This window comes from Pseudomonas sp. PDM04 (assembly GCF_014851765.1).
Lineage (GTDB): Bacteria > Pseudomonadota > Gammaproteobacteria > Pseudomonadales > Pseudomonadaceae > Aquipseudomonas.
Genome location: NZ_JACVAI010000004.1, coordinates 341,596 through 453,758, shown reverse-complemented (window position 1 = coordinate 453,758; position 112,163 = coordinate 341,596). Strand labels below are relative to the sequence as shown.

Below are 112,163 nucleotides of genomic sequence, written 5' to 3'. Positions count from 1 at the left end.
GTGCCTGGCGTTTGAAGCAGTCGGCCGCGCACTGGGCGAGCTCGACGGCTTCGAGCATGCGCCCCAGCCCCACATCGCCGCAGGCCTGGCTCCCGGAGGCCGGACCGAAGGCCTTGATGTCGCGGCTTTCGAGGGTTTGCAGGTTGGCCTGGGTCGCGGGGTCGCGCCACATGGCCTGGTTCATCGCCGGGGCGATGGCGACCACAGCATCGGTGGCCAGCACCAGCGTGGTCAGCAGGTCGTCGGCGACGCCTTGTGCCAGACGGGCGATCAGGTCGGCGGTGGCGGGGGCGATCAGCACCATATCGGCCCACTTGGCCAGTTCGATGTGGCCCATGGCCGCTTCGGCCGCGGGGTCCAGCAGGTCCAGGTGAACCGGGTGCCCGGACAGAGCCTGCATGGTCAGCGGGGTAATGAACTCGCTGCCGCCACGGGTCATGACCACGCGCACTTCGGCGCCTTGGTCGATCAGGCGGCGAACCAGGTCGGCACTTTTATAGGCAGCAATGCCGCCGCCGACGCCCAGAACGATGCGTTTCCGATACAGCCGCTGCATAGGTCTGCCTTTCATTTCGTGGATGACTGCGTGGCGATACCCCCTCCCCAGGAGTGAAATCGCCCGCAAAAAAGATGGGCTAAGATATCACAGCGACCGCTACGGAACAGCGGAGCCCACAGACCAGGGAGGTGTTATGAGTATTCGCAATTGGCCGGCGGCGGAGCGGCCGCGGGAGAGATTGCTTGAGCAAGGCTCCGGGAGCCTTTCGGACGCCGAGTTGCTGGCGATTTTTTTACGCACCGGCGTGCCGGGTAAAAGCGCGGTGGATTTGGCGCGGCATTTGTTGAGCCAGTTTGGCAACCTGCGTTCATTGCTCGAAGCCGATCTGGCAACGTTCAGCAGGCATCTGGGGCTGGGTCCGGCAAAGTTCGCTCAGTTGCAAGCCGCTCAGGAGATGAGCCGGCGCCATCTGGCCGAACGGGCACGTCAAAAATCGGCGCTGGAAAACCCCCATGCGGTTCGGGAGTACCTGAAATCGATGCTGCGCCACGAGCCGCATGAGGTTTTCGGCTGCCTTTTCCTGGATTCCAAACATCAAGTGCTGACGTTCGAAACGCTGTTTCGCGGCTCCATCGACAACACCAGTGTTCACCCACGAGAGGTAGTCAAGCGAGCGTTGGCGAACAACGCAGCGGCGCTGATCCTCTGCCACAACCACCCGTCGGGCAATACCGACCCGAGCCAGGCAGACCGTGTGTTGACCAAGCGACTTCAAGAGGCGCTGGGCCTGATCGACGTGCGGGTGCTCGATCACTTCATCATCGGCGACGGCGACCCCCTGTCCATGGCGGAGTATGGGTGGATGTAGAAGGCAGGACGAAGTGTTGACCCCGTGGGAGCGGGCTGCTCCCACAGGGTTTGTGGTGCGGTTATTTGAGGCTGACCTTCGAGTAATCCTGGCGACCGAACGGGCTGACTGAATACCCGGTCACGTCCTTGCGCGTCAGGGCGAAGGCGGTCGGGTGGGCCAGCGGCAGCCAAAGCGCCTGCTGCTGGATCTGCGCCTGGGCCTGTTCATAGAGTTTGGTGCGCACGCCTTGCTCACCGGTGGTCTTGCCGGCGCTGATCAGCTTGTCCAGGTCCTGGTTGCAATAGCGGGCGAAATTGGTGCCGGACTTGACCGCAGCGCAGGAGAATTGCGGCGTAAGGAAGTTGTCCGGGTCGCCGTTGTCGCCGGCCCAGCCCATGAACAGCAGGTCGTGTTCACCGGCCTTGGCGCGGCGAATCAGCTCGCCCCACTCGATCACACGAATTTCGGCCTGAATGCCGATTTCCGCGAGATCCGATTGCAGCAGCTGTGCGCCGAGGCTCGGGTTGGGGTTGAGCAGGCTGCCTGACGGGCGCGTCCAGAGGGTGGTCTGGAAGCCGTCCTTGAGGCCGGCCTTGGCCATCAATGCCTTGGCCTTTTCGACGTCATGGGCGTAGCCCGGCAGGTTCTTCGCGTAGCTCCAGGTATTGGGCGGGTACGGACCATTGGCCGCTTCGGCGGTGTCTTCAAACACGGCCTTGAGGTAATTGGCCTTGTCGAACGCGAGGTTGATGGCCTGGCGCACTTCAGGTTTGTCCAGCGGCGGGTGCTGGCTGTTGATGCCGACGAAGGCTGTCATGAAGGCGTCGGTCTTTTCGACTTTCAAGGTCGGTTCTTTCAGTGCGGCCTGGACGTCCAGTGGCTTGGGCGACAGGGCGATCTGGCATTCGTTGCGCCGCAACTTCTGCAGGCGAACGTTGGCGTCCGGGGTGATGGCGAAGATCAGCGGGTCCACCGACGGCTTGCCGCCAAAGTAGTCGGGGTTGGCCTTGTAGCGAACCGAGGCGTCTTTCTGGAAGCGCGTGAACACGAACGGCCCGGTGCCAATCGGCTGGCTGTTGAGTTTCTCCGGTGTGCCGGCCTTCATCAGCTTGTCGGCGTATTCGGCCGAGTAGATCGAGGCGAAGCCCATGCTCAGCGTCGCCAGGAACGTCGAGTCCGCATGGTCGAGGGTGAAGCGCACGGTCAGTGGGTCCAGCGCGTCGATTTTCTTGATCAGCGTGGGCAACTGCATCGATTGTGCATGCGGGAAACCACTCTGCGCGACCTTGTGCCAAGGGTTGGCGGGGTCGAGCATGCGATCGAAGCTGAATTTCACGTCCTCGGCGGTCAGCTCGCGGGTCGGGCTGAAGTATTCGGTGCGGTGGAATTTCACCTGAGGATGGAGCTTGAACACGTAGGTCAGGCCATCGGGGGAGACCTCCCAGCTGTCCGCAAGGGCGGCGACCACCTTGCCGCTGGCGGTGTCGAAGTCCACCAGGCGGTTCATCAGCACGTCGGCCGAGGCGTTGGTGGTCGTCAGCGAGTTGTACTGCACCACGTCGAACCCTTCCGGGCTGGCCTCGGTGCACACGCTCAGGGCGGCGGCATGGGCCAATGGGCTCAGCAGAAGCGGGGCAAGCAACAGCGGTAGGGCAGCAAGGCGCATGGTCGGATTCCTTTACAGATCGAAGGCCCATCTGCAAGTGCAGTCTGGAAAAGGCCTACCCTAGTGGGCTCGTTTGCAAATGACTATCCCCTTTTTCATTTTAAGAGGACGATGTGTACTGGTTTTCGTCGGCGCTGACCGGTAGAAAACCCTGACAGGCGTGTCGGCCGATTCTCGGCGACGAGCGGTTGCCAGCGTCGATAGCCTTTATTCAAGGCGTCCGGCGCCGGAAAATTGGGATTTTTATTGATGCAGCGCACAGCGAATGTTGTTGCTCTCCAGTCTTTCTGGTATAAAGCAGCGCTCTTTTCTAGGGGCCCGGTTCCTTCACTGTAGGTGTAGCCGGTAAGACCTCTAAAGAATCGCGGCGCCTGGCGCCACAATGACTAGAGATTAAGCGGCCAACCCATGCCGGGTTGGGCATGTGGTTTTAGAGGGCTGAGGCATGTCTAGAGTATGTCAAGTTACCGGTAAGGGTCCGGTAACTGGGAACAACATTTCCCACGCAAACAACAAAACCCGTCGTCGTTTCCTGCCGAACCTGCAGCATCACCGCTTCTGGGTTGAAGAAGAGAAACGTTTCGTGCGTCTGCGCGTATCTGCCAAAGGCATGCGTATCATCGACAAGCGTGGCATCACTGTCGTGCTGGCCGAAATCCGCAAAGCTGGCAAGATCTAAGGGAGATAATCATGCGTGAATTGATTCGTTTGATTTCGAGCGCCGGTACTGGTCACTTCTACACTACCGACAAGAACAAGCGCACTACTCCGGACAAAATCGAGATCAAGAAATTTGATCCGGTTGTTCGCAAGCACGTGATCTACAAGGAAGGCAAAATCAAGTAATTGATTTTTCCGGACTTACGAAAAAGGCCCATATCGCGAGATACGGGCCTTTTTTGTTGCCTGCGGGACGCGCGGTGTCGGTCAAGTCCCTTGCGCAAGCAGGAAAAGGATTGCCAGGGTGGCAGCCAGATGCTCGCGATCAGTCAGCCCGAGGCTATCGTCGCCGTCAGGCCTTCTGCTCGAACGCCACATAGATCTTGCGGCACGGCTCCAGCACTTCCCAGGTGCCCCTGAACCCGGCCGGAATGACGAAGCGATCACCGGCGCGCACGGTCTTGCTGTTGCCGTCATTGTCCCGCAGCACTGAAACACCCTGAACGATTTCGCAGTATTCATGCTCGGTGAAGTTCACCAGCCACTGGCCCACGGCACCCTCCCATACACCCGCATTCAACTGGCCGCACGGGCTGTTGTAGTGGTTGTAGACCACTTGCTCGGGGTCGCCCTTGAGCACCTTGGCCTGGTCCGGCCGGTAGCGCTCGGGCTCGGTGTTGGTCTGGCTGAAGTCGACGATGTTCTGGATGCTCATTGTTGTAATCCCCCGTGATTGCGGCGCGAGTGGCTGGAAGGTCCAAAGTCTATGTTTATTAAATTGAACACCGCAAGGCCGTTTGCCGACCTTATGTCAAATATATTGAAACAAACCCGGTCACTGGTTTAGGGTGGCGGTTGCGCCGGGCCAATTGCAGGTTGGCCGGGCAAAATGGCTGGGGACGTCCGCGACAAACGCGGAGCGCTCGTATTCTAAAAGAGGAGGACACTCGAATGACCACCCTGACTCGTGCCGATTGGGAGCAGCGTGCTCGCGATCTGAAGATCGAAGGCCGCGCATTCATCAATGGCGAATACACCGATGCGGTCTCCGGCGAGACCTTCGAGTGCATCAGCCCGGTCGATGGCCGTCTGCTGGGCAAGATTGCCAGCTGTGACGCCGCCGACGCCCAGCGTGCCGTGGAAAACGCGCGCGCCACGTTCAACGCCGGCGTCTGGTCGCGTCTGGCGCCGACCAAGCGCAAAGCCACCATGATTCGTTTCGCCGGCCTGCTCAAGCAGCATGCCGAAGAGCTGGCCCTGCTTGAAACCCTGGACATGGGCAAGCCGATCAGTGATTCCCTGTACATCGACGTTCCTGGCGCGGCGCAAGCCTTGAGCTGGAGCGGTGAAGCCATCGACAAGATCTACGACGAGGTCGCCGCGACCCCGCACGATCAGTTGGGCCTGGTCACCCGTGAGCCGGTTGGCGTGGTGGGCGCCATCGTGCCCTGGAACTTCCCGCTGATGATGGCTTGCTGGAAACTCGGCCCGGCGCTGTCGACCGGTAACTCGGTGGTCCTCAAACCGTCGGAAAAATCACCACTGACGGCCATCCGCATCGCGGCCCTGGCCGTTGAAGCCGGCATCCCGAAAGGTGTGTTGAACGTGCTGCCAGGCTACGGCCACACCGTCGGCAAGGCCCTGGGCCTGCACAACGACGTCGACACCCTGGTGTTCACCGGTTCGACCAAGATTGCCAAGCAACTGCTGGTCTACTCTGGCGAGTCGAACATGAAGCGCGTCTGGCTCGAAGCCGGCGGCAAGAGCCCGAACATCGTGTTCGCCGATGCCCCGGACCTGCAAGCCGCCGCCGAAGCCGCGGCCGGTGCGATCGCCTTCAACCAGGGCGAGGTCTGCACTGCCGGTTCGCGCCTGCTGGTCGAGCGTTCGATCAAGGACACCTTCCTGCCGCTGGTGATCGAGGCGCTGAAGACCTGGAAGCCGGGCAACCCGCTGGACCCGGCCACCAACGTCGGTGCGCTGGTCGATACCCAGCAGATGAACACCGTGCTGTCCTACATCGAGTCCGGCCAGGCCGATGGCGCCAAACTGGTCGCTGGCGGCAAGCGCACGCTTCAGGAAACCGGTGGCACCTACGTTGAGCCGACGATTTTCGACGGTGTCAGCAACGCGATGAAAATCGCCCAGGAAGAGATCTTTGGCCCGGTCCTGTCGGTCATCGCGTTCGACACCGCTGAAGAAGCCATCGCGATTGCCAACGACACACCGTACGGTCTCGCGGCCGCCGTGTGGACGCAGGACATCTCGAAGGCGCACCTGACCGCTCGGGCATTGCGTGCCGGCAGCGTATGGGTCAACCAGTACGATGGCGGCGACATGACCGCGCCGTTCGGCGGCTTCAAGCAGTCCGGCAACGGTCGCGACAAGTCGCTGCACGCGTTCGACAAGTACACCGAACTGAAGGCGACCTGGATCAAGTTGTAAGCCAGTAGGGGAGCCTGCACCAGGCAGGCTTCCCGTAGGACGCTAATCCCCTGTGGGAGCGAGCCTGCTCGCGAAACCGGTGTGACAGTCGACATCAGTGTTGAATGTTGCGCCGCTTTCGCGAGCAGACTCGCTCCCACAGTGTTTTGTGTTGCACATTAAAATATCCACAGGAGCGTGGAACATGCGTTGGGCGACTTATTTCGCCGTGTTGGCCTCTGTCCTGAGTGTTGGTCTGGCCCTGGGCGTCAGCATGCCGCTGGTGTCGTTTCGCCTGGAAGGCTGGGGCTACGGTTCGTTCGCCATTGGCGTCATGGCCGCGATGCCGGCGATTGGCGTGTTGTTGGGGGCGAAAATCTCCAGTCATCTGGCGGCGCGTTTCGGCACCGCCAACCTGATGCGCCTGTGCCTGTGGGCCGGGGCGTTTTCCATCGGGTTGCTGGCCTTGTTGCCGAGTTATCCGGTGTGGCTGGTTCTGCGCCTGATGATTGGCGTGATCCTGACCCTGGTGTTCATCCTCGGCGAAAGCTGGATCAACCAATTGGTGGTCGAGCAATGGCGCGGGCGTCTGGTGGCGCTGTATGGCAGCAGCTATGCACTGAGCCAGTTGGCCGGCCCGCTGTTGCTGGGGGTGCTGGGTACTGAGCACGATTACGGATTCTGGGTCGGCGTCGGTTTGCTCATGGCGGCACCCTTCCTGCTGTTGGGGCGCAGTGGCGCGCCCAGCAGCGAAGCCTGCAGCGTGACGTTCGGTGACTTGTGGGGGTTCTGCCGGGGGTTGCCGGCGATTGCCTGGGGTGTGTCGCTGTTCGCCGCGTTCGAGGCGATGATCCTGACTTTGCTGCCGGTCTATTGCCTGCGCCAGGGCTTCACCACCGAAATCGCCCTGGCGATGGTCAGTACCGTGGTGGTCGGGGATGCCTTGCTGCAATTGCCGATTGGCGCACTGGCGGATCGCCTGTCGCGGCGCAGCTTGTTCATCGGGTGCGCCGTGGTGCTGCTGATCTCCAGCCTGGCCATCCCGTTGCTGCTCGATACATTGCTGATCTGGCCGTTGTGGGTGTTGTTCGGCGCCAGTGCCGGCGGGTTGTTCACCTTGTCGCTGATCCTGATCGGCGAACGGTATCGCGACGATGCACTGGTGCGGGCCAACGCGCACATTGCGCAGCTGTGGGGTGTGGGCTGCCTGATCGGGCCGCTGGTCGCCGGGGCCGGCAGCCAGTGGATCAGCGGCCACGCCTTGCCGTTGTTCATGGCGGCCGGGGCCTTGGGGTTGGTGATTCTGTTGTCGCGCCAGGGGGCGTTTGGCACGGTGGCTGAGCCCGCTTGAGCCTGAACGGCCAGCCACTTATCTGTGGGAGCGGGCTTGAGGATGCCTGTTACAGCATCTTCTCCAGCCCGACCGCTTCGCTCATCCATGCATTGAGCCGGCGCCAGAAACTCCCCGGTTCACGGGTCAGCGTGTGCAGCTTGCCGTCGTCTTCAGTGACCCAGACGACCCGGTCGTTTTCCAGTTTCACCTGGTAACTGAGCGGCGGCGCCATGCCCTCGAGGGCCGCTTTGTGCACATGGGCCGCGAGTTCGGGGCTGTCGACCAGCACCCCGACTTCGGTGTTCCACAGCACCGAGCGCGGATCGAAGTTGAACGAGCCGATGAAGGACTTCTGCTGATCGAAAATCATCGCCTTGCTGTGCAGGCTGGAGTCGGAGCCGCGGTAGGATTTGCTGTAGAAAATATGCGGTCCGCTGCCACCGCTGTCGCCGGGTTGGCGGCGCAATTCGTACAACTTCACACCATGTTCCAGCAGGGCCCGGCGATAAGGCGCGTAGCCGCCGTGCACCGCCGGCACGTCGGTGGCTTCCAGCGAGTTGGTCAACAGGCTGACAGAGACCCCGGCATCGGCACGACCTGTCAGGTAGACCAGCCCCGGCTGCCCCGGCACGAAATACGCCGAGATCATGATCAGCTCTTTGCTGACGCCCGTGAGTTCCGGTGCCAACTGCGTGGTCAGCAGCAAGTGCGGGTCGGGTTCACCGTCTGACAGGACTTTGCTCGGTGCGTCCCACAAGGCCTGGTTCCAGGCCCAGATCAGCTCACGGCGCCAGATGTCCAGGCGTGGCTGTGTGGTATAGGTCATCAGCTGTTGATAGAGCGCGTGATTCTGCCGGCGCGTCTCCTCCAGTGATTCTTCCAGGCGGGTGCGGGTGTTTTGCAGGTCCTTCTGCGTGGGCTTGCTGGACAGGAATTCCTCGATCGGCTTGCTCAGCGCACTGTTCCAGTACTGGTCGAAACTGTGGCCAAGCTGCTCGGCGACCGGCCCGACGCCCAGCATGTCGATGTCGGTGAAATTCAGGTTCGGTTCGGCATCGAAATATTCATCGCCCAGGTTGCGGCCGCCGACGATGGCCGCGCTGTTGTCCGCCAGCCACAATTTGTTGTGCATGCGCCGGTGCTGCTGCGACAGGTTGAACAGCCGGCCCATGGCCCGCGTGACACCGGTCGCACGGCCCAGGTGCAGCGGATTGAACAGGCGGATCTGGATGTGCGGGTGTGCGGCCAGTGTGGCGATGATCCAGTCCAGGCCGTCGCTGGTGGTGTCGTCGAGGAGGATTCTGACACGCACGCCGCGGTCGGCTGCCTTGAGCAATTCGTCCACCAGCATTCGCGTGCTGATGCCGTCGTGGACGATGTAGTACTGCAGGTCGAGGCTGCTTTGGGCGTTGCGGATCAGTTCGGCCCGGGCCATGAAGGCCTCGCTGCTGTTGGACAGCAGGCGAAACCCCGACCGCCCCTGATGGGGCTCGGCCTGGGCCTGGATCGAACGGCCGAAGGCCGAGCCGCTGGCGGGTAACGCCTGGGTCGGTTGTCGTTGAACATTGATGCCTGCGCAGCCGCTCAGGAGCGAGGCGAGCAGCAGAAGAGTGAGCAGGGGTTGTCTGGCTCTCACGTAGGATCGTTCCGAATGGCGGCGGGGTCGGCATATGGACGCCGAATCACGCTGAAAAGTCAGTCAATGAAACTGTCATTTTCCGCGAGCAGCTTGATGGCCGCGGCGCCCACCTTGCGCACCGCTTCCTCGATCTGCGGTGTTGGTTTGGCAGCGTAGTTCATCCGCAGGCAATTGCGATACTTGCCCGATGCGGAAAAGATGCTGCCCACGGCGATCTGCACACCCTGGTCGTGCAGTGCGCGGTTCAGTTTCAAGGTGTCGAAGCCATCGGGCAATTCTACCCAGAGCATGAAACTGCCTTGCGGTCGGCTGGCCCGGGTGCCGGCCGGGAAATAACGCGTGACCCAATCGATCATCAAGTCGCGATTGCGCTGGTATTGCGTACGCATCCGCCGCAAATGGGGTTCGAAATGCCCGGCCTTGAGGAATTCGGCAATGGCAATCTGCGGTTGCGGGGCGGTGGAGCCGGTGCTGATGTATTTCATGTGCAGCACCCGCTCCAGATAACGGCCCGGCGCGACCCAGCCAATGCGCAGGCCCGGGGCCAGGGTCTTGGAAAATGAACTGCACAGCAGGACGCGGCCATCTTCGTCGAAGGATTTGATGGTGCGAGGTCGCGGGTAGTTGTAGGCCAGTTCGCCATACACATCGTCTTCGAGAATCGCCACGTCGAACCGTTGCGCCAAAGTCAGCAGCGCACGTTTGCGCGACTCCGGCATGATATAGCCCAGCGGGTTGTTGCAGTTGGGCGTCAACTGTATGGCCTTGATGGGCCACTGTTCCAGGGCCAGTTCCAACGCGTCGAGGCTGATCCCGGTGAGCGGATCGGTGGGGATCTCCAGGGCCTTCATGTTCAAACCCTTGAGCGTCTGCATGGCCCCGTGAAAGCTCGGGGAGTCGACGGCGACGATGTCTCCCGGCTCGCAGATGGCGCGGATGCTGGTGGACAGCGCTTCATGGCAGCCGGTGGTAATGACCAGATCGTTGGCGGTCAACTGGCACCCGGAATCGAGCATCAGGCGGGCGATCTGCTCGCGCAGTTCAAGGGTGCCGTGAATGTTGTCGTAATACAGGCCGGGCATGTCCTGTCGGCGGCTGATGCGCGCCAGGTTGCGCAGCAACGGTTTCATGGTCGGGGTGGTGATGTCCGGCATGCCACGGCCCAATTGCACCACGTCCTTGCGCGGTACGGCGCGGATCAGTTCCAGCACCTGATCCCACTGCGAAATATCCACCGGACGCTGGGCCGGACGACCGATCGCCGGCAACTCCGGCAGCTCGCGACCCACCGGAACGAAATAGCCGGACTTGGGTTTCGGCATCGCCAGGCCGCTGTCTTCCAGCATCCGATAGGCCTGTTGCACCGTACTCAGGCTGACCCCGTGCTCCACGCTCAAGGCCCGAACGGACGGCAGCCGGTCACCGGGGCGATAGAAGCCCTGTTCGATACGCGTGCCGAGCAATTCGGCGAGGTTGACGTAAAGGGTCATGGCTCAGTCTCGATGAGTTGAATCGGTTGACCAGTACAGATCGCGTAAAAAAAGCGGATTCAGTGGCGGAATCGGCAAATCTGTATGGGATTAATACCTGTGTATTGAATCTGTAATGCTTTTCGTCGTCCACGCATCATGAAAGCTCTGGCTACCCAAGTAAACAGGAGCATTCAAAATGAACGGCTTGAGCGATGTGCGGCTGACGTTACGCAGTCAGGAACTGGAGGCAGGGCAAAAAAACGATGCGCGCGAGGCGCTCAAGCGCAATGCGCCGTCCGGCCTGAGTCTCTGGGGTCTGTTCTGGCATCGCCTGCACACGCGCAGGGCGTTGCTGGAGCTGACGCCGGACCAGCTCAGGGATATCGGGCTGAGCCGGGAGCAGGCCCGGGAGGAGGGGCTCAAGCCTTTCTGGCGGATCTGAGTGCAGTGGCGTTCTTTCGGGCCATCGCGAGCAGGCTCGCTCCCACGGTGGATCTGTATGCACCGGACCTCTGTGGGAACGAGCCAGCTCCGGGCAGGATTGCGACGATAGCGTTCGAAGAGCACAAACAGGCGTTCAGACCCACTCTTTCATCCGATGCCACAGCATCCCCAGCGCCAGCAACGGCGAGCGCAAATGCTTGCCACCGGGAAACGTCATGTGTGGCACCTTGGCAAACAGATCGAACCCACCATGGTGCTGGCCGCTGATGGCCTCGGCCAGCAACTTGCCAGCCAGGTGGGTGGCGTTCACGCCGTGGCCGGAATAGGCCTGGGCGTAATACACATTCGGCTGATCATCGAGTCGGCCGATCTGCGGCAGGCGATTGGCGCCGATGCCGATCATCCCGCCCCATTGATACTCGATCCTCGCGGCGCCCAGTTGTGGGAACACCTCGAGCATTTTCGGGCGCATGTAGGCCGCGATGTCCTTCGGGTCGCGTCCTGAATAGTGGCAGGCACCGCCGAACAGCAAGCGCCGATCAGCCGAAAGCCGGTAGTAATCCAGGGCCACTCGCTGGTCGCAGACCGCCATGTTCTGCGGCAGCAGCGCGTGGGCTTGGTCCTCGCTCAAGGGCTCGGTGGCGATGATGTAGCTGCCGGCGGGCAAGACTTTGCCGCTGAGTTCAGGGTTGAGCTGGTTGAGGTAGGCGTTGCAGCCCAGCACCAGGGTCTTGGCGCGAACCGAGCCCTGGGCGGTGCGTACCCTGACTTCGGGGCCGTAGTCGATGCCGGTCACCGCCGATTGCTCGAACAGCCTCACACCCAGCTGCTGCGCCGCGGCGGCTTCGCCCAGCGCGAGGTTCAGCGGATGCAGATGACCGGAGCCCATGTCGATCAGGCCGCCGACATAGCGATCGGAACCTACCACCGTGTGCGTTTCATGGGCTTGCAGCAACCGGGTTTCGTAGCGGTAGCCGAGCTCGCGCAGTTCTTCGGCGTCTTCGGCAAAGCCTTCCAGGTCACGGGGCTTGTTGGCGAGGTCGCAGTAGCCCCACGTCAGGTCGCAGGGGATCTGAAACCGTTCGACGCGCTGCCGGACGATTTCCACCGCTTCCAGGCCCATGAGTTTCATCTGACGCACGCCGTCCGTGCCGATGACGTTGGCGAACTGGTCGAGACCATGGCCGACGCCGCGAATCAGTTGCCCGCCATTGCGCCCGCTGGCGCCCCAACCCACCTTGCGGGCCTCGAGCAGCACCACGCTGAAGCCGCGCTCGGCCAGTTCGAGGGCGGTGTTCAGCCCGGAAAACCCGCCGCCGACCACGCACACATCGGCCACCACGTCGCCTGCCAGCGCCGGGTGATCGGGCTGCGGCAGGCTGCTGGCGGCGTAGTACGAGGCTGTGTGCTGGGCACGGGGATTCATGCGCGTCATCCTGATTTTTGTGCCTGGAAAATTTGACGGAGCATAAGCCGGCCCTTTCGACGCAGGCAACATTGGTCGGTTATGGCTGTCTGGATCGTGGCCAATGCGGCAGAATCGCGCTCTATTCCGCTGTGGGGTCAGTGCTTCGATGAGTTGTAACAGTCAGAAAATTCGCACGCTGCGTCAGCAGATTCCCACTTTCGAGTGCGTGCCCGGCTGTCATGACTGTTGCGGACCGGTGACCACCTCGCCCGAAGAGATGGCCCGCCTGCCGCGCAAGACGCGCGCCGAGCAGGACGCGGCGATGGATGAGCTCAACTGCGTGCACCTGGGCCCCAAGGGCTGCACCGTGTATGACGAGCGGCCGTTGATCTGTCGGCTGTTCGGTACCACCAAAACCTTGCCATGTCCGAATGGGCGAGGGCCGGTGGAGCTGATTCATCCACGGGTCGAGAAGCAGGTATTCGAGTACATGGCGTCGAATCGGCAGGTGTTGGTTTAGCTGACACTGAGGTGCTCCCATCGCGAGAAGGCTCGCTCCCACATTTGATCGGTGTACTCTCATCCAATGTGGGAGCGAGCCTGCTCGCGATGGGGCCATCACAGGCAACGCACAAACCTCAATCCGGAATCGGCAGACTCAAGCTCTCTTTCACCTCTTCCATCACGATATAGCTCTTGGACTCGCGCACATGCGGCAGCTTGAGCAGGATGTCGCCGAGCAATTTGCGGTACGAGGCCATCTCGGAAATCCGCGCTTTCACCAGGTAGTCGAAATCCCCTGACACCAGGTGGCATTCCAGCACGTGGGGCAGTTTCAGCACGGCGCGTCGGAACTCTTCGAAGGTATCCCCGGATTTGTAGTCGAGGCTGATCTCGACGAACACCAGCAGGCTGCCCTTGAGGTGCTGCGGATTGAGCCGGGCGTTGTAGCCCATGATGATCCCTTCGCGCTCCAGGCGCCGTACCCGCTCGGTGCAGGGCGTGGTCGACAGGCCGACCTTTTCCCCCAGCTCGGTGAAGGAGATGCGCCCGTCCGCCTGCAGGATCCGCAGGATGTTGCGGTCGATCTTGTCCAGCTCGCGTTTGGTCTGGGTGTTGGTACGCATAGGGGATGCGCCTCCGTAAAAAGCGTTTTTGCCGAGAATTGTCGCCAAATATAGGCGCTTATATAGTGAAATGCACTGGCTGATCTTTCTTAAACTGCCCACATCTACGGTCTGAACAACAAACGTCAGCGGCGTGCCGCGATGAGGGATATGAAAATGCGCGTTATGGTCTTGGGTAGCGGCGTTATTGGCACCACCAGTGCTTACTATCTGGCGCGTGCCGGGTTCGAAGTGGTGGTGGTGGACCGTCAGCCGGCTGCCGCCATGGAGACCAGTTTCGCCAACGCCGGGCAGGTATCGCCGGGTTATGCCTCGCCGTGGGCCGCGCCGGGCGTGCCGCTCAAGGCCATCAAGTGGCTGTTGCAGCGCCACGCACCGCTGGCGATCAAGGCCACCGCCGATATCGACCAATACCTGTGGATGGCGCAGATGCTGCGCAACTGCACCGCCAGCCGCTACGCGGTGAACAAGGAGCGCATGGTGCGCCTGTCCGAGTACAGCCGCGACTGCCTCGACGAATTGCGTGCCGAAACCGGCATCGCCTACGAAGGCCGCAGCCTCGGGACGACTCAATTGTTCCGCACCCAGGCCCAGCTCGATGGCGCGGCGAAAGACATCGCCGTCCTGAAAGAGTCGGGCGTTCCCTTCGAATTGCTCGATCGCGAAGGCATCGCCCGGGTTGAACCGGCGCTGGCCAGCGTTACCGACATCCTCGCCGGCGCCCTGCGCCTGCCGAACGACCAGACCGGCGACTGCCAGATGTTCACCACGCGCCTGGCCGAGATGGCGGTGAAACTGGGCGTGGAGTTCCGCTTCGGCCAGGACATCCAGCGCCTCGACTATGCCGGTGATCGCATCAACGGTGTGTGGATCGACGGCAAGCTGGAAACCGCTGACCGTTACGTCCTGGCGCTGGGCAGTTACTCGCCGCAACTGCTCAAGCCGCTGGGCATCCGCGCGCCGGTGTACCCGCTCAAGGGTTACTCGCTGACCGTGCCGATCACCAACCCGGCCATGGCCCCGACCTCGACCATTCTCGACGAGACCTACAAGGTCGCGATCACCCGTTTCGACAACCGCATCCGCGTGGGCGGCATGGCGGAGATTGCCGGTTTTGACCTGTCGCTCAACCCGCGTCGGCGTGAAACCCTGGAGATGATCGTCAACGACCTTTATCCTCAGGGCGGCAATCTGGCCGAGGCCAGTTTCTGGACCGGCCTGCGTCCGACCACCCCGGATGGCACGCCGATCGTTGGCGCGACCCCGTTCGGCAACCTGTTCCTGAACACCGGTCACGGCACGCTCGGCTGGACCATGGCCTGCGGTTCCGGCCGTTTGCTGGCCGACCTGATGGCCAAGAAAACCCCGCAGATCAGCGCCGAAGGCCTCGATATTTCCCGTTACGGCAGCAAAATCCAGGAGTCCGCAAAGCATGTCAATCCAGCGCCAGCTCACCAATGAGCGCATGAGCCAGATCGTTGTCCACAGCGGCACCGTTTATCTGGCAGGGCAAGTCGGCGACGACATGAGTGCCGGGATTGAGCAGCAAACCCGCGAAACCCTGGCCAACATCGAGCGGATGCTCGATCTGGCCGGGACGGACAAAAGCCGTTTGCTCTCGGTGACGATTTACCTGAAGGACATCGACGCGCACTTCGCCGGCATGAACTCGGTGTGGGACACGTGGCTGCCCAAAGGTGTTGCACCGGCCCGCGCGACCGTTGAGGCGAAGCTGTGCGAGCCGCAAATCCTGGTCGAGCTGTCCGTGGTCGCCGCGCTGCCCTGAACGCTGCGAACCCGCACAAAGATCCCTCTCCCGGTGCTGTTGGCGGTTAACGCCGCCAGCCAGCGCCGGTTTTTATTCCCACGACTGCCTAGAAGCCTGCCGCCATGCGTCCAGCCCGTGCCCTGATCGACCTTCAAGCCCTGCGTCACAACTACCGGATCGCCCGTGAAACCACCGGGGCCAAGGCCCTGGCGGTGATCAAGGCGGATGCCTACGGGCATGGCGCGGTGCGGTGCGCCCAAGCGCTGGAAGCCGAGGCGGACGGGTTTGCCGTGGCCTGCATCGAAGAAGCGCTGGAGCTGCGCGCGGCGGGCATCCGTGCACCGGTGTTGTTGCTGGAGGGTTTTTTTGAAGCCGATGAGCTGTCGCTGATCGTCGAGCATGATTTCTGGTGTGTGGTGCATTCGCTGTGGCAGCTCGAAGCCATCGAGAAAGCGGCGCTGAGCAAACCCATTACGGTCTGGTTGAAGCTCGATTCGGGCATGCACCGGGTCGGTCTGCACCCCAAGGATTATCAGGCGGGTTACCAACGGCTGCTGGCGAGCGGCAAGGTCGCGAAGATCGTGCTGATGAGCCACTTCGCCCGCGCCGATGAATTGCACAGCCAGGCCAGCACCGACCAGGTGGCTGTTTTCGAAGCGGCGCGCCAGGGCCTGGCGGCCGAGATCAGCCTGCGCAACTCGCCGGCCGTGCTCGGTTGGCCGCAGATTCCCAGTGACTGGGTGCGTCCTGGCATCATGCTCTACGGCGCCACGCCGTTCGAGGAAGCCAACGCCGTGGCATCGCGCCTGCAACCGGTGATGACCCTCGAGTCGAAAGTGATCTGCGTGCGCGAACTGCCGGCCGGCGAGCCGATCGGCTACGGAGCCCGATTCATCACCGACAAACCGATGCGCGTCGGGGTGGTGGCCATGGGTTACGCCGATGGCTACCCGCGCCAGGCGCCGACCGGCACGCCGGTGCTGGTTGCCGGGCAGCGCAGCCGGCTGATCGGCCGGGTCTCGATGGACATGCTGTGTATCGACTTGACCGATGTGCCGCAGGCCGGCCTGGGATCGACCGTGGAGCTGTGGGGGAAAAACATCCTGGCCAGCGACGTCGCGGCGGCGGCTGACACGATTCCTTACCAGATTTTCTGCAATCTGCGCCGGGTGCCGATGCTCTATTCCGGGGATTGACGCACAGCGAGCGCCGGATGCCAGTCGTATCACCGAAGGGGATTGGGGCCCAAGTGTTGTAAATACTGAACGCTGTCGCCATGATAACGATCAATATTCCTACAACATGATTCCCTGGAGGCTCCAGCCTTGGACGTCGGTGAACGACTGCAATCCATCCGTAAGCTCAAAGGTCTTTCGCAGCGTGAACTCGCCAAACGCGCGGGCGTCACCAACAGCACCATTTCGATGATCGAGAAGAACAGCGTCAGCCCCTCGATCAGTTCGCTGCGCAAGGTCCTGGGCGGGATACCCATGTCCATGGTCGAGTTCTTTTCCGAAGAGATCCTGCAGGAAAAACCGACCCAGATCGTCTACAAGGCCAACGAGCTGATCGACATCTCCGACGGCGCCGTGACCATGAAGCTGGTCGGCCGGGCGCACCCGAGCCGCGCCATCGCGTTCCTCAACGAAATCTACCCACCCGGTGCCGATACCGGTGATGAGATGCTCACCCATGAGGGCGAGGAAACCGGAATTCTGGTGGAAGGACGGCTGGAGCTGGTGGTCGGCCTGGAAACTTTTGTGCTCGAAGCCGGCGATAGCTACTACTTTGAGAGTACCAAGCCGCACCGTTTCCGTAATCCGTTCGATGCACCGGCGCGACTAATCAGCGCAGCTACACCGGCGAATTTCTAAGAGAAGAGGCGTCCTGCCAGCATGGCAGCGGCACCCGATGGGTTTTTCCGTGGCACAACAAGACCCCTTCGACTTTGGGGTTGTTTCAGTGCGACGGGCTAACCGTTATACTTGCGCCCGCCTGCGAACCGTGGCCGTAGGCGTGACTAGCCACCATGAGGGTGAACGCGTGAACCTAATTATGAAAATGCTGGCTGTACCAGCAACCGTATTGGCCCTATGGGCTGCCAGCGCTCAAGCTGCGACCAATGACGACATCGCCAAGCGCATCGAGCCTGTTGGCCAGGTCTGTGTAACAGGCCAGGAATGCAAGGGCATGGAAGTCGCTGCCGCGACGGGTGGCGGTGGTGCCAAGGCACCGAAAGACGTGATCGCCAAGCACTGCAACGCTTGCCACGGCACCGGCCTGCTGGGCGCGCCGAAAATCGGCGACAAGGCCGCCTGGAAAGAGCGTGCCGATCACCAGGGCGGCCTCGACGGCATCCTGGCCAAGGCCATTACCGGCATCAACGCCATGCCGCCTAAAGGCACCTGCGCCGACTGCTCCGACGACGAGCTGAAAGGCGCGATCAAAGAGATGTCCGGCCTGTAATACGGCTGTCTCTTGCGCAAAAAGCCGCTTTCGAGCGGCTTTTTTGTGCCTGCTGCAACACCGCCCGTGCAGGAGCGCTTGTACCCGCACAGGCGGGTCAGGGCTGTTCAATGCAACCAAGACCCGGCAAGCTCGGTCCAAGCCCAATCGCCAAGGGAGGATCAGATGGTGCAGCTGTGTTCTATCGAGCAAGCGGTCGATGAGGTGTTGGCACGTTTGCCGGCCCATATCCACATGGGCCTGCCGCTGGGGCTGGGCAAACCCAACCCTTTCGTCAACGCGCTGTACCAACGGGTCGCGCAATTGCCCGAGCGGCAGCTGACGATCTACACCGCGCTCTGTCTGGGCAGGCCTGCACTGGGCGACGGTTTGCAGAAACGCTTCCTTGAGCCCTTCATCGAGCGGGTATTCGGTGACTACCCGGAACTGGACTTTCTCGCGGGGCTGCGCAAGGACAACCTGCCCCCCAACATTCGCGTCCAGCAGTTTTTCATGCAGCCCGGCAGCCTGTTGCACAGTGAGACGGCCCAGCAGGATTACGTGAGCAGCAACTACAGCCATGCCGCGCGGGACATCAACGCCGCCGGTTTGAACCTGGTGGCGCAGTTGCTCGCCAGCCATGGCGAACACCCTGATCGCCTGAGCCTGAGCTGCAACCCGGACATCACCCTCGACCTGTTGCCGATGATCGCCAAGCGCCGGGCCGCGGGGGAAACCGTGTTGCTGGTGGGTCAGGTGCACAGCGACTTGCCCTACATGCCCGGCGACGCCGAGGTCGGCATCGACGCATTCGACCTGCTGATCGACGAGAAAGACAACTCCACGCTGTTCTCCACGCCCAACATGCCGGTGGGTCTTCAGGATCACTTGATCGGCCTGCACGCCAGCACCCTGGTGCGCGATGGCGGGACCTTGCAGATCGGCATCGGCGCCATGGGTGACGCGCTCACCGCGGCGTTGCTGGCGCGGCAGGCGGATAACGAGGGCTACAAGGCGTTGCTGGAGGATGTGAATCTCAGCCAGTGGGCGCAACTGATCAAGCGCGAGGGTGGCCTCGAACCCTTCGCCAAGGGCCTCTATGGCTGCAGCGAAATGTTCGTCAACGGCCTGCTGGTGCTCGCTGATGCGGGTATCGTGCGGCGCAAGGTCTATCCGGATGTGCCAACTCAGCAGCAGGCGAATGCCGGCACACTCGATGAAGCGGCGCAAACCGACGGCATATGCGTGCATGGCGGGTTCTTTCTCGGCCCGCTCAGTTTCTACCACCGTCTGCGCGAGTTGCCTCAGGGCAAGCGACTCGAGTTCAACATGACCCGCATCAGCTACATCAACGAGCTGTACGGTCAGGAAGAGCTCAAGCGCTTGCAGCGTCTCGATGCGCGCTTCATCAACACCGTGTTCACCATGACCCTGCTCGGCGCCGGCGTGGCCGATCAGCTCGAAGACGGGCGGGTGCTCAGTGGCGTCGGCGGGCAATACAACTTTGTCGCCCAAGGCCATGCGCTGGAGGGTGCGCGCTCGATTCTGCTGCTGCGCAGCTGGCGTGAAGCGGGCGGCGAAGTCAGTTCCAATATCGTCTGGGAATACGGCCATTGCACGATCCCGCGGCACCTGCGGGACATCGTGGTCACCGAGTATGGCATTGCCGATTTGCGCGGCCAGACCGACGCGGCGGTGATCGAGGCCTTGTTGAGCATCAGTGACTCACGGTTCCAGCCCGGGCTGATCAAGCAGGCGCAGGATGCCGGCAAATTGCCAAAAACCTTCCGCCTCGATCCGCGTTTCGCCGACAACACCCCGGAGCGTTTGCAGGCGATTCAGGCTCGGCATCCCCGGTTGTTTCCGGAGTATCCGCTGGGCTGCGATTTCACGGCTGAAGAGCAGGACCTGTTGCGGGCGCTGAACTGGCTGAAGAGCAAGTTCAAACTCACGGAGATCCTGGAGTTGGGCAAGGCTGCGCTGGATGCGCCCGACGCCTCGCACTATCCGCAGCATCTGCAGCGCATGCAGCTGACGAATCCGGAAGGACTGAAAGAGGAGCTGTTTCAGCGGTTGTTGCTCACGGGGCTGAAGGCCACCGCACAATAACGGCGACCGCCAAACGACTGTGGGAGCGAGCCCGCTCGCGAAGGCGGTGTTTCAGTCGATGAAAACATGGACTGATTTACGCAATCGCGAGCAGGCTCGCTCCCACAGGGGGACAGCGGTGTTGCCGGGTTAGTCGATGAAGGTCACTTCACCGCCCGCCAGCGACTGCACCCGCGCCAGCGACTCAACCCGATAACCCTGCGCATCCAGCTCGGCGCGGCCGCCCTGGAACGACTTCTCGATCACGATGCCCAGGCCTGCCACGGTGGCGCCGGCCTGCTTGATGATCGAGATCAGTGCCTGGGACGCTTTGCCGTTGGCCAGGAAGTCATCGATGATCAGCACGCGGTCGCTGCTGGTCAGGTGGCGCGGGGAGATCGCCACGGTGCTTTCGGTCTGCTTGGTGAACGAGTACACGGTCGCCGACAACAGGTTTTCGGTCAGGGTCAGGGACTGGTGCTTGCGCGCAAAAATCACCGGTACGCCCAGGTTCAGGCCGGTCATGATCGCCGGGGCGATGCCCGAAGCTTCGATCGTGACGATCTTGGTGATGCCCGAATCCTTGAACAGCGCGGCAAACTCATCGCCGATCTGCTTCATCAGGACCGGGTCGATCTGGTGGTTCAGAAAGGCGTCGACTTTCAGGACCTGGTCGGAAAGCACGATGCCTTCTTCGCGGATTTTTTTGTGCAGGGCTTCCATGAAGCTGTCCTCAATTGGCGTCCAGGCACTGTGAAAACGACTGCGCTCGATAATCCTGCGTTAAAACAGGCTCGGAATGCTCATTTGCAGCCAGCAAACTCCGCTTCGTCGCTGTTTTTGCCTTGTCCTATCTCGCTCGCTACGTTTTCACAGCGCCTGGAAATGCCGGGTCTAAGTAAAAGTGGTCAATTCTAGCGCTTTAACATCGCGCGTATATCCGCCAATGCGCTATTGCCGCGAACGGCTTTGACTTCGGTCGGGGTGTCGTCGTTGCCTTCCCAGGCCAGGTCGTCCGGTGGCAGCTCGTCGAGGAAGCGGCTCGGTGCGCAATCGATGATCTCGCCGTACTGCTTGCGCTTGGCGGCGAAGGTGAACGCCAGCGTCTGGCGCGCGCGGGTAATCCCTACGTAGGCCAGGCGCCGCTCCTCTTCGATGGTGTCGGCTTCGATGCTGGAGCGGTGCGGGAGGATTTCCTCTTCCATGCCCATGATGAACACGTAGGGGAATTCCAGGCCCTTGGAGGCATGCAAGGTCATCATCTGCACGCCCTCGGCACCGTCTTCCTCTTCCTGCTGACGCTCCAGCATGTCGCGCAGGACGAGTTTGCCAATGGCGTCTTCGACGGTCATTTCGCCGTCTTCGTCCTTTTCCAGGGTGTTCTTCAAGGCTTCGATCAGGAACCACACGTTACCCATTCGGTAATCGGCGGCCTTGTCGCTGGAGCTGTTGGTGCGCAGCCAGTTCTCGTAGTCGATGTCCATGACCATGCTGCGCAGCGCCGAGATCGGGTCTTCGCCGGCGCACTGTTCGCGGACCTTGTCCATGAAACGCTTGAAGCGCGACAGGCGATCGGTGAAGCGGCTGTCCAGGTGCTCGCCCAGGCCGATCTCGTCGGTGGCGGCGTACATCGAGATCTTGCGTTCGGTGGCGTAGTTGCCCAGCTTTTCCAGGGTGGTCGAACCGATTTCCCGGCGTGGGACGTTGATCACCCGCAGGAAGGCGTTGTCGTCGTCCGGGTTCACGATCAGACGGAAGTAGGCCATCAGGTCTTTCACTTCCTGGCGTCCGAAAAAGCTGTTGCCGCCGGACAGGCGATACGGCACCTGATGGTGCTGCAGCTTCAACTCGATCAGCTTGGCCTGATAGTTACCGCGATACAGGATCGCGAAATCGCTGTAGGGCCGGTCGGTGCGCAAATGCAGGCTGAGGATTTCCATGGCCACGCGTTCGGCTTCGGCGTCTTCGTTGCGGCAGCGGATCACGCGGATCTCGTCGCCGTGGCCCATCTCGCTCCACAGCTGCTTCTCGAATTCGTGCGGGTTGTTCGAGATCAGCACGTTGGCGCAGCGCAGAATGCGGCTGGTGGAGCGGTAGTTCTGCTCCAGCATCACCACTTTCAAGGACGGATAGTCGTCCTTGAGCAGCATCAGGTTTTCCGGCCGCGCACCACGCCAGGCGTAGATCGACTGGTCGTCGTCGCCCACCACCGTGAACTGGTTGCGCTTGCCGATGAGCATTTTCACCAGCAGGTACTGGCTGGCGTTGGTGTCCTGGTATTCGTCCACCAGCAGGTAGCGCACCTTGTTCTGCCATTTTTCCAGAATGTCGGCGTGCTCTTCGAACAGCTTCACCGGCAGCAGGATCAGGTCGTCGAAGTCCACCGCGTTGAACGCCTTGAGCGTGCGCTGGTAGTGGGTGTAGACGATGGCGGCGGTCTGTTCCTTGGGGTTGCGCGCGTTTTCCAGGGCCACGGCCGGCAGGATCAGGTCGTTTTTCCAGGCGCCGATCATGTTCTTGATCTCGTCGACGCCGTCGTCGCCCGCGTATTCCTTCTGCATGATGTCCGTCATCAGGGCCTTGACGTCGGTCTCGTCGAAGATCGAGAAGCCCGGTTTGTAGCCCAGCCGCACGTGTTCCTTGCGGATGATGTTCAGTCCCAGGTTGTGGAACGTGCACACCGTCAGGCCCCGGCCTTCACCGGCACGCAGCAGGGTGCCGACCCGCTCCTTCATCTCGCGCGCGGCCTTGTTGGTAAACGTCATGGCGACGATGTACTGCGCGCGAATGCCGCAGTTCTGGATCAGGTGCGCGATCTTGCGCGTGATTACACTGGTCTTGCCGGAGCCAGCACCGGCGAGCACCAAAAGAGGGCCGCCGACGTAGCTCACGGCTTCCTGCTGCCGGGGATTGAGTCGGGACATAGATGAATTCAGGAGTCAGTCAAGAAATGGGCCGGCATTTTAACAGGCTCAGAGAATTGTGCTGCTCTCTCCGACTTGTGACGCAACACGCGATTCATATTTGCCGGTTTTGATACTTTCACGCAGGATGCGCGGAGAATTTACGTCTAATGTACGTAATTCCGGATACAAGGACCTCGTCTGATAATGGATGCCATTTGGTCATTGGTTATCAGCACGGCATAATGCCAGCCGCCTCATCATTGCAGAGTCTAGGGAGCTAGCTTGTCTACGCCTGTCGAACCCTTGCGTTTGCTGCTACTGGCTGAAGAGCCAGCGTGGGCAGCGTTGTTGCGCGAGTGTCTGGCTCCGATGGGGAGCTCGGCCGTGCTCATCAGCGCTCCGAGCTGGGAATCGGTCAGCACTCTGTTCGATGACAACCGCAGCGCGGTGTTGTTGACGGTCCCGGCCCTTCAACCCGCGCCGGGCCGGTGCAATTTGCCGACGGTGTTGCTGCTCGAACAGGAGCCGCAACTGCCGCCCGATGGCGTGAGCGACTGGTTGGTGCGCGATCATCTCGACGCGGGCATGTTGCGTCGCTGCCTGCGGCATGTACGCGAGCGTGGTCTGCTGGAAAACACCTTGCAGCGCCTGGCCGAGCAGGACCCGTTGACCGGCATTGCCAACCGCCAGGGCTTCCAGACCCTGCTGGCCGCGCGGCTGGCGGAAAACGAAGGCCGGGGCCTGGCCCTCGGTCACCTTGACCTCGACAACTTCCGCCACGCCAACGATGCCCTTGGCCATCAGGCCGGCGACCGCCTGATCCTGCAAGTGGTCGCACGCCTGAAAAGCCAGCTGGAAGCCGGCGATCAGCTGGCGCGGCTGGGCAGCGATGAATTCGCCCTGCTGATCGACACCCGCCGCGCACCGCAACGCGCCGAGTGGATGGCCGAACGCATCACCGAAGCGCTGGCCGAACCCTACTGGGTCGACGGCGAGAGCCTGTTGATCGGCTCCAGCCTGGGCATCGCCCACGCCCGTGCCCAGGCCGGCGCCGATCCGCTGATGTGGCACGCACACATCGCCATGCAGCAGGCCAAGAGCACCCAGGGCTGCACCTTTCACATCTTCAACGAACGCATCAACCGCAATGCCCGCAGCATGGCCGACCTTGAAAGCGAGCTGCGTCGGGCGTTGCGCCGCGATGAGCTGGAGTTGCATTACCAGCCACGCCTGAACCTCGAGGACGGGCAGATCGTCGGCCTCGAAGCCCTGGTGCGCTGGCGACACTCCGAGCGCGGCCTGTTGCCACCGAGCGAATTCGTGCCGCTGGCCGAGCAGAGCGGCCTGATCGTGCCGCTCGGTTACTGGGTGATCTCCCGGGCGTTGCGCGACATGCAGGTGTTGCGTGAACGCGGCTTGCCGGCGCTGCACATGGCGATCAACCTGTCGTTCCGGCAGTTCCAGGACAGCCAGTTGCTGTCGACCCTGAGCCGGTTGATTGCCGAGCGTGGCGTCGAGGCGCAATGGCTGGAGTTCGAACTGACGGAAACGGCGGTCATGCGGCGCAGCGATCTGGTGCAACAGACCATGGATGCCCTCGGGCGCCTCGGCGTGCGTTTCTCGCTGGACGATTTCGGCACCGGGTTCTCATCCTTCGTGCACCTCAACAGCCTGCCGATCGCCCTGTTGAAGGTCGACAAGAGCTTTGTCGGCGGTATGGAAGAGCGCGAGGAGAACCGCAAACTGGTCCACGCGATGATCAACCTGGCGCATAACCTCAATCTCGAAGTGGTCGCCGAAGGGGTGGAAACGCCGGAGCAGCTGGACCTGTTGCGAGGCTTCGGCTGCGACCAGGTGCAGGGCTACCTGATCAGCAAGCCGTTGCCGTTGGCGGAGCTGGTGGATTACTTGATGTTTGGCAGCAACCAGCAGCCGGCGCTGGAAGTGGTCGTCTGATCACAGGACAAAGGTGGGGCGGGCAGGCTCGCTTCCCCAATGGATTTCAGTCCGGTTGGGCGATTGCAAAACGCCGTGTTGAAGACTCCCGCCGGATCATCCGCTGCATCTTCCACTCGAATGCCAGGGTCAGGCTCACCGCTGCGCATGCCAGGCCCAGGGCCAAACCCCACCAGACGCCCGTCGGCCCCCAGTTCAAATGGAACGCCATCCACCAGGCCGCGGGCGCGCCAATCAGCCAGTAGCAACCCAGGCCGACCAGGAACGTGGTCTTGGCGTCCTTGAGCCCGCGAATGCAGCCCATGGCGATGGTTTGCGTGCCGTCGAACAATTCGAACCAGGCGGCGACTGCCAACAGGCTCACCGCCAATTCGATCACCGGGCGGAAGGCCGGGTCATTGTGGTCCAGGAACAGTCCGATCAACGGGTTCGGCAACAGCCAGAAGACCATCGCGAAGCCCAGCATCGCTGCGGCCCCGAAGGCGATGCCGACCCGTCCGGACATCCGTGCATCCTGCAGTTGACCGGCGCCGTAATGCTGGCCGATGCGCATGGTGATCGCGTAGGACAGCCCCGCCGGAATCATGAATGCCACCGAGACGATCTGCAGCGCGATCTGGTGCGCGCCCAGTTGCGTACTGCCCATGGTGCCCATGCACAGCGCCGCGAACGCGAACAGCCCGACCTCCACCGCATAGGTGCCGCCAATCGGCAGGCCCAGGCGCCACATCTCTTTCAGATACTGGCGGTTGGGCCGTGACAGCCCCTGGCGCAATGGATAGGCGTCGTAGGCCGGGTGCCGCCGGATGTGCCACGCCAGCGCCAGTGCCATGAGATTGGCGACAATCGCGGTGACCAGGCCGATGCCCACCAGGCCCAGTTTCGGCAGCCCGAACATGCCCGTGATCAACGCGTAGTTGAGCACGAAGTTGGCCACGGTGCCGCCCAGGCTGATGACCATCACCGGTGTTGGCCGGCCAATGGCGCTGGTGAAACCACGCAGGGCCATGAAGCTCAGGTAGCCGGGCAGGGCGAACGGCAGGATCAGCAGGAATTGCCCGGCTGCCTGCACGTTGCTCTCGGTCTGGCCGAACAGCAGCAGGACCGGTTCGATGTTCCACAACAGCAGCGCGGCCACCAGGGCCATCAACCAGGCCAGCCACAACCCGGCCTGGGTCAGCCGCGCCGCGCCGGGAATGTCGCCGGCACCGTGACGGATCGCCACCAGCGTGCCCACCGCCGCAATCACGCCGATGCAAAAAATCGAAACAAATGAGTAAGTCGCCGCCCCGAGCCCGCCGCCGGCCAGCGCTTCGGGGCTCAGGCGCGCCATCATCAGGGTGTCGGTAAGGACCATCAGCATGTGCGCCAACTGCGAAGCAATCAACGGCCCCGCCAGCCGCAGGATGGCCCAGAGTTCAGTGCGCACTGGATGTTGCATGATCATCACGCCCAATCGTCAAAGAGAACAGGAAAGCGTCGATTCTCGGCGCTCTGCGGGGTTTTCACAAAGGGATAAATAGGATGGGTGGCATGATAAAAACTCATCTAGAGAGGCTTCTGATAGATTGATGGGATTACGCTGTCGGAGTATTCCTGGTGTCTCGTCGCCTCCCACCCCTTTACGCCCTTCGTGCCTTCGAAGCGGCGGCGCGGCATAGCTCGTTTACTCGCGCCGCCGAAGAGCTGTCGATTACGCAGAGCGCAGTCAGTCGGCACATTCGTACACTCGAAGAGCATTTCGCCTGCCGCTTGTTTCATCGCAGCGGGCGCCATTTGCAACTGACCGAGTCGGCACGGTTGATCCTGCCGGGCATTCGCGAAGGTTTCACCGCACTCGAGCGGGCGTGCAACACCTTGCGCGCCGAAGACGACATTCTGCGCATGAAAGCCCCGTCGACCCTGACCATGCGCTGGTTGCTGGCGCGGCTGAGCCGGTTCCGCCACCTGCAACCGGGCAACGAAGTGCAGTTGACCAGCGCCTGGATGGACATCGATTCGGTGGACTTCAACCACGAGCCCTTCGACTGCGCCGTGATCCTCGGCAACGGGCGGTTCCCACCGGACTGGGAAGCCACCTTGCTGTTCCCGGAAGAGCTGATCCCGGTGGGCGCGCCGAATCTGCTCAACGACCAGCCGTGGGATGTCACGCGCCTGGCCAATGCCGATCTGTTGCACCCGACGCCGGACCGGCGTGACTGGCGCAGTTGGCTGGAGCGCATGGGCCTGACCGATCAGGTATCGCTCAAGGGCGGCCAGGTGTTCGATACGCTGGAGTTGGGGATGATCGCGGCGGCCCGGGGCTACGGCGTCTCGATGGGCGACCTGCTGATGGTGGCCGAGGATGTGGCGCAGGGGCGCCTGAGTCTGCCGTGGCCGACCGCCGTCGCCAGCGGTGAGCATTATTACCTGGTCTGGCCGAAAACCCGCCCCGGAGGTGAACGATTGCGCCGCCTCAGCGATTTCCTGCTGGGCGAGGTTCAGGCCATGAAACTGCCGGCGGTCGAGCACCTGTGTTGAACGTTTGCGCGCCCGTGGTTACGGGCTTGCAAGATATCCGAGATAACCACTCAAGTATTAGGGATTCGCGCCGAAAGTATGATTGTGGAACCCTCGTGCAGGTTCTGAGCAATTCCCATTATTAGAAAAATTTGCTGAGCAGCCAATCAAGGAAGAGGGGTCGCTCGGCCAGGAGCCGTCATGTCTCAACCCCGTGCCCGGATTGCCTCACAGCTCGGCCTTGCGCTAGCCGTGATACTGGCGGTCGTCATCACCGGCAGTACCTTGTTTGCCCTGCGTTCGCTGGACACTGCCAACCTCGCCACCCGTGAGGAACACCTGGCCAGCGAGGCCCGCTTGCTGGCCGATCAGTTGAGCACCTTCCACGGCACGTTGCGTGAAAGCACCCAGCGTCTGGCGGGGCTGTTCGAAAAGCGTTTTACCGGGGGGCTGAGCGTGCACCCGGAGGAGCAGATCAGTGTCGCGGGTACGCAGACACCGGGCTTGCACCTGGGCAATGAAGTGCTCAACAACAACTTCAAGGAAGTGGACGAGTTCAAGCAGATGACCGCAGGTGTGGCCACGGTCTTCGTGCGCAGCGGCGAAGAATTCATCCGGGTCAGTACCAACGTCAGCAAACAGGATGGCAGTCGTGCCATCGGCACCGTCCTCGACCACGCGAACCCGGCATATGCCCGCCTGATGGCAGGGCAAAGCTTCGTCGGCCGGTCCCTGTTGTTCGAGCGCTACTACATGTCACAGTACACGCCGGTGCGCGATGGCAGCGGCAAGGTGATTGCCGTGCTGTATGTCGGCTTCGACTACACCGATGCGCAGAACGCTCAGTTCGCCAACCTGAAACGCTTCCGCATCGGCCAGACCGGTTCTCTGGCGCTGCTGGACGAGAAAAACAACTGGCTGGTGCCGATCGCCGGCGTCCAGGCGCTGGACAAGGCCGCCCCGGCCATCAACGCGCTGTCGAAAACGCCGAGCAAGGGCGGCTTCTGGAGCGACACGTCCGAAGACTTCTACAGCGTCTCCGTGCCTTTCGAGGACGGCCCGTGGTCGGTCGTGGCCAGCATGCCGCAGGAAGAAATCAGCGCGGTAACCTGGAGCGTCGGGATTCAACTGGCGATTGGCAGTCTGCTGGCGATGCTGATCGCCGTAGGCTCGGCCGTCTGGCTGCTGCGCAGCAAGCTGGCGCCGCTGGGCGATCTGGTACGCCAGGCCGAAGCTCTCGGTGCCGGTGACCTGAGCGTGCGCCTGAATGTGTCGAGCAACGATGAAATCGGTCAACTGGCCCGTGCTTTCAACCAGATGAGCCAGGCGCTGTCGACGATGGTCGAGCACATCCGCAAGGCCTCGCAAGAGGTCAACAGCCGCGCTCAGGCGCTGTCCGGCCTGTCCGGTGGCGCCTATGAAGGGATGGAGCAGCAATCGGGTGAAATCACCAGCATGGCCGGTGCCGTGGAAGAGTTCAGCGCCACGTCGCTGAACATTGCCGACAACATGGGCAACACCCAGCGCCTGGCGCAGGAAAACGCCCAGCAAACGCAGATCGGTCGTACGTCCATGGACGAAGCGTCGTCGTCCCTGGAACAGATCGCGGGTGCCTTGAACAGCACGGCAACCGTGATCAACACCCTGGGGCAGCGTTCCCAGGAAATCGGCGGCATTGTCGGGACGATCACTTCCATCGCCGAGCAAACCAACCTGCTGGCGCTCAACGCGGCGATCGAAGCGGCCCGTGCCGGTGAGCAGGGTCGTGGTTTTGCCGTGGTGGCCGATGAGGTGCGCAACCTGGCGTCCCGCACGCGTCAGGCGACTGACGAGATCTCCGGCATGATCCAGAGCATCCAGCAGGAAACCGGCAACGCCATCAGCACCATGGAGCAGGGCAACGTGCTGATGCAGGAAGGCCTGTCGCGCAACGCCAACGTCGCATCGGCGCTGGCGCGCATCGATGAACAGAGCCGCTCGGCGGGCCAGCAATTCGCAGCGATTACCACCGCGACCCAGGAACAGAGCAGCACCGCGACCCTGCTCAGCAGCAACCTGCAAAGCATTGCGCTGGCCAACAGCGAGCAGCGCGAGGTGGTGGCGAACCTGGCCGTCACGGCCAAGGAGCTGGAGAAACTGGCGGCAGATCTGCGGTCCGAGGTTGATCGGTTTCGTTGAGGTGCGGCTGAGATAGCTATCGCGAGCAGGCTCGCTCCCACAAGGTCCGGTGTATGCGGATCCATTGTGGGAGCGAGCCTGCTCGCGATTGGGGCACGACTCAATCCCAAGCCTTACTGAGTCGCTGGCCGATACTGCAACGCTTCGGCCAGATGCTCACGTGCAATGCCTTCGACTTGCTCAAGATCCGCCAATGTACGCGCCACCTTGAGCAGTCGATGGGCGGACCTCAGTGACAGGTTCAATCGTTCGCAGGCTGTCTCCAGCCAGGTTTCATCGGTTGCGGACAAGTGGCAGTGACGGCGCAAGCCCGGCAGGTCGAGGAAGGCATTGGCGCAGCCTTGGCGCCTGTGCTGCCGTTCGCGCGCATCGGCCACCCGCGTGGCGGCTGATGCAGTGTCTTCGCCGGGTTTTACCGCAGGATTCAGCGCCGTGGCTTCCCGGGCCACGGTCAGGTGCAAGTCGATGCGATCCAGCAGCGGCCCCGACAGTTTGTTGCGGTAGCGCTGCACCATGTCCGGCGTGCACGAACACCGGCCCGTGGGCTCGCCAAGATAGCCGCAGGGGCAAGGGTTCATCGCCGCCACCAACTGAAAGCGCGCCGGAAAGCGCACGCGTTCCCTGGCCCGGGCAATCACGATATGCCCGGACTCCAGCGGCTCTCTCAGCACCTCCAGCACCTTGCGATCAAACTCCGGCAGTTCATCGAGAAACAGCACGCCATGATGGGCCAGGGTAATTTCGCCCGGCTGCGGTTTTGAACTGCCCCCGACCAGCGCCGGACCGGACGCCGAGTGATGGGGCTGGCGAAATGGCCGCTGCGGCCAATGGGTCAGCGGTGCGCCGCTGGCCACTGACTGAATCGCCGCGACTTCCAAGGCTTCATGCTCGGCCAGGGGTGGCAGCAAGCCCGGCAATCGGCTGGCGAGCAGGGTCTTGCCCGTGCCCGGCGGTCCACTGAACAGCAGGTTATGCGCCCCCGCTGCCGCAATCAGCAGCGCGCGTTTGGCCGCCAGTTGGCCTTGCACTTCGCTGAGGTCGGGATAGGGTTTGGCGGCGTGGATCAGACCGTCCGAGGCATAAGGCTCAACCGGTGTATGCCCATTGAAATGCGCCACCGCCTGCAGCAGATGATCCACCGCAATCACCCTCAATCCCGACGCCAGGCACGCCTCTTCGGCATTCGCCCGGGGCACCACCAGCGTACGCCCGGCCCTGCGCGCCGCGAGCGCCGCCGGCAACACCCCGCGAACCGGCCGGACTTCGCCGGACAACGCCAGTTCGCCCAGGCATTCCACGTTGTCCAAAGTCAAGGTCGGCACTTGCACGCTCGCCGATAGAATCCCCAGGGCAATCGCCAGATCGAATCGCCCGCCATCCTTGGGCAAGTCGGCCGGCGCCAGATTCAGCGTGATCCGCCGCGCCGGAAACTGCAGCCCCGAATTGATGATCGCGCTGCGCACCCGATCCTTGCTCTCCTTCACCGCGGCCTCCGGTAAACCCACCATGGTCAACGACGGCAAACCATTGGCCAGATGAACTTCAACGGTAACAGCAGGCGCATCCACGCCGACTTGGGCGCGGCTGTGGACGATGGAGAGGGACATGGTCGTTCCTTGAGCGAATGAGACGGCCGCTTCCTGCGGCTTTTTAAAAGGGTAGACGGGGGACAGGGTTTCGGGCGGCAACGGCGAAGGCGAAGTTTCGCAGGATGTTGCGCGCTGGTTCTGGTGGGGTACGCAGGCTCAATTGGATCGATCAGCGAGGCAGGCCCCTGTACAAGCGGGCACGCTCGCGAGGTTCATTCGGTTGGCGGGGTCAGCTTCGCTTCCATTTCCGCGACCTTGGTTTCAAGCGCTTCCAGGCGGGCGCGGGTGCGCGCAAGGACGACCATCTGGCTGTCGAATTCTTCGCGGCTCACCAGGTCCAGTTTGCTGAAGGCGCTTTGCAGCAGCATCTTGAACTGGCTTTCGATTTCGCTTTTCGGCAGTGGCGTGTCGCCGCTGAAGAGACGGGAGGCGGTGCCGGTCAGGGCGTCGAGGAAGTCTTTGGGCGCAAGCATGGGCAATGTCCTGTAAACGAGGCCCGCAGTGTATCACGCAGCGTCCCAAGCCCATTCCGACCACTGGTCCTGCACGCTTTTCGCGCATGCGGACGGACGGCAGCGCACCGTTGTTGTGCGTATAAGCAGGGCCATTAAAGCGCAATGGCCTATTGATGCGGGCAAGCGATTGAATTCCGGGGTTTTTGCCGAGCTGGCAAGCTTTCTGCTTAGTCGGTAGTAACCCATGCACTGATGCAGTCGCTGTGACGAATGCAGTGCGCCAAGCGAAACGGGGGAAGTGTTTCGCGCGGAGCGGTTAGCTGGCGTCGGACGGGCAGGTAAGGCCGACGATGCGTTACAAAGCCAGGCACTGCGCTTAGACTTGAGACGGGTTTGTTTTCCTGGGGCAAGTCCACCAATTCGGGAGAGAGTTTTCATGAAGCTAGTCACTGCCATCATCAAGCCGTTCAAGTTGGACGACGTGCGCGAGTCGTTGTCCGAGATCGGCGTGCAGGGCATTACCGTCACTGAAGTCAAAGGCTTCGGTCGGCAGAAGGGTCACACCGAGCTGTATCGCGGCGCGGAGTACGTGGTCGATTTCCTGCCAAAGGTGAAGATTGATGTCGCCATTGACGACAAGGATCTCGACCGGGTTATCGAGGCGATAACCAAGGCCGCCAACACCGGCAAGATCGGTGACGGCAAGATCTTCGTGGTCAATCTGGAACAGGCGATTCGCATCCGTACCGGCGAAACCGATACCGACGCAATCTAAGCCGCCACAAACCCCAACGCCCCAGGAGAAAACAATATGACTCTGCGTAAATTCGCAGGGCTAGGAGCCCTGTTGTCCATCGTAATGCCAAGCCTGGCCATGGCGGCAGACGAAGTGGCAGCCCCAGTCCTCAATTCCGGCGACACCGCCTGGATGCTGACCTCGACAGCCCTGGTGCTGTTCATGACCATTCCCGGCCTCGCGCTGTTCTACGGCGGTATGGTTCGCTCGAAAAACATTCTTTCCGTGATGATGCAGTGCTTCGCCATTACCGGTCTGATCAGCATCCTGTGGGTCATTTATGGCTACAGCATCGCGTTCGACACCACGGGCATGGAGCAGGGCGTCGTCAACTTCAACTCCTTCTTCGGTGGCATGGGCAAGGCCTTCCTCGCCGGCGTCACGCCAGCCAGCCTGACCGGCCCGGCGGCGTTGTTCCCTGAAGCGGTGTTCATCACCTTCCAGATGACCTTCGCCATCATCACCCCGGCGCTGATCGTCGGTGCCTTCGCCGAGCGCATGAAGTTCTCCGCGATGCTGGTGTTCATGGGCATCTGGTTCACCCTGGTGTATGCGCCGATTGCACACATGGTCTGGTCCGGCAACGGCGGCCTGATGTGGGACTGGGGCGTGCTCGATTTCGCGGGCGGCACCGTGGTGCACATCAACGCCGGTATCGCCGGTCTGGTCGCGTGCATCGTGCTTGGCAAGCGTAAAGGCTTCCCGACCACTCCGATGGCTCCGCACAACCTGGGTTACACCCTGATGGGCGCCGCCATGCTGTGGGTCGGCTGGTTCGGTTTCAACGCCGGTTCCGCCGCCGCCGCCAACGGCACCGCCGGCATGGCGATGCTGGTCACCCAGATCGCGACCGCCGCCGCTGCACTGGGCTGGATGTTCGCCGAGTGGGTCACCCACGGCAAACCAAGTGCGCTGGGTATCGCTTCGGGTGTGGTCGCCGGCCTGGTCGCCATCACCCCGGCCGCTGGCACCGTGGGCCCGATGGGCGCGCTGGTGATCGGCCTGGCAGCGGGCGTGGTGTGCTTCTTCTGCGCCACCACCCTGAAACGCAAACTCGGTTATGACGACTCCCTGGACGCCTTCGGCGTGCACGGTATCGGCGGTATCCTCGGCGCGATCCTGACCGGTGTGTTCGCCGCACCGTCCCTGGGTGGCTTCGGCACCGTCACCGACATCGCCGCACAAGTCTGGATCCAGTGCAAAGGCGTGGGCTTCACCGTTATCTACACAGCGATCGTCACCTACATCATCCTCAAGGTGCTGGACGCTGTCATGGGCTTGCGTGTCACCGAAGAAGAAGAGGCTGTCGGCATCGACCTGGCGCTTCACAACGAGCGCGGCTACAACCTGTAAGACGCGCAACAAAAAAACTGCCCGGCTTGCCGGGCATTTTTTTGCCCGGGATTTGTCAGTGAAGATACTGCTGAAAGGTTTTTTCGTACCTGTTTTATAGCGTTTGCAGTGGGCGTTTTTTTACGGTCAATCACTTACGTGATTGAAGGAATATTAGGGTCTTTGTTTTTTCCCAGAGCGCGCTAGAATGCGCCCCGAACGTGCGGAGAACTGTATGTGGCAACAGACTCTGATTACCCTGCGGGCAAGGCCCCGGGGCTTTCATCTGGTAACGGACGAGTTACTCGCCGGCCTGCCTGAACTCAAGGCATGCCGGGTCGGTCTGTTGCATTTGTGGCTGCAGCATACCTCGGCGTCGTTGACCATCAACGAGAACGCCGATCCGGCGGTACGTCGCGACTTCGAACGGTTTTTCAATCGTCTGATCCCACAAGGCACAGACGGCTATGAGCATAACGACGAAGGCCTGGACGACCTCCCGGCGCACTTCAAGGCCAGCGTACTTGGCTGTCAGCTCAGTTTGCCGGTTTCGGCAGGCAGGCTGGCGTTGGGCACCTGGCAAGGCGTTTATCTGGGCGAGCACCGAGATCATGGCGGTGCTCGTAAAGTCCTCGCCACCTTGCACGGTGACGGGGCATGAACCGCTGGTCACCAGCGGTTACTGAATTTTTCCGGCAGCCTTCGACAGATGGCTAAGCTGGACTATAACTAACCTGCTTTTTGCAAGTCATGAGGTAGAACATGAGCGACGATGATCTGGAAAACGACGACCTCGAAGTAGGTGACGAGGACGATACCGAAGAAGGTCTGGAAGCAGCGGCGGACGACGTCGTTGAAGACAGCGGTGACGACACGCCGGCCCCGACTGCCAAAGGCAAGGCCAAGGCTGCGGTGTCGGTTGACGAGCTGCCAAGCGTGGAAGCCAAGAACAAGGAGCGCGATGCCTTGGCCAAGGCCATGGAAGAGTTCCTGGCGCGCGGCGGCAAGGTGCAGGAAGTGGAGGCCAATGTGGTCGCCGATCCGCCCAAGAAGCCTGACAATAAGTACGGCAGCCGGCCTATCTGAGCGTCTGCCCTTGCTTGCTGAAAAAGCCCGCCGTCGCTGCGGGCTTTTTCATGGGTCGGATAACCGGTTGAAGGTAATGCAAGACAGGTGTCAGGCCGAGGTCTTGTTCCACCGCGCCAACAAGGCCGGCAACTCGGTCAGGCTGCGGACCTGTGCATCGGGCAAGCGCTCGGCTTCCCACGCTTTGCCCGTGGGATTGAACCAGATCGCGCGCAGACCGGCCTGTTGCGCCCCGGCGATGTCATCCCCCGGATGATCGCCGATGTGCACCGCCGTCTCGGCCGTGGCGTCGCCACGCTGCAGAGCTTCCTGGAACAGGCGCGCATCCGGCTTGGCGATACCGATGTCTTCGGCGCACAAGGCAAACTTGAAATAATCCGCCAGGCCCAGCCGGCGCACGTCGGCGTTGCCGTTGGTGACCACGCCCAGGGCGTAGTGGTTGGCGAGTATTTCCAGGGTCGGCTGCACGTCCGGGAAGATTTCCAGTTGATGCCGCGCCTGCAGGAAGACCTCAAAGCTCTGGTCCGCCAGGGCCGACGCCTGCCCGTGTTCGTAGCCCGCCTCTTGCAGCGCTTGGAACAGCACCCGGCGACGCAATGCGCTGATGCGGTGTTTGAGCCCCGGCTCGGTGCTCAGGATGCGTTCACGAATGCCCCACAGATGCTCTACCGGCACTGCGCCGAGGTTCGGCGCATGTTCGGTCAGCCATTCACGCAGTACGGCTTCTGCACTGACAATCACCGGGGCGGTGTCCCACAGGGTGTCGTCGAGGTCGAAGGTGATCAGCTGGATAGTCATGAATCATCGCCCTTGATGCGTTTGGCCCGAGGATGGGCGCTGTCGTAGACCGTGGCCAGGTGCTGGAAGTCCAGGTGGGTGTAGATCTGGGTGGTCTTGATGTCCGAGTGGCCGAGCAGTTCCTGCACGGCGCGCAGGTCCTGGGAGGATTCCAGCAGGTGGCTGGCAAAAGAATGTCGCAGCATGTGCGGGTGCAGGTTTTGCCCCAGTTCGCGCGCGCCAGCAGCCTTGATGCGCACCTGCACGGCCCGGGGCCCGAGGCGTCGACCTTGCTGGCCGATGAACACGGCGTCATCCACCGGGTTGGCCATGGCGCGCAGGGGCAGCCACAACTCCAGCGCTTCCCGGGCCTTCTGGCCCACGGGCAACAGTCGGGTCTTGCTGCCTTTGCCCAGCACCTGGACCATGCCATCCGCCAGGTCCAATTGGTCGAGGTTGAGCCCGGTCAGCTCCGACAGGCGCAGGCCCGAGGAGTAGAACAGCTCCATCATCGCCTGATCGCGACGGGCCAGGAAGTCATCCTCGACCGCACCCTCCAGCAGTTGCAGTGCACGGTCGGTGTCGAGGGTTTTCGGCAGTCGGCGCTCGCCTTTGGGCGGGGCCAGGCCATTGGCCGGGTCGTGGTCGCACAGCCCTTCGCGGTTGAGGTAGTGATAGAGCCCGCGCACCGCCGACAACAGGCGCGCCAGGCTGCGGGACGACTGGCCCTGGGCGTGCAGGCGGGCGATCAGGCTGCGCAGGCGCTGGATATCCAGGGCGGCCCAGCTGCCGATGTTCTGTTTGACACACCAGCCCAGGACCTTGTCCAGGTCGCGGCGGTAGGCGGACAGCGTGTGGGGCGACACCTGCCGCTCACTGCGCAGGTGTTCGCAGTAAGCGTCCAGTTGTCTTTCCACGATCAGCGTACCGAGCGCAGGGAGTTGTTGACCCGTGGCAGCACGCGACCCATGACTTCGGCGATGTAGCTCAGGAACAGGGTGCCCACGGAGCTTTTGTAGTGCTGCGGATCGCGGCTGGCGATGGCCAGGATGCCGTGGATGCCTTGGTGACTGATGGCGACCACGGCGGTGGAACCGATCTGCTGGCGCTGTTCTTCGCCGAACAGGAAGTCCAGTTCATGCTCGCGCAGGCTGCCGCTGACGCTTTTGTCTTCCGAGAGCAAACCGCCAATGGCCGTCTGGGCGTCGGCGTGGGTCACCCAACGGCCGACCGGCATCGGGTTGTCGCCCAGCAGGATCAGACTGACAAAAGGCACCTGGAAGTCCTGGCGCAGGCTGTCTTCGACACTGATCACCACGTCTTCCAGGCTGGTGGCGTCCATCAGCGCAAGGATCAGACGCCGGGTCTTCTCGAACAGCCGGTCGTTGTCCCGGGCCACGTCCATCAGGTGCGAGAGGCGATGGCGCAGTTCTATGTTGCGGTCGCGCAGGATCGTCATCTGCCGCTCGACCAGCGAAATGGTGTCGCCACGCTGGTGCGGGATGCGCAGGGACGGGAGCAGTTCTTCATGCTCGACGAAGAAGTCCGGGTGAGCCTCCAGGTACGCGGCAATCGCCGCTGCCTCGAGGCTTTCGGAGGGGGTTTCGTCGGGCTGTCGGGCGGGAACCTGGGGCTTGTCGGTCATGGTGTTGGCTCGCTCAAAGACGCACTTGTCCTTCGTAGACTCGGACTGCCGGGCCGGTCATCAGTACCGGTTGGCCAGGGCCTGCCCATTCAATGGACAGGCGCCCGCCGGGCAGGTCGATCAATAGCGGCGAATCCATCCACCCCTGACTGATGGCGGCGACGGCTGCCGCACAAGCGCCGGTTCCGCAGGCCTGGGTTTCCCCGGCGCCGCGTTCCCAGACGCGCAACTGCGCGCGGTTGCGGTCGATGACCTGCAGGAAACCGACATTGACCCGCGCCGGAAAGCGCGGGTGATGCTCGATTTTCGGCCCCAGCTCATGCACCGGCGCGGCATTGATGTCACTGACCCGCAGCACGGCGTGGGGGTTGCCCATCGACACGGCGGCCAGTTCGACCGTCTTGCCGTCGACGTCGAGCGAGTAGCTCGAAGCCTGGGCATCGGCGACGAACGGGATGTCCGCTGGCACCAGGCGCGGTGCCCCCATGTCGACGCTGATCTGGCCGTCGTTGCGGATTTCCAGCTCAATGATGCCGCTTTTGGTTTCAACGCGAATCCGCCGCTTTGCGGTCAGGCGCTTGTCGAGCACAAAACGGGCGAAACAGCGTGCGCCGTTGCCGCACTGTTCCACTTCGGAGCCGTCGGAGTTGAAGATCCGATAGCGGAAATCCACATCCGGGTTACTCGGCGCCTCGACGATCAGCAACTGGTCGAAACCGATGCCCGTATGCCGGTCACCCCATTGCTTGGCGTGCTTGGGCAGGATGTGCGCGTGCTGGCTGACCAGGTCGAGAACCATGAAGTCATTGCCCAGGCCGTGCATCTTGGTAAAACGCAGCAGCATGGTTTCACTCCGGCAGCAGGCTTTCGCCAGCAAACAACTCGGCTACCGTCTCGCGGCGACGCACTTCGAATGCCTGATCACCGTCCACCAACACTTCAGCGGCGCGGCCACGGGTGTTGTAGTTGGAACTCATGACAAACCCGTAGGCACCGGCCGAATGCACGGCCAGCAGATCGCCTTCTTCCAGTGCCAGCTGGCGCTCCTTGGCCAGGAAGTCGCCGGTCTCGCAGATCGGCCCGACCACGTCGTAGGTGCGGGCGGCGGTATCGCGCGGGCGCACGGCGGTGACGTTCATCCAGGCCTGGTACAGCGCCGGGCGGATCAGGTCGTTCATGGCCGCGTCGACGATGGCGAAATCCTTGTGCTCGGTGTGCTTGAGGTACTCGACCTGGGTCAGCAGCACGCCGGCGTTGGCGACGATGAAACGGCCCGGCTCGAACACCAGCGCCAGGTCGCGACCGTCGAGACGCTCGCGTACGGCCTTGATGTAGTCGGCGACCAGGGGCGGCTCTTCATCGCGATAGCGCACGCCCACGCCGCCACCCAGGTCGATGTGGCGCAGGTGGATGCCGCAATCGCTCAGGCGATCGACCAGGCCCAGCAGGCGGTCGAGGGCGTCGAGGAATGGAGGCAGACTGGTCAGTTGCGAACCGATGTGGCAATCGACACCCAGCACTTCCAAGTTCGGCAGCTGCGCGGCGCGGATGTACACGTCTTCGGCGTCGGCGATGGCGATGCCGAACTTGTTTTCCTTGAGACCGGTGGAAATGTACGGGTGTGTGCCGGCATCGACGTCCGGGTTCACACGCAACGAGATCGGTGCGCGAACGCCCAGCTCGGCGGCGACCACCTGCAGGCGCTCCAGCTCATCGGTGGACTCGACGTTGAAGCAGTGAACGCCGACTTCCAGGGCGCGACGCATGTCGTCACGGGTCTTGCCGACCCCGGAGAACACGATCTTGTCGGCGCTGCCGCCAGCGGCCAGCACGCGCTCCAGTTCGCCACGGGATACGATGTCGAAACCGGCACCCAGGCGCGCCAGGGCATTCAGTACGCCCAGGTTGGAGTTGGCCTTGACCGCGAAGCAGACCAGGTGCGGCACGCCTTCCAGCGCGTTGGCGTACGCCAGGTACTGGGCTTCAATGTGGGCGCGGGAATAGACATAAGTCGGCGTGCCAAAGCGTTCGGCGATGGCGGACAGGGCAACCCCTTCCGCGAACAGCTCACCGCCACGGTAGTTAAAAGCGTCCATGGCGTTCCCTTATTGGTAGACGTCGTGCTTGTGTGCTTTGGAAGGCTGCTTCTGCGAGGACTGCGCCTGTTCGGCAGGGTCCTGGCTGTCGTCAGGCAGGTACAGCGGGCCTTTTTGACCGCAGGCCGACACAAGACAAGCAAAAGCGACGATCGAAGTGAGCGCAGCAAAGGAAGAGATCAGGCGCTTCATGGCGAAATCCTTGAAAATGCATTAATTGCGCCGGAGTATACCGGCCACCCGGCAGATTGCCTATGCGAGGGGGCTCCCGTCCGGCGGGGCTTGCGAGATGCCTGCTGTTGCCGATCAACCCCCGTGGGAGCGAGCCTGCTCGCGATGGCAGTGTGTCAGGCGACCATAATGTCCGATGTACTGGCGTCATCGCGAGCAGGCTAGCTGCCACAGGGAACGGTTGCTGGTCGTTATCCTTTGCAATCGACGGGCCTCGGTCGTATCTTGCGGCGCTTGAGCCTGATCAGACACTTTTTGAGGTTGCCGTAATGAGTTTGTCCGAAGCGCGTTTCCACGATCTGGTCGATGCCACCCAGCAAACCCTGGAGGACATCTTTGACGACAGCGACCTGGATATCGATCTGGAGAGCTCGGCCGGTGTGCTCACCGTCAAGTTCGAAAACGGCAGCCAGTTGATTTTCAGCCGCCAGGAACCCCTGCGTCAGCTGTGGCTGGCCGCGGTGTCGGGTGGTTTCCACTTCGACTACGACGAAGAAAGCGAACGCTGGATGTGCGACAAGAGCGAAGAGCAGCTGGGCGAGATGCTGGAGCGCATCGTCAAGCAGCAGGCAGGCGCTGAATTCGATTTCGAAGGTCTGTGAGACCGTGACCCAGCCTGCTCCCGTTCGTCCACCCAAGCCGCTCTACAGCAATGTCAGCCCGGCGGTGCCGTCGCCGTGCAGCGGCGTGTGCCGGCTGGACGAACAAAAAGTCTGCCTGGGGTGTTTTCGCCATGTCGAAGACATCCGCGAATGGCGTTCGGCCGATGACGATCGCCGCCGGGTGATTTGCGCCCAGGCGATTCAGCGCAAATCCCACGCCTGATCCAGAGTCCCGGTGGGAGCGGGTATACCGACAGCCCTTGATCCCCCCCGGCTTGTATATTTTTTGAGCTGTGATAGTGTCCGGATACGCCTCAACCCATCGAGGCTTGTGAAAACCCCGCCTGATTTGGCGGGGTTTTGCTTTTTTTGTGCAGAAGAAAGGAGTCTGCCCTGATCATGACCGCACCTTCCATCACCCTTACTCGACTGGACGTGCAACGTCTGGAGCGCCTGATCGAAAGCCTGGACGACACGCTGCCGGGCGTTATTGCGTTGCAAACCGAACTGGATCGCGCCGATACCCTGGTCGGCCACGATGAAGTGCCGGCTGATGTCGTGACCATGAATTCCCGTGTGCATTGCCGCGAAGAGGGCAGTGGCAAGGACTACCACCTGACGCTCGTCTATCCCAAGGATGCCAATGCCGACGAAGGCCGGATTTCGATCCTGGCGCCCGTGGGCAGCGCGTTGCTCGGCCTGAAGGTCGGGCAGCACATCGATTGGCCCGCTCCTGGTGGCAAAACCCTCAAGCTCACCCTGCTCGAGGTCGAATCGCAGCCTGCCAACGGCGGCGCCTTCCCGGAATGACCACCCCTCAGAGCAATTCGAGCGCGTCGTTCAAGGCGCGCTCCAGGTCGGCCTTGTAGCGCAGGTACAAATTGCTGGAGCTCTGGCCGTCACCGATCAGGCCCGACAGGTCCAGGTCGGTGATGTAGCAGCGATAGCGCTCGGTTTCGCGGCGCTGCTCGACGATTTCCCGGGCGACCACGCTGAACAACTGCTCACCATGTTCCAGCTCTGAAAATTCCCGCTGATTGCAGTACAACGTGACGTGCACTTCCCCCGGTGCGGCCTTGCCGACGATCGCCTGCACATCGTAGAACGGCTTGGCGACCGGGGTCTGCGGGGCGGGGCGGGCTTCGACCCGGCGCGCGCGTCCGGGGCCGGAGGGCAGCAACTGGTAATACAGGGTGTCGAGGCCTGGCTGGGCGGCCTCCATCGACAGCAAGGCGTCACGCCGGTACTGGATCGATTGCAGGAAGCGTTGCAGCGGCACCAGCAGGCTCTGTTCGTCGTGATAGGGCAGGCGCTGTTGCCACAGGGCATTGAATTCATCCAGCACGTACAGCTCGGCCTGGGTGTCGAGCACCCGGTAGAACACCTGGAGGCAGGCGGGCTGGCCCATGGGCAGGATCAGTGCCAGGTCGTGATCTTCCAGCGCCATCGGATCCAGGTGCAGCGGGCTGTAGCTGGCCAGTTCTTCGCCCAGGTAGTCGAACAGCGCCGGCAAGGTGGCGAGGGCAACGTGGTTGACCTGGCCCGGCACCAGTTCCAGCACGTGGTAATGCTGCTGGACCTGAATCAGGTAGCGGTGATTGAGCTTGCTCAACAGCAGATTCTGCGCGGTGTCGAGCACTTCCTCGACTCGCCGGGCAATGAACTGCGCGCGGTTATGGCAGAAGCAACGCACGCGCAACCTGGGTTGCTGCGGGCCGTTCGGCAGGTTGTTGAGGTAGTCGCGCAGGCAGTCGAGCAGGGCATGGGGCCCGTCGAAGCGGCTGACCAGCACCTCGTTCCAGCTATTGAGCGTGACCTGATCCAGGGTCAGCACCAGGTTTTCCCGCACCCCGGCGTAACTCAGGGAGTCGGTGCGCTCGGTGGTCATCAGGATGTTCAGGTCGCGATGGTGCTTGAGCGGGTCGACGCCGACGTTCACCAGAATCAGCACCTCGCTCGGCACGCTGGCACGCAGCAGCGGTTCTTCGGCGACCGTGGGCAGCGGCAGGGCGATGCTCTGTTGCAGGCTGCCGAGCAGGTTGAACAGCTCGAACTCGCTCAGGTCGCTGTCGCCGGGGTGCAAGGCCAGGCGGGTGCTGCTGTCGATCACGCCATTGCGGTGGCACCAGCTCAACAGTTCGAGCAAATGGCGGCTGCGCTTGATCGGGGCGAAATGTTCCCATTCAAGGGCTGTCAGGCTGCCGTTGTACAGGCCCCAGTAGGTTTGCACCGACTCTGCCTTGTTGGGGGCGTGCACCAGCGTCAGGGTGTCTTCGGCCAGGTCCGGAGCGATGCCCGGATTGATGAACTCGACCTTGTCTGCCTTGCGCTCGAACGCCGCGTACAGGCGTCGGCCCAGCACATTGAGGTCGCGCTTGTTGATCAGGCTCACGGTCTGTTCGTTGCGGGCGAATTCGGTCAGGAAGCGATAGCTGTAATTGAGTTCGTTGACCAGTGCCCGGCGCTCGGCGCTGACCTGGCGGACCTTCCACTGGCTGCGGCTGTCGAGCAGCGCCAACTGCCGATGATCCCAGTGCCATTCATGGGCCAGTCGCTCCAGCAGCGAACGCTGCCAGCTCTGGGTGCGACTGCTGCCGGTGAGTTTGCGGTTGACCTTCAAATACAGCGCCCGCCGTACCAGTTCCAGGCGCTCGGGTTCGCCACGGGCGATGAGGTACTCCTCGATGCGCCGGTACACCACCACGTAGGGGTCCAGCTCGTCGAGGTCCAGGCGGTTGGCGAACACCGCTTGCTTGAACCGCAGGCTCAGGCACTGGACCCTGGGGTGTTCACTGGCGTAGACCTCGGTCAGCAGCAGCTTGAGCACCGACTTGTAGGGGGACTCGATGCCCTTGAACAGTTGCCATAACCCGGCCCCGATGAATTCGCCGGGCGGGATGTAGGCCAGATGCCCCAGGTCGAGGGTCTCGTCGGCACGGATAAAGCGTTTGGACAGCAAGGTATGGGTGTAGCGGTCGTAGCTGGCTTCTTCGTACACCGGCACCAGCCACCAGATCGGAGTGCGCCCGGCCAGCCAGATGGCGGTGCGGTAGAACTCGTCCAGCAGCAGGTAGTGCTGGGTGGTGCCGCAGTCTTCCGAACTCAACTGTGTATCGCGTTCGCCCAGCACGAAGCGCGCCGGATCGATCAGGAAGAAATGCGCCTCGGCGCCCTGGCTGGCGGCCCAGGTTTCGAGCAGCTGGCACTTTTTACGCAGCTCGGCGAGTTCGTTTTCCGTCAGGTCCGGCGCGTGGCAGACCCAGACGTCCATGTCGCTCTGATCGGCCTGGGCGAGGGTGCCCAGGCTGCCCATCAGGAACAGGCCATGGATCGGGCGCGGCGGGTTGCTGCCATGGCGCGGCTTGTAGGAAAACGAGCGGGTCAGGCGCTGGGCTTCGGCCAGGGCATTGGCATCCGGTTCGAAGTTCGAAAGCCCCGCGGGGGTACTGCCCGAGACGTAGCCCGGCAGCAAGGGATGGTTGACGTGAAAGAACAGCGGCAGCAAGGTCAGGACGCCTTGCTGGCGGGTCGACAGGCCCTCCATGGCGCGGGCCATGCGACCTTCATTGAGCTTTAAAAAGCGTGCACGCAGCTGGCTGAGCACCTTGCGGTCGATGCCTTCGTCCAGATCAGGGCGTATTTCATGGGTGCGGGTCATGTCAGCTCAAACCGGCTCGCAAAGGCTCGGACATCGTGTCTCGGGATGCAGCGCAGTTTAGCCTCCCGGCAGCGGGACGTTTAAGCGGATTTTGTTTTTGACGTCAGATTTCTGTTGCGAGGCGACGGCAGGCACCCGGTGTGCCCGCGGAAATCCCGACGTGGGGCTTTCCGTGGGCGATACGGTGCGAGTCAGGCGGTTTCCGGAGTCTTCAAGATGATCAGGAGGGACTGTACGTGTTCGGCGGCATCGTGACCCAAGCGGGTCAGGTAACCGCCATCCGGCTGGTCGATCAGTCCTTTTTCAAACAGGCGTTGAGCGGCAGCGATAGCTTTCGGGGCAGCGGTCTGATGAATTTTCAAACCTTCCTGGGAACTGTCCAGGTTGAAGAGTGCGAGGATTTCCAGTTCGGCAACCAATTCAGGTGTAAGCGACATAAGGACTCCAGACTTTCTAGGAATTGAGCGACAGCGCCCCTAAGGTGAACCTGCTGGTGCGGCATGTCCAGTGCCCGCAGAACGGTTTTACAATTGGAATGAAATTGCCCGTCCTGCAGGAGCGAGCCCGCCCGCGAGGGGTGGGCTACTTCTTTTCCGGTGGCAGCTCGGGCAGGGCGCGCAACGCCGCTTCGTACCATTGGGTGTTGAACGCGCGGTCTTCTTCGAGAATCGCGTCGATTTCCACCGCCAGTACGTGGGCCATCAGGTTGAGGATCTCTTCACGCTCGTAACCCACCAGGGTCAGTTTGTTGAAGGTCGCCTTGGCGGCCGGCGGGTTTTCGCTTTCGATCTGGTTTTCAATGGCTTCGATCAAGGTGTTTTCGGCGAATTCTTCTTCGTCGATGTCGATATCGGTTGGCTCGCTCATGGCCGGCTCCTCAAGGTCAGGCGCCCAGTCTACCTGCATTCAGCGCCGTGATGCTGCTGGCGGGAACGCTTCCGACGATCTATAAGACAGGCACTGCCCACCCCGCACGGCCCGGAGGCTTTGTGATGCTCGAGCTTTATGGTTTTTCCGTCAGCAATTACTACAACATGGTCAAGCTGGCGTTGCTGGAGAAAGGACTGGCGTTCAAGGAAGTGCCGTTCTACGGCGGCCAGACGCCGGAGGCACTGGCCATCAGCCCGCGGGGCAAGGTGCCGGTGCTGCGGACCGAACAGGGGTTCATCAACGAAACCGGCGTGATGCTCGACTACATCGAGGCAAGCCAGACCGGTACGCGGCTGCTGCCCGTCGATCCGTACCAGCGGGCGCAGGTCCTGGCGCTGGCCAAGGAGATCGAACTGTATATCGAGCTGCCGGGCCGGGCCTGTTATGCCGAAGCTTTTTTTGGCATGACGCTGCCGGAGGCGATCAAGGAAAAGACCCAGGCCGAGTTGCTGCTCGGATTTGCCTCGCTCGCCCGGCATGGCAAGTTCGCGCCCTACGTAGCGGGCGAAAGCCTGAGCATTGCGGACCTGTACTTCCTCTACAGCGTGCCGCTGGCTTGCGCGGTGGGGCAGAAGCTGTTCGGGATTGACCTGCTGGCCGAGATGCCGGCTGCCAAGGCGTTGCTGGAGCGCCTGGAGCAGAATTCGAACGTGCAGCGCATTGCGGCAGACAAGGACGCCGCGATGCCAGCGTTCATGGCGATGGTGGCGGCCAAGCGCTAGGTTTGCCGCGTTTTCAAACGCCGTCTCGCCGGCAAGCCGGTCTCGATCCCACAGGTCCTCGGTTGAGTCCCGTGGGAGAGGGACCGGCTCGCCGGCGAAGCTTTTAGCTTTTAGCGGCTGGCCAGCAGTGCCTGGCCACGCACCACTGCAGCTTTCACCTGGGCCGGCGCAGTCCCGCCGATATGGTCACGGGCATTGACCGAACCTTCCAGGGTCAGGACGGCAAACACGTCCTGATCGATCTGGTCGCTGAACTTGCGCAGCTCTTCCAGGCTCATCTCCGCCAGGTCCTTGCCGCTCTCGACGCCATACTTCACTGCGTGGCCGACGATTTCGTGGCAGTCACGGAACGGCAGGCCACGGCGCACCAGGTAATCGGCAAGGTCGGTGGCGGTGGAGAAACCGCGCAGCGCCGCTTCGCGCATGATGGCGTGCTTGGGTTTGATCGCCGGGATCATGTCGGCGAAGGCCCGCAGCGAGTCGCGCAGGGTGTCCGCAGCGTCGAACAGCGGCTCCTTGTCCTCCTGATTGTCCTTGTTGTAGGCCAGAGGCTGGCCTTTCATCAGGGTCAGCAGGCCCATGACCGCGCCGAAAACCCGGCCGGTCTTGCCGCGTACCAGCTCCGGCACGTCCGGGTTTTTCTTTTGCGGCATGATCGAGCTACCGGTGCAGAAACGGTCCGGCAGATCGATGAACTGGAATTGCGCGCTGGTCCACAGCACCAGCTCTTCGGAGAAGCGTGACAGGTGCATCATCGCGATGCTCGCGGCGGCGCAGAATTCGATCGCGAAGTCACGATCGGACACGTTGTCCAGCGAGTTGCCGCCCACGGCGTCGAAGCCCAGCAGTTGCGCGGTGTATTCGCGGTCGATCGGGTAGGTGGTGCCGGCCAGTGCAGCACTGCCCAGCGGCATGCGATTGGTGCGCTTGCGGCAGTCGACCAGGCGCTCGTAGTCGCGACTGAGCATTTCGAACCAGGCCAGCATGTGGTGGCCGAAGGTCACCGGTTGCGCGGTTTGCAGGTGGGTGAAGCCCGGCATGATGCTGCCAGCCTCGCGCTCGGCCTGCTCCAGCAAACCTTGTTGCAGGCGGGTGATTTCGCCCAGGATCAGGTCGATCTCGTCCCGTAGCCACAGGCGGATATCCGTCGCGACCTGGTCGTTGCGGCTGCGGCCGGTGTGCAGTTTCTTACCGGTGACGCCAATGCGATCGGTCAGGCGCGCCTCGATGTTCATATGAACGTCTTCGAGATCGATGCGCCAGTCGAACTGACCGGCCTCGATTTCGCCCTGGATGGTCTTCAGGCCATCGATGATGCTGTCGCGCTCGGCATCGGTCAGCACGCCGACCTTGGCCAGCATGGTGGCGTGGGCGATCGAGCCCATGATGTCGTGGCGATACAGGCGCTGGTCGAAGGTGACGGAGGCGGTGAAGCGGGCGACGAAGGCGTCGACGGGTTCACTGAAGCGGCCGCCCCAGGACTGATTGGTCTTGTCAGTGCTCATGAATTCGCTCGTATCGGCTGGTAAAGGATGGCGTGGAACGCTGGCACGGATAATAACAGGGTTGCCCAGGCTGTCGCTGACGCTGGTCGACAGGTTTTTCCCCGATGTACCCGTCTCTGGCGAAGCCTGCGCGAGGGCAAATGCGCAACGATATTTTTCAATTGAGCAATAACGTTCCTGCAACCGTCTACAGTTGGACAGTAGGGGCAGTGCACTTCTCGGTGCGGCTGCTGACTATAAGAAGAGGGGGTGTTCATATTGCGTATCAGCAAACCCTGTGGCGATGCCCCGCCAATGCGGGCCTGGGCCGCCAATTGCCCGGCAGATGAAAATTTAGCCGTCGGCCTGGCGGCACTTTTTGGCCCTCGCGCTAGTCTTAGCGTGGATCGCGGTGACGGACGTCACTTCACCTGTCTACGCTATCCTTTTGCGAGACTCACGCAGGAATCCAGCGCAATATGAATGTCCTGATCGTTGATGACGAACCCCTTGCCCGCGAGCGCCTGAGCCGAATGGTTGGCGAACTCGAGGGATACAGTGTCCTGGAGCCCAGCGCCACGAACGGCGAAGAGGCGTTGGCACTGATCGACAGCCACAAGCCGGATATCGTCTTGCTCGATATTCGCATGCCCGGCCTCGATGGCCTGCAAGTGGCTGCCCGATTGTGTGAACGCGAGACCCCGCCGGCTGTGGTGTTTTGCACAGGGTCCGATGAATTTGCCGTGGAAGCCTTTCAGGCCAGTGCCGTAGGCTATCTGGTGAAACCGGTGCGTACAGAACAATTGCATGATGCGTTGAAAAATGCCGAGCGGCCCAATCGTGTCCAGCTCGCCGCCCTGACCCGTCCTGCCGCCGAATCCGGCAGCGGCCCGCGCAGCCACATCAGCGCGCGAACCCGCAAAGGCATTGAACTGATCCCGTTGGGGCAGGTGGTCTATTTCATCGCCGACCACAAATACGTGACCCTGCGCCACGAGGGCGGCGAAGTGCTGCTGGATGAGCCGCTCAAGGCCCTCGAAGATGAATTTGGTGACCGATTCGTGCGTATCCACCGCAACGCTCTCGTCGCCCGCGACCGCATCGAACGCCTGCAGCGCACGCCGTTGGGACATTTCCAGCTGTTTCTCAAAGGCCTAAATGGCGACGCCCTGATCGTCAGCCGCCGTCATGTGGCGGGCGTACGCAAGATGATGCAGCAGTTGTAATTCGCCCCGCGCAGGCGAGTTTTTCACCCGATTGCCGGACATCCGGGGCCAGGGAGGCCGAGTATTACCTGATACAAGTCAAAGTGGATTTGGCTGAGCTGTTATCATCCGCCGTATCTCTTCCAGTACGGATTGATCCATGTCCTCTCGCGAAATCCGCATCGCCACCCGCAAAAGCGCCCTTGCCCTGTGGCAGGCCGAATATGTCAAAGCGTGTCTGGAGAAGGCCCATCCGGGTCTGCTCGTGACGCTGGTTCCCATGGTCAGTCGCGGCGACAAGCTGCTGGACTCGCCGCTGTCGAAAATCGGCGGCAAGGGCCTGTTCGTCAAGGAGCTGGAAACCGCGCTGCTGGAAAACGAAGCCGACATCGCCGTGCACTCCATGAAGGACGTGCCGATGGACTTCCCTGAAGGCCTTGGCCTGTTCTGCATTTGCGAACGCGAAGACCCGCGTGATGCGTTCGTTTCCAATGCCTTCGCCAGCCTGGACGCCTTGCCGCAGGGCAGCATCGTCGGTACTTCCAGCCTGCGTCGCCAGGCCCAGTTGCTGACCCGTCGTCCCGACCTGGAAATCCGCTTCCTGCGGGGCAACGTCAACACGCGCCTGGCCAAGCTCGATGCCGGCGAGTACGACGCCATCATCCTGGCCGCCGCCGGCCTGATTCGCCTGGGCTTCGAAGACCGGATCACCTCGACCATCAGCGTCGACGACAGTCTGCCCGCCGGTGGCCAGGGCGCGGTGGGGATCGAGTGTCGCACCGCCGACAGCGAAATCCAGGCGTTGCTCGCGCCGCTGCACCATCAGGACACCGCCACCCGTGTCACGGCCGAACGTGCCCTCAACAAGCATTTGAACGGCGGCTGCCAGGTGCCGATCGCCTGCTACGCGGTGCTGGAAGGCGAGCAGATCTGGTTGCGTGGTCTGGTGGGCGATCCGAAGGGCGGCCTGCTGCTGAGTGCCGACGCCCGTGCCCCGCACGGCGATGCCCAGGCATTGGGTGTGCGAGTGGCCGAAGACCTGCTGGGCCAGGGTGCCGATGACATTCTCAAGGCGGTCTATGGCGAGGCAGGTCACGAGTGAGCGCCTGGCGCCTGCTGCTGACGCGTCCCGAGGATGAGTCGGCGGCGCTGAGCGTGGTGTTGGCCGAAGAGGGGATTTTCAGCAGCAGTCTGCCGCTTTTGGAAATTGAACCGATTGCAGCCTCTGACACAATGTGCCAGGTCATTCGGGCGCTGGATCGCTACTGCGCGATCATTGTGGTCAGCAAACCTGCCGCGAGGATCGCGGTGCAGTTGCTGGAGCAATACGGCCCGCCACGCGAAGGTCTGAAGTGGTTCAGTGTGGGCGCGGCGACGGCGCAGATCCTCGATCTTCACCGGCTGGATGTCAGCTTTCCGCCCGAGGGCGATGACAGCGAAGCCTTGTTGGGCCTGGCATCGCTGCGCCAGGCAGTGAGCCGGCCTGAACCGCGGGTGTTGATCATGCGCGGGGAGGGGGGGCGCGAGTTACTCGCTGAGCGCTTGCGCGAGCTGGGTGCTAGTGTCGATTATCTGGAGTTGTATCGCCGTGGCCTGCCGCAGTATGCGGCGCACGCCCTGCCCGAGCGGATCCGCGCGGAACGCTTGAATGGGCTGGTGGTCAGCAGTGGACAGGGTTTTGAGCACCTGCAGCAATTGGCCGGCGCCGCCTGGCCACAATTGGCGCAGTTGCCGTTGTTTGTTCCAAGCCCGAGGGTCGCCGAGCTGGCACGCGCCGCCGGTGCCCAAACAGTTGTGGATTGTCGTGGCGCCAGTGCCGCGGCTTTGCTGACGGCGTTACGGGAGCATCCCGAACCCGTTTTCTAATGCAAAGGATGGATACGTGAACGAAACTGCCTTGCCTAAAGATGACTCCCGGCCAGTGATCGATCTCGATGCGTCGGTTGAAACACCGGTTGAAAGTGCACCGCCCGCTGCCACGCAGCGCCGGGGCAATGGGCTGGCAATCGTCGCACTGCTGCTGGGTGCCGCCGGTGTGGCCGTGGGCGGTTGGGGCGTGTGGCAGGTGCGACACCTGCAAGCCAGCACGCAACAGCAGTTGAGCCAGGTGCAGGCGTTGAACGACCAGGCGCAAAGCCTGAAGCTCAACGAACAGCGCTTGAGCGCGCGCCTCGAGCAAATGCCGGCCGCCGAAGAACTCGATGCCCGCAGTCGACTGGTGATCCAGTTGCAGGGCGATCAGCAACGCCTGAATCAACGTCTGGAAACCGTCCTTGGCGCCAGTCGCAAGGATTGGCGCCTGGCTGAGGCCGAGCACTTGCTGCGCCTGGCCAGCCTGCGCCTATCGGCGTTGCAGGACATCAGTAGCGCCCAGGCCCTGGTGCAGGGCGCCGACGAAATTCTTCGCGAGCAGAACGATCCGGGCTCCTTTGCCGCTCGCGAGCAGGTGGCGAAGACCCTGGTCGCCCTGCGCAGCACCGAGCAACCTGATCGCACCGGCCTTTTCCTGCGCCTGGGGGCGTTGCGTGACCAGGTGATCAGCCTCACCGAGCTGGCGCCCGAGTACAAGGATCGCGGCGAATCGCTGCTGGGCCTGACTGCCGATGGCGACGGCGCGAGCCGCTGGGCGCAATGGTGGGACCAGATTTCCCGCTACATCCGCATCGACTTCAATGCCGACAAGAATGTGCGCCCACTGCTGGCCGGCCAGAGCCTGAGCCAGGTGCGCCTGGCCTTGAGCCTGGCGCTGGAGCAGGCGCAATGGGCGGCGCTCAATGGCCAGGCGCCGGTGTATACCCAGGCGCTGGCCGAGGCGCGGGACGTGCTCAAGGGCAACTTCAATCCCGACAATCCTCAGAGCAAAGTGATGCTCGAGCAGGTGGTCGAGTTGAGCAAGGAACCGGTCACCGTGGCGACACCTGACCTGACCGGCACCTTGAGCGCCGTTCAAGCCTATCTTGAACGCCGCAATGTCAATGCCGAAGACTCGATCAAACCCCTGGCCAAACCTGCCACGGACACCGCGCAGGAGGCCACGCCATGAAACGCCTCTACGTGATCCTGTTCCTAGTCATCGCCGCTGCCGCCGCGCTGGGGCTGGCGATTGCCGAGCATTCCGGCTACGTGCTGATCGCCTACAAGGGTTTCCGTTTCGAATCGAGCCTGTGGGCGACCCTGGCGCTGGTGGCGGTGTTGTGGCTGGTGTTCTGGGGGATCAAGGCCCTGGTCGAGCTGGTGATGACCTCCAGTGGAGTGGTCAATCCCTGGTCGCGGCGCAATCGTAGCCGGCGGGTGCAGGTGGCGATCGAACATGGTCAGCTGGACCTGGCCGAAGGTCGCTGGGCCAGTGCGCAGCGTCACTTGCACCGTGCCGCCGAGGCCGAGCGTCAGCCGTTGCTTTACTACCTCGGCGCTGCCCGGGCGGCCAATGAACAAGGTCACTACGAGGAAAGCGACAGCCTCCTGGAGCGGGCACTGGAGCGCCAGCCTCAGGCTGAGCTGGCCATTGCCCTGAACCATGCCCAATTGCAGACCGACCGTGGTGACACCGAGGGCGCCCTGGCGACATTGCAGGCCATGCACGAGCGGCATCCGCACAACGTTCAGGTGCTGCGTCAGTTGCAGCGTTTGCATCAGCAGCGCGGTGAGTGGTCGGAGGTGATCCGCCTCCTGCCGGAGCTGCGCAAGGACAAGGTGTTGCCATCGAGCGAACTGGCCGAGCTGGAGCGCCGTGCGTGGGGGCAGAACCTGTCCCTGGCGGCACGTCAGGAAGACGGCGAGGTCGGTTTGCAGTCACTCAATCGCGCCTGGCAGCAGCTCACTTCGGCGCAACGCCAGGAGCCGCAACTGGTGCTGGCGTACGCCGAGCAACTCCGGCAACTGGGCGCCCAGGTCGAAGCCGAGGAGGTTCTGCGAACGGCGCTCAAGCGTCACTATGACAGCCATCTGGCGCGTCTCTACGGCTTGGTTCGCGGCAGTGACCCGGCGCGTCAACTGCAGACCGCCGAGAGCTGGCTCAAGGATCATCCGGCTGATCCAAGCCTGCTGTTGACACTGGGCCGCCTGTGTTTGCAAAACAGCCTGTGGGGCAAAGCGCGCGATTATCTGGAAAGCAGCCTGCGGGTGCAGCGCAATCCCGAAGCCTGTGCGGAGCTGGCGCGATTGCTCGCACAGTTGGGCGACACCGAGGGTAGCAACCAGCTGTTTCAGGAAGGCCTTGGACTTCTCGATGACCGCTTGCTGGCCGCGCCGCTGCCGGTGCCGGTTCACGCCTGACGGAACGTATGCGACGTTGCCGGCGACCACGCCGGTGACGTCAGGCAGCGTGCTCAAGTTCGGCTGAGACCGGTAATTCTGTCCGCTTCTGACAGTTTTTTTCAGTCCAAGGCAAAGTCCTACAAGTCCCTACATCCATTCTTCCGGATTCTGTCGGCAACGCCCTACAGGTTCGGTAGAAGTGTCCCTGCTGCGTTGTCTTGAAAGGCTGGCACGCTTTCCTCTACCGTAACCACTTGTCTCTATCGGTACGGAAAAGCCATGTCGTTGGCCTGCTCACGCTCCTTGTTTTTCATGGTTTTCGTTGCTGGTGCCTTGGCCTTGGGCGTTTCCTATTACCTGGAATATGCGGTCGGCCTCCAGCCTTGCGGAATGTGTCTGTTACAGCGGATTTTTCTCGCACTGCTCACCGGATGCTGCCTGATGGCCGCGGTGCACGGGCCGGGTCGCCTGGGATCTTTCGGCTATTGGCTGCTGGCCTTGCTGTGCACGCTGGCGGGGACGGTGACGGCGTGGCGCCAGGTGTTGTTGCAGGCCAATCCGCAGCCACATCCGGGTCTGTGTTCACCCAGCCTCTCCGACCTGCTGGCCAGCCATCCCTGGATGCAAGTCGTGCCGCTGATGTTCAACGGCACCACCGATTGCGCGCATGTTTCCTGGACGCTGTTCGACCTGAGTCTTCCAGAGTGGAGTCTGCTGTTCTTCGTGGCCATGACGGTCCTGAGCGTTTACCGGTTATTGCGCCTCCTGCGCATCGCTTGTCAGCGACCGCTCAGCGGCGAGTCGTCGCACCCGGCGCTGGCTCGCGATTAAACACTTGTATGAACTTTATCTCCTGCGTACCTTGAAGCCATTAGCGTGCGGGCATAATCTGGCCCGCACGTGTCGTCGCGTTTATGTTGCTCGAATGGCGCTCTGCCTGACCGATTCTGCCCATCAAGAGCACGACGGATCCAGGGCAGCATGACCCAAAAGGGAAGAGAGATCACCATGCTCGAAAGTTGTCAGAATGCTCAGGAACGCTGGGGTGGAGTGCATCTGCTGATCGATCGCTGGTTGCAGGAGCGTCACGAACTGGTTCGGGCCTATGATGCTCTCGGCGCCAAGCCTGAGGCTCTCGGGGAGAACCGCCAGCCATTGCAGGAATTCTGTGGCGTGCTGGTCGATTACGTCTCTGCCGGACATTTCGAGATCTATGAACAGTTGACGGGCGAAGCCAAGGCCTTTGGCGATACGCGCGGACTCGAGCTGGCCGAGACGATCTACCCGCGAATCGACGTCATCACCGAGAAGCTGCTCGCGTTCAACGACCTGTGTGATGCAGGGAAATGCGTGGCAGAGAAATTCAAGGAACTGGGTGGCCTGTTGCACGAGCGCTTCGAACTGGAGGACTGCCTGATCGAAGTCCTGCACAACGCTCACAAGGAAGAGGATTCGGTTCAAGCCTGAATCAGCTTGCCTTCCCCCTCAAAAACGGTGCGCATTGCGCGCCGTTTTTCGTTCTGGGGCTCAGCTGGTTGCGCCGCGCAATTCGACTTCGAACACCAGCGGGGTGAACGGCTCGATCAAGTCACCGGCACCATCGGCACCGTAGGCCTGGTCCGATGGAATCACCAATCGCCACTTCGCACCGACCGGCATGTTCTGCAGGGCGCTGCGCCATCCGCTGATCACACTGTCGAGACTGAACCACTGCGGCTGATTGTTCTGATCGAACACGGTGCCATCGGGAAGACGCCCGATGTACAGCACCTGCACCTTGCCGTTCGGGCCGGCCTTGGCACCGTTGCCTGGCACCAGCTCCGTGAGCAGGACGCCGTCGGCCAGTTCGCGGACGCCTGGCTTGGCTTTTTCCGCGGCGAGAAAACTTTTCTCTTTGGCGACGGCCGCTTCGCTCTGCGGCGGGGTTTGCTGCAGGGCCATCTGAGCTTCGTGCTCAGTCAGAATCTGTTCGATCTGCTCGTCTTTCAACGCCAGCGGCTTGCCCTGATAGGCCTGTTGCAAACCTTCGATCAACGCCTGGAGTTGCAGCTCGGGAGCCTCCAGGCGCAAGCGCTCACCGAGGCTCGCACCCAGGCTGTAAGCGAGATCGTGAGCTTCGTTCCCAGCGGATTTTTCGGTGGCCTGGGCCACGGAAAAAAGCATGCACAGCGATAAAAAAAGGTAGCGCGACATCGTCACTCTCCGACCTGAGATGCGGCAGATTATGCCAGTGTGCAAGCGCGCGAAAGTGAACTTGTTTTGCGCAAGCGCAGAAGATTTTCGATCGCTTGCAACGCAACGCTTTCGATACTGTCAACATGACCTAGCGGCGGTAGCAGCAGAGGGCTAGTATGAGCCGCACCCACGTCAGCCAGGAGGTAAACCATGTCGGCCACCAAGAAGTCTGTAAATACCCCGTTGCACTTACTTCAACAACTCTCGGGCAGCCTGCTCGAGCATCTGGAAACCGCTTGTTCCGAAGCCTTGGCTGATGCGGAAAAACTGCTCGCCAAACTGGAAAAACAGCGCGGTAAGGCGCAGGAAAAACTGCACAAATCCCGCACCAAATTGCAGGACGCTGCATCGGCCGGTAAAGCCAAGGCACAAGCCAAAGCCAAGGACGCGGTCAAGGAGCTCGAGGACTTGCTCGACGCTCTGAAAAATCGCCAGTCGGAAACGCGTGGCTACATTCTGCAACTCAAGCGTGACGCTCAAGAAAGCCTGAAACTGGCCCAGGGCGTTGGTCGCGTGCAAGAGGCTGTCAGCAAGGCATTGTCCCTGCGCTCGGCCAAGCCTGCTGCAGCCCCCGCCAAGAAAGCTGCTGCCAAACCCGCTGCTGCAAAAGCGCCGGTCAAGCCTGCCGCCAAACCGGCCGCCAAGCCTGCTGTGAAAAAAGCAGTGGCTTCCAGCGCCGCGAAACCAGCCGCAAAACCAGCCGCGAAACCAGCCGCAAAATCCGCAGCAAAACCGACCGCTAAAACAGCGGCTGCCAAACCTGCCGCCAAGCCCGTTGCTGCCAAAACCGCCGCAGCGAAATCGCCTGCAAAAACCACCGCAGCCAAACCCGCGGCGGCTAAAACTGCTGCTGCCAAACCCGCCGCGAAGCCTGCCGCAAAAACCGCTGCTGCCAAACCGGCGACCAAACCTGTTGCGGGTAAAACCACTGCCAAGCCAGCGGCAAAAACTGCAACCAAACCGGCTGTAAAACCAGCGACCAAACCGGCTGCTGCCAAGCCAGCGGCGAAGCCCGCAGCAAGAACTGCCGCCGCTAAACCCGCTGCTGCCAAGCCAGCGTCTGCTGCCAAGCCTGCTGTCGCCAAACCAGCCACCGCCGCGAAGACCGCTGCCGCCAAACCCGCCGCTGCGAAACCAGCAGCCAAACCCGCTGCTGCCAAACCAGCCGCGAAACCCGTTGCTGCCAAACCTGCTGCTGCCAAGCCAGCCGCGAAACCCGCTGCTGCCAAACCAGCCGCCAAACCCGCCGTGAAAAAGCCGGCCGCTGTTGCCAAGCCGACCCCGGCACCTGCTGCCAAGCCAGCGACCCCTGCGCCTGCTGCCTCGGTTGCTCCTGCACCAGCAGCCACCACCTCGACCACCACTCCGGCGCCAACGCCAGCGGCACTGTCGAGCACCAGCACCACCCCAACCAGCGCTTCCTAAGTGCCGGTTGCCGCGACGCGCAGCTGATGCAGCGCGTCGCGGTCCAGGTGGGCGGCGTGTGCCGCCACACCGTCCAGCCAGGCCAACAGATCGCCTGCCTCATCCTGCGGCCAATCCTGCGCCGCGCGCTCCAGCCGCCACAGCAACTGCCGCTCGGCCTCCAGCTCCAGGGCCTTCACCTGTTCACGCAACGCATTGAGCTCGCCATCTTCGCCGGCGAGGATTTTCCATTGCGTGCGCAAGGCGCGCAGCGGTTGAACAACCTCCGCGTCCCAAGGCTCGGCCACACTGCGCAGTTGCTGCAGGCGTCGTTCGTTACAGGCTGTTCCACGTACTCCCAGCCACAACCCGCATAACAGCAGGCACACATTCACCCCGGCCGACTGCAGGTCGAGGCATGCGGCTTCAACTCCGGGTCGGGCGTAAGTGGTCAGGGAAAAGCTCCACAGGTCAGAGGACATAGTGCTACTCGCGCCAGTTGCGAGCGAAGCTGGTAGACTCCGCCGCCATTATGATTCGACTTCAGAACCTGACTTTACAGCGTGGCCCGCAACGTCTGCTAGAAGACGCCGAGCTGACCCTGCACGCCGGCCAGAAAGCCGGCCTCATCGGTGCCAATGGCGCCGGCAAATCGAGCCTGTTCGCCTTGCTTCGGGGTGAGCTGCACCCGGACTCGGGTGATTGCTTCCTGCCGGCCGACTGGCGTATCGCCCACATGCGCCAGGAGGTCGATACGCTCGAGCGCCTGGCGGTCGACTACGTGCTCGATGGCGACCTGCGCCTGCGTCAGGTGCAACGCGACCTGGCCGCCGCCGAGGCGGCCCATGACGGTGCCGCCCAGGCACGCCTGCACGCGGAGCTCGACAGCGCCGACGGCTACACCGCCGATGCCCGTGCCCGCAAGTTGCTGGCCGGGCTTGGGTTCACCAATGAGCAGATGGATCGCCAGGTCGGCGACTTCTCCGGTGGCTGGCGAATGCGCCTGAACCTGGCGCAGGCGCTGATGTGTCCTTCGGACCTGCTGCTGCTCGACGAACCGACCAACCACCTGGACCTCGACGCCATCATCTGGCTCGAAGAGTGGCTCAAAAGCTACCCCGGCACCCTGTTGCTGATTTCCCACGACCGGGATTTCCTCGATGCGGTCGTCGACCACGTGGCCCACGTCGATCAGCGCAAGATCACCCTGTACCGCGGTGGCTACAGCGCCTTTGAACGCGCCCGTGCCGAGCGTCTGGCCCAGCAGCAACAGGCCTACGAGAAGCAGCAGGCGCAGCGTGCGCACATGGAAAGCTATATCGCTCGCTTCAAGGCCCAGGCCACCAAGGCCCGTCAGGCTCAGAGCCGGATCAAGGCGCTGGAGCGGATGGAGGAGTTGTCTGCCGCCCACGTCGATTCGCCATTCGATTTCGTGTTCCGCGAGTCGACTAAGATCTCCAGCCCGTTGATCGACCTGTCCGATGCCCGTTTGGGCTACGGCGACAAAGCCGTGCTGGAGAAGGTCAAGTTGCAGCTGACCCCTGGCGCGCGCATCGGTTTGCTCGGCCCCAACGGTGCCGGTAAATCGACCCTGATCAAAAACCTGGCGGGTGAGTTGTCACCGCTGGCCGGTCGGCTGACCCGCGGTGAGAACACGGTGGTCGGCTATTTCGCCCAGCATCAGCTCGACTCCCTGGACTCCAAGGCCAGCCCGTTGCTGCACTTGCAGCGCCTGGCACCGACCGAGCGCGAGCAGACCCTGCGCGACTTCCTCGGCGGTTTCGACTTCCGTGGTGCACGGATCGACGAGCCGGTGCTGAACTTCTCCGGCGGCGAAAAGGCGCGTCTGGCCCTGGCGTTGATCGCCTGGGAGCGGCCGAACCTGTTGCTGCTCGACGAGCCGACCAACCACCTTGACCTGGAAATGCGCCTGGCGCTGACCATGGCTTTGCAGGAATTCAGTGGCGCGGTGCTGGTGGTTTCCCACGATCGCCATCTGCTCAAGAGCACGACCGATAATTTCTACCTGGTGGCGGACGGCAAGGTCGAGGAGTTCGACGGCGACCTGGAGGACTATGCCCGCTGGCTGGTCGATTTCCGGCAGCGCAATGCCCCGGTCAGCAACGCGCCGACCAACCCGGACAAGACCGACAAGAAGGCCCAGCGTCAGGCTGCCGCCGCGTTGCGCCAGCAACTGGCGCCGCACAAGCGCGAAGCGGAAAAACTCGAGACCGAACTGGGCAAGCTGCACGAGAAGCTGGCGAAGGTCGATGCCAGCCTCGGCGACAGCGACATTTACGAACCGGCGCGCAAGAACGACCTGCGCGATCTGCTGGCTGAGCAAGCGAAGCTGAAGGTGCGTGAAGCCGAACTGGAAGAGGCCTGGATGCAAGCCCTGGAATTGCTTGAAAGCATGCAGGCGGAGCTGGAGGCGCTGTCCTGATGGGCGCGTTCAACCTGCCGCTGCCACCCGCCTGGGTCGATCCGATCTGGCTGGTGGTGCAAATCCTGCTGATCCTGCTGGCCGGCTACTTCGCGCAACGCTTCGTCGCCAAATGCCTGACCCGCCTGGGCGAGCGTTATCCGCTGCCTCCGCAGTTGCTCATGCCGCTGCGCGGTGGCTTGCGCTGGTTGATCATGGGCAGTGCGCTGCTGTTCGTGCTGGAGCGTCTCGGGGTGTCTGCCACGGTGTTGTGGACAGCACTGTCCGGGTTCGTCGCGGTGGCGGCGGTGGCGTTTTTCGCCATGTGGAGCGTGCTGTCCAATCTGCTCTGCGCGATTCTGATCTTCACTGTCGGGCCGTTCCGTATCGGCGACATCGTCGAGCTGGTGGATACCACCGACAAGCCTGGCGTCAAAGGCCGGGTGGTGGCGATCAACCTGCTCTACACCACGTTGATCGAAGCCGAGGAGCTCGGCACCGGCGGTGCCATGGTGCAGGTGCCCAACAGCCTGTTCTTCCAGCGTTCGGTGCGGCGTTGGCGGGGAAGTGATGTGTTCCCTTCCAGCGGGTTTGAGAAGTAAGGCCTGTGTTGCCCGACGGATCGCCATCGCCGGCGAAGGGCCTATGACGTCGCAACATCCCGAAAAAATCAATGGTCATTGGCCCCAAGCCGCATTAGCTTAGACATCTGTCACGAGTCCGAGTCGAGGTGTGCGATGGAGCTTCAAACATGGCTGGCGTTTTTTGCCGCCTGCTGGGTGATCAGCCTGTCTCCCGGTGCCGGCGCTATTGCGTCGATGTCCAGTGGTCTGCAATACGGGTTCTGGCGCGGTTACTGGAATGCCCTGGGCCTGCAATTGGGTCTGGCGGTGCAGATCGCGATTGTCGGCGCCGGCGTTGGCGCGATTCTCACCGCTTCGGCCACGGCGTTTTACGCGATCAAATGGTTCGGTGTGGCCTATCTGGTTTACCTGGCGATCAAGCAATGGCGTGCGCTGCCCAGCGACATGAGCGACGACGCTGCGGTGCGTCAGATCGGCAAGCCGATGGCCCTGGTGTTCCGTGGTTTCCTGGTCAACATCAGCAACCCCAAGGCCCTGGTGTTCATGCTGGCGGTGTTGCCGCAGTTCATCGACCCCCATGCGCCGCTGCTGGTTCAGTACCTGGTCATCGGTTTGACCATGATCTGCGTCGATCTGGTCGTCATGGCCGGTTACACCGGGCTGGCGTCGAAAGTGCTGCGCCTGTTGCGCACGCCCAAACAGCAAAAACGCATGAACCGTACGTTTGCCGGCTTGTTCATTGGGGCCGCGGCGTTCATGGCGACCTTGCGCAAAGCCGCGGTATAAATCGCTCGTGCAGAAAAAAGGCGACCCATTCGGGTCGCCTTTTTCGTTCCGGGGTCAGCGCAGAATCATGGGCGCCGTATCCGCCGGCAGGTTGTTGCGCAGCGGAGCCTTGCCTGGCTGCACGTTGCCGTCACCGCCGAGCTGTTGGCTCAGTTGCGCGGCCACGTCTTCACCCAGCGCCTTGGACACCTCACGCACCACACGCGGGCGGTTCAGCGAGACACGCACGTCGCGGTGGTTCACCAGTTTGGTGTCCTGGCCTTCGCCCATCGCCGTGAAGGCCGAGGTGATCTCGAAGGTGCGTGTGTTGATCAGGCTGAAATCGGCCACCAGGGTCAATGCCAGGATCGCCGAGTAGCTGTCGGTATTGGCCAGCTCGGTGACGTCCTTGTTGAAATCAATGTCCGACACGGTGCCGAACAGGACGTAGTCGGCGCCTTTGAAGTTGCCGGCCTTGATCCGCTTGATCACGTCATACACATCGCCCTTGGACGAGGCGGTGTAGGGCGTGCCCTGCACCAGCTGGAACATGCCGGTGCGCAGGATCTCGCCCTTGATGTCGCCGGTGAATTTGCGCAGTTCACCCTGTTCGATGTAGCTGCTGGTGGCTTCGATTTCGTTGTAGCTCGAAGCACCACTGGCGCTGTAACGGTTGGCCTGGAAGTTGTTCTGTGCCGAAACGATGTGGATGTACTGCTCCACGCGTTCCTGGTACGCCAGGTCCGTCACCGCGACTTTCGGCGCCGCTTGCGCACTGAATGCGCAAGCCAGGGCCATCATGCCAATCCATGCGCGCATGATCAACGCTCCGTGGTCTTGCGGATCTCTTTCTCGTCCATCCACTCGGCCAGACCGCTTTCAACGTCGATCAATTGCAGGCTGAATTTGTAGAAGACGTCCTTGTAGTCGCTGCTGCGCTTGACGATCGAGCTGATCGAACCTTCGAGGCGATATTTGGCGGCGACCATGTTGCCGGTCTTGGCCACGGTGGATTTCTTGTACAGACCGCTCTGGTTCTGCAGTTTCAACTGGTCAACCTGGCTCTGCATCTGGGTGTTGTCGCTGGCAAAACGGGCGGTGCCGGATTTCATCAGCTGAGTCTTGATGCTGGTGGTGATCTCGCGGGTATCGATGTACTCGCTGGTCTTGTTCTTCACGTCGTAGACCTGAACCACCGGACGGCCCTGCAGGATGCCGGACTGGGCGAGGGAGCGGGTCATGGATTCGGCGATCATCTGCAGGTCGGTCGAACCGAACTCGTTGGTCACGGTTTCCACGGCCTTGGTGTCGCCGTAGCTGATGTTCTTGCTGCCCAGGGTCGGCGAAGTGTTGGCGCAACCGCTGGCCAGAAGGGCGATGACGGCGATGAAGGAAAAGCGTGCAAACATGGGAATGCTCTCTGGAACTGAACGAAAGGGGGATTAAGGCGTTTTGATTTCCAGGCGGAAATCCACGGCTTTTGGCGTTGGCGCGATGGCCTGGACGAAACTGGTCTGTTCGCCATACATCAACTGGCTTTTCCAGGTGTCCTCTTCGCCAATCGGGAAGCCTTCAGGGCCGAGCCAGGCAAAGCGGTAGTAGAAGGTCTTGTTGCTGTAGCTGGTGTTGCTCAGCTGCACATTGACCGTCATGAAGCCGTTTTCCCGGGCGACGCGCATGGCGCCCACCACGATGTTCTTCAGCTTGCCCATGGCCACGACTTTGCTGGCGGCGCTGCCAGGCTCCGGTGGCGGTGGTGTGGCGCAACCGGCCAGCAAGGCCAGGGCAGCGACGGCGATCAGTTTGAAACGCATGTAAAGACTCCGTTCTTAAGGTTGTTTGAGGCTGGCCACGGCCGTCGGGTTGGCGCTCGGGATGACGTGAGCGGCCACGCCGCTGGCGAACACCTGGCTGCCCACGGCACGCAGGCTGATGACCTGATAGCGCTGATCCACGGTGATCTTGACCACCGAGCCGCCGACCGCACTCGGCAGCGTGACCTGGTGCTCGCCTTTCTTCAGGCGCAGGCGCACCACCTGGGTGTTGTCCGGCAGGGTGCGCCAGGTACGGGTATCGGCACCTTCGAGCACGGCTGAAGTGATGCCGACTGCCAGGCCCGCGAGCGGGTTGGTCTCGTTGATCTTCTTTTGCGCCACGCCACGGGTCACGGCACGCACGGTGGTGCGTACGATGATGCCCGGCATGTCGTCGCGCAGCGCGCGGCGGGACATGGCGGTGGTGCTGTTGAGGAGTGTCAGGTTCAGTTGCTGACCGTCCACGCCGATCTGGGCGAACGGGGTGGTGGAGGTGTCAGGCTTGATGATCGGGAACGACAGCGGGGTGATCACCACGTTGCCGCTGATCGGCAGGGGCAGGGGCACGCGGATCGAGTCCCGGGCCGGCGCCAGGCCGCTTTGTACGACGATCAGGATGTCGCTGTCCTCATCCTTGGCACTTTTCTTGTCGAGGTCCTTCAGGGCCTGTTCCAGCAGCGGGGTGTTCGGGCGCAGTTCGGCGGCCTTGCGATAGCCCGGCGCGGCCAGGTCCTTTTCGCCCAGGGCTTCGTAGACGAACCCGGCCAGGTAGTGGCTGAACGCACTCTGGTAGCTGTTTTTCAAGCCGACGACTTCCGGCGCATCGAGGCTGGCGACCGGGTAACCCTGCAGGTCCTTGTATTCGGTCTTGATGCCTTCTTTCTCGGCTTCCTCTTCGCTCTTGAGGTATTCCTTGTCGCGCAGATCGGCGATCACCGCTTCACGCTCGTGGGTTTTCTTGATTGCGGTGCGTGCGCCGTCGAAGTCGTTCACCGCCAGCAGGTTCAGGGCCATCTGTGTGGTCAGCATGACCTTTTCGTAGTCATAGCCCTCGTAGCGACGAACCTTGTCGTTGACCAGGAAGCTGCCGAACTGAGCGAGGTATTTGCCGGTATCGAGCTTGACCGCGTCTTCCCACTGGCCAACCACGACGTCAGCGCTGCCCCAGGCGTTCTGGCTGCCGGACAGGTCGCCCTTGGCACGCAGCAGTTCACCTTTCTCGAAGTAGTAGAGCAGGTCCTTGTCATCACCCGTGTTGTTCTTTTCCAGCAGGGTCAGTGCGGCGTCGACATTGCCGGAAGCCAGTTGCTGGTTGGTTTGCGCGAGTTCGGAATCGTAATTGCGAAACACCGAACAGCCGGAGAGCAAGGTGACAGCGCCGAGCGCGATCAAGGTAAGGGCGCGGGAGGCCATGGATACTTCTTCCCTGAATGTAGCAGCCGTGGTTGCCGGTCTGGCTGTTGAGACCTATCGGCGCAGACTGGCGTCCTGCCAATTCCCCCTGAAGCGGGGAGCTTGAATGGCCTGTCGATCAATAACAGGCGCGGCATTATAGACAGGGATGATGGCTTCGTAATGGCTTTTTAATCCCTGTTCTCCAGAAAGTGCCATCATCCAGTGGAAACCTCGGACGATTTCCGTGGCACGCGTTTCACAACAAAGCTTGAGTGAAAGGCTTTCGAAGTGAACAATGTGTTACTTCGTATTTCCAATTGAGATTCATTCATGACTGCCCCGTCCCGTTTCCTGGCCTGGCTGGCGATGCCGCTGGTTGCCTTGTGCAGTTTCAATCTGCTGGCCGATACCGTGGAAGGTGCGCCGCAGGCCCTGCATCTGCTCGATTACATTGGCGCGGATTACCCGCAGTCGGTCGAGGCGGGTCACGTTATCAACGAATCCGAATACCGCGAACAACTGGAATTTGCCAAGGTGTTGCAGGGGCTGGTCGCGGCGATGCCGGACAAGCCGGAGAAAGCCGGGCTCGAGCAGGGCGTCAGCGCGCTGCACAGCGCCATTGCCACACGTCAGGACGGAGCGGAGATTGCACGTCAGGCCAGGCAGCTGGGTGCGAAGTTGGCCGTGACCTATGAGGTGAGCCAGGCGCCGATCATTACACCGGACCCGACCCGTGGGGCACCGCTGTATGCCCAGCACTGTTCGGTCTGCCATGGCGTTGCCGGTGCCGGCGATGGCCCGGCCGGTGTCGGCCTGACACCGCCGCCGGCCAATCTGCGCGATGCCGCGCGACTGGATCGGCTGAGCCTGTACGCGATCTACAACACCCTGGGGATGGGCGTCGAAGGCACTGACATGCCAGCCTTCGCCGATCAGCTGGACGACCGTCAGCGCTGGGACCTGGCGACCTACATCGCCAGTTTCAGCGCCGCCCCGGCGACCGCAACCCGCGAAAAAACCTACGATATCGCCGAACTGGCCCGCCAGACCCCGGCTGAGGTGCTGGCCGCCGAAGGCCCGCAAGCGGCCGCAGCCTTCCGTGCCCAGCGTGCGCAGCCGTCCCAGGTCAAGCGAGGCCCGGGGCAACTGCTCGACTACACCGCGACCACCCTGGACAAGAGCCTCGCCGCCTATCGCGGCGGTGATCATGATCAGGCCTACGACCTGTCGGTGGCAGCCTACCTGGAAGGTTTCGAACTGGTCGAAAGCTCCCTCGACAACGTCGACGCCACCGTGCGCAAGGACACTGAAAAATCCCTGATGGCTTACCGTCAGTCGTTGCAGGACGGCTTGCCGGTGGCTGAGGTCCAGCAGCGCCTGGACGCGGCCAAGGTCAAGCTGAAGGAGTCTGCCGGCCTGCTGGGCGGCGATGGCCTGAGCTGGTCCCTGAGCTACATATCCGGTCTGTTGATTTTGTTGCGCGAGGGCCTGGAAGCGATCCTGGTGCTGGCGGCAATCCTCGCGTTTCTGCGCAATACCGGCCAGCAGTCGGCGGTGCGCAGCGTCAATGTCGGTTGGGGCCTGGCGCTGCTGGCTGGCCTGGGAACCTGGGCGCTGGCGGCCTACGTCATCGATGTCAGCGGTTCGCAACGTGAGCTGCTGGAAGGCGCCACGGCGTTGTTTGCGGCCGTCATGGTGCTTTGGCTCGGCGTGTGGATGCACGACCGTCGCCACGCGGCCGCCTGGCAGGACTACATCAAGAGCAGCCTGGTGGGCGGCGGCGGGCGTTTCGGTTTTGCCACGCTGGCGTTTTTCTCGGTGTATCGCGAGCTGTTCGAAGTGATCCTGTTCTACGAGACCCTGTGGCTGCAGGCCGGGCCGGCGGGGCACAACGCGGTGCTGGCCGGTGGTGCGACGGCACTGGTGCTGCTGGTGGGCCTGGCGTGGGTGATCCTGCGCGGTTCGGCGAGGCTGCCGTTGTCGTTGTTCTTCAGCATCAACGCCGCGTTGCTGTGTGCTCTGTCGGTGGTGTTTGCCGGGCATGGCGTGAAGGCGTTGCAGGAAGCCGGGATCTTCGGCACGCGGCCGGTGCCGTTCTTCGAGTTCGACTGGCTGGGTATCCATGCCGATGCCTATTCGCTGAGTGCCCAGGTGGTGGCGATCATTGCGATCGTACTGCTGTATGGGCGCAGCTGGCTGGCGGAGAAACGGCGGGTGCAGGTTTCCTGACCGGCATCGCTGCGCTCATCGGCGCGGGCAAGTCGAAGGGTTCGACGGAGGAAAATAATCATGCGCGTATGGATCGATGCCGATGCCTGCCCCCGGCCGGCCCGGGACCTGGTGGTGAAGTTCGCCCTGAAGCGCCAGTTCCAGGTGGTGATGGTGGCGGGACAGCCACAGATCAAGCCTGCTCTGGCGCTGGTGAAGCTGATCGTGGTGCCAAGTGGCCCGGACGCCGCAGACGACTATCTGGTGGAGCACGCCGAACCCGGTGAACTGGTGATTTGCAGCGATGTGCCGCTGGCCGATCGGCTGGTGAAAAAGGGCGTGGCGGCGCTGGACCCGCGAGGCAAGGAGTTCGACGCGCAGAACATGGGCGATCGACTGGCGGTGCGCAACCTGTTCACCGATCTGCGTGAGCAGGGACAGATGAGCGGCGGGCCGGCGCCCTATGGCGATCGCGAGAAGCAGGCGTTTGCCAATGCGCTGGATCGGATCCTGACCCGCCTCTCTCGCGAACCCTGATCACTGTCTTGACGGTGGGAGCGAGCCTGCTCGCGAAGGGGCCGTGTCAGGCGATACGACTGTCGCCTGGTTCACCGCCATCGCGAGCCGGCTCGCTCTCACCTCCAGTGCCTTGTCATGCGTCGTTTTCGTGGGTCAGTTCGAGCACGCGGTCGATCAGCTTGTTGATGCCTGACGCCGCCTCGCTGATCGATTGCGCCAGCATGTACGCCGGCGTGGTCACCAGTTTTCGCGCCTTGTCCTCGATGATGTCGGTCACCGCGCAGTCAGTGTGCGTGGCGCCCATCTTGTTCATGGCGGCGGCGGTATCGGCGTCGTTGCCGATGGTGCAGGCGACGCCCGGGCCGTAGATCTTTGCCGCCAGGGCCGGCGAAATGCAGATCAGCCCAACCGGTTTGCCGGCTTCGGCAAAGGCTTCGGCCAGCGCCAGGACTTGTGGTTGAACCGTGCAGCCGGCGCCTTCGATGGCGAAGTTAGACAGGTTCTTGGCCACGCCGAAGCCACCCGGCACGATCAGCGCATCGAAGTCTTCGACGTCGGCTTCGCGGATATCCTTGACGTCGCCCCGAGCGATCCGCGCCGATTCCACCAGTACGTTGCGCGACTCGGGCATCTCTTCGCCGGTCAGGTGATTGAGCACATGCAACTGCGCGATGTTGGGGGCGAAACACTGTACTTGAGCGCCGCGCTGGTCCAGGCGCAGCAGGGTGATCACGCTTTCCTGAATCTCGGCGCCGTCATACACGCCACAACCGGAAAGGATCACTGCAACTTTTTTGCTCATGGGCTTTTCTCCTGATTCATGGCGTTAAATGTCCACTAATTTGTCATTCGTTGCCATAGGGTTAATTCACGGCTACACCTAGGATCTGTCCCAAAGATTCCGATCAGGGCGCGTCATGGACTTCATTCTGTATGCGGTGCCGTTCTTCTTTGTGCTGATTGCCTTCGAGCTGCTGGCCGACCGCTGGCGCGGAATGAGCAATTATCGGGTGGCCGATGCCATCAACAGCATCAGCACCGGCGTGCTGTCCACCACCACCGGGCTGCTGACCAAGGGCGTGGGGCTGTTGACCTATGCGTTTGCCCTCAAGCACCTGGCACTGTTCGAACTGTCGGCGGACCGCGCCTGGGTCTGGGTGTTCGCCTTCGTGCTCTACGATTTTTGTTACTACTGGCTGCATCGCCTGGGGCACGAACGCAACATCCTCTGGGCGGCGCACTCGGTGCATCACCAGAGCGAGGACTACAACCTCTCCACGGCGTTGCGCCAGACCAGCACCGGTTTCCTGCTGAGCTGGATCTTCTATCTGCCGATGGCGGTGTTGGGCGTGCCGCTGCTGGTGTTCGTCAGCGTTGCGGCGCTTAACCTGCTGTATCAGTTCTGGGTGCATACCCGACATATTCCCAAGCTTGGCTGGTTCGAGTGGTTTTTCGTCACGCCTTCCAATCATCGTGCCCACCATGCGCAGAACGCTCTCTACATGGATCGCAACTACGGCGGGGTGTTCATTATTTGGGATCGCCTGTTCGGTTCGTTCCAGGAGGAGGACGACAACGAGCCGGTGATTTTCGGGGTGACCACGCCGCTGGCGAGCTGGAATCCGCTGTGGGCGAACATGCAGTTTTATGTGCAGCTCTGGGATGACGCGCGCCGGGCGCAAAGCCCTTGGGACAAGCTGCGGATCTGGTTCATGCGCACCGGTTGGCGACCGGCCGACGTGGCGGCGAAGTACCCGATGAACAAGCCGGACCTGAGCCAGTTCCGCAAGTTCGAGGTGCCGCTGGACGCACGCCAGCAGATCTACATCGTGTTGCAGTTTGGCGTCTACATCGCGCTGGGCAGTTACCTGATGAACGCCGAACCGCACCTGTCGACTGCGGCGCTGGTGCTCGGCTGGAGCGCGGTGGCGCTGGGCTTGTTCACGCTGGGCGTGGCCCTGGAGAATCGCCCGTGGGCGTTGAAGCTGGAGTGGCTGCGGCTGGCGTCGAACGTGCCGCTGGTGTGGCTGGCGCCGGTGGTCGGACTGTGGCCAGCCAGTGCCGTGGGCTGGATCGGCCTGCTGAGCTACAGCCTGCTCAGCGCCATCGGTCTCTACTGCTGCAGAAACCGCTTCACTCGCCTGGCGTCTTGACCTCGGCGGCCTTGGCCTGTTCGGCTTTCAGGGCCTGCTCCTCGGCATAGACCTGCCTGGCCAGGCGTGCATTCTTGAAGCGCCGGCGCAGCCACAGGCCCAGTCCCAGCACCAGCAGGGCGCCAAGCACCCACAACTCGTATTTCTTGATGCTGCCCAGCATGCCTTCGAGCACCGCGCCGAAGTGATAGGCGGCAGCGGCCAATGCGGTCGCCCAGATCGCCGCGCCAATCCCGTTGAGCAGCAGGTAGCGGCCTGGTGGATAGCCGGAAAGGCCGATGGCCACGGGCATGACCGTGCGCAGGCCGTAGACGAAGCGGAAACTCAACACCCAGATGTCCGGGTGCTTGCGAATGTGTTCCAGCGCCCGGTCGCCCATCATTTGCCAGCGTGGCTTGCGCGCCAGCAACTTGCGGCCATGCTTGCGTCCCATGAAGTACCACAGCTGATCGCCGGCATAACTGCCGAAGAACGCCACGACCACCACCAGGTTGATGTCCATGTATCCACGGAACGCGAGGAAGCCTGCGAGGACCAGGATGGTTTCGCCTTCGAAGAACGTGCCGATAAACAGGGCAAAGTAGCCGAAGTCATGCAGAAATTGTTGGAGCATTGTCTGGGTGCTGGCGAAATGAACGCGCAGCCTACCCCTTCGCACACATTCATGAAAGTGTCCAAATGTGTCTCGACGTGAACAATTCCTACAAGGACAATGGAATGCGACTACCTGTCGCAGGGATGCACACAACTGTCATACGTTGGTCATAATGGCCGCTTATAACTGTCACGCTCGCCCGTCAGCGCGGGCTCAGGAGTCTGCCGTGAGCTTTACCCCCGCCAATCGCTTGTTTCCTGCCACCCGTCTGCGTCGTAACCGTCGTGATGATTTTTCGCGCCGTCTGGTTCGTGAAAATGTCCTGACCACGAATGACCTGATCCTGCCGGTCTTTGTGCTGGACGGTGAAAACCGTCGGGAAGCGGTGGCCTCGATGCCAGGCGTGGAGCGCCTGACCATCGACCTGTTGCTGGAAGAAGCGGCCGGTTGGGTGGAGCTGGGGATTCCGGCCGTGGCGCTGTTCCCGGTCACGCCGTCCGAACTCAAATCCCTGGACGCGGCTGAAGCCTGGAACCCCGAAGGCATTGCGCAGCGCGCCACCCGTGCCTTGCGTGCACAATTCCCCGAACTGGGGGTGATCACCGACGTGGCACTGGACCCGTTCACCACCCACGGCCAGGACGGCATCCTCGACGAAGAAGGCTATGTGCAGAACGACATCACCGTCGACGCACTGGTCAGGCAGGCCCTGTCCCACGCTGAAGCCGGCGCGCAGGTGGTGGCGCCGTCGGACATGATGGATGGCCGTGTCCAGGCGATCCGCGAAGCCCTCGAAGTGGCCGGGCACGTCAATGTGCGGATCATGGCCTACTCGGCGAAGTACGCCAGCGCCTATTACGGCCCGTTCCGCGATGCGGTGGGTTCGGCGCTGAACCTGGGCAAGGCCAACAAGGCCTCCTACCAGATGGACCCGGCCAACGGCAACGAAGCCCTGCACGAAGTGGCGGCGGACCTGGCCGAGGGTGCGGACATGGTCATGGTGAAACCGGGCATGCCGTACCTGGACATCCTTTATCGGGTCAAAGAAGAATTCAAAGTGCCGACCTTCGTTTATCAGGTCAGCGGTGAATACGCCATGCACATGGCGGCGATCCAGAATGGCTGGTTGAGCGAAGGGGTGATTCTTGAATCCCTGACCGCCTTTAAACGTGCAGGGGCTGATGGCATCCTGACGTACTTTGCCGTTCGTGCTGCTCAATTGCTACGAGAGCAACCATAGCCCTCCCAGGAACATTCCATGAATACCGAAGGACTCACTGAAGTTGCCGTAAACGAGGCTCTACCCGTGGTGGAGCAACTCGACGAGACCCCGCCGGAGCTGGAGCCTGCTCCCCCGGCGGTGGTGGCCGAGCCCGTTGTGGCGGCCCCGCCGATTGCCATTCCCGGCCTGGATGACAGCAGTCTGTACATCCACCGCGAACTCTCGCAACTGCAGTTCAACATCCGCGTGCTGGAACAGGCGCTGGACGAGTCCTATCCGTTGCTGGAGCGGCTGAAGTTCCTGTTGATCTTCTCCAGCAACCTGGACGAGTTCTTCGAAATTCGCGTAGCCGGCCTGAAGAAGCAGATTACCTTCGCCCGTGAGCAGGCGGGCGCCGACGGCCTGCAACCGCATCAGGCCCTGGCCCGGATCAGCGAGCTGGTACACGGTCACGTCGACCGCCAGTACGCGATCCTCAACGATATTCTGCTGCCGGAACTGGAAAAGCATCAGGTCCGCTTCATCCGTCGCCGTCACTGGACGACCAAGATCAAGACCTGGGTCCGCCGCTTCTTCCGCGACGAGATCGCCCCGATCATCACCCCGATCGGCCTCGACCCGACGCACCCGTTCCCGCTGCTGGTGAACAAGAGCCTGAACTTCATCGTCGAGCTGGAAGGCATCGATGCGTTCGGGCGCGATTCCGGTCTGGCGATCATCCCGGCCCCGCGCTTGCTGCCGCGGATCATCAAGGTGCCGGAAGAAGTCGGCGGCGCGGGCGACAACTACGTGTTCCTGTCGTCGATGATCCATGCGCACGCCGATGACCTGTTCCAGGGCATGAAGGTCAAGGGCTGCTATCAGTTCCGCCTGACCCGCAACGCCGACCTGGCGCTGGATTCCGAAGACGTGGAAGACCTGGCCCGCGCCCTGCGCGGCGAATTGTTCTCCCGTCGCTACGGTGACGCGGTGCGGCTGGAAGTGGCCGATACCTGCCCGAAACACCTGTCCGACTACCTGCTCAAGCAGTTCAACCTGAGCGAGACCGAGCTGTATCAGGTCAACGGTCCGGTGAACCTGACGCGCCTGTTCAGCATCACCGGCCTCGACAGCCAGCGCGAGCTGCAATACCTGCCGTTCACGCCGCAGATCCCGAAACTGCTGCAAAACAGCGAGAACATCTTCAGCGTGATCAGCAAGCAGGACATCCTGTTGCTGCACCCGTTCGAGTCGTTCACGCCGGTGGTCGACCTGCTGCGTCAGGCGGCGAAAGACCCCCACGTGCTCGCCGTGCGCCAGACCCTCTATCGCTCCGGCGCCAACTCCGAAATCGTCGATGCGCTGGTGGATGCCGCGCGTAACGGCAAGGAAGTCACGGCGGTGATCGAGTTGCGGGCGCGGTTCGATGAAGAGTCCAACCTGCAACTGGCCAGCCGCCTGCAAGCGGCCGGTGCGGTGGTGATCTACGGTGTGGTCGGCTTCAAGACTCACGCCAAGATGATGCTGATCCTGCGCCGCGAAGCCGGTGAGATCGTGCGTTATGCGCACTTGGGCACGGGTAACTACCACGCCGGCAACGCCCGCCTGTACACCGACTACAGCCTGCTGACCTCCGATGACGCCTTGTGCGAAGACGTCGGCAAATTGTTCAGCCAGCTGATTGGCATGGGCAAGACCCTGCGCATGAAGAAGTTGCTGCATGCGCCGTTCACGTTGAAGAAGGGCATGCTCGACATGATTGCCCGGGAGACGCAATTCGCCCTCGACGGCAAACCGGCGCACATCATCGCCAAGTTCAACTCGCTGACCGATCCGAAGATCATCCGCGCGCTGTACAAGGCCAGCCAGTCCGGTGTGCGTATCGACCTGGTGGTGCGTGGCATGTGCTGCCTGCGTCCGGGCATCGCCGGCGTCTCGCACAACATTCACGTGCGCTCGATCATCGGCCGCTTCCTGGAACACACCCGGATCTTCTACTTCCTCAATGGCGGTGAAGAGCAGATGTTCCTGTCCAGCGCCGACTGGATGGAACGCAACCTCGACAAGCGCGTCGAGACCTGCTTCCCGGTGGAAGGCAAGAAGCTGATCATGCGGGTCAAGAAAGAGCTGGAGTTGTACCTGACCGACAACACCCACAGCTGGAGCCTGCAGGCGGACGGTCGCTACATCCGCAACACGCCGACCGGCAACCAGAACCCGCGCAGTGCGCAGGCGACCCTGCTGGAGCGCTTGGGCAGTCCGATCCTGACGGTCACCTGACGCACCAGACCTTTGGCAGCGGGCATGCCCGCTTCCACAGGGTCTTGCTGGATCGCAGGTAAAAAAGGCCTTCCGAAGAAGGCCTTTTTCAGTATCAGCGAATGTTGAGGACGATATCCACCCGGGCCAGCCATTCCGCTTCGATCGCGAAGTCGGCCTGGGTCAGCTGGTTGTTGTCCAGCCAGTCTTGCGGGAACACCACTTCCAGGCTGTTGCCGTTGGCGTTCAGTTCCACCTGGGGCATCTGCTGGGTGCCGCGAATGTGGTGGAACAGGATCGCGAAGCGCAGCAGCACGCACAGGCGAATCAGCTTGATGCCTTCGTCGCCGAACTCGGCGAATTTGTCCTTGGGAATGTTGCGACGGTGGCCGCGTACCAGCAGGGCGAGCATTTGCTGGTCTTCACGGGAGAACCCGGCGAGGTCGGAGTGCTCGATCAGGTAGGCGCCATGCTTGTGGTAGTGGTAGTGCGCGATGTCCAGGCCCACCTCATGGACCTTGGCCGCCCAACCGAGCAGTTCGCGCCAGACACCGTCTTCCAGGTCCCAGTCGCTGGCCACCTGATCGAAGGCATGCAAGGCCTTGCGCTCGACCCGGGCAGCCTGCTCCAGGTCGACGTGGTAGCGCTCCATCAGCGAGGTCAGCGTGCGCTCGCGCACGTCTTCATGGTGATGGCGACCCAGCAGGTCATACAGCACGCCTTCGCGCAGGGCACCTTCACAGTGGTCCATGCGCTGCAGTTCAAGGGCATCGAAGATGGCTTCGAGAATCGCCAGGCCGGCCGGGAAAATCGCCCGGCGGTCAGGCTTGATGCCTTCGAAGTCGATCTTATCGACGTCGCCCAGCTTGAACAGTTTGCGTTTGAGCCAGGCCAGGCCTTCGGCATTCACCTCGCCGGTGCCGTGGCCGCCGGCCTTCAAGGCCAGGCCGATGGCCCGAATGGTGCCCGAGGAGCCGATCGCTTCATCCCAGGTCAGGCGGTGCAGGGCGTGCTCGATGCTCATGATCTCCAGCCGCGCCGCCGTGTACGCCTGGGCGTAGCGGGCCGGAGTGACCTTGCCGTCCTTGAAGTAACGCTGGGTGAAGCTGACGCAGCCCATCTGCAGGCTTTCGCGCAGCAGCGGTTCGAAGCGCTGGCCAATGATGAATTCGGTGCTGCCGCCGCCGATGTCGGCCACCAGGCGCTTGCCCGGGGTGTCGGCGAGCGTGTGGGAGACGCCGAGGTAGATCAGGCGGGCTTCTTCACGGCCGGAGATCACTTCCACCGGGTGGCCGAGGATGTCTTCGGCGCGGCGGATGAATTCCGCCCGGTTGCGCGCTTCACGCAGGGCGTTGGTGCCGACGATCCGCACCGCGCCCAACGGCATACCGTTGATCAGTTGGGCAAAACGCTTCAGGCAATCGAGCCCGCGTTGCATGGATTCTTCGCTGAGACGGCGCTCTTCGTCGATGCCGGCTGCCAGTTGAACCTTCTCTCCCAGGCGTTCGAGAATACGGATTTCGCCGTTCTGGGCCTTGGCCACGACCATGTGGAAGCTGTTGGAGCCCAGGTCGATTGCGGCGATCAGGGACAGGTTCTTGGCTTGGGATTGCGGCATGGTCAGGGGGTCTCGGTCGATAACCCTGACATCGTGCCACGATCAAAGGCTGACGCCAACGCACAGTGTTCAAAGCCTTGATCCGGCGCATTGAAAGTTGGCGAGCGCGGGTGGGCTGGCTGGCTCCCGCAGGGTTTGCATGTCGCCACCGATCCTGTGTACGACGCAGAACCACGGTGGGAGCGAGCCTGCTCGCGATGAGGGCATCACAGGCGCAGCAGAACGGTCAGCCTGCCGCTTCGGTGGTGCCGATGAAGTTCGCCAGCTCGGCCGTCCGTGGATGGGCGAACAGCTCTTTGGGATCTCCCACTTCATGCACCTTGCCCTGGTGCATGAACACCAGCTTGTCCCCCACTTCCCGGGCAAAGCGCATTTCATGGGTGACCATGATCAGCGTCATTCCGTCCCTGGCCAGTTGCCGGACCACGCTCAGCACTTCGTTGACCAGCTCCGGGTCCAGGGCGGACGTGATTTCGTCGCACAGCAACACCTTGGGCGACATCGCCAGGGCCCGGGCGATCGCCACGCGCTGCTGTTGTCCTCCGGACAGGCGATCCGGGAAGGCATCGAATTTCTCCCCCAGCCCGACCCGCCCCAGCATCTCCCGCGCCAGCTCCGCCGCCCGGGCCTTGGGCACTTTCTGTACCACCTGCGGCGCGAGCATGACGTTCTCGCCTACCGTCAGGTGCGGGAACAGGTTGAACTGCTGGAACACCATCCCGACTTTCTGGCGCAGGCTGCGCAGGTCGGCGCGGGCGGAGTCGAGGTATTCACCGTCGACCTCGATCACGCCGTCGTTGATCGACTCCAGCCCGTTCAGCGTGCGCAGCAAGGTCGACTTGCCCGAGCCACTGCGGCCGATGATCGCCACGACCTGGCCTTCCTCGACGCTCAGGTCGATGCCTTTGAGCACATGGTGATCGCCGTAGTATTTATGCAAGGCGGAAATTCTAAGCAGAGGCATGCAGTCTCCTTTCCAGATAGCGCGCACTGAGAGACAAGGGGTAGCAGAGCAGGAAGTAACCGAGGGCGACCAGGCCGTAGACCATGAACGGTTCGAAGGTCGCATTGGCGAGCATGCCGCCGGTCTTGGTCAGTTCGGTAAAGCCGATGATCGAGGTGACGGCGGTGCCTTTGACCACTTGCACCGAGAAGCCCACGGTCGGCGCAATGGCGATGCGCAACGCTTGCGGCAGGATCACGTAGCGCAGTTGCTCCAGCGGGTTGAGCGCCAGGCTCGACGAGGCTTCCCATTGACCGTGCGGGATCGATTCGACGCAGCCGCGCCAGATCTCCGCCAGGTAGGCGCTGGTGAACAGCGTCAGGGCAATCGCCGCGGCCATCCACGGCGAAATTTCCACCCCGGCCAGCGCCACGCCGAAGAACACCAGGAACAGCTGCATCAACAGCGGTGTGCCCTGGAACAGTTCGATGTAGGTGCGGGCAAGGCTGCGCGGCAGGGGCTTGCTGGAAATGCGCATGACCATGATCAGCAGGCCGATCAAGCCGCCGCCGACGAACGCTACCAGCGACAGCGCCAGTGTCCATTGCAGCCCCGTGAGCAGGTTGCGCACGATGTCCCAGAAAGTGAAATCGCTCATCGGCTGTTCCTTGCAATGTATCGATGGCCGATCCAGTTCAGCAGCTGGCGTATCAGCAACGCCATGCACAGGTACAGCAACGTGGTCAGGGCGTAGGTCTCAAAGGCGCGGAAGTTGCGCGATTGAATGAAGTTGGCGGCGAAGCTCAGCTCTTCGGTGGCGATTTGCGAACAGACCGCCGAGCCGAGCATGACGATGATGATCTGGCTGCTCAACGCCGGCCAGACCTTGGCCAGCGCCGGCAGCAGGATCACATGGCGAAAGGCTTCGAGCCGGGTCATCGCCAGCGCGGCGGCGGCTTCCAGTTGCCCACGGGGGATCGCCTGGATCCCGGCGCGGATGATTTCCGTGGAATAGGCGCCGAGGTTGATCACCATCGCCAGGACCGCTGCCTGCCACTCGGAAATCTGCAGGCCCAGGGACGGCAGGCCGAAGAAGATGAAAAACAGCTGCACCAGAAACGGCGTGTTGCGGATCAGCTCGACGTAGACCCCGAAGATCGCCGAGAACGGGCGGATGTTCCACGCCCGCACCAGTGCCCCGACGATACCCACGCCGACGCCCAGCACGGCGCCGATGGCGGTCAATTCCAGGGTGAACAACGCTCCGCGCAGCAGCAGGTCGGTGTTTTGCACCACCGGCATGAAATCGAACTGATAGGCCATATCAACTCTCCCGGGCGCCGATCAGAGATCGGCCGGCAGCGGCTCTTTCAGCCAGGTCTGGGCATTCTTCTCCAGCGCGCCGTCGGTCTTGGCGGTGGCGAGGATCTGATTGACCTTGCCCAGCAGGGCCGGCTCGTTCTTGTTGACGCCGACGTAGACCGGCGAATCCTTGAGCTTCACCTTCAGGGCGGGCACGCGTTTCGGGTTTTTTTCGCTGATCGCGACCATGACCACGTTGCCGCTGGCGATCAGGTCAACCTGGCCGGCCAGGTAGGCGGCGATGGTCGAGTTGTTATCCTCGAAGCGCTTGATGGTCACGCCTTCGGGCGCCACCTTGCTCAGCTCGATGTCTTCGATGGCGCCACGGGTGACGCTGACGGTCTTGCCTTTGAGGTCGTCCAGGCTCTTGATGTCGGCCTCGGGTGGGCCGAACACCGCCAGGTAGAAGGGCGCATAGGCGCTGGAGAAATCGATGACCTTCTCGCGCTCGGGGTTCTTGCCGAGGCTGGAGATCACCAGGTCGACCTTGCCGGTGGTCAGGAACGGGATGCGGTTGGTGCTGTTGACCGGCGTGAGTTCAAGTTTGACCTTGAGCTGGTCGGCCAGCAGTTTTGCGGTGTCGATGTCCAGCCCGCGTGGCTTCATGTCCGGACCCACCGAGCCGAACGGCGGGAAGTCCTGGGGCACGGCGACTTTGAGCACGCCGCGCTTGACCACATCTTCCAGGCCGTCGGCGTGGGCGGGTGCCTGGCTCAGCATCAGGCTGGCAAACAGAGAAGCGAGGAGGGCGCTGTAACGCAGGGTCATGGCAAATCTCCGAATCGGCGAGAAAAGAATTCTGCGAATCGACAGAGCACGGGGCATGCCAACATTGGTTCATCGTCGTTCAACAGCACGTGTTTGCTGGGGTTGATCGGTCTTACTGGTCTGAACAGTTGGGCAATTTTTCGCACCCTCATGGCGCAGCGTGGCGCGCGCCCGAACCCCCATGGGGCATGACTTGCCGGGCGTTGCGAATAGCTTTACAACTAGGCGCTCATTCGTCTTTTTCTCTAGAAATAGCCATGAATTCGATTTCCCGAGCCGTGCCCGAAGTGGCGTTGCAAGCCATCCGCAAGTTGATCAGTGAACAGGGTTTCGGGCCGGGTGATGCCTTGCCCTCGCAACGGGACCTGGCCGTGCGCCTGGGGGTCAGTCGGGCGTCGTTGCGCGAGGCCCTGTCGTCGCTGAGCGCACTCGGCGTGATCAGCGTTCAACCCGGCAAAGGCGTGTTCGTGCAGGCACCGGTGGACTTGCCCGGGGCCGAGGCCGCACCGGGATGGCCGTTTGCGGCCCAGGCGTCGCCCCTGGATATTTTTCAGTTGCGCTATGCCCTCGAAGGTTTCGCCGCCGGGCTGGCGGCCGTGACGTTGAGCATCGATGAGCTGGATGCGCTGCAGGACAACGTGGCCGCCATGCGCAACGAGCTGAAGGCCGGGGATTTCGACGCAGCCGCTCGGCTGGACTTCGAGTTTCACCGGCGAATCCTGCTCGCCAGCGGCAATCAGGCGATGCTGAGCATTCTCAGCGCCAGTGCCGAGCTGTTCCTGGAAAGCCAGAAGCTACCGTTCATCCGGGCGGAGCGCGCCATGGAAACCTGGCAGGAGCACCGTAAAATCCTCCGGGCGCTGGCCAGGCGCTCATCCGGCGCGGCGCAAAAAGCGATGCACGAGCATGTGCGTAACGCCGCCCTGCGCACCGGGATTGCCTTCGTTGCTCCCGCCACGGCTTGACTTGAGCTATACCCAAACTCATGCAGCACCATAGCGAGACTCAATCATCTGCGGCTTCCTGAACGAGGGAAGGGCGGCTATGATGGGCCACGTTTTTTTGCTTACAACCCTGGAGAATTCCATGAGCAGCGATCTTATCAAACACGTTAGCGACGCTAGCTTCGAGGCCGACGTACTCAAGGCCGAAGGCGCTGTACTGGTCGACTACTGGGCTGAATGGTGCGGCCCTTGCAAAATGATCGCTCCGGTTCTGGACGAGATTGCCGAGACGTACAAAGGCAAGCTGACCGTTGCCAAACTGAACATCGACGAAAACCAGGAAACCCCGGCCAAGCACGGCGTGCGTGGTATTCCGACCCTGATGCTGTTCAAGAACGGCAACGTTGAAGCGACCAAGGTCGGCGCGCTGTCGAAGTCGCAACTGGCTGCTTTCCTCGACGCCAACATCTGAGTGTCGGTGTAGAGTGTCCCTGAAAGGCCCCGCATATTGCGGGGCTTTTTCGTTGTAGAGGGCTAGACGCTCCGAAACTCAGGTGGTACATTCGGCCCCGCACTGGTTTCTCCACTGCCCCCTGCTAGCCGTCGCCGACGCACTCCTTTCGAACAAGTACGCGATCCTGTCGCCTTCTCCGCGGCGCGGCCTCATTAAGCCAAAAGCTTAATTTCCCCCCTCCATAAATGATTACGTCATTCCTATATGAATCTGACTGAACTCAAGCAAAAGCCGATTACCGAACTGCTCGAATTGGCCGAACAGATGGGCATAGAAAATATGGCCCGTTCGCGCAAGCAGGACGTGATTTTCTCCCTGCTCAAGAAGCACGCGAAGAGCGGCGAGGAAATCTCCGGTGATGGCGTGCTGGAGATTCTCCAGGACGGCTTCGGCTTCCTGCGCTCCGCTGACTCTTCCTACCTGGCCGGCCCGGACGATATCTATGTCTCGCCAAGCCAGATCCGCCGTTTCAACTTGCGCACCGGTGACACCATCGTTGGCAAGATCCGCCCTCCGAAGGAAGGCGAGCGTTATTTCGCGCTGCTCAAGGTCGATACGATCAACTTCGACCGTCCGGAAAACGCGAAAAACAAGATTCTCTTCGAGAACCTGACCCCGCTGTTCCCGACCGTGCGCATGAAGATGGAAGCCGGTAACGGTTCCACAGAAGACCTGACGGGTCGTGTCATCGACCTGTGCGCCCCGATTGGTAAAGGCCAGCGCGGTCTGATCGTTGCACCGCCGAAAGCGGGCAAGACGATCATGCTGCAGAACATCGCCGCGAACATCGCGCGTAACAACCCTGAAGTTCATCTGATCGTGCTGCTGATCGACGAACGTCCGGAAGAAGTGACCGAAATGCAGCGCACCGTGCGCGGCGAAGTGGTCGCCTCGACGTTCGACGAGCCACCGACCCGTCACGTGCAGGTGGCCGAGATGGTGATCGAGAAGGCCAAGCGCCTGGTCGAGCACAAGAAGGACGTGGTGATCCTGCTCGACTCCATCACCCGTCTGGCACGCGCCTACAACACCGTGATCCCGAGCTCCGGCAAGGTACTGACCGGTGGTGTCGATGCCCACGCCCTGGAAAAACCGAAGCGTTTCTTCGGTGCCGCGCGGAACATCGAGGAAGGCGGCTCGCTGACCATCATCGCCACCGCACTGGTTGAAACCGGTTCGAAGATGGACGAAGTGATCTACGAGGAATTCAAGGGCACGGGCAACATGGAGCTGCCGCTGGATCGCCGCATCGCTGAAAAACGCGTGTTCCCGGCCATCAACATCAACCGTTCCGGCACCCGCCGCGAAGAGTTGCTGACCGCCGACGACGAGTTGCAGCGCATGTGGATCCTGCGCAAGCTGTTGCACCCGATGGACGAAATCGCCGCGATCGAGTTCCTGGTCGACAAGCTGAAAACGACCAAGACCAACGACGAGTTCTTCCTGTCGATGAAGCGCAAGTAACACGCAGTACGCTTCAACAAAAAGCGCCCCGGACGGGGCGTTTTTTTTGGCTTCTGATATTTTGTATCTGAATTGATAACTTTCGCGATGACACGATGTCATTTGCGAACAAGTTGGTATCGGATACGACAAGGGACGTAATGCACACATTTGGTAATCGCCGCGATATCGACGGCCTGCGGGCACTGGCCGTCATTCCAGTCGTACTCTTCCACTTTGGCTTCAGCACCTTCAGCGGCGGCTTTGTCGGCGTCGATGTGTTCTTTGTCATTTCCGGCTTCCTGATCACCAGCATCCTGTTCCGCGAAATCGGCGCGCAGCGTTTCAGCTTCGTCGATTTCTGGGCCCGGCGTGCGCGGCGCATCATTCCGGCACTCAGCGTGGTGATGCTGGCTACGTTGGCGCTGGGCTGGTTGCTGCTGACGGCCAAAGACTTTTCCGAGTTGGGCAGGACGGTGCGTTATCAGTCGCTGTTCATCTCAAACATCCTGTTCATGCGCGAAGACGGCTACTTCGCGCCCGCGTCCGATCTGAAACCGTTGCTGCACACGTGGTCGCTGGCCGTTGAAGAGCAGTACTACATCTTCTTCCCGCTGCTGATGGTGCTGTTGATGCGGCATATCCGGCATTGGCGCTGGGTGCTGTTCGCGGTGCTGTTGATCTCTTTCGGGCTGAACATCGCCTACATCGAGCGCAAGCCCGACGTGGCGTTCTTTTCGCTGCCCACCCGGGCCTGGGAATTGTTGTGCGGTGCAATGCTTGCGGTGTTGCCCGCGCGCAAACACGCGGTTCGGCCCTGGCTCTACCAGGCCGTGGGCGTGGCCGGGCTGGTGGCGGTCCTGGTGGCAGCGTTCACCTTTGATCGCGAGACGCTGTTCCCTGGCTGGGCGGCCTTGCTGCCGGTGCTCGGCGCCACCGCGCTGATCTGGTCGGGCGGGCAGGGTTCGACCTGGGCCGGTCGGCTGTTGAGCTTGCCGGTTTTCGTCTGGATCGGCTTGCTGTCCTATTCCCTGTATTTGTGGCACTGGCCGGTCTATGTCTACGCCAACGCCATTTCCGTCGACGGCATCCAGCCTTGGGAGGCGCTTGGCTGGATGCTGCTGGCGCTGGGCCTGGCCTGGTTGAGCTGGCGCTTCGTCGAGCTGCCGTTCCGTGAAAAACAGCTGCTGGGCGGGCGCAAGCCGGTGTTGGTGGCCGGGTTGCTGGCCATGGTGGCCCTGGCGGTGACCGGATCGGTGGTGCGTTCGGCAGGTGGCTTTCCCCAACGCCTGACCGGCAAGGCCCTGGAGTATGCCCAGGCTCGGGAGTGGCGGGCCGGGCAGATGAAATGCATGCTGGTGACCTCGGACAAGCAGGCGGACAAGGCTTGTCTGCTGGGCGAGAACCAGGAGGTGCCGGCGACCCAGCTGTTCTGGGGCGACAGCCACGCCGCCGCCTTGTTGCCGGCGATCAAAAACGGTGCGGCCCGTGAGGGGCGCCCGGTGTGGCTGTACAGCATGAGTGCCTGTCCACCGATCCAGAGCGATGACCCCCGGCAGAAATGCAGGGATTTCAACGAACACACCATGGACCAGGTCCGTCGCCTGGGGATCAAGGATGTGGTGCTGGCGTCCAACTGGAGCCTCTACGTGTACGGCCGCGAGGACGGCGACAGGAAAGTCCTGCTCAACGAACATGACGATACGGCCCAGGCCGAAGCACGCATGGCAGCTGCGCTCAAGGCCCGGGTGGCCTCGATCAGGGCGACGGGCGCACAGGTCTGGCTGTTCAAGGAAGTGCCACTGCAACGCAAGGGCGCCGTCAGCCGTCTGACCAGCCTTGCCCGGGTCGGGCGCTCGGCCGAAGGCTTGGGGCGTCCGCTCGAGGAACATCTGGCGCGCCAGCATTTCCTCAGCCATTTGTTCGACTCGATAAGTGCCGCCGACCCTGGCGTGCATGTGATCGATCCGGCGCCGCTGATGTGCGCGGACCAGGTCTGTAGCATCGAGGTGAACGGCCATTCGCAGTACAAGGACGAAGATCACTTGTCGGACGCTGGCAGCGCGCGCTTGAGCCCGTTGTTTGCGCCGCTGCTGATGGGCGCGACGGGCAATTGATGGCGGCAATGCGCTGACAGGCTGCTGTTCGGGCGTCAGAGCAGGTAGGATGTACGCCTATTTTCGGGGTGGCATCGTCAATGAAATTCAAGGATCTTCGGGATTTCGTGCAGCAACTTGAGCAGCGCGGAGAGTTGAAACGCATCCAGATTCCCATCTCTCCTGTGCTGGAGATGACGGAAGTCTGCGACCGCACGCTGCGGGCCAAAGGCCCGGCGTTGCTGTTCGAGAAGCCCACCGGCTACGACATTCCGGTGCTCGGCAACCTGTTTGGCACCCCGGAACGGGTCGCCATGGGCATGGGCGCGGAATCGGTCAGCGAGCTGCGCGAGATTGGCAAGCTGCTGGCGTTCCTCAAAGAGCCTGAGCCACCCAAGGGCCTCAAAGACGCCTGGTCGAAGCTGCCGATCTTCCGCAAGATCATTTCGATGGCGCCCAAGGTCGTCAAGGACGCGGTCTGCCAGGAAGTGATCATCGAGGGCGATGACGTCGACCTCGCCATGCTGCCGGTGCAAACCTGCTGGCCCGGCGATGTCGGCCCGCTGATTACCTGGGGGCTGACCGTCACCAAGGGGCCGAACAAGGATCGCCAGAACCTCGGCATCTATCGTCAGCAAGTGATTGGCCGCAACAAGGTCATCATGCGCTGGTTGAGCCATCGCGGCGGCGCGCTGGATTACCGTGAGTGGTGCGAGAAGCACCCTGGCCAGCCGTTCCCGGTGTCCGTGGCGTTGGGTGCCGACCCGGCGACCATTCTCGGCGCGGTGACGCCGGTGCCGGACAGCCTCTCCGAATATGCCTTTGCCGGTTTGCTGCGCGGCAATCGCACCGAGCTGGTGAAATGCCGTGGCAACGACCTGCAGGTGCCGGCCACCGCCGAGATCATCCTCGAAGGCGTGATCCATCCGGGCGAAATGGCCGATGAGGGACCGTATGGCGACCACACCGGCTATTACAACGAAGTCGACAGCTTTCCGGTGTTCACCGTCGAGCGCATCACCCACCGGATCAAGCCGATCTACCACAGCACCTACACTGGCCGTCCACCGGATGAACCGGCGATCCTCGGCGTGGCCCTGAACGAAGTGTTCGTGCCGATCCTGCAGAAGCAATTCCCGGAGATCACCGACTTCTACCTGCCGCCCGAGGGCTGCTCGTACCGCATGGCCGTCGTGACCATGAAGAAGTCCTATCCCGGTCACGCCAAGCGGGTAATGCTCGGTGTCTGGTCGTTTTTGCGACAGTTCATGTACACCAAGTTCGTTATCGTCACCGACGACGATATCAATGCGCGTGACTGGAACGACGTGATCTGGGCCATCACCACGCGCATGGACCCCAAGCGCGATACGGTGATGATCGACAACACGCCGATCGACTACCTCGACTTTGCTTCGCCGGTGTCCGGCCTGGGCTCGAAAATGGGTCTGGATGCCACCCATAAATGGCCGGGCGAAACCACCCGCGAGTGGGGACGGGTCATCGTCAAGGACGATGCCGTCACCCAACGGATCGATGCCCTCTGGAATCAGTTAGGAATAGATTGATGCGTGTAACCTTGCAGCCCTCCGGAGCGGTGCTAGAGATACTGCCCGGCGAGCGGATTCTCGACGGCGCGCGGCGTCTGGGCTATGACTGCCCGCAGAGTTGCCGCAACGGCAATTGCCACGTGTGCGCCGCCTTGTTGGTGGAAGGACGGGTCGAGCAGGCCGGCGCTGTGCGAGACCATGGCGAGTTCTACACTTGCATAGCAGAGCCGCTGGAAGACTGCATCGTGCTGTGGGATGGCGTGCTTGCGCTGGGAGAGTTGCCGGTGCGCAACTTGTCGTGTCAGGTCATCGAGTGCAGAAACGTCGGCGGCGATACCTGGCGCGTGAGCCTGCGAGCGCCGGCCGGCAAGCCGCCTCGCTATCATGCCGGGCAATACCTGATGATCGAACGTGAAGACGGCGAGAAATCCGCCTTCTCCCTGGCTTCGGCCCCTCATTCAGGACGCGATCTGCAAATACATGTGCTGGCGCGCGAAGGCAGTGCGCGCAGCCTGATCGAGCAGCTTCAACGCAACACGATGGTGCGCATTGAAATGCCGTTCGGCGACACGCACCTGGCGGAGTTGCCCGACGTTCCGTTGGTGCTGATTGCCGCAGGCACCGGTATGGGCCAGATCCACAGCCTGCTCGAACATTGCCGGGCCACGGGTTTCAAGCACCCGGTGCACCTGTATTGGGGGGTTCGTCGTCCCGAAGAGTTTTATGAAATCGAGCATTGGGACGAATGGCTGAAACTGCCCAACCTGTTCCTGCATAAAGTCGTCAGCGATCAATGTGGCTGGGAGGGACGTTGCGGCATGCTGCACCAGGCGGTGTGCGAGGACTTCCCGGACCTGAACGCCTTGCACGTCTACGCCAGCGGCTCGCCGGCCATGGTCTACGGCACCCTGGATGCGTTGGTCGAGGCCGGCATGGACGCCCACCAGATGCGCGCCGACGTGTTTGCCTATGCGCCTCGCTCTTGAGCCTCGACCACCTGTCGGAGCGAGCCTGCTCGCGATGAGGGCCGATTCCCCGTTGACGTTCTGACGCCCCGCGTTCTCGTCGACAACCCTCGCGAGCAGGCTCGCTCGCACAGGAGTCGGATGTCTTCATCCGAGTCGCGTGGCAGGTTATAACTGCCTATATAGCCGATCGATATTTATAAAATCTTATAAATGTCGGTAGGTTATATCTCATTCAAGTGATTAATTAAGATGTGCACCAAGGCACTTAAATTGCTTGGAAACATATGTGCCTTATTGTTACAGCGGTGCGTTCTATTTAGTAATTCATTATTCGCGGGGAGCTGAACGCTATTCGCCATGAGCGCCATTGAATCTGCTTTTCTGAACCTGGCTTATCCTCCGCGGCTCGACCTGGGGCCGCAGCACACGCACGAACAATTGCTCAGCTCGATGCAGGCGACCATGGCGCGCCACAAGGGCGGGCCGGTCTGGTTGTTTGCCTATGGCTCGCTGATCTGGCGTCCTGAATGCGCGGCGGTCGAACGGGTTCGCGGTCGCGTGCATGGCTACCATCGCGGGTTGTACCTGTGGTCCCACGAGCATCGTGGCACACCGGAAGTCCCGGGGCTGGTGTTTGGCCTGGATCGCGGCGGCTCTTGCAGCGGCTTTGCCTATCGTTTGCCGGAAGACCAGCTCGAAGCGTCGCTCTATGCCTTGTGGCAGCGTGAAATGCCATTCCCGTCCTATCGGCCACATTGGCTCAACTGCCGTCTCGAAGATGGCAGCCAGGTTCAGGCGTTGGGATTTGTACTGGAGCGACACCTGCCCAGCTATGCCGGCAACCTGCCGGATCACGTGCTCAGCCATGTGTTCGAAAACGCTTGTGGGCGCTATGGCACGACTCGCGATTATGTCGAGCAGACCGCCAGCGCCCTGCGTAGCCACGCCATGCCAGACCGGAATCTGGAGGCGCGGCTCAAGCGTTGCAGATCAAAGGTTGATCAGGCGGTAGCTTCGCGGGTCTGACTGGCAGCCTGCTTGTGCCACAGGGTGGGCGCAAGGAAGGCCATCGCCAGCAGGCATGCACCGATCAGCAAGACAAAACCGCCGTCCCAGCCAAAATGGTCCACGGTGTAGCCCATGGCCGCACTGGCCGCGACCGAACCGCCCAGGTAACCGAACAGGCCGGTGAAGCCTGCAGCGGTGCCGGCCGCCTTCTTCGGTGCCAGTTCCAGCGCCTGCAGGCCGATCAGCATCACCGGGCCATAGATCAGGAAGCCAATGGAAACCAGGGCGATCATGTCGACGGTCGGGTTGCCGGCCGGGTTGAGCCAGTAGACCAGTGTCGCCACGGTGACCAGGGCCATGAACACCATGCCGGTCAGGCCACGGTTGCCACGGAAGATCTTGTCCGACATCCAGCCGCACAACAATGTCCCGGGAATGCCGGCCCACTCGTAGAAGAAATACGCCCACGAAGACTTGTCCACGGTGAAGCCCTTGGCTTCCTTGAGGTAGGTCGGTGCCCAGTCCAGCACGCCGTAGCGCAGCAGGTAGACGAAGACGTTGGCCAGGGCGATGTACCAGAGCATCTTGTTGCGCAGCACGTATTTGACGAAGATTTCCTTCGCGCTGAATTCCTTCTCGTGGCTGGCGTCGTAGCCTTCCGGGTAATCGTTCTTGTACTTCTCGATCGGTGGCAGACCGACCGATTGCGGGGTATCGCGCATCACCACGAAAGCAAACACGGCAACCGCCAGGGCCACGGCCGCCGGCACGTAGAACGCCGCGTGCCAGTCATTGAACAGGCCCATGCCCAGCAGGAACAGCGGGCCGATCAGGCCGCCGCCAACGTTGTGCGCCACGTTCCACAGCGACACCACGCCACCACGTTCCTTCTGCGACCACCAGTGCACCATGGTCCGGCCACTCGGCGGCCAACCCATGCCCTGGGCCCAGCCGTTGATAAACAGCAGGACGAACATGATGGTGACACTGGACGTGGCCCAGTGGGCGAAGCCGAAGATGAACATCACGGCGGCCGATACGAGCAGGCCGAAGGGCAGGAAGTAACGCGGGTTGGAGCGGTCTGAGACGATGCCCATGAGGAACTTGGACAGGCCATAGGCGATGGCAATCGCCGACAGTGCCACGCCCAGCTCTCCGCGGGTGTAACCCTCTTCGATCAGGTAGGGCATGGCCAGGGAAAAGTTTTTGCGCAGCAGGTAGTAGCCCGCGTAGCCGATGAAGATACCGGCGAATATCTGCCAGCGAAGGCGTCGGTAGGTGCTGTCTATTTTTTCTTCAGGCAATGGAGCCTGATGCGAAGCAGGGCGAAAGAAGGCAAACATTCAGAAGCTCCAGTTTTCTTGTTTTGACCGCGAATGCGAATGTTACAGTTTCATTACCGAAAATAGCACCTGTTCGCACGACCAAACAGCGGAAAATGTTCGACATCGCACATTCCTTTACGAACATGTCGCCTCCGCTCAAAAACTGTCTTTGTAGGAATTGCCGCTTCGCGCTCATTGACCACGCGGTCCCGAGCGCAATAGGGCAGGGCTTTGGGAAATGTCCTGCGCTCGAACAGGAAGCTGTCACGTTATGTGAAAAAACGCCGGCCCGTACCCTTTGCAGCGTTGCCAGATCTGGCTTTTGCGTCGCGAGGGGAATGAGTATGCGCTGGTGTGTGATGTTGCTTTTATGCGTAGTGTTCAGCGGTGCCCGGGCCGCAGAGGTGTTCCTGATTCCGGCAGACAACCCCAGGCCTTCGTACCCCAGGTCGCTTTACCTGGCAGGCGTAGAGGGTGAAGTCCGGGTCAGCATGGTCGTGCATGCCGATGGGTCGGTCAGCCAGCCTTCCGCGTCCAAAGGTGCTCAGCCGGAGCTGGCCGAGGCCGCACTGGACGCCATCCGGCAATGGCGATTCCAGCCCTGGGAAGTCAGCAGTGAACGCCCGGCGCAAATCGACGTTGTCGCCCCCATGGTGTTCAGGCTGGGGGATACGCCCCTTCATGCCAACGAAACCATCAAGAAAGTGCGGTGCTCGGACCTTAGCCACGCGGCAAAAAACTACGCGGATTTTTCATGGGTCGAGTTACCCTTTTTCCACTGGACCCGCAGTTACCTGACCCACTCCCTTTCGCCCATGCAGCTGCCGAATGACAGGCGCCTGGCGCTGATCGCCAAACTCAACCGGGACGCACCCACCATCATCCGACGCTGCAATTCGCACCCCTCGAGCCGCGCCGTGCGGTTTTTCCCGAGGGAAGTTCGTGAATTGCTGTAACGGCGGGAAGTTCGGCCGAGGGCTTGTGCAGTAAAAAGGCCAGAACAACCCAACCCGTTGTCCCGGCCTTCTTTACATCAACCGCGCCTCAGCGAACCTGCACCACCACCTTCCCCACCGCCTTGCGCTGGCCCAGATCATTGATCGCCTGCGCCGTATCGCTCAGCGGGTAGACCTGCGACACCAGCGGCTTCAGCTTGCCTTCGGCGTACCAGCCAAACAGCTGCTGGAAGTTGGCAGCGTTGTCCTGGGGCTGGCGCTGGGCGAAGGAGCCCCAGAACACGCCGACCACCGCCGCACCCTTGAGCAGGGCGAGGTTCACCGGCAGTTCGGGGATGCGGCCACTGGCGAAACCGACCACCAGCAACCGGCCGTTCCAGGCGATGGCGCGGACGGCCTGGTCGAACAGGTCGCCGCCGACCGGGTCGTAGATGACGTCGGCGCCCTGGCCGTCGGTCAGGCGCTTGATCTCGTCCTTGAGGCTGGTTTCGCTGTAGTTGATCAGCTCATCGGCCCCGGCGGCCTTGGCGATCGCGAGTTTCTCGGCGCTGCTGGCCGCCGCGATCACCCGTGCACCCATGGCTTTGCCGATTTCCACGGCGGCCAGGCCGACACCACCGGAAGCGCCCAGCACCAGCAAGGTTTCACCAGGTTGCAGGTTGCCCCGTTGCTTGAGCGCGTGCATCGAGGTGCCGTAGGTCATGCTGAAACCGGCGGCGGTGTTGAAATCCATGGCGGGCGGGATCGGCAGCACGTTGTAGCCGGGCACTGCCACCTGCTCGGCGAAGCTGCCCCAACCGGTCAGGGCCATGACCCGGTCACCGATTTTCAGATGGCTGATCTTTTCCCCCACGGCGCTGACCACGCCGGCCGCTTCGCCGCCGGGGGAAAACGGGAAGGGCGGCTTGAACTGGTATTTGCCCTCGATGATCAGTGTGTCCGGGAAATTGACTGCGGCGGCATGCACGTCCAGCAGGATTTCATTCTTTTTCGCGACGGGGCTGGCGACGTCTTCCAGCACCAGCGATTCGGCAGGGCCGAAGGCTTTGCACAGCACGGCTTTCATCAGGGCTATTCCTTTGGGAGTGATGGCCGATAAGTGTAGGTGTGAGCGTCGACGGGTCAACGAGCATGCCCCGCCCTGATAGTCAGCCATAAGCTTGTACTTGCGCGGCGGGTCGTTATGCTAGGCCGCAAACCGGATAAGGAGCGAATTGTGAAAGCGTGGATCATGTTGTTGCTGGCCCTGTCTCTGCCTGTGGCAGCCGTGGCTGAAGAAGCGAAAGAAGGCGAGGCGCCGAAGGTCAATTACATCACCCTGAGCCCGCCGTTCGTGGGTAACTATGGTCTCGATGGTTCGCCGAAACTCAAGGTCTACAAGGCGGATGTGGCGTTACGGGTGTCTGGCGAAGAATCAACCAAGCTGGTCAAGGCCAACGAACCGTTCATCCGCAATCAGCTGGTGGCGCTGTTTGCCCAGCAGACCACCGAGACGATGAACAACCTCGAAGCCAAGGAGAAGCTGCGTCAGGAAGCCTTGAAACTGACCCAGCAGATCATGAACGACGAAACCGGCAAGCCGGTGGTCGAGGACCTGTTGTTCAACAACCTGATCATCCAGTAGGACCAAAGCTCTCGGCCTGAGGCCTGCGGTTCAGGAGGCCAGGCTCTTGCGAAAGCGCATCAGCGCAATCGCGAAGAACAGCAGGCCGATGGCCGTGAGCGCGAGCAAATCCGGCCAGACCACGTTGAGCCCGGCATCGCGAAACAGAATGGCGGCGGCCAGGCTGACGAAGTGGGTCGATGGCGAGCCCTGCATGACCCATTGCAGCCACTGCGGCATGCTGTCCAGCGGAGTGCTGCCGCCGGACAGCAGCAACATGGGGATGATCACCGGAATCGCCAGCAGGCCAAACTGGGGCGTCGATCGCGCCAGGGTGGCGAGGAAAATCCCCAGGGCGGTACTGGCGAACAGATAAACCGCCGTCACCAGCAGGAACAGCGGCAGGGAGCCGGCCAGCGGCACGCCCAGCGCGCCCTTGACGACGACTTCAAGCGACAGCCAGGTGCACAGCACAACGACCAGCATGTTGCTCCAGATTTTCGCCAGCATGATTTCCAGCGCCGTCAGCGGCAGGACCAGCAAGTGGTCGAGCGTGCCGTGTTCGCGTTCTCGCAGCAGCGCGGTGCCGGTCAGGATGATGGCGAGGATGGTGATGTTGTTGACGATCTGGATCACCGCCAGAAACCAGCCACCCTCCAGATTGGTATTGAACAGCGCCCGCGTGGTCAGCAGCACCGGTGCCTTGCTGGTCGCATCGCTCTGGCCCGAATAATTCAGCAGCTCGCGCTGGAAAATCCGCCCGATGTAACCCGCGCCCATGAACGCCTGGCTCATGGCGGTGGCGTCGACATTGACCTGCACTGCGGGTTGGCGACCGGCCATAAGGTCGGCCTGAAAGTTTGCCGGTACATTGATGACAAAAGTGTACTGGCCGCTGTCCATCACCTGATCCAGTTGCCCGTAGGGCAGGGCGACCGGGTGCTGGAACTCCGGTGGCTGCAGCGCCTGCGCCAATTGCCTCGACAGCTGGCTGTGGTCTTCGTCCACCATGGCCACGCTGGCGTTGTGCACACCAATCACCGACCCTGCCGCCGGCATGTAGATCGCCACGGTGAAGGCGTAGAACAGAAACAGCAGCAGGACGCCGTCATGGCGCAGGCTGGTCAGTTCCTTGAGGCCCAGGCGCAGGATGTGAGCGAGCTTGTGCATCAGGCCTCCTGCTTTTTCAGCATGACCAGGCTGAGCCCGGTGAACCCGAGGAAAAATCCGAACAGGGCCAGGCATTGCGGCCATAGCTGGCGCAGGTCCAGGGCTTTGGTGAACGTGCCGACGGCGATGTCGAGAAAATGCCCCGCCGGGAACAGCATGCCCATCACGGAGGCGGCTCCCTCCAGAGACGAGCGCGGCACGATCAGTCCTGAAAACTGGATGGTCGGCAGGCTGGTGATGATCATGGTGCCCAGGATGGCTGCAATCTGCGTTCGCGTGAACGCCGAGATCAACAGGCCCATGCTGGTCGTCGCCAACACGTAAAGCAGGCCACCGAAGGTCAGGGTCAGGAAGCTGCCCTTGAAAGGCACGCCGAACAGCCAGCGGTTCATGGCCACCAGCACCGCGAGGTTGACCAGGCTGATGATCAGGTACGGCGTCTGTTTGCCCAGCAGGAATTCCAGGCGGGTCAGCGGCGTGGCGTAGAAGTTGGTGATCGAGCCCAGTTCCTTTTCCCGGACGATGCCGAGCGCCGTCAGCATCGCCGGGATGAAGGCCAGGATCAGGGCCATGACCCCGGGGCCGATCGCGTTGACGCTGACCACATCCTGGTTGTAGCGGAAGCGGGTTTCCAGCCTGGCGGCGGCTGGCCGGTTCAACGCAGGGCTGCTTTGTTCGGCCAATTGTTCAAGGTTGGCCTGGTGCACGGCCTCGACGTAGTTGCGGCTGGTCTCGGCACGAAACGGCATGCCGCCATCGAGCCAGGCCGCGACCACCGGCTGGCGTCCGGCGTACAGGTCCCGGCCGAAACCCGGCGGGATCTCCAGGGCCAGTTTGATTTCCGAGCGTTGCAGGCGTCGATGCAGCTCGTCGGCATCGCGAGCGGGCGGCTGTTCGTCGAAGTAGCGTGAGCCGCGAAAGGCTTCCAGGTACGCGCGACTCTGAGGTGTCTGGTCCTGGTCGTAGACGGCAAAGGCCAGCTTTTCCACATCCAGGGAAATGCCATAGCCGAAGATCACCATCATGAAGATGGCGCCGAGCAGGGCAAACGCCATCCGCACCTTGTCGCGCAGCAGTTCCTTGCCTTCACGGCTGGCGACCGCCAACAGGCGACCCAGACTGAAGCTGCGCTCCTTGACAGGCTGGGTCGGCATGGCGGGCGAGCGTTCGGGCTCGGCGGGGCCGGGTGTTTCTGCGGTGTTCTGTGCCTGCTCCAGGCAGGTGACGAAGGCCGCTTCCAGGGTTGCGCCCCCGAACTGCTGTTGCAGCGCTGCCGGCGTATCGCAGGCCAGCACCTTGCCCGCATGCATCAGCGAAATGCGGTCGCAGCGCTGCGCTTCGTTCATGAAGTGCGTGGAGAGGAAAATCGTCACGCCCTGCTCGCGGGACAGTTCGATCAACAGTCGCCAGAAGTCGTCCCGTGCCGCCGGGTCGACGCCGGAAGTCGGCTCATCGAGGATCAGCACCTCCGGGCGATGCAGCACCGCCACCGCCAACGACAGCCGCTGGCGCAACCCCAGGGGCAGCGCCCCGGATGGCTGGTCGGCGACGCCGGCGAGGTTGAAGCGCTGGATCAACTCGTCGATGCGTTGCGCGCTTTCGGTTTTCGGCAGATCGAACAGTCGGGCATGCAATGCCAGGTTCTGTCGCACGCTGAGTTCGCCATACAGCGAGAAATTCTGCGACATGAAGCCGACCCGCTTGCGCGTGGCCAGGTCCTTGGCGTTCACCGGATTGCCCAACAGCGTGGCGCTGCCCTCACTGGCGGGCATCAAGCCGGTGAGGACCTTCATGGTGGTGGTCTTGCCGCAGCCGTTGGAGCCGAGAAAGCCGAATATCTCGCCACGACCGATGGCAAAGCTGACCTTGTTCACCGCCGTGAAGTCGCCGAAGCGCAGAGTCAGGTCGTGGGCTTCGATGGCGATATCGGTGGCGGTGCCGCTCAGCGGCGGGATCACCAGCGGCTGATGGTCGTGACTGCCGTCGCCCTGGAAGTGGGTAAAGGCCTCGTCGAGTTTGCCGCTGGGGGTGACGGCGGCCAGTTCCCGGCTCAGGCCGGCGGCAATCAGTTTGCCGTTGTCGAGCATCAGGCAGTGCTCGAATTGCTCGGCCTCTTCCATATAGGCGGTGGCGACCAGCAGCGTCAGTTGTGGGCGCTGGCGCCGCACATCTTCGACCAGCTCCCAGAAATGCAGGCGCGACAGCGGGTCGACGCCGGTGGTCGGCTCATCGAGGATCAGCAGGTCCGGCTCATGGATCAACGCGCAACACAGGCCCAGTTTCTGTTTCATGCCACCGGACAGCTTGCCGGCCGGCCGGTCGGCAAACCGCAGCAGGTCGGTGGCCAGCAACAGGTTGCGCATGCGCTGATCGCATTCGGTTTTCGACAGGCCGAACAGGGTGGCGAAAAAGTGGATGTTCTCGCTGATCGACAACTCGGGATAAAGGTTGCCGCCCAGGCCTTGGGGCATGAAGGCGATGCGGGCGTAGAGCGTCGTGCGATGGCGGCGGTCCTGGATTGAGCCGCCGAGCACCTCCAGCTGGCCCTGCTGGAGCCGCTTCACCCCGGCGATCAACCCCAGCAGGCTCGATTTGCCCGCCCCATCCGGTCCGATCAGTCCGCAGCGGGTGCCGGCGGGCAGGTCGAACGCGATAGCACTCAGTGCCGTTTGTTTGCCGTACTCGTGATGGATGGCATTCGCTCGAACCGCGAGGCCGGTCATTGCAGGTTGACCGGCCATTCAACAGGGGCCGTGCGCACATAACCGGCACCGGGCATGCCGGGCTTGGCCTGGGGCAGGGCGCTCGGATCGGTCAGGCGCAACTTGACGCGGAACACCAGCTTCTGTCGCTCGTCACGTGTCTCGACTTCCTTGGGGGTGAACTGCGACTTGGCGGCCACGAAGGTGATTTTGGCCGGCAGCGGGTGGTCGGGCAGGGCGTCGAGCACAATCCGCGCCTCATCGCCCACCGCCAGGCGCCCGGTCACGGAGGCCGGCAGGTAGAGGTTCATGTATTGATCGCTCGGGTCGATCAACAGCAGCACGCGTCCACCGGCGCCCAACACTTCACCGGGCTCGGCCATGCGCAGCTGGATGATGCCGTCGATGGGCGCGCGCAAGCTGCTGTCGTCGATTTCGCTGGTCAACTGCGCGACTTGCGCCTGCGCCGCGCCAATGGCGGCTTCGACGGCGGACACCTGGGCGCGAGCGGCGGCGACAGCGGCGTTGCCGGTGCCGATGCGGGCTTGCTGTTGATCGATGATCTGGCCGCTCACGTAGCCATGCTTGAACAGCGCCTGGGAACGGTTGAGCTCCTGCTGGGCCAGCAGTTGCTCGCTCAGGCGTAATTGCACGTTGGCCTGTGCGGCGGAGAGGTTTTCCCGCGCGCGCAGCACTTCGGCTTCGGCCTGGTTGCGCTGGGCTTCAAGGGTGCGGGTGTCCATGCGGGCCAGCAGTTGTCCCTTGCTGACCTTGTCGCCTTCATCGACGAGGACCTCGGCCAGTCGCCCCGGTGTCTTGCTGGCGATCTGCACCTCGGTGGCCTCCAGGCGACCGTTCCCGACATACAGGCCTTCGGGCAAGCGGTCATGCATCGATTTCCAGTAACCAAAACCACCGGCCGCCAGCAGCAGAACCACCAGGGCGCTGGCGAAAAAGATCGAAGAGCGGTTGTGCGTAGACATGCGGGCATCCTGCGGCTGTTACGTCCCAGTCTGGTTGATCCAACGCCTTGGCGATTTGATACCAGTCAACAGAGGCGCAAGCCTAACCCCAAAGACCCGCAGGCGCGAGCGCGCTCGCGCCTATCGGCAGAGAGCAGGTCGCAAGTCGAGGACAGCCGCCCATTGCTCGGGCGTCACTGGCATCACGGACAGCCGCGAACCTTTCTGCACCAGGGGCATTTCGGCCAGCGCCGCCTGTTGTTTCAGGAAATCGAGCTTCAACACCCTGGAAAACGTCTCGACATGCGCCACGTCAATGGCGCTCCAGGCATTCTTCTCTACGCTGGCCTTCGGATCGAAGTAGTGACTCTCTGGCTCCAGGGCTGTGGGGTCGGGATACGCCGCTTTGACGATCTTGCCGATCCCGGCAATCCCCGGTTCCGGGCAACTGGAGTGATAGAAAAAGAATTCGTCGCCCACCGCCATCGATCTCAGGAAGTTTCGCGCCTGATAGTTGCGCACGCCGTCCCAGCGCGCTGTACCCAGCTGCTCCAGACCTTTGATCGAGAGTTCGTCGGGCTCGGATTTCATCAGCCAATAGGCCATGGGTTTTGCTCCTGGCGGGTCGGGTGGGCAAGTTGTCGGGCAATTTTATGACAAACCGACGGTCGGTTGACGCCAGCGTTTGCGTGTCAGTTCACGTTGTCGCAAAATGCCGGCCTTCTAAGCTTGACGCTGCTGCACGGCCTACACCTACAACGGAAACCGCTGCTGTCATCGTGTTGATATGCCTTTGGGGGGCAGTCGATGAAACGCAAACCGGATTTACTATGGATATTGGTTATTTTGTTCGGCCTTGGCGTCGTGACCACCGGCTATGCCCAAAGCCTGTGGAGCAGCAAGACCGAAGCGCCGATTGAAATCGCGCAGCAACAACAGTCGTCAGCATTCAAGCGCTGAACCTGCCCGCCGACGCCGCTGACCGCAGTGGCGTCTAGCCTGCGTCGTACCAGGCCTTGTCCGTGACCGTTCCCTGCAGCGGCACATCCCAGCTCGCTTGCGCCAATCGTTCGACCTTCTGACATTCATGGGCCAGGCCCAGCAGCGTCGGCTTGCGCCAGTTCTTGCGCCGGGCCAGGTACGCCAGGCTGCGATCATAGAAACCGCCGCCCATGCCCAGGCGTCCGCCAACATCGTCAAACCCCACCAATGGCAACAACACCAGGTCCAATGCCCAGACCTTGCGTTGGCGAGCGAGATTCGCCCGTGGCTCGAGGATGCGAAAACGGTTGGGTTTGAGCGTTTCCCCGGGCCGAATGCGCTGGAACACCATCTTGGTGCGTGGCCAGGCGCTGAGGACTGGCAGATAAGTCGCCTTGCCACGACGTTGAGCCGCCCGCAGCAAGAGCCGTGGGTCGATTTCACCGTCGGTCGGCAGGTACAGGGAGATGTGTCGGGCGCGGCGAAACAGCGGTTGCTGGGCCAATTGCTTATACAGCCCGCGAGCCGCCTGGCGCTGCTGACAGGGTGTCAGCGCGCGGCGCGCCTTGCGCAGCATGCGTCGAAGTTGCGGGCGGGGCAGCAGCGCAGGTTCGGTCATGGATTCAGGCTTCGGCAGTGCGGGCAAACGCCCATAAAAAAGCCGATGCCGGCGTGAACCGGCATCGGACTGGAATCAGGCTCCCCGGATGAACCGCTGCTGACTTAGCCCTTGAACCCGAAAGTTCAAGGTGGAAGATGCAGTAGGCTTTAAGGCTTTCCGTCTAGCGGACATGCACACCAGCCCAACGTGCAACCTCCAGGGTAGTGCGAATCGGCTCAGGGACGTGGTCAACTGGCAAGCACCCCAGGGAGTGTTGCGAGTATAACCCAAGCGGTTCGGCGAATCAGCCTTTGGTGACGTCCGGATCGGTGGCCAGGACCAGATCGACGCGATCGAGCAGGTCGCGCACCTGCTCGCGGGTTGCGCTGCTGACCGGCACATCCGGGCGTTCCGCCTTGTGCAGGAGGTCGTGGGTGATGTTCAGCGCGGCCATCACGGCGATGCGGTCGGCGCCAATCACTTTGCCGCTGCTGCGGATTTCGCGCATCTTGCCGTCCAGGTAACGGGCCGCGCTCACCAGGTTGCTGCGCTCTTCCTGCGGGCAGATGATCGAATATTCTTTGTCGAGGATCTGCACGGTGACGCTATTGCTTGAACTCATGAGTCTTGCTCCAGGGCCTTGAGGCGCGAAATCATCGATTCGACCTTACGCCGGGCGATTTCGTTCTTTTCAATGAGGTGAGCGCGTTCCTCGCGCCAGGATTTTTCCTGAGCTAGTAGGAGTGCGTTTTGACTCTTAAGTTGCTCGACCCGATCAATTAGCAGTTCGAGTCTGGCCATCAGCGCTTGCAGGTCGGTGTCTTCCATTGTCTTCACTGTCTGATGGGTATTGAACTGCAGGAGCGAGCGTGTTCGCGAAGGTCGCCGACGACAGCGCCAGGTCACTGACCAACCCTCGGCGGTTTCGGGTTCATCGCGAGCAGGCTCGCTCCTACAGAGGAGTCGATGTAGGATACAAGGCCTTCATTCTAGACATTGCGCCGTCTGGCGCCTAGCTGCCCATGCCCATTCAGAATTCCCCCTACCAAGCCTTCGCCACCTTGCTGTCTTCCAGCGGTCATTCCGCCTCGCCTGCCGAACTGCATGGCCTGCTCCTCGGCCGCAGTTGCGCCGGGGCCGGCTTCGATGCCGAAGGCTGGCTGATCGATGCCGCCGAGTTGCTCGAGAACGAGCCGCAAGACAACGTTCGCAATGCCTTGATCGGCCTGCAAGAGATGGTCAAGGGTGAACTCACCGGCGACGACGTGACCGTGGTCCTGTTGCTGCCGACCGATGACACGCCCCTGGCCGACCGTGCCGCTGCACTGGGTCAATGGTGCCAGGGCTTTCTCAGCGGTTTCGGCCTGAACTGCCGCGACAGTAGCATGCTGAGTACCGAAGCCACTGAAGTGTTGCAGGATCTGTCCGCGATCTCCCAGGTGCAGGATGCCCTGGAGGAGTCCGACGACGGTGAAAACGACTACATGGAAGTGATGGAATACCTGCGTGTCGCGCCGCTGTTGCTGTTCTCCGAAACCCGTAAGCTGGACGCGCCGGTCGCTGCCAAGCCGTCGCTGCATTAATCGCGAGCCAGGAAAAGCCATCTGCCCATGATTCATATCCCGAAATCGGAATACAGCCGTCGCCGCAAGGCCCTGATGGCGCAGATGGAACCCAACAGCATCGCCATTCTGCCCGCCGCCGCAGTGGCCATCCGCAATCGCGATGTCGAGCACGTCTACCGCCAGGACAGCGACTTCCAGTACCTCAGCGGCTTCCCCGAGCCGCAAGCGGTCATCGTGCTGATGCCCGGTCGCGAGCATGGTGAATACATCCTGTTCTGCCGTGAACGCAACGCCGAGCGCGAACTCTGGGACGGCCTGCGTGCGGGCCAGGAAGGGGCGATCCGCGACTTCGGCGCCGACGACGCCTTCCCCATCACCGACATCGACGACATCCTGCCGGGCCTGATCGAAGGGCGCGACCGGGTGTATTCGGCCATGGGCAGCAACCCCGAGTTCGATCGACACCTGATGGACTGGATCAACGTGATCCGCTCCAAGGCGCACCTCGGTGCCCAGCCGCCGAACGAATTCGTTGCGCTGGATCATCTGCTCCACGACATGCGCCTGTATAAATCGGCGGCAGAAGTGAAGGTGATGCGCGAGGCCGCGCGGATTTCCGCCCAGGCGCATGTCCGGGCGATGCAGGCCAGTCGGCCAGGGCTGCATGAGTTCAGTCTCGAAGCCGAGCTCGATTACGCGTTCCGCAAGGGCGGGGCGAAGATGCCGGCCTACGGCTCGATCGTCGCCTCCGGTCGCAACAGCTGCATCCTGCATTACCAGCAGAATGACGCCGTGCTCAAGGACGGTGACCTGGTATTGATCGACGCTGGTTGCGAAATCGATTGCTACGCCAGTGACATCACCCGTACCTGGCCGGTCAACGGTCGGTTTTCTGCCGAACAGAAGGCGATCTACGAACTGGTACTGGCCTCGCAACAAGCGGCCTTTGCCGAAATCGCGCCGAACAAACACTGGAACCAGGCGCACGAAGCCACGGTCCAGGTGATTACCGCCGGGCTGGTGAAGCTGGGCCTGTTGCAGGGTGACGTGGACGAATTGATCGCCAGCGAAGCCTACAAGGCGTTCTACATGCACCGCGCCGGCCATTGGCTGGGCATGGATGTGCATGATGTCGGCGAGTACAAGGTCGGTGGCGAATGGCGCGTGTTGGAAGTCGGCATGGCGCTCACGGTGGAACCGGGGATCTACATCGCTGCCGACAATCAGAACGTAGCGAAGAAATGGCGCGGCATAGGCGTGCGCATCGAGGACGACGTCGTGGTTACCAAAACCGGCTGTGAAATCCTGACCCAGGGCGTACCGAAGACGGTCGCCGAAATCGAGGCCCTGATGGCCGAAGCGCGGACACAAGCGGCATGAGTCGAGTCAATCTGGCAATTATCGGCGGCGGCCTGGTCGGCGCCAGCCTGGCGTTGGCATTGCAGGCCGGGGCCAAGGCCCGTGGCTGGAAGATCGTGCTGATCGAGCCTTTTGCCCCGGGCGACAGTTATCAGCCGAGCTATGACGCGCGATCTTCGGCGCTGTCGTACGGTGCCAAGCAGATTTATCAACGGTTGGGCCTGTGGCAGGACATTTCCCGTCGCGCCGAGCCGATCAAGCAGATTCACGTGTCCGACCGTGGCCGTTTCTCCACCGCGCGTCTCTCGGCGATGGAAGAGGGCGTGCCGGCGCTCGGTTATGTAGTGGAAAACGCCTGGCTGGGCCAATGCCTGTGGCAAGGCCTGGATAAGGAGGTGGTGACCTGGCGCTGCCCGGCGGAAGTCACGCGCATGGAACCGCTGGCCGACGGCTACCGCCTGACCCTCAATGACGAAACCCTCCTGGAATGCGAGCTTGCGGTACTCGCCGATGGCGGCCGCTCCGGGCTGCGCGAGCAACTGGGGATTGGCGTCCGGCAGCGTCCGTACAACCAGAGCGCGCTGATCGCCAACATCACCCCGAGCGAAGCGCACAACGGCATGGCGTTCGAGCGTTTCACCGATGACGGCCCGATGGCCTTGCTGCCGTTGGCGGACAACCGCTGTGCACTGGTCTGGACCCGTCTGGGCATGGACGCGCAACGGCTGGCGGCGCTCGATGAGCGCAGCTTCCTCAGCGAATTGCAGAACGTGTTCGGTTACCGCCTCGGCACCTTGAAACAGGTCGGTGCGCGGCATCTTTACCCGCTGACGCTGATCGAGGCCGAAGAACAGGTGCGCCCGCATCTCGCCGTACTGGGCAACGCCGCCCACAGTCTGCACCCGATTGCCGGCCAGGGTTTCAACCTGTCGCTGCGCGATGCCCAGGCCCTGGCGGAGGCGTTGCTGGCGAGCGATAAACCTCTGGGCGACTTCCCGACGTTGCAGGCTTACCGCGAACGCCAGCGTCTGGACCAGAACCTGACGGTGGGTTTTTCCGATCAGGTCACGCGTTTGTTCGGCAGCAGCTTGCCGCTGGTGTCGCTGGGCCGCAACATCGGCCTGCTCGGCCTTGACCTGCTACCGCCGGCCAAGCGCTGGTTCGCTCGCCAGGCCATGGGGCTGGGTACGCGCCCCGATGTTTAAGTGGCTGACCGACCGGTTGGGCAAAGCGCGGTTGCTGCGTTGGGTCATGACGATCTACCCGCCGTACCTCGGCGCCGGCGTTCGGGTGCGGCACATCAGCGATGACTTCCGTGACGTCCAGGTGTCGATGGGGCTGGGCTGGTACAACCGCAATTACGTCGGTACCCAGTTCGGCGGCAGCCTGTACTCGATGGTCGATCCGTTCTACATGCTGATGCTGATGGAAAACCTCGGACGCGACTACATCGTCTGGGACAAAGCGGCCGACATCGACTTCATCTCCCCGGGCAAGGGCCCGGTGTTCGCCCGTTTCAACGTCGACGAGACCCTGCTTGATGAGATTCGCCGGCAGACGGCGACGGGCGAAAAATACCTGCCGCAATTGCAGGTCGATATTCACGACGGCGCCGGCACTCTGGTAGCGCGGGTCCGGAAAACCCTTTACGTGCGGCTCAAGCCGCAAGCGAGACAGGCTTAAAGCATGGACATGCGCGCAGATCTGCTGATTGTCGGAGCCGGAATGGTCGGCAGTGCCCTGGCGCTGGCGTTACGTGACAGTGGGCTGAACATCCTGCTGCTGGACGGCAGCCCGATGACCGTCAAACCCTTCGACGCGCAGGCGCCGTTCGAACCGCGAGTGAGCGCCCTGTCGGCGGCCAGCCAGAGGATCCTCGAACGCCTGGGCGCCTGGGAAGGCATCGCCAGGCGCCGCAGCAGCCCGTACTCCGACATGCACGTCTGGGACGGCAGCGGCACCGGGCAGATCCACTTCAGTGCGGCCAGCGTGCATGCCGAGGGGTTGGGCCATATCGTCGAGAACCGCGTGGTCCAGGACGCCTTGCTCGACTGCCTGCACGACAGCGACCTCGGCCTGCTGGCCAGTGCGCGGCTGGAGCAGATGCGTCGCTCCGGCGATGACTGGTTGCTGACCCTGGCCGATGGCCGGACGTTGCGCGCGCCCCTGGTGATTGCGGCGGATGGCGCCAACTCGGCGGTACGGCGCCTGACCGGCGTGGCCACGCGCGAATGGGATTACCTGCACCACGCGATCGTCACCAGCGTGCGCAGCGCCAACCCGCATCAAATGACCGCCTGGCAACGTTTCACCGATAACGGCCCCCTGGCGTTTCTGCCGCTGGAGCGCGATGGCCAGCAGGACTGGTGCTCGATCGTCTGGTCGACCACCCCAAGCGAGGCCGAACGCTTGATGGCGCTGGACGACGACAGCTTCTGTCGTGAACTGGAGCGGGCCTTCGAAGGTCGCCTGGGGCCGGTGCTCAGTGCCGATCCACGGCTGTGCGTTCCGCTGCGTCAGCGCCATGCCAAGCGTTACGTGGCCGAAGGCCTGGCCCTGATCGGCGACGCTGCCCACACCATTCACCCGTTGGCCGGGCAGGGTGTGAACCTTGGCTTTCTCGACGCAGCCGTGCTCGCCGAAGTATTGCTGCAAGCCACGGAGCGTGGCGAGCGACTGGCGGACGTGAAAGTGCTGAGCCGCTTCGAACGCCGGCGCATGCCGCACAACCTGGCCTTGATGGCGGCGATGGAGGGCTTCGAGCGCTTGTTCCAGGCCAACCCGTTGCCGGTGCGCTGGCTGCGTAATGCCGGGTTGAAGTGGGTGGATCAGATGCCGGAGGCCAAGGCGTTGTTCGTGCGCGAGGCGCTGGGGTTGACCGGGGACCTGCCGGCCCTGGCCAAGGCCTGATGCTTTATCGAGGCTGGTGACCCCTTCGCGAGCAGGCTCGCTCTGTGGGAGCGAGCCTGCTCGCGAAGGCATCGGTGAACACACCAAGAACCCGATGCCATGCAACATCTGGTAACTCCTCCGCCAACTGTTCGATTGAGGTGGTAAATGTGAGTCCTTATCATTTGGCCTCACTTTTCCAATCGAGAGATGGCTCCCATGTTGGCATCGAAGCGTCTACTGACGGCACTCGCCCTGACCCTGATCGGCAGCACCGCCGCCCAGGCCGCTGACGAGGTGGTGGTCTACTCCTCGCGTATCGACGAGCTGATCAAGCCGGTGTTCGATGCCTACACCGCGAAAACCGGTGTGCAAGTGAAGTTCATCACCGACAAGGAGGCGCCCTTGATGCAGCGCATCAAGGCCGAAGGCGAGAACGCGACCGCCGACCTGCTGTTGACCGTCGATGCCGGCAACCTCTGGCAGGCCGAGCAGATGGGCATCCTGCAACCCTTCACCTCGAAAACCATCGACGCCAACATCCCGCCGCAGTATCGCTCGTCCAGCCACGCCTGGACCGGCCTGAGCCTGCGGGCGCGGACCATCGCCTACTCCACCGCCCGGGTGAAACCCGGCGAGTTGACCACTTATGAAGCCCTGGCCGACAAGAACTGGGAAGGCCGCCTGTGCCTGCGGACCGCGAAGAAGGTCTACAACCAGTCGCTGACCGCCACCATGATCGAAGTCCACGGCGCGGAACAAACCGAGAAAATCCTCAAGGGCTGGGTCAACAACCTGTCCACCGACGTGTTCTCCGACGACGTGGCGGTGCTGGAAGCGATCAACGCTGGCCAGTGCGATGTCGGTATCGTCAACACTTACTACTACGGCCGCCTGCACAAGCAGAATCCCGAGCTGGCGGTGAAGCTGTTCTGGCCTAACCAGGCCGATCGGGGCGTGCACGTGAACCTGTCGGGTATCGGCCTGACCAAGCATGCGCCGCATCCGGACGCGGCCAAGGCGCTGGTGGAGTGGATTACCACGGCGCAAGCGCAGAAGATCTTCGCCGACATCAACCAGGAGTTCCCGGCCAACCCTGCGGTCAAACCGTCGGCCGAAGTGGCCAGTTGGGGCGAGTTCGTCGCCGATACCCTGCCGGTGGAAGTGGCAGGCAAGCGCCAGGCCGAAGCCATTCGCATGATGGATCGGGCTGGCTGGAACTGACGCCACCGTTATACTGCGCGCCGTGATCGCTCCCGCACCGTATCGGGAGCGTTGTGCCCACGCCTGACGTGGGCACGTTCATTTCAACGAGAGTTTTTCCTTGGCCCACCCCGCCCAACGCCGCTGGTATCCCCTGGTCTTCGCCATCGCTGCGCTGGTCCTGCTGCCCTTGAGCGTTTTGCTGCTGTCCTGGCAAACCATCGATCAACAGATCTGGTCTCACCTCTGGGACACCCAAATGCCGCGTCTGCTGGGCAATACGGTGACCCTGGTCCTGGGCGTCGGGATTGGCGTCACGCTGCTGGGGGTCAGCCTCGCGTGGCTCACCAGCCTGTGCGAGTTTCCGGGGCGGCGCTGGCTGGATTGGGCGTTGATGCTGCCGTTCGCGATTCCCGCCTACGTGCTGGCCTTTGTCTTCGTCGGCCTGCTGGATTTCGCCGGCCCCGTGCAGACACTGATGCGTGAATGGTTCGGCGCCGGTCTGAGGTTGCCGCGAGTGCGCTCGACCGGTGGCGTCATCCTGGTCTTGGTTCTGGTCTTCTATCCCTACGTTTACCTGTTGGCGCGCACGGCGTTCCTGGCGCAGGGCAAAGGCCTGATGGAGGCGGCCCGGGTCCTCGGGCAATCACCCTGGCAAGCGTTCTGGCGCGTCGCGCTGCCCATGGCGCGGCCGGCCATCGGTGCGGGTGTGGCCTTGGCGTTGATGGAAACCCTGGCGGATTTCGGTGCAGTGTCGGTGTTCAACTTCGACACCTTTACCACCGCCATCTACAAGACCTGGTACGGGTTCTTCAGCCTCTCCAGCGCGGCGCAACTGGCCAGCCTGTTGCTGCTGGTGGTGATGGTGGTGCTCTACGGCGAGCGCCGGGCCCGTGGGGCCAACCGCGCCAGTAACGAGCGTCCAAGGGTCAAGGCGTTGTATCACCTGCGGGGCCTAAAGGCGCTGGCGGCGACGAGTTGGTGCGCCCTGGTGTTCGCCTGCGCCTTTGTCATTCCGATGCTGCAATTGGCGGTGTGGTTCTGGCAGCGTGGTCGTTTCGACCTGGACGAGCGATACGCCGGGCTGATTGTCCATACGCTGTACCTGGGGGTCATGGCGGCGTTGATTACCGTCAGTGTCGCGCTGGTGCTGGCGTTTGCCGGGCGTCTGGCGCCCACGCGGGCGATCCGTTCCGGCGTGAGCCTGGCCAATCTGGGCTACGCGTTGCCGGGCTCGGTGCTGGCGGTGTCGATCATGCTGGCGTTCAGTTACCTGGATCGCGAAGTGGTGATCCCTGTTTCGGGCTGGCTGGGCGGTGCCGGCAAGCCATTGCTGCTGGGCAGCCTGTCGGCCTTGCTGCTGGCGTACCTGGTGCGGTTCATCGCCGTGGCCTACGGTCCGCTGGAAAGCAGCCTGGCGCGAATACGGCCATCTTTGCCCGAAGCAGCGCGTAGCCTCGGCGTCAGTGGGCCTCGACTGTTTTTCAAAGTGTATCTGCCGTTGTTGCTGCCGGGCACCTTGAGTGCCGCGTTGCTGGTGTTCGTCGACGTGCTCAAGGAAATGCCCGCGACGTTGCTGATGCGCCCGTTTGGCTGGGACACGCTGGCGGTAAGGATCTTTGAAATGACCAGTGAAGGGGAGTGGGCAAGAGCGTCGTTGCCCGCCCTGACCCTGGTTTTGGTCGGGTTGTTGCCGGTCATCGGATTGATTCGACGTTCGGCCCATCAAAACAGCTAGGTGTCAGTCCTACACCTTGAGGCTACAATGCGCGGCATTCGGTGCGGTCCGTCTGACAGACCCGGTTGCTGAAATCGGCTCAAAGCCCTTTATCCAAAGGCCTTTATCCCGTGCAGTACCGGCCCGTACCCTCGCCAAGCCCGGAAGGAGAAACCCATGGGACAGCGTACGCCTCTGTATGACCTTCACCTCGCCCTCGGTGCGAAGATGGTCGATTTTGGCGGTTGGGACATGCCTTTGCATTACGGCTCGCAAGTCGAGGAACACCATCAGGTGCGCCGCGACTGCGGGGTTTTCGATGTCTCCCACATGACCGTGATCGATGTCGGCGGAAGGCAGGCCAAGGCCTGGCTCCAGCATTTGCTGGCCAATGACGTCGAGCGCCTGCACAGCACCGGCCGTGCCCTGTACAGCGCCATGCTCAATGAGCATGGCGGCATCGTCGACGACATGATCGTCTACCGCCTCGACGACGGTTATCGGTTGGTGGTCAACGCCTCCACCCGCGATCAGGACCTGGCATGGATGCAGGCCCACCTCGATGGCTTCGACGTGCACCTGCGCGAGCGGCCGGAATTGGCGATGCTCGCCATTCAAGGCCCTCACGCCCGGCACAAGATCAGCGAACTGGTCACCCAGTCTCGTGGCAACCTGATACAGCTGCTCAAGCCCTTCGAAGGCCAACCCGACGGTGACTGGTTCATCGCGCGCACCGGTTACACCGGCGAAGACGGACTGGAAATCATCCTGCCGGCCGATCAGGCCCCCGGTTTCTTCAACGATCTGGTGGGCGCGGGGATCTCGCCGATCGGGCTTGGCGCGCGCGATACGCTGCGTGTCGAAGCCGGCATGAACCTTTACGGTCAGGACATTCACCAGGCGGTTTCGCCGCTGGCTTCGAACATGGCCTGGAGCATCGCCTGGGAGCCGGCGTCCCGCCCGTTCATCGGTCGCGCCGCCCTGGAGGCCGAACAGGCCGCTGGCGTGCAGCACAAACTGGTCGGTCTGGTGCTTGAGGAACGTGGGGTTTTGCGTGCTCATCAAGTGGTTCGCATCGCCAATGTTGGCGAAGGGGAGATCACCAGTGGTAGTTTCTCTCCTACGCTTAGCAAGTCGATTGCACTGGCGCGCGTGCCGATGGCCACAGCCGACCGCGCGGAAGTGGAAATCCGTGGCAAATGGTACCCGGTCCGGGTGGTCAAACCGACTTTCGTACGCCATGGCAAAACCCTGATCTAACCTTTTCTGGCGGGCAACGACCGCTGACAATTTTCTTGAGGACACAGAACATGAGCGATATCCCTGCCGACCTGCGTTTTGCCGAAAGTCACGAATGGGCCCGCCTGGAAGCCGATGGCACCGTCACCGTGGGCATCAGCGATCACGCTCAGGAAGCCTTGGGCGATGTGGTGTTCGTTGAGCTGACCGAAGTCGGCACCCAGTTCGCCGCCGGTGATCAGTCCGGTGTGGTCGAATCGGTGAAGGCCGCTTCCGACATCTACTCCCCGGTTGCCGGTACGGTGACGGCCGTCAACGAAGAACTGAGCGCCAACCCGGAACTGCTCAACTCTGATCCGTACGGCGCCTGGATCTTCAAGCTCAAGCCAAGCAACGCTGGCGATCTGGACAAGCTGCTCGATGCGGCTGGCTACAAGGCCGCCATCGGCGAGTAAGCCCTGAGCGTCAACCCAAAGCCCCGACCTGTCGGGGCTTTTTCATGTGTGTGCCCTTGATTCCTGCGGGTGTACACGACCCCTGTGGAGAAGCTGGCTTGCCAGCGGATGGCGGTCTTATAGGCGACCCTGTTTTTTTGGGTGTACATATCCGGTGTTGCGGTAACGGCCGCTTAAGGTTCCGCCCTTACGGCGGGTCACTTTCGAAAAGCGCGAAAGTAACCAAAGCGCTTTGATCCCCTGACGTACGGTGCCTCGCCTAGGCTCGGCATACCCTCGCTCCGGTCCTGCTCCGTGGGCCCGCCGCCATCGGCCATCCATGGCCGGCGGCGGCTAAACCGGCATCCATGCCGGTTTGCCCACTGCGCAGAACCTCCACTCGGCCTTCCGACGCGGCAGATCAAAAGCCAAAGCCAAAGCCAAAGCCAAAGCCAAAGCCAAAGCCAAAGCCAAAGCCAAAGCCAAAGCCAGATCAAAAGCCAACGCATTCTCCCGTAGGAGCGAGCTTGCTCGCGATGGAGGTTCAGGCAACGCGTGCAGTCAGGCATACCGCGTCATCGTTGGCGACCATCGCCGGCCGGCCGGCCGGCTGGCGCTCGCTCCCCAGGGTTTGCATCCGACATCGGCTGCTATGCTGGATTGACCGTGTTGCATCGACGCCGAGCGCCAGTCAAGAGAGAGCCCGTCATGTCCCAGTTGCCGTCCCTGAGCCAGTTACGCGACCCCAATGCCTTCCTGCGCCGTCATCTCGGGCCCGATGCCGCCGAGCAGCAGGCGATGCTCGACAGTCTCGGCCTTGGCAGTCGCGTCGAGCTGATCGAGCAAACGGTGCCGCCGAGCATCCGCCTGAACCGGGCACTCGAGTTGCCGCCCGCCCTCGACGAACAGGCCGCGCTGGCCAAACTGCGCGGTTATGCCGAGCAGAACCAGGTCTGGACCAGCCTGATCGGCATGGGGTATCACGGCACGATCACCCCGGCCGTGATCCTGCGCAACGTGCTGGAAAACCCCGGTTGGTACACCGCCTACACGCCCTATCAACCGGAGATCGCCCAGGGTCGGCTCGAAGCCCTGCTGAACTTCCAGCAATTGACCATCGACCTCACCGGGCTGGAGCTGGCCAATGCCTCGCTGCTGGACGAAGCCACGGCGGCGGCCGAGGCCATGGCCTTGGCCAAGCGCGTCGCCAAGTCCCGGAGCAACCTGTTTTTCGTCGACGAAAACTGTCATCCGCAGACGATTTCCGTGGTGCAGACCCGTGCCGAAGGTTTCGGTTTCGAGCTGATCGTCGACACGCTGGATAACCTCAAGCAGCACCAGGTGTTCGGTGCGCTGCTGCAATACCCCGACACCCACGGCGAGATTCGCGACCTGCGCCCGTTGATCGATCACCTGCACGCCCAGCAAGCCCTGGCCTGCGTCGCCACCGATCTGTTGAGCCTGCTGTTGCTGACCCCGCCGGGCGAATTGGGCGCCGATGTGGTGTTCGGCTCGTCCCAGCGCTTCGGCGTGCCGATGGGCTACGGCGGGCCGCATGCGGCGTTTTTTGCCAGCCGCGATGAGTACAAGCGGGCGATTCCCGGGCGGATCATCGGGGTATCGAAAGATGCCCGGGGCAACACCGCGTTGCGCATGGCGCTGCAAACCCGCGAGCAGCACATCCGTCGGGAGAAGGCCAACTCGAACATCTGCACCGCCCAGGTGCTGTTGGCCAACATCGCCAGTTTTTATGCGGTCTACCACGGCCCGCAAGGGCTCAAGCGCATTGCCCAGCGTGTCCACCGGCTCACCTGCATTCTCGCGGCGGGCCTGGAACGCCACGGCATCAAGCGTCTCAACCAGCACTTCTTCGATACCCTGACGCTGGAAGTGGGAGGCACGCAGACCGCGATCATCGAAAGCGCCCGTGCCGCGCAAATCAACCTGCGCATTCTCGGGCGCGGGCGGTTGGGATTGAGCCTCGACGAAGCCTGCGATGAAAACACCGTTGCCAGGCTGTTCGACGTGTTCCTCGGTGCCGACCATGGGCTCGATGTCCAGCTACTGGACGCTGAAGACTTGCCGGCGGGGATTGCGCCCGGCCTGCTGCGTGTCTCACCGTACCTGAGTCACCCGGTGTTCAGTGCACATCACAGCGAGACCGAGATGCTGCGTTACCTCAAGCAGCTGGAGAACAAGGACCTTGCACTGAATCAGTCGATGATCCCGCTGGGCTCCTGCACCATGAAGCTCAACGCCACCAGCGAGATGATCCCCATCACCTGGCCGCAATTCGCCAACCTGCACCCGTTCGCGCCCAGGGAGCAGGCGCTTGGCTACACCTTGATGATCGAGGAACTGGAGCGCTGGCTCTGCGCGATCACCGGTTTCGATGCGATCTGCATGCAGCCCAACTCCGGTGCCCAGGGCGAATACGCCGGGTTGCTGGCGATCCGCAAATACCATGAGAGCCGCCATCAGGGGGCGCGGGACATCTGCCTGATTCCGTCCTCGGCCCACGGCACCAACCCCGCTTCCGCGCAGATGGCCGGGATGCGCGTGGTGATCGTCGAATGCGACGAGGCGGGCAACGTCGATCTGCCGGACTTGAAGGACAAGGCGGCCGAGGCCGGCGACCGGCTCGCTTGCCTGATGGCGACGTATCCCTCGACCCATGGTGTGTACGAGGAAGGTATCCGCGAGATCTGTGAAGTGATTCACCAGCACGGCGGCCAGGTGTACATGGATGGCGCCAACCTCAACGCGCAAGTCGGGTTGGCGCGGCCGGCGGACATCGGTGCCGACGTTTCGCACATGAACCTGCACAAGACCTTCTGCATTCCCCATGGCGGCGGCGGGCCCGGCATGGGGCCGATCGGAGTGCGGGCGCACCTGGCGCCGTTCGTGGCCAATCACCCGGTGGTGACCATTGATGGTCCACAGGCGCAGAACGGCGCGGTGAGTGCGGCTCCCTGGGGCAGTGCGAGCATTCTGCCGATCAGCTGGATGTACATCGCCATGATGGGACCGCAACTGGCGGACGCCAGCGAGGTGGCCATTCTCGCGGCGAATTACCTGGCGCAGCATTTGTCCGGCGCCTTCCCGGTGCTTTACACCGGTCGCAACGAACGGGTGGCCCATGAGTGCATTCTCGATCTGCGACCGCTCAAGGCACTGACCGGGATCAGCGAGGAGGACGTGGCCAAGCGCCTGATGGATTACGGCTTCCATGCACCGACCATGTCGTTCCCGGTGCCGGGCACCTTGATGGTCGAGCCGACCGAAAGCGAGTCAAAAGCGGAGCTGGACCGTTTTATCGGAGCGATGTTGAGCATTCGCGCAGAAATCACCGAGGTGCAGAACGGCACCTGGCCGGCCGAGGACAACCCGCTCAAGCGCGCGCCGCACACGCTGGCCGACATCACCGGGGTCTGGGAGCGCCCCTACAGTGTCGAACAGGCCGTGACGCCGGACGCGCACACCCGGGCGCACAAGTACTGGCCGGCGGTGAATCGGGTGGATAACGTGTATGGCGACCGGAACCTGTTTTGTGCGTGTGTGCCGGTGGATGATTACCGCTGAAACGACATAGATCCAGGGTGGGAGCGAGCCTGCTCGCGACGCGGGGTGTCAAACGACACAGATGCTGGATGTGCCTGCCTCATCGCGAGCAGGCTCGCTCACACGAATAATTGCGGCAGCTCCGGATGCCATGTTTCCTGGCAAAAAAAATGCCGCTCGATCGAGCGGCATTTTTGTCAGCGTTGAAGCTTATTCCGAAGCGACGGCGTTCTTCGCCAGGATCGCGTTCGCCAGTTCCATGTCCGTGGCCTGCAGGCCAGGGTTGTCGGCGCGGACTTTCTGCATGGCGGCTTCCAGGTACGGGCCACGAATGCTGCCGTCACTGGCGACGAAACTGCCGGCATCGTCCTGTGCGGCAATGATCAGTTTGTGATCCTTGAAGGTCAGGTAAGTCGAGCCGGTGGTGGCGCCGGACGAAATGACGTTACGCCAAAAGCTGTCGGCCATCGCCGAACCGACTGGCAGGGACAACACGGCGAGGGTAGCGACAGCAAGTTTGAAACGCATGATGGGTGACTCCACTGGGTTATCTACGGCGTTGGATCGTCAACGCCCCGGTGGAGTTCCATGCTGCCGCCGGCAACGTGTTTCATTTTTGTTCGCTTTGCGGCGTGACCCGCAACACTTCTTCGATGGTCGTCAAACCCGCAGCGACCTTCTGTGCCCCCGACAACCGCAAACTGCGCATGCCTTCCTTGAAGGCCTGGCGTCGGATCGCCAGCAGATCGGTGTCGGGGTTGATCAGCGCCTTGAGCCCGTCGGTGAGCTGCATGATTTCGTAGACCCCGGCGCGACCGCGATAACCGGTGTCGCGGCACTCCAGGCAGCCGATGGCGCGCTGGGCATTGCCCGGCAGCGGTGCCTGCCAGGGCCGGGTGAGGGTTTGCCAGTCGTCCTCGGCCAGGGTCAGTGGCGCCTTGCAGTGCGGGCACAGGGTGCGCACCAGGCGCTGGGCCATGACCCCGAGCACCGTGGCCTTGATCAGGTAATGCGGCACGCCGAGTTCCAGCAGGCGGCTGATGGCGCTGGGCGCGTCGTTGGTGTGCAGCGTCGAGAGCACCAGGTGACCGGTGAGGGCGGCCTGGATCGCCATTTCGGCGGTCTCCAGGTCACGGATCTCGCCGATCATGATGATGTCCGGGTCTTGCCGCATCAGCGCGCGTACCCCGGCGGCGAACGTCAGGTCGATGTTGTGCTGCACCTGCATCTGGTTGAACGCCGGTTCGACCATCTCGATCGGGTCTTCGATGGTGCAGAGGTTGACCTCCGGGGTCGCCAGCTTCTTGAGGGTGGTGTAGAGCGTGGTGGTCTTGCCCGAACCGGTCGGGCCGGTGACCAGGATGATGCCGTTGGGCTGTCGAGTCATGTCCTGCCAGCGACGCAAATCGTCGGCGGAGAAACCCAGCTGGTCGAAATCCTTGAGCAGCACTTCCGGGTCGAAGATGCGCATGACCATCTTCTCGCCGAACGCCGTTGGCAGCGTCGACAGCCGCAGCTCGACTTCGCCGCCGTCCGGCGTCTTGGTTTTCACCCGGCCGTCCTGGGGTTTGCGTTTTTCCGCGACGTTCATCCGCCCCAGGCTCTTGAGGCGGCTGACAATGGCCATGGTCACCTGCGGCGGGAATTGATAGACGTTGTGCAACACGCCGTCGATGCGAAAACGCACCGTGCCCTGCTCGCGCCGGGGTTCGATGTGGATATCACTGGCGCGCTGCTGGAAGGCGTACTGGAACAGCCAGTCGACGATGTTGACGATGTGCGCGTCGTTGGCGTCCGGTTCCTGGTCGCTGGCGCCGAGGTTGAGCAGTTGTTCGAAGTTGCCCAGGGTGTTGCTGTGCTGGTCGGCACTGGTCGCGCCGCTGACCGATTTGGCCAGACGGAAGAACTCGACGCTGAAGCGCTGGATGTCCACCGGGTTGGCGACCACCCGTTTGATGGGCAGCTTCAACACATGGGTCAGGTCGGCTTCCCAGCCCTTGACGTAAGGCTGGGCGCTGGCCACGGTCACCGCATCGCGATCGATCGACACCGCGAGAATCCTGTGGCGCTGGGCGAAGGCATAGGACATCAGCGGGGTCACCGCCGCGACGTTGATTTTCAGCGGGTCGATCCGCAGGTAAGGCTGGCCGGCCTGTTGCGACAGCCACAGGGTCAGGCTTTCCAGATCCAGGTGTTTGCCCGGGCGACTGAGGTCGTCCAGCTGCTGGCTGGCGATGAACTCCAGCGGATGCATCTGGCCATTGGCGGCATGACGACGGCGGGCATTGAGCGCGTGCTCGGCCGAGTCCTGGCTGATGAAACCCTGGGCGACCAGTTCGCGCAGCAAATCGTTGAGATCCAGCCAGCGGTCCTGAAGGGCAAGTTGAACGGACATGCGGGCTCCTCGTGAACATCGGTTCGCAAAGAATAGTCGGGCGCCCGATGACTGTTGGGCCACTACCCGACGAAGCCGTATCGAACCTTTTCAGCCTGTGGCGAGCGCCGCTTCAACCCACAGCGGATCAGCGCCTTGCAGCTCAACCGAACTGACGCTGATCAGGTTGCGCATTTTTTCCGCGATCACCTGGGCACGGTGCCAACTCAGCCCATCCACGACGATCTCGAGCGACAGCCCTTGTTCCCCGCGCTGCACGTTGACCTGTTGCGGAATCAGGTACTGCATCGCGAACAGGTTCAGCGCCCGGCACAGCAGGTCGGGCTCGGCTTCACCCAGCAGCTGGTAGTGGACGCAGCAGTGGGCGTTGCCGGCGTTCCAGGCATCGGTGCGGGCGGGGGCGGTGTTGACGGCTTCCAGGTGCGGCATGGTCGTTCTCCAAAATCACGGGAGGAATTTTTACATTCGAGACCGGGTATTTCTTATCTATGATGGGACTAATCGGC

Annotated in this window: 108 protein-coding genes, 1 other RNA gene and 1 pseudogene (1 of these 110 running past the window's edge); 61 read left to right on the top strand and 49 right to left on the bottom strand. The window is 62.2% G+C overall.

The window, feature by feature from the left end; translation table 11 throughout:
* Positions 1–556 carry the 5' end (the start) of a bifunctional phosphopantothenoylcysteine decarboxylase/phosphopantothenate--cysteine ligase CoaBC gene (gene coaBC, locus IB249_RS18170; protein WP_192307374.1) on the bottom strand. Its footprint begins 653 nt before the window's first position, so the window shows 556 of its 1,209 coding nt (coding positions 1–556); the start codon lies at positions 554–556; its stop codon lies off the left edge, out of view.
* 136 nt (positions 557–692) lie between these two features.
* Here coaBC and radC point away from each other — a divergent pair, with 136 nt between their 5' ends.
* The gene (radC, locus tag IB249_RS18165; protein ID WP_192307116.1) at positions 693–1,367 is read left to right on the top strand and encodes a RadC family protein; all 675 of its coding nucleotides are present in this window, start codon (positions 693–695) and stop codon (positions 1,365–1,367) included.
* Positions 1,368–1,428: 61 nt separating this feature from the next.
* On the opposite strand, the gene IB249_RS18160 is transcribed toward radC, so the two are convergent.
* Positions 1,429–3,015, bottom strand: coding sequence for an ABC transporter substrate-binding protein (locus IB249_RS18160; protein WP_192307115.1), 1,587 nt, complete (start codon positions 3,013–3,015; stop codon positions 1,429–1,431).
* A gap of 445 nt (positions 3,016–3,460) precedes the next feature.
* Here IB249_RS18160 and rpmB point away from each other — a divergent pair, with 445 nt between their 5' ends.
* Both rpmB and rpmG read left to right on the top strand, forming a co-directional pair.
* On the top strand, positions 3,461–3,694 hold the full coding sequence (gene rpmB, locus IB249_RS18155; RefSeq protein WP_007894701.1) for a 50S ribosomal protein L28: 234 nt from the start codon (positions 3,461–3,463) through the stop codon (positions 3,692–3,694).
* An 11-nt stretch (positions 3,695–3,705) separates the two neighbouring features.
* Positions 3,706–3,861: a 50S ribosomal protein L33 gene (rpmG, locus tag IB249_RS18150; RefSeq protein WP_007894709.1), complete on the top strand. Its 156-nt coding sequence runs from the start codon at positions 3,706–3,708 to the stop codon at positions 3,859–3,861.
* Between the two features lie 166 nt (positions 3,862–4,027).
* On the opposite strand, the gene IB249_RS18145 is transcribed toward rpmG, so the two are convergent.
* Positions 4,028–4,390 carry a cupin domain-containing protein gene (locus tag IB249_RS18145; protein ID WP_192307114.1) on the bottom strand — a complete coding sequence of 121 codons (363 nt, stop codon included), beginning with the start codon at positions 4,388–4,390 and terminating at the stop codon, positions 4,028–4,030.
* Between the two features lie 236 nt (positions 4,391–4,626).
* On the opposite strand from IB249_RS18145, the gene IB249_RS18140 reads away from it, so the two are divergent.
* Both IB249_RS18140 and IB249_RS18135 read left to right on the top strand, forming a co-directional pair.
* The gene (locus tag IB249_RS18140) at positions 4,627–6,120 is read left to right on the top strand and encodes an aldehyde dehydrogenase (protein ID WP_192307113.1); all 1,494 of its coding nucleotides are present in this window, start codon (positions 4,627–4,629) and stop codon (positions 6,118–6,120) included.
* A gap of 184 nt (positions 6,121–6,304) precedes the next feature.
* Entirely contained in the window at positions 6,305–7,450 is a 1,146-nt protein-coding gene (locus IB249_RS18135; protein ID WP_192307112.1) for an MFS transporter, read from the top strand.
* A 49-nt stretch (positions 7,451–7,499) separates the two neighbouring features.
* On the opposite strand, the gene IB249_RS18130 is transcribed toward IB249_RS18135, so the two are convergent.
* Both IB249_RS18130 and IB249_RS18125 read right to left on the bottom strand, forming a co-directional pair.
* A complete protein-coding gene (locus IB249_RS18130; protein ID WP_192307111.1) occupies positions 7,500–9,068 on the bottom strand; it encodes a phospholipase D family protein in 1,569 nt (522 codons plus the stop codon).
* Between the two features lie 59 nt (positions 9,069–9,127).
* Positions 9,128–10,561, bottom strand: coding sequence for a PLP-dependent aminotransferase family protein (locus IB249_RS18125; RefSeq protein WP_192307110.1), 1,434 nt, complete (start codon positions 10,559–10,561; stop codon positions 9,128–9,130).
* A 178-nt stretch (positions 10,562–10,739) separates the two neighbouring features.
* Here IB249_RS18125 and IB249_RS18120 point away from each other — a divergent pair, with 178 nt between their 5' ends.
* Positions 10,740–10,985 carry a DUF1127 domain-containing protein gene (locus tag IB249_RS18120; protein WP_192307109.1) on the top strand — a complete coding sequence of 82 codons (246 nt, stop codon included), beginning with the start codon at positions 10,740–10,742 and terminating at the stop codon, positions 10,983–10,985.
* Between the two features lie 135 nt (positions 10,986–11,120).
* On the opposite strand, the gene IB249_RS18115 is transcribed toward IB249_RS18120, so the two are convergent.
* Positions 11,121–12,413, bottom strand: coding sequence for an NAD(P)/FAD-dependent oxidoreductase (locus tag IB249_RS18115; RefSeq protein ID WP_192307108.1), 1,293 nt, complete (start codon positions 12,411–12,413; stop codon positions 11,121–11,123).
* Positions 12,414–12,561: 148 nt separating this feature from the next.
* Between IB249_RS18115 and IB249_RS18110 the strand changes: the two genes are divergently transcribed.
* On the top strand, positions 12,562–12,915 hold the full coding sequence (locus IB249_RS18110; RefSeq protein WP_192307107.1) for a YkgJ family cysteine cluster protein: 354 nt from the start codon (positions 12,562–12,564) through the stop codon (positions 12,913–12,915).
* A 118-nt stretch (positions 12,916–13,033) separates the two neighbouring features.
* Here the strand turns inward: IB249_RS18110 and IB249_RS18105 are convergent, their stop codons facing one another.
* The gene (locus tag IB249_RS18105) at positions 13,034–13,522 is read right to left on the bottom strand and encodes an Lrp/AsnC ligand binding domain-containing protein (protein WP_003177284.1); all 489 of its coding nucleotides are present in this window, start codon (positions 13,520–13,522) and stop codon (positions 13,034–13,036) included.
* Between the two features lie 156 nt (positions 13,523–13,678).
* Between IB249_RS18105 and dadA the strand changes: the two genes are divergently transcribed.
* From dadA to IB249_RS18075, 6 genes are all read left to right on the top strand, one after another.
* Positions 13,679–14,983 carry a D-amino acid dehydrogenase gene (gene dadA, locus IB249_RS18100; RefSeq protein ID WP_192307106.1) on the top strand — a complete coding sequence of 435 codons (1,305 nt, stop codon included), beginning with the start codon at positions 13,679–13,681 and terminating at the stop codon, positions 14,981–14,983.
* Positions 14,955–15,308, top strand: a complete 354-nt coding sequence (locus tag IB249_RS18095; protein ID WP_192307105.1) for a RidA family protein — start codon at positions 14,955–14,957, stop codon at positions 15,306–15,308. The genes dadA and IB249_RS18095 overlap by 29 nt, the downstream gene beginning before the upstream one ends.
* A gap of 104 nt (positions 15,309–15,412) precedes the next feature.
* A complete protein-coding gene (alr, locus tag IB249_RS18090; protein WP_192307104.1) occupies positions 15,413–16,486 on the top strand; it encodes an alanine racemase in 1,074 nt (357 codons plus the stop codon).
* Positions 16,487–16,615: 129 nt separating this feature from the next.
* Positions 16,616–17,164, top strand: a complete 549-nt coding sequence (locus tag IB249_RS18085) for a cupin domain-containing protein (protein WP_007947433.1) — start codon at positions 16,616–16,618, stop codon at positions 17,162–17,164.
* A 181-nt stretch (positions 17,165–17,345) separates the two neighbouring features.
* Positions 17,346–17,756, top strand: coding sequence for a c-type cytochrome (locus tag IB249_RS18080; protein ID WP_192307373.1), 411 nt, complete (start codon positions 17,346–17,348; stop codon positions 17,754–17,756).
* A gap of 165 nt (positions 17,757–17,921) precedes the next feature.
* The gene (locus IB249_RS18075) at positions 17,922–19,844 is read left to right on the top strand and encodes an acetyl-CoA hydrolase/transferase family protein (protein WP_192307103.1); all 1,923 of its coding nucleotides are present in this window, start codon (positions 17,922–17,924) and stop codon (positions 19,842–19,844) included.
* Between the two features lie 129 nt (positions 19,845–19,973).
* Here IB249_RS18075 and IB249_RS18070 read toward each other — a convergent pair whose 3' ends face one another.
* Both IB249_RS18070 and rep read right to left on the bottom strand, forming a co-directional pair.
* Positions 19,974–20,546 carry a xanthine phosphoribosyltransferase gene (locus tag IB249_RS18070; protein ID WP_192307102.1) on the bottom strand — a complete coding sequence of 191 codons (573 nt, stop codon included), beginning with the start codon at positions 20,544–20,546 and terminating at the stop codon, positions 19,974–19,976.
* A 191-nt stretch (positions 20,547–20,737) separates the two neighbouring features.
* Positions 20,738–22,747: a DNA helicase Rep gene (gene rep / locus IB249_RS18065; RefSeq protein ID WP_192307101.1), complete on the bottom strand. Its 2,010-nt coding sequence runs from the start codon at positions 22,745–22,747 to the stop codon at positions 20,738–20,740.
* A gap of 264 nt (positions 22,748–23,011) precedes the next feature.
* Here rep and IB249_RS18060 point away from each other — a divergent pair, with 264 nt between their 5' ends.
* Entirely contained in the window at positions 23,012–24,685 is a 1,674-nt protein-coding gene (locus IB249_RS18060; RefSeq protein ID WP_192307100.1) for a putative bifunctional diguanylate cyclase/phosphodiesterase, read from the top strand.
* Positions 24,686–24,731: 46 nt separating this feature from the next.
* Here IB249_RS18060 and IB249_RS18055 read toward each other — a convergent pair whose 3' ends face one another.
* Entirely contained in the window at positions 24,732–26,126 is a 1,395-nt protein-coding gene (locus tag IB249_RS18055) for a NorM family multidrug efflux MATE transporter (protein WP_192307372.1), read from the bottom strand.
* Between the two features lie 158 nt (positions 26,127–26,284).
* Between IB249_RS18055 and IB249_RS18050 the strand changes: the two genes are divergently transcribed.
* Both IB249_RS18050 and IB249_RS18045 read left to right on the top strand, forming a co-directional pair.
* Entirely contained in the window at positions 26,285–27,205 is a 921-nt protein-coding gene (locus IB249_RS18050) for a LysR substrate-binding domain-containing protein (protein WP_192307099.1), read from the top strand.
* 180 nt (positions 27,206–27,385) lie between these two features.
* Positions 27,386–29,362, top strand: coding sequence for a methyl-accepting chemotaxis protein (locus tag IB249_RS18045; RefSeq protein ID WP_192307098.1), 1,977 nt, complete (start codon positions 27,386–27,388; stop codon positions 29,360–29,362).
* A 113-nt stretch (positions 29,363–29,475) separates the two neighbouring features.
* Here the strand turns inward: IB249_RS18045 and IB249_RS18040 are convergent, their stop codons facing one another.
* Positions 29,476–30,969, bottom strand: a complete 1,494-nt coding sequence (locus IB249_RS18040; protein ID WP_192307097.1) for a YifB family Mg chelatase-like AAA ATPase — start codon at positions 30,967–30,969, stop codon at positions 29,476–29,478.
* Between the two features lie 194 nt (positions 30,970–31,163).
* Entirely contained in the window at positions 31,164–31,424 is a 261-nt protein-coding gene (locus IB249_RS18035; protein ID WP_192307096.1) for an accessory factor UbiK family protein, read from the bottom strand.
* Positions 31,425–31,842: 418 nt separating this feature from the next.
* Between IB249_RS18035 and glnK the strand changes: the two genes are divergently transcribed.
* The 4 genes from glnK to sutA all read left to right on the top strand — a co-directional run bounded on the left by glnK (position 31,843) and on the right by sutA (position 34,620).
* Positions 31,843–32,181 carry a P-II family nitrogen regulator gene (gene glnK, locus IB249_RS18030; RefSeq protein WP_002555808.1) on the top strand — a complete coding sequence of 113 codons (339 nt, stop codon included), beginning with the start codon at positions 31,843–31,845 and terminating at the stop codon, positions 32,179–32,181.
* A gap of 36 nt (positions 32,182–32,217) precedes the next feature.
* Positions 32,218–33,555, top strand: coding sequence for an ammonium transporter (locus IB249_RS18025; protein WP_192307095.1), 1,338 nt, complete (start codon positions 32,218–32,220; stop codon positions 33,553–33,555).
* A 214-nt stretch (positions 33,556–33,769) separates the two neighbouring features.
* Positions 33,770–34,195: a secondary thiamine-phosphate synthase enzyme YjbQ gene (locus IB249_RS18020; protein WP_192307094.1), complete on the top strand. Its 426-nt coding sequence runs from the start codon at positions 33,770–33,772 to the stop codon at positions 34,193–34,195.
* Positions 34,196–34,296: 101 nt separating this feature from the next.
* Positions 34,297–34,620 (top strand): transcriptional regulator SutA, encoded by a 324-nt coding sequence (gene sutA / locus IB249_RS18015; RefSeq protein WP_192307093.1) that lies wholly within the window; start codon positions 34,297–34,299, stop codon positions 34,618–34,620.
* A 90-nt stretch (positions 34,621–34,710) separates the two neighbouring features.
* Here the strand turns inward: sutA and IB249_RS18010 are convergent, their stop codons facing one another.
* From IB249_RS18010 to lptM, 6 genes are read right to left on the bottom strand one after another with little or no spacing between them, the layout of a single operon-like run.
* Positions 34,711–35,418, bottom strand: coding sequence for an HAD family hydrolase (locus tag IB249_RS18010; RefSeq protein ID WP_192307092.1), 708 nt, complete (start codon positions 35,416–35,418; stop codon positions 34,711–34,713).
* Positions 35,415–36,314 (bottom strand): tyrosine recombinase XerC, encoded by a 900-nt coding sequence (xerC, locus tag IB249_RS18005; protein WP_192307091.1) that lies wholly within the window; start codon positions 36,312–36,314, stop codon positions 35,415–35,417. The genes IB249_RS18010 and xerC overlap by 4 nt, the downstream gene beginning before the upstream one ends.
* A 2-nt stretch (positions 36,315–36,316) precedes the next feature.
* A complete protein-coding gene (locus tag IB249_RS18000) occupies positions 36,317–37,042 on the bottom strand; it encodes a DUF484 family protein (RefSeq protein WP_192307090.1) in 726 nt (241 codons plus the stop codon).
* A 13-nt stretch (positions 37,043–37,055) separates the two neighbouring features.
* Positions 37,056–37,886, bottom strand: coding sequence for a diaminopimelate epimerase (gene dapF, locus IB249_RS17995; RefSeq protein ID WP_192307089.1), 831 nt, complete (start codon positions 37,884–37,886; stop codon positions 37,056–37,058).
* Between the two features lie 4 nt (positions 37,887–37,890).
* Positions 37,891–39,138: a diaminopimelate decarboxylase gene (lysA, locus tag IB249_RS17990; RefSeq protein ID WP_192307088.1), complete on the bottom strand. Its 1,248-nt coding sequence runs from the start codon at positions 39,136–39,138 to the stop codon at positions 37,891–37,893.
* Positions 39,139–39,147: 9 nt separating this feature from the next.
* Positions 39,148–39,330, bottom strand: coding sequence for an LPS translocon maturation chaperone LptM (gene lptM / locus IB249_RS17985; RefSeq protein ID WP_192307087.1), 183 nt, complete (start codon positions 39,328–39,330; stop codon positions 39,148–39,150).
* A gap of 308 nt (positions 39,331–39,638) precedes the next feature.
* Here lptM and cyaY point away from each other — a divergent pair, with 308 nt between their 5' ends.
* From cyaY to rnk, 3 genes are all read left to right on the top strand, one after another.
* The gene (cyaY, locus tag IB249_RS17980) at positions 39,639–39,971 is read left to right on the top strand and encodes an iron donor protein CyaY (protein ID WP_123454569.1); all 333 of its coding nucleotides are present in this window, start codon (positions 39,639–39,641) and stop codon (positions 39,969–39,971) included.
* Positions 39,972–39,975: 4 nt separating this feature from the next.
* On the top strand, positions 39,976–40,194 hold the full coding sequence (locus IB249_RS17975; protein ID WP_192307086.1) for a DUF1289 domain-containing protein: 219 nt from the start codon (positions 39,976–39,978) through the stop codon (positions 40,192–40,194).
* Between the two features lie 176 nt (positions 40,195–40,370).
* A complete protein-coding gene (gene rnk, locus IB249_RS17970) occupies positions 40,371–40,781 on the top strand; it encodes a nucleoside diphosphate kinase regulator (RefSeq protein WP_192307085.1) in 411 nt (136 codons plus the stop codon).
* Between the two features lie 7 nt (positions 40,782–40,788).
* On the opposite strand, the gene IB249_RS17965 is transcribed toward rnk, so the two are convergent.
* The 3 genes from IB249_RS17965 to IB249_RS17955 form a co-directional block, all read right to left on the bottom strand.
* Entirely contained in the window at positions 40,789–43,629 is a 2,841-nt protein-coding gene (locus IB249_RS17965) for a class I adenylate cyclase (protein WP_192307084.1), read from the bottom strand.
* A gap of 191 nt (positions 43,630–43,820) precedes the next feature.
* Complete coding sequence (locus IB249_RS17960; protein ID WP_192307083.1) at positions 43,821–44,066, bottom strand: TIGR02647 family protein; 246 nt, start codon at positions 44,064–44,066, stop codon at positions 43,821–43,823.
* A gap of 145 nt (positions 44,067–44,211) precedes the next feature.
* Positions 44,212–44,496 carry a hypothetical protein gene (locus tag IB249_RS17955; RefSeq protein ID WP_192307082.1) on the bottom strand — a complete coding sequence of 95 codons (285 nt, stop codon included), beginning with the start codon at positions 44,494–44,496 and terminating at the stop codon, positions 44,212–44,214.
* A gap of 125 nt (positions 44,497–44,621) precedes the next feature.
* Here IB249_RS17955 and IB249_RS17950 point away from each other — a divergent pair, with 125 nt between their 5' ends.
* Complete coding sequence (locus IB249_RS17950) at positions 44,622–45,281, top strand: glutathione S-transferase (RefSeq protein WP_192307081.1); 660 nt, start codon at positions 44,622–44,624, stop codon at positions 45,279–45,281.
* Positions 45,282–45,391: 110 nt separating this feature from the next.
* Here the strand turns inward: IB249_RS17950 and argH are convergent, their stop codons facing one another.
* Complete coding sequence (argH, locus tag IB249_RS17945) at positions 45,392–46,786, bottom strand: argininosuccinate lyase (protein WP_192307080.1); 1,395 nt, start codon at positions 46,784–46,786, stop codon at positions 45,392–45,394.
* A 345-nt stretch (positions 46,787–47,131) separates the two neighbouring features.
* On the opposite strand from argH, the pseudogene IB249_RS30215 reads away from it, so the two are divergent.
* The 8 genes and pseudogenes from IB249_RS30215 to rsd all read left to right on the top strand — a co-directional run.
* Positions 47,132–47,248 (top strand): annotated as a pseudogene (locus IB249_RS30215) (sensor histidine kinase); the annotation flags it as partial.
* The gene (locus IB249_RS17940) at positions 47,245–47,991 is read left to right on the top strand and encodes a LytR/AlgR family response regulator transcription factor (RefSeq protein ID WP_192307079.1); all 747 of its coding nucleotides are present in this window, start codon (positions 47,245–47,247) and stop codon (positions 47,989–47,991) included. The pseudogene IB249_RS30215 and the gene IB249_RS17940, both read left to right, overlap by 4 nt.
* 139 nt (positions 47,992–48,130) lie before the next feature.
* Positions 48,131–49,072 carry a hydroxymethylbilane synthase gene (gene hemC / locus IB249_RS17935; protein WP_192307078.1) on the top strand — a complete coding sequence of 314 codons (942 nt, stop codon included), beginning with the start codon at positions 48,131–48,133 and terminating at the stop codon, positions 49,070–49,072.
* The gene (locus tag IB249_RS17930) at positions 49,069–49,836 is read left to right on the top strand and encodes a uroporphyrinogen-III synthase (RefSeq protein WP_192307077.1); all 768 of its coding nucleotides are present in this window, start codon (positions 49,069–49,071) and stop codon (positions 49,834–49,836) included. Before hemC ends, IB249_RS17930 begins: the two co-directional genes overlap by 4 nt.
* A 16-nt stretch (positions 49,837–49,852) precedes the next feature.
* The gene (locus tag IB249_RS17925; protein ID WP_192307076.1) at positions 49,853–51,013 is read left to right on the top strand and encodes a uroporphyrinogen-III C-methyltransferase; all 1,161 of its coding nucleotides are present in this window, start codon (positions 49,853–49,855) and stop codon (positions 51,011–51,013) included.
* Positions 51,010–52,245 carry a heme biosynthesis protein HemY gene (locus IB249_RS17920; RefSeq protein WP_192307075.1) on the top strand — a complete coding sequence of 412 codons (1,236 nt, stop codon included), beginning with the start codon at positions 51,010–51,012 and terminating at the stop codon, positions 52,243–52,245. The genes IB249_RS17925 and IB249_RS17920 overlap by 4 nt, the downstream gene beginning before the upstream one ends.
* Before the next feature lie 261 nt (positions 52,246–52,506).
* Positions 52,507–53,058, top strand: coding sequence for a disulfide bond formation protein B (locus IB249_RS17915; RefSeq protein WP_192307074.1), 552 nt, complete (start codon positions 52,507–52,509; stop codon positions 53,056–53,058).
* A 177-nt stretch (positions 53,059–53,235) separates the two neighbouring features.
* Complete coding sequence (gene rsd, locus IB249_RS17910; RefSeq protein ID WP_192307073.1) at positions 53,236–53,694, top strand: sigma D regulator; 459 nt, start codon at positions 53,236–53,238, stop codon at positions 53,692–53,694.
* A 60-nt stretch (positions 53,695–53,754) separates the two neighbouring features.
* Here the strand turns inward: rsd and IB249_RS17905 are convergent, their stop codons facing one another.
* Positions 53,755–54,420, bottom strand: coding sequence for an FKBP-type peptidyl-prolyl cis-trans isomerase (locus tag IB249_RS17905; RefSeq protein ID WP_192307072.1), 666 nt, complete (start codon positions 54,418–54,420; stop codon positions 53,755–53,757).
* 192 nt (positions 54,421–54,612) lie between these two features.
* Here IB249_RS17905 and IB249_RS17900 point away from each other — a divergent pair, with 192 nt between their 5' ends.
* A complete protein-coding gene (locus IB249_RS17900) occupies positions 54,613–55,887 on the top strand; it encodes an AlgP family protein (RefSeq protein ID WP_192307071.1) in 1,275 nt (424 codons plus the stop codon).
* On the opposite strand, the gene IB249_RS17895 is transcribed toward IB249_RS17900, so the two are convergent.
* Entirely contained in the window at positions 55,884–56,348 is a 465-nt protein-coding gene (locus IB249_RS17895) for a TIGR02444 family protein (RefSeq protein WP_192307070.1), read from the bottom strand. The two genes, IB249_RS17900 and IB249_RS17895, sit on opposite strands and share 4 nt — an antisense overlap.
* Before the next feature lie 50 nt (positions 56,349–56,398).
* Between IB249_RS17895 and IB249_RS17890 the strand changes: the two genes are divergently transcribed.
* The 3 genes from IB249_RS17890 (at position 56,399) to IB249_RS17880 (ending at position 59,658) form a co-directional block, all read left to right on the top strand.
* Entirely contained in the window at positions 56,399–58,309 is a 1,911-nt protein-coding gene (locus IB249_RS17890) for an ATP-binding cassette domain-containing protein (RefSeq protein WP_192307069.1), read from the top strand.
* Positions 58,309–58,890: a mechanosensitive ion channel family protein gene (locus tag IB249_RS17885; RefSeq protein ID WP_192307068.1), complete on the top strand. Its 582-nt coding sequence runs from the start codon at positions 58,309–58,311 to the stop codon at positions 58,888–58,890. The genes IB249_RS17890 and IB249_RS17885 overlap by 1 nt, the downstream gene beginning before the upstream one ends.
* A 135-nt stretch (positions 58,891–59,025) precedes the next feature.
* The gene (locus IB249_RS17880) at positions 59,026–59,658 is read left to right on the top strand and encodes a LysE family transporter (protein WP_192307067.1); all 633 of its coding nucleotides are present in this window, start codon (positions 59,026–59,028) and stop codon (positions 59,656–59,658) included.
* A gap of 54 nt (positions 59,659–59,712) precedes the next feature.
* Here the strand turns inward: IB249_RS17880 and IB249_RS17875 are convergent, their stop codons facing one another.
* Genes IB249_RS17875 through IB249_RS17860 form a run of 4 tightly spaced genes read right to left on the bottom strand, consistent with a single transcriptional unit; the run spans position 59,713 to position 62,864 of the window.
* Positions 59,713–60,456 (bottom strand): penicillin-binding protein activator LpoB, encoded by a 744-nt coding sequence (locus tag IB249_RS17875; RefSeq protein ID WP_192307066.1) that lies wholly within the window; start codon positions 60,454–60,456, stop codon positions 59,713–59,715.
* A gap of 2 nt (positions 60,457–60,458) precedes the next feature.
* Complete coding sequence (gene lpoB / locus IB249_RS17870) at positions 60,459–61,046, bottom strand: penicillin-binding protein activator LpoB (RefSeq protein ID WP_192307065.1); 588 nt, start codon at positions 61,044–61,046, stop codon at positions 60,459–60,461.
* Between the two features lie 33 nt (positions 61,047–61,079).
* The gene (locus IB249_RS17865) at positions 61,080–61,451 is read right to left on the bottom strand and encodes a YcfL family protein (protein WP_192307064.1); all 372 of its coding nucleotides are present in this window, start codon (positions 61,449–61,451) and stop codon (positions 61,080–61,082) included.
* A 15-nt stretch (positions 61,452–61,466) separates the two neighbouring features.
* Positions 61,467–62,864 carry a COG3014 family protein gene (locus IB249_RS17860; RefSeq protein WP_192307063.1) on the bottom strand — a complete coding sequence of 466 codons (1,398 nt, stop codon included), beginning with the start codon at positions 62,862–62,864 and terminating at the stop codon, positions 61,467–61,469.
* A 312-nt stretch (positions 62,865–63,176) separates the two neighbouring features.
* Here IB249_RS17860 and IB249_RS17855 point away from each other — a divergent pair, with 312 nt between their 5' ends.
* Entirely contained in the window at positions 63,177–65,075 is a 1,899-nt protein-coding gene (locus IB249_RS17855) for an FTR1 family protein (protein ID WP_192307062.1), read from the top strand.
* Positions 65,076–65,135: 60 nt separating this feature from the next.
* Positions 65,136–65,591: a YaiI/YqxD family protein gene (locus IB249_RS17850; RefSeq protein WP_192307061.1), complete on the top strand. Its 456-nt coding sequence runs from the start codon at positions 65,136–65,138 to the stop codon at positions 65,589–65,591.
* A 115-nt stretch (positions 65,592–65,706) separates the two neighbouring features.
* Here the strand turns inward: IB249_RS17850 and elbB are convergent, their stop codons facing one another.
* Entirely contained in the window at positions 65,707–66,375 is a 669-nt protein-coding gene (gene elbB, locus IB249_RS17845; RefSeq protein ID WP_192307060.1) for an isoprenoid biosynthesis glyoxalase ElbB, read from the bottom strand.
* Between the two features lie 115 nt (positions 66,376–66,490).
* On the opposite strand from elbB, the gene IB249_RS17840 reads away from it, so the two are divergent.
* Positions 66,491–67,726 carry a sterol desaturase family protein gene (locus IB249_RS17840; RefSeq protein WP_192307059.1) on the top strand — a complete coding sequence of 412 codons (1,236 nt, stop codon included), beginning with the start codon at positions 66,491–66,493 and terminating at the stop codon, positions 67,724–67,726.
* Here IB249_RS17840 and IB249_RS17835 read toward each other — a convergent pair.
* Entirely contained in the window at positions 67,707–68,339 is a 633-nt protein-coding gene (locus IB249_RS17835) for a DedA family protein (RefSeq protein ID WP_192307058.1), read from the bottom strand. The genes IB249_RS17840 and IB249_RS17835 overlap by 20 nt on opposite strands.
* A gap of 208 nt (positions 68,340–68,547) precedes the next feature.
* Here IB249_RS17835 and hemB point away from each other — a divergent pair, with 208 nt between their 5' ends.
* Both hemB and ppk1 read left to right on the top strand, forming a co-directional pair.
* Positions 68,548–69,561 carry a porphobilinogen synthase gene (hemB, locus tag IB249_RS17830; protein WP_192307057.1) on the top strand — a complete coding sequence of 338 codons (1,014 nt, stop codon included), beginning with the start codon at positions 68,548–68,550 and terminating at the stop codon, positions 69,559–69,561.
* 18 nt (positions 69,562–69,579) lie between these two features.
* Positions 69,580–71,802, top strand: coding sequence for a polyphosphate kinase 1 (gene ppk1, locus IB249_RS17825; protein WP_192307056.1), 2,223 nt, complete (start codon positions 69,580–69,582; stop codon positions 71,800–71,802).
* 94 nt (positions 71,803–71,896) lie between these two features.
* On the opposite strand, the gene ppx is transcribed toward ppk1, so the two are convergent.
* From ppx to IB249_RS17800, 5 genes are all read right to left on the bottom strand, one after another.
* Complete coding sequence (gene ppx, locus IB249_RS17820) at positions 71,897–73,399, bottom strand: exopolyphosphatase (RefSeq protein ID WP_192307055.1); 1,503 nt, start codon at positions 73,397–73,399, stop codon at positions 71,897–71,899.
* Positions 73,400–73,625: 226 nt separating this feature from the next.
* Entirely contained in the window at positions 73,626–74,363 is a 738-nt protein-coding gene (locus tag IB249_RS17815) for an amino acid ABC transporter ATP-binding protein (RefSeq protein WP_192307054.1), read from the bottom strand.
* A complete protein-coding gene (locus tag IB249_RS17810; RefSeq protein WP_192307053.1) occupies positions 74,350–75,000 on the bottom strand; it encodes an amino acid ABC transporter permease in 651 nt (216 codons plus the stop codon). Before IB249_RS17810 ends, IB249_RS17815 begins: the two co-directional genes overlap by 14 nt.
* On the bottom strand, positions 74,997–75,665 hold the full coding sequence (locus tag IB249_RS17805; RefSeq protein WP_192307052.1) for an amino acid ABC transporter permease: 669 nt from the start codon (positions 75,663–75,665) through the stop codon (positions 74,997–74,999). Before IB249_RS17805 ends, IB249_RS17810 begins: the two co-directional genes overlap by 4 nt.
* Before the next feature lie 21 nt (positions 75,666–75,686).
* On the bottom strand, positions 75,687–76,472 hold the full coding sequence (locus tag IB249_RS17800; protein WP_192307051.1) for a transporter substrate-binding domain-containing protein: 786 nt from the start codon (positions 76,470–76,472) through the stop codon (positions 75,687–75,689).
* Positions 76,473–76,729: 257 nt separating this feature from the next.
* Here IB249_RS17800 and IB249_RS17795 point away from each other — a divergent pair, with 257 nt between their 5' ends.
* The 7 genes from IB249_RS17795 (at position 76,730) to IB249_RS17765 (ending at position 85,013) form a co-directional block, all read left to right on the top strand.
* Positions 76,730–77,437 carry a FadR/GntR family transcriptional regulator gene (locus IB249_RS17795; RefSeq protein WP_192307050.1) on the top strand — a complete coding sequence of 236 codons (708 nt, stop codon included), beginning with the start codon at positions 76,730–76,732 and terminating at the stop codon, positions 77,435–77,437.
* Positions 77,438–77,558: 121 nt separating this feature from the next.
* A complete protein-coding gene (trxA, locus tag IB249_RS17790; RefSeq protein WP_003206727.1) occupies positions 77,559–77,888 on the top strand; it encodes a thioredoxin TrxA in 330 nt (109 codons plus the stop codon).
* 246 nt (positions 77,889–78,134) lie between these two features.
* A complete protein-coding gene (rho, locus tag IB249_RS17785) occupies positions 78,135–79,394 on the top strand; it encodes a transcription termination factor Rho (RefSeq protein WP_192307049.1) in 1,260 nt (419 codons plus the stop codon).
* 140 nt (positions 79,395–79,534) lie between these two features.
* Positions 79,535–81,490, top strand: coding sequence for an acyltransferase family protein (locus tag IB249_RS17780; protein ID WP_192307048.1), 1,956 nt, complete (start codon positions 79,535–79,537; stop codon positions 81,488–81,490).
* Between the two features lie 80 nt (positions 81,491–81,570).
* Positions 81,571–83,037, top strand: a complete 1,467-nt coding sequence (ubiD, locus tag IB249_RS17775) for a 4-hydroxy-3-polyprenylbenzoate decarboxylase (protein WP_192307047.1) — start codon at positions 81,571–81,573, stop codon at positions 83,035–83,037.
* A complete protein-coding gene (locus IB249_RS17770) occupies positions 83,037–84,005 on the top strand; it encodes a CDP-6-deoxy-delta-3,4-glucoseen reductase (RefSeq protein ID WP_192307046.1) in 969 nt (322 codons plus the stop codon). Before ubiD ends, IB249_RS17770 begins: the two co-directional genes overlap by 1 nt.
* A gap of 339 nt (positions 84,006–84,344) precedes the next feature.
* Positions 84,345–85,013, top strand: a complete 669-nt coding sequence (locus tag IB249_RS17765) for a gamma-glutamylcyclotransferase (RefSeq protein ID WP_192307045.1) — start codon at positions 84,345–84,347, stop codon at positions 85,011–85,013.
* Here IB249_RS17765 and glpT read toward each other — a convergent pair.
* The gene (gene glpT, locus IB249_RS17760; protein WP_192307044.1) at positions 84,989–86,338 is read right to left on the bottom strand and encodes a glycerol-3-phosphate transporter; all 1,350 of its coding nucleotides are present in this window, start codon (positions 86,336–86,338) and stop codon (positions 84,989–84,991) included. The two genes, IB249_RS17765 and glpT, sit on opposite strands and share 25 nt — an antisense overlap.
* A 341-nt stretch (positions 86,339–86,679) precedes the next feature.
* On the opposite strand from glpT, the gene IB249_RS17755 reads away from it, so the two are divergent.
* Positions 86,680–87,276: an energy transducer TonB gene (locus IB249_RS17755; protein WP_225607080.1), complete on the top strand. Its 597-nt coding sequence runs from the start codon at positions 86,680–86,682 to the stop codon at positions 87,274–87,276.
* Positions 87,277–87,364: 88 nt separating this feature from the next.
* On the opposite strand, the gene IB249_RS17750 is transcribed toward IB249_RS17755, so the two are convergent.
* Positions 87,365–88,342, bottom strand: a complete 978-nt coding sequence (locus tag IB249_RS17750) for an NADPH:quinone oxidoreductase family protein (RefSeq protein WP_192307043.1) — start codon at positions 88,340–88,342, stop codon at positions 87,365–87,367.
* 150 nt (positions 88,343–88,492) lie between these two features.
* On the opposite strand from IB249_RS17750, the gene IB249_RS17745 reads away from it, so the two are divergent.
* Entirely contained in the window at positions 88,493–88,900 is a 408-nt protein-coding gene (locus tag IB249_RS17745; RefSeq protein ID WP_192307042.1) for a flagellar basal body-associated protein FliL, read from the top strand.
* Positions 88,901–88,930: 30 nt separating this feature from the next.
* Here the strand turns inward: IB249_RS17745 and IB249_RS17740 are convergent, their stop codons facing one another.
* From IB249_RS17740 to IB249_RS17725, 4 genes are all read right to left on the bottom strand, one after another.
* Positions 88,931–90,049, bottom strand: coding sequence for an ABC transporter permease (locus IB249_RS17740; RefSeq protein ID WP_192307041.1), 1,119 nt, complete (start codon positions 90,047–90,049; stop codon positions 88,931–88,933).
* Positions 90,049–92,772, bottom strand: coding sequence for a ribosome-associated ATPase/putative transporter RbbA (gene rbbA, locus IB249_RS17735; RefSeq protein WP_192307370.1), 2,724 nt, complete (start codon positions 92,770–92,772; stop codon positions 90,049–90,051). The genes IB249_RS17740 and rbbA overlap by 1 nt, the downstream gene beginning before the upstream one ends.
* Entirely contained in the window at positions 92,769–93,734 is a 966-nt protein-coding gene (locus IB249_RS17730; protein WP_192307040.1) for an HlyD family secretion protein, read from the bottom strand. The genes rbbA and IB249_RS17730 overlap by 4 nt, the downstream gene beginning before the upstream one ends.
* A gap of 120 nt (positions 93,735–93,854) precedes the next feature.
* Positions 93,855–94,319 carry an EVE domain-containing protein gene (locus tag IB249_RS17725; protein ID WP_192307039.1) on the bottom strand — a complete coding sequence of 155 codons (465 nt, stop codon included), beginning with the start codon at positions 94,317–94,319 and terminating at the stop codon, positions 93,855–93,857.
* A 201-nt stretch (positions 94,320–94,520) separates the two neighbouring features.
* On the opposite strand from IB249_RS17725, the gene IB249_RS17720 reads away from it, so the two are divergent.
* Positions 94,521–94,673: a hypothetical protein gene (locus tag IB249_RS17720; protein WP_192307034.1), complete on the top strand. Its 153-nt coding sequence runs from the start codon at positions 94,521–94,523 to the stop codon at positions 94,671–94,673.
* A gap of 34 nt (positions 94,674–94,707) precedes the next feature.
* Here IB249_RS17720 and IB249_RS17715 read toward each other — a convergent pair whose 3' ends face one another.
* The 4 genes from IB249_RS17715 to IB249_RS17700 all read right to left on the bottom strand — a co-directional run bounded on the left by IB249_RS17715 (position 94,708) and on the right by IB249_RS17700 (position 96,123).
* Complete coding sequence (locus IB249_RS17715) at positions 94,708–95,313, bottom strand: 5-formyltetrahydrofolate cyclo-ligase (RefSeq protein WP_192307032.1); 606 nt, start codon at positions 95,311–95,313, stop codon at positions 94,708–94,710.
* Between the two features lie 77 nt (positions 95,314–95,390).
* Positions 95,391–95,569, bottom strand: a non-coding RNA gene (gene ssrS, locus IB249_RS17710) — 6S RNA.
* Positions 95,570–95,599: 30 nt separating this feature from the next.
* Positions 95,600–95,917 (bottom strand): cell division protein ZapA, encoded by a 318-nt coding sequence (locus IB249_RS17705; RefSeq protein WP_192307030.1) that lies wholly within the window; start codon positions 95,915–95,917, stop codon positions 95,600–95,602.
* On the bottom strand, positions 95,914–96,123 hold the full coding sequence (locus IB249_RS17700) for a TIGR02449 family protein (RefSeq protein ID WP_192307028.1): 210 nt from the start codon (positions 96,121–96,123) through the stop codon (positions 95,914–95,916). Before IB249_RS17700 ends, IB249_RS17705 begins: the two co-directional genes overlap by 4 nt.
* A 194-nt stretch (positions 96,124–96,317) precedes the next feature.
* Between IB249_RS17700 and IB249_RS17695 the strand changes: the two genes are divergently transcribed.
* The 9 genes from IB249_RS17695 (at position 96,318) to gcvH (ending at position 105,722) form a co-directional block, all read left to right on the top strand.
* On the top strand, positions 96,318–96,878 hold the full coding sequence (locus IB249_RS17695; RefSeq protein ID WP_192307026.1) for a YecA family protein: 561 nt from the start codon (positions 96,318–96,320) through the stop codon (positions 96,876–96,878).
* A 27-nt stretch (positions 96,879–96,905) separates the two neighbouring features.
* A complete protein-coding gene (gene pepP / locus IB249_RS17690; protein ID WP_192307024.1) occupies positions 96,906–98,240 on the top strand; it encodes a Xaa-Pro aminopeptidase in 1,335 nt (444 codons plus the stop codon).
* Positions 98,237–99,424, top strand: a complete 1,188-nt coding sequence (gene ubiH / locus IB249_RS17685) for a 2-octaprenyl-6-methoxyphenyl hydroxylase (RefSeq protein ID WP_192307022.1) — start codon at positions 98,237–98,239, stop codon at positions 99,422–99,424. The genes pepP and ubiH overlap by 4 nt, the downstream gene beginning before the upstream one ends.
* A complete protein-coding gene (locus IB249_RS17680; protein ID WP_192307020.1) occupies positions 99,417–99,902 on the top strand; it encodes a DUF4442 domain-containing protein in 486 nt (161 codons plus the stop codon). The genes ubiH and IB249_RS17680 overlap by 8 nt, the downstream gene beginning before the upstream one ends.
* Before the next feature lie 9 nt (positions 99,903–99,911).
* Positions 99,912–101,129: a 2-octaprenyl-3-methyl-6-methoxy-1,4-benzoquinol hydroxylase gene (locus IB249_RS17675; protein ID WP_192307369.1), complete on the top strand. Its 1,218-nt coding sequence runs from the start codon at positions 99,912–99,914 to the stop codon at positions 101,127–101,129.
* A 198-nt stretch (positions 101,130–101,327) separates the two neighbouring features.
* On the top strand, positions 101,328–102,332 hold the full coding sequence (locus IB249_RS17670; protein WP_192307019.1) for an extracellular solute-binding protein: 1,005 nt from the start codon (positions 101,328–101,330) through the stop codon (positions 102,330–102,332).
* A gap of 100 nt (positions 102,333–102,432) precedes the next feature.
* A complete protein-coding gene (locus IB249_RS17665) occupies positions 102,433–104,049 on the top strand; it encodes an ABC transporter permease (protein ID WP_192307017.1) in 1,617 nt (538 codons plus the stop codon).
* Positions 104,050–104,205: 156 nt separating this feature from the next.
* Positions 104,206–105,288, top strand: coding sequence for a glycine cleavage system aminomethyltransferase GcvT (gcvT, locus tag IB249_RS17660; RefSeq protein WP_192307015.1), 1,083 nt, complete (start codon positions 104,206–104,208; stop codon positions 105,286–105,288).
* A gap of 50 nt (positions 105,289–105,338) precedes the next feature.
* Positions 105,339–105,722, top strand: a complete 384-nt coding sequence (gene gcvH, locus IB249_RS17655) for a glycine cleavage system protein GcvH (RefSeq protein WP_192307013.1) — start codon at positions 105,339–105,341, stop codon at positions 105,720–105,722.
* A 333-nt stretch (positions 105,723–106,055) separates the two neighbouring features.
* Here the strand turns inward: gcvH and IB249_RS17650 are convergent, their stop codons facing one another.
* On the bottom strand, positions 106,056–106,205 hold the full coding sequence (locus tag IB249_RS17650; RefSeq protein WP_192307379.1) for a hypothetical protein: 150 nt from the start codon (positions 106,203–106,205) through the stop codon (positions 106,056–106,058).
* A 204-nt stretch (positions 106,206–106,409) separates the two neighbouring features.
* Between IB249_RS17650 and gcvP the strand changes: the two genes are divergently transcribed.
* Positions 106,410–109,283: an aminomethyl-transferring glycine dehydrogenase gene (gcvP, locus tag IB249_RS17645; protein WP_192307011.1), complete on the top strand. Its 2,874-nt coding sequence runs from the start codon at positions 106,410–106,412 to the stop codon at positions 109,281–109,283.
* Between the two features lie 189 nt (positions 109,284–109,472).
* Here the strand turns inward: gcvP and IB249_RS17640 are convergent, their stop codons facing one another.
* The 3 genes from IB249_RS17640 to IB249_RS17630 all read right to left on the bottom strand — a co-directional run bounded on the left by IB249_RS17640 (position 109,473) and on the right by IB249_RS17630 (position 112,086).
* A complete protein-coding gene (locus tag IB249_RS17640) occupies positions 109,473–109,793 on the bottom strand; it encodes a DUF2388 domain-containing protein (protein ID WP_192307368.1) in 321 nt (106 codons plus the stop codon).
* Positions 109,794–109,872: 79 nt separating this feature from the next.
* Positions 109,873–111,657, bottom strand: a complete 1,785-nt coding sequence (locus tag IB249_RS17635) for a GspE/PulE family protein (RefSeq protein ID WP_192307009.1) — start codon at positions 111,655–111,657, stop codon at positions 109,873–109,875.
* Between the two features lie 90 nt (positions 111,658–111,747).
* Positions 111,748–112,086: a hypothetical protein gene (locus tag IB249_RS17630; RefSeq protein WP_192307001.1), complete on the bottom strand. Its 339-nt coding sequence runs from the start codon at positions 112,084–112,086 to the stop codon at positions 111,748–111,750.
* Positions 112,087–112,163 lie beyond the last annotated feature (77 nt).

Bases quoted from the DNA above. Each gene is read 5' to 3' on its own strand.
- radC (WP_192307116.1), top strand. From the start codon at position 693: ATGAGTATTCGCAATTGGCCGGCGGCGGAGCGGCCGCGGGAGAGATTG.
- IB249_RS18160 (WP_192307115.1), bottom strand. From the start codon at position 3,015: ATGCGCCTTGCTGCCCTACCGCTGTTGCTTGCCCCGCTTCTGCTGAGC.
- rpmB (WP_007894701.1), top strand. From the start codon at position 3,461: ATGTCTAGAGTATGTCAAGTTACCGGTAAGGGTCCGGTAACTGGGAAC.
- rpmG (WP_007894709.1), top strand. From the start codon at position 3,706: ATGCGTGAATTGATTCGTTTGATTTCGAGCGCCGGTACTGGTCACTTC.
- IB249_RS18145 (WP_192307114.1), bottom strand. From the start codon at position 4,390: ATGAGCATCCAGAACATCGTCGACTTCAGCCAGACCAACACCGAGCCC.
- IB249_RS18140 (WP_192307113.1), top strand. From the start codon at position 4,627: ATGACCACCCTGACTCGTGCCGATTGGGAGCAGCGTGCTCGCGATCTG.
- IB249_RS18135 (WP_192307112.1), top strand. From the start codon at position 6,305: ATGCGTTGGGCGACTTATTTCGCCGTGTTGGCCTCTGTCCTGAGTGTT.
- IB249_RS18125 (WP_192307110.1), bottom strand. From the start codon at position 10,561: ATGACCCTTTACGTCAACCTCGCCGAATTGCTCGGCACGCGTATCGAA.
- IB249_RS18120 (WP_192307109.1), top strand. From the start codon at position 10,740: ATGAACGGCTTGAGCGATGTGCGGCTGACGTTACGCAGTCAGGAACTG.
- IB249_RS18115 (WP_192307108.1), bottom strand. From the start codon at position 12,413: ATGAATCCCCGTGCCCAGCACACAGCCTCGTACTACGCCGCCAGCAGC.
- IB249_RS18110 (WP_192307107.1), top strand. From the start codon at position 12,562: ATGAGTTGTAACAGTCAGAAAATTCGCACGCTGCGTCAGCAGATTCCC.
- IB249_RS18105 (WP_003177284.1), bottom strand. From the start codon at position 13,522: ATGCGTACCAACACCCAGACCAAACGCGAGCTGGACAAGATCGACCGC.
- dadA (WP_192307106.1), top strand. From the start codon at position 13,679: ATGCGCGTTATGGTCTTGGGTAGCGGCGTTATTGGCACCACCAGTGCT.
- IB249_RS18095 (WP_192307105.1), top strand. From the start codon at position 14,955: ATGTCAATCCAGCGCCAGCTCACCAATGAGCGCATGAGCCAGATCGTT.
- alr (WP_192307104.1), top strand. From the start codon at position 15,413: ATGCGTCCAGCCCGTGCCCTGATCGACCTTCAAGCCCTGCGTCACAAC.
- IB249_RS18080 (WP_192307373.1), top strand. From the start codon at position 17,346: ATGAAAATGCTGGCTGTACCAGCAACCGTATTGGCCCTATGGGCTGCC.
- IB249_RS18075 (WP_192307103.1), top strand. From the start codon at position 17,922: ATGGTGCAGCTGTGTTCTATCGAGCAAGCGGTCGATGAGGTGTTGGCA.
- IB249_RS18070 (WP_192307102.1), bottom strand. From the start codon at position 20,546: ATGGAAGCCCTGCACAAAAAAATCCGCGAAGAAGGCATCGTGCTTTCC.
- rep (WP_192307101.1), bottom strand. From the start codon at position 22,747: ATGTCCCGACTCAATCCCCGGCAGCAGGAAGCCGTGAGCTACGTCGGC.
- IB249_RS18055 (WP_192307372.1), bottom strand. From the start codon at position 26,126: ATGCAACATCCAGTGCGCACTGAACTCTGGGCCATCCTGCGGCTGGCG.
- IB249_RS18045 (WP_192307098.1), top strand. From the start codon at position 27,386: ATGTCTCAACCCCGTGCCCGGATTGCCTCACAGCTCGGCCTTGCGCTA.
- IB249_RS18040 (WP_192307097.1), bottom strand. From the start codon at position 30,969: ATGTCCCTCTCCATCGTCCACAGCCGCGCCCAAGTCGGCGTGGATGCG.
- IB249_RS18035 (WP_192307096.1), bottom strand. From the start codon at position 31,424: ATGCTTGCGCCCAAAGACTTCCTCGACGCCCTGACCGGCACCGCCTCC.
- glnK (WP_002555808.1), top strand. From the start codon at position 31,843: ATGAAGCTAGTCACTGCCATCATCAAGCCGTTCAAGTTGGACGACGTG.
- IB249_RS18025 (WP_192307095.1), top strand. From the start codon at position 32,218: ATGACTCTGCGTAAATTCGCAGGGCTAGGAGCCCTGTTGTCCATCGTA.
- IB249_RS18020 (WP_192307094.1), top strand. From the start codon at position 33,770: ATGTGGCAACAGACTCTGATTACCCTGCGGGCAAGGCCCCGGGGCTTT.
- sutA (WP_192307093.1), top strand. From the start codon at position 34,297: ATGAGCGACGATGATCTGGAAAACGACGACCTCGAAGTAGGTGACGAG.
- IB249_RS18010 (WP_192307092.1), bottom strand. From the start codon at position 35,418: ATGACTATCCAGCTGATCACCTTCGACCTCGACGACACCCTGTGGGAC.
- IB249_RS18000 (WP_192307090.1), bottom strand. From the start codon at position 37,042: ATGACCGACAAGCCCCAGGTTCCCGCCCGACAGCCCGACGAAACCCCC.
- dapF (WP_192307089.1), bottom strand. From the start codon at position 37,886: ATGCTGCTGCGTTTTACCAAGATGCACGGCCTGGGCAATGACTTCATG.
- lysA (WP_192307088.1), bottom strand. From the start codon at position 39,138: ATGGACGCTTTTAACTACCGTGGCGGTGAGCTGTTCGCGGAAGGGGTT.
- lptM (WP_192307087.1), bottom strand. From the start codon at position 39,330: ATGAAGCGCCTGATCTCTTCCTTTGCTGCGCTCACTTCGATCGTCGCT.
- cyaY (WP_123454569.1), top strand. From the start codon at position 39,639: ATGAGTTTGTCCGAAGCGCGTTTCCACGATCTGGTCGATGCCACCCAG.
- rnk (WP_192307085.1), top strand. From the start codon at position 40,371: ATGACCGCACCTTCCATCACCCTTACTCGACTGGACGTGCAACGTCTG.
- IB249_RS17965 (WP_192307084.1), bottom strand. From the start codon at position 43,629: ATGACCCGCACCCATGAAATACGCCCTGATCTGGACGAAGGCATCGAC.
- IB249_RS17960 (WP_192307083.1), bottom strand. From the start codon at position 44,066: ATGTCGCTTACACCTGAATTGGTTGCCGAACTGGAAATCCTCGCACTC.
- IB249_RS17955 (WP_192307082.1), bottom strand. From the start codon at position 44,496: ATGAGCGAGCCAACCGATATCGACATCGACGAAGAAGAATTCGCCGAA.
- IB249_RS17950 (WP_192307081.1), top strand. From the start codon at position 44,622: ATGCTCGAGCTTTATGGTTTTTCCGTCAGCAATTACTACAACATGGTC.
- argH (WP_192307080.1), bottom strand. From the start codon at position 46,786: ATGAGCACTGACAAGACCAATCAGTCCTGGGGCGGCCGCTTCAGTGAA.
- IB249_RS17940 (WP_192307079.1), top strand. From the start codon at position 47,245: ATGAATGTCCTGATCGTTGATGACGAACCCCTTGCCCGCGAGCGCCTG.
- hemC (WP_192307078.1), top strand. From the start codon at position 48,131: ATGTCCTCTCGCGAAATCCGCATCGCCACCCGCAAAAGCGCCCTTGCC.
- IB249_RS17920 (WP_192307075.1), top strand. From the start codon at position 51,010: ATGAAACGCCTCTACGTGATCCTGTTCCTAGTCATCGCCGCTGCCGCC.
- IB249_RS17915 (WP_192307074.1), top strand. From the start codon at position 52,507: ATGTCGTTGGCCTGCTCACGCTCCTTGTTTTTCATGGTTTTCGTTGCT.
- rsd (WP_192307073.1), top strand. From the start codon at position 53,236: ATGCTCGAAAGTTGTCAGAATGCTCAGGAACGCTGGGGTGGAGTGCAT.
- IB249_RS17905 (WP_192307072.1), bottom strand. From the start codon at position 54,420: ATGTCGCGCTACCTTTTTTTATCGCTGTGCATGCTTTTTTCCGTGGCC.
- IB249_RS17900 (WP_192307071.1), top strand. From the start codon at position 54,613: ATGTCGGCCACCAAGAAGTCTGTAAATACCCCGTTGCACTTACTTCAA.
- IB249_RS17895 (WP_192307070.1), bottom strand. From the start codon at position 56,348: ATGTCCTCTGACCTGTGGAGCTTTTCCCTGACCACTTACGCCCGACCC.
- IB249_RS17890 (WP_192307069.1), top strand. From the start codon at position 56,399: ATGATTCGACTTCAGAACCTGACTTTACAGCGTGGCCCGCAACGTCTG.
- IB249_RS17885 (WP_192307068.1), top strand. From the start codon at position 58,309: ATGGGCGCGTTCAACCTGCCGCTGCCACCCGCCTGGGTCGATCCGATC.
- IB249_RS17880 (WP_192307067.1), top strand. From the start codon at position 59,026: ATGGAGCTTCAAACATGGCTGGCGTTTTTTGCCGCCTGCTGGGTGATC.
- IB249_RS17875 (WP_192307066.1), bottom strand. From the start codon at position 60,456: ATGCGCGCATGGATTGGCATGATGGCCCTGGCTTGCGCATTCAGTGCG.
- lpoB (WP_192307065.1), bottom strand. From the start codon at position 61,046: ATGTTTGCACGCTTTTCCTTCATCGCCGTCATCGCCCTTCTGGCCAGC.
- IB249_RS17865 (WP_192307064.1), bottom strand. From the start codon at position 61,451: ATGCGTTTCAAACTGATCGCCGTCGCTGCCCTGGCCTTGCTGGCCGGT.
- IB249_RS17860 (WP_192307063.1), bottom strand. From the start codon at position 62,864: ATGGCCTCCCGCGCCCTTACCTTGATCGCGCTCGGCGCTGTCACCTTG.
- IB249_RS17855 (WP_192307062.1), top strand. From the start codon at position 63,177: ATGACTGCCCCGTCCCGTTTCCTGGCCTGGCTGGCGATGCCGCTGGTT.
- IB249_RS17850 (WP_192307061.1), top strand. From the start codon at position 65,136: ATGCGCGTATGGATCGATGCCGATGCCTGCCCCCGGCCGGCCCGGGAC.
- elbB (WP_192307060.1), bottom strand. From the start codon at position 66,375: ATGAGCAAAAAAGTTGCAGTGATCCTTTCCGGTTGTGGCGTGTATGAC.
- IB249_RS17840 (WP_192307059.1), top strand. From the start codon at position 66,491: ATGGACTTCATTCTGTATGCGGTGCCGTTCTTCTTTGTGCTGATTGCC.
- IB249_RS17835 (WP_192307058.1), bottom strand. From the start codon at position 68,339: ATGCTCCAACAATTTCTGCATGACTTCGGCTACTTTGCCCTGTTTATC.
- ppk1 (WP_192307056.1), top strand. From the start codon at position 69,580: ATGAATACCGAAGGACTCACTGAAGTTGCCGTAAACGAGGCTCTACCC.
- ppx (WP_192307055.1), bottom strand. From the start codon at position 73,399: ATGCCGCAATCCCAAGCCAAGAACCTGTCCCTGATCGCCGCAATCGAC.
- IB249_RS17815 (WP_192307054.1), bottom strand. From the start codon at position 74,363: ATGCCTCTGCTTAGAATTTCCGCCTTGCATAAATACTACGGCGATCAC.
- IB249_RS17810 (WP_192307053.1), bottom strand. From the start codon at position 75,000: ATGAGCGATTTCACTTTCTGGGACATCGTGCGCAACCTGCTCACGGGG.
- IB249_RS17805 (WP_192307052.1), bottom strand. From the start codon at position 75,665: ATGGCCTATCAGTTCGATTTCATGCCGGTGGTGCAAAACACCGACCTG.
- IB249_RS17800 (WP_192307051.1), bottom strand. From the start codon at position 76,472: ATGACCCTGCGTTACAGCGCCCTCCTCGCTTCTCTGTTTGCCAGCCTG.
- IB249_RS17795 (WP_192307050.1), top strand. From the start codon at position 76,730: ATGAATTCGATTTCCCGAGCCGTGCCCGAAGTGGCGTTGCAAGCCATC.
- trxA (WP_003206727.1), top strand. From the start codon at position 77,559: ATGAGCAGCGATCTTATCAAACACGTTAGCGACGCTAGCTTCGAGGCC.
- rho (WP_192307049.1), top strand. From the start codon at position 78,135: ATGAATCTGACTGAACTCAAGCAAAAGCCGATTACCGAACTGCTCGAA.
- IB249_RS17780 (WP_192307048.1), top strand. From the start codon at position 79,535: ATGCACACATTTGGTAATCGCCGCGATATCGACGGCCTGCGGGCACTG.
- ubiD (WP_192307047.1), top strand. From the start codon at position 81,571: ATGAAATTCAAGGATCTTCGGGATTTCGTGCAGCAACTTGAGCAGCGC.
- IB249_RS17770 (WP_192307046.1), top strand. From the start codon at position 83,037: ATGCGTGTAACCTTGCAGCCCTCCGGAGCGGTGCTAGAGATACTGCCC.
- IB249_RS17765 (WP_192307045.1), top strand. From the start codon at position 84,345: ATGAGCGCCATTGAATCTGCTTTTCTGAACCTGGCTTATCCTCCGCGG.
- glpT (WP_192307044.1), bottom strand. From the start codon at position 86,338: ATGTTTGCCTTCTTTCGCCCTGCTTCGCATCAGGCTCCATTGCCTGAA.
- IB249_RS17755 (WP_225607080.1), top strand. From the start codon at position 86,680: ATGTTGCTTTTATGCGTAGTGTTCAGCGGTGCCCGGGCCGCAGAGGTG.
- IB249_RS17750 (WP_192307043.1), bottom strand. From the start codon at position 88,342: ATGAAAGCCGTGCTGTGCAAAGCCTTCGGCCCTGCCGAATCGCTGGTG.
- IB249_RS17740 (WP_192307041.1), bottom strand. From the start codon at position 90,049: ATGCACAAGCTCGCTCACATCCTGCGCCTGGGCCTCAAGGAACTGACC.
- rbbA (WP_192307370.1), bottom strand. From the start codon at position 92,772: ATGACCGGCCTCGCGGTTCGAGCGAATGCCATCCATCACGAGTACGGC.
- IB249_RS17730 (WP_192307040.1), bottom strand. From the start codon at position 93,734: ATGTCTACGCACAACCGCTCTTCGATCTTTTTCGCCAGCGCCCTGGTG.
- IB249_RS17725 (WP_192307039.1), bottom strand. From the start codon at position 94,319: ATGGCCTATTGGCTGATGAAATCCGAGCCCGACGAACTCTCGATCAAA.
- IB249_RS17720 (WP_192307034.1), top strand. From the start codon at position 94,521: ATGAAACGCAAACCGGATTTACTATGGATATTGGTTATTTTGTTCGGC.
- IB249_RS17715 (WP_192307032.1), bottom strand. From the start codon at position 95,313: ATGACCGAACCTGCGCTGCTGCCCCGCCCGCAACTTCGACGCATGCTG.
- IB249_RS17705 (WP_192307030.1), bottom strand. From the start codon at position 95,917: ATGAGTTCAAGCAATAGCGTCACCGTGCAGATCCTCGACAAAGAATAT.
- IB249_RS17700 (WP_192307028.1), bottom strand. From the start codon at position 96,123: ATGGAAGACACCGACCTGCAAGCGCTGATGGCCAGACTCGAACTGCTA.
- IB249_RS17695 (WP_192307026.1), top strand. From the start codon at position 96,318: ATGCCCATTCAGAATTCCCCCTACCAAGCCTTCGCCACCTTGCTGTCT.
- pepP (WP_192307024.1), top strand. From the start codon at position 96,906: ATGATTCATATCCCGAAATCGGAATACAGCCGTCGCCGCAAGGCCCTG.
- ubiH (WP_192307022.1), top strand. From the start codon at position 98,237: ATGAGTCGAGTCAATCTGGCAATTATCGGCGGCGGCCTGGTCGGCGCC.
- IB249_RS17680 (WP_192307020.1), top strand. From the start codon at position 99,417: ATGTTTAAGTGGCTGACCGACCGGTTGGGCAAAGCGCGGTTGCTGCGT.
- IB249_RS17675 (WP_192307369.1), top strand. From the start codon at position 99,912: ATGCGCGCAGATCTGCTGATTGTCGGAGCCGGAATGGTCGGCAGTGCC.
- IB249_RS17670 (WP_192307019.1), top strand. From the start codon at position 101,328: ATGTTGGCATCGAAGCGTCTACTGACGGCACTCGCCCTGACCCTGATC.
- gcvT (WP_192307015.1), top strand. From the start codon at position 104,206: ATGGGACAGCGTACGCCTCTGTATGACCTTCACCTCGCCCTCGGTGCG.
- gcvH (WP_192307013.1), top strand. From the start codon at position 105,339: ATGAGCGATATCCCTGCCGACCTGCGTTTTGCCGAAAGTCACGAATGG.
- gcvP (WP_192307011.1), top strand. From the start codon at position 106,410: ATGTCCCAGTTGCCGTCCCTGAGCCAGTTACGCGACCCCAATGCCTTC.
- IB249_RS17635 (WP_192307009.1), bottom strand. From the start codon at position 111,657: ATGTCCGTTCAACTTGCCCTTCAGGACCGCTGGCTGGATCTCAACGAT.
- IB249_RS17630 (WP_192307001.1), bottom strand. From the start codon at position 112,086: ATGCCGCACCTGGAAGCCGTCAACACCGCCCCCGCCCGCACCGATGCC.